Source organism: Flavobacterium sp. CAU 1735 (genome assembly GCF_039888695.1).
In the GTDB taxonomy this organism is placed as follows: domain Bacteria; phylum Bacteroidota; class Bacteroidia; order Flavobacteriales; family Flavobacteriaceae; genus Flavobacterium.
This window is the reverse complement of the sequence record NZ_JBDQQQ010000003.1, coordinates 230,687-339,333: the sequence shown is the minus strand read 5'-3', so window position 1 is coordinate 339,333 and position 108,647 is coordinate 230,687. Positions and strand designations below refer to the sequence as shown.

The window sequence follows — 108,647 nt, the reverse complement described above, 5'->3', positions numbered from 1 at the left end:
AACAACCGATGGCGGTTTTATTCTGGCCGGTGTCTCGGATTCTCCGAAAAGTGCCGGAAAGAAAGACAACAATAAAGGTCAGGATGATCTTTGGATCATAAAACTGGATGCCAAAGGTAACGAGCAATGGCAGCGCACCATCGGTGGCAACGGTCAGGAACAGGTAGCCGCCATACGCAGAACTAAAGACGGTGGTTATATCGTTGGCGGATCATCTGCATCGGGTAAATCGGAAGACAAGACCGAAGAAAACTTTGGCAATCTGGATTATTGGGTTGTCAAATTAAGCTCCGACGGAAAAATCGAATGGCAAAAATCCTATGGGGGAAAACACCTTGATCAGTTAAAAACGATCGAACAAACTCCCGATGGTGGTTATATCATTGGTGGTTATTCCAACTCGCCGGCTTCCGGAAATAAACTCAACGACAACATAGGCGTGGGTGATTACTGGATCCTTAAAACCGACAAACAGGGTGGTATCGAATGGCAACGTACCTTAGGCGGTGATGGTGATGATCACCTGACGGCATTGATCCAATGCAAAACCGGCGGCTATTTATTGGGCGGAAGTTCCAATTCGAACCCGTCGAACGATAAAAGTAAGGCCAACGGTAAAGGAACCGATTTCTGGGTGGTACGATTGGACACGGACGGACAAACCATCTGGCAAGAAACCTATAATTATGGTAAAACCGACCTGTTAACTTCGATTATTGAGAATGACGATCATACCTTTTTAATCGGTGGTTATGCGCATACCGAAGTAGGCGAAGGGAAAAAAGATAAAAAAGACATCAACGACTATATCGCGGTAAAAATAAACGATAAAGGCGAAGAAGTATGGAGTAAAACCGTAGGAAGCGATGGTGAAGATATTCTTGGCCGATTAATCGAAACCCGTGACGGAGGTTACCTGCTTGCCGGAACGTCCAAAGGGAAACCCTCGCGCAATAAAAGCGGCGGACATGGCGGTAGCGACTTTTGGGTGGTAAAACTTAAAGATCGTTACAAAAAAGAACTGGACAAACCGGCGATTGAAGCCCTTCCGAACCCGGCGCAACAATTTACCAATATCATTGTGGGTTACGATTTCCAAACGGGAACCGCTTCGGTATTCGATCTTTCGGGACGACAACTGCAACAGTTCTCGATCGACAGTCGCACCGTACCGGTTGACTTAAGTCAGTACCCGGAAGGTATCTATATCGTAGAGATCCGTACCAACGTACAACATAACTCGGTAAAAGTTATAAAGGGTATCCAACCTAAATAAAAAACAAACATGAAAAAAATAATACTCTCTTTACTGCTTTTAGGGCTGTATGGCAAAGCTATGGGACAAGATGAAGGTAACGGAAAGATTCTTAAGCCTGATGTTACCGCACCTTCTCCACAAGCATATGCCCTTACCAAATACGGTGACATTCCTGTCAATGAATTTTCGGGAATGGTTAATGCAACTATACCGATCTATACGGCAAAGGTCGGAAAACTTGAATTGCCAATAGCGCTGAATTATGCAGCAGCAGGTGTTAAGGTCAATCAAACTGCTACATGGACAGGTATTAACTGGACACTGAATGCAGGCGGGGTTATTTCCCGTACGATCAATGATGCACCCGATGAATCCATATCGGCGGATAAACGTCTGACAGCAGACATGATCATTCCCAATCAGTTGGTCAATGGCTCTGCACATGCTTATTTCCTGAACGGGGTATTTGTTGGCGCGCGTAAGCATTATGATTTTAAACCCGACCTATGGAATTTTTCATTCGGCAATTATTCCGGTACGTTTTATCTGGATGCAGATTTTATGCCTAAACTGTCAAAAGTGGATAGCCCGCTAAAAGTCGAAATTGTAGGTAGCGAATCCGATATGCGCCAACGCTTCCGTAACAGTCAGGAGTTCTGTATCACCACGCCCGATGGTGTAAAATATTATTTCGGAGGTCAGAATGCCTGCGAAAGTTCGTTCATGGGATCACACCGTGACAATCCCTACGCCAATACCGGATTTTACCTATATAAGATACAGCACCCGGATTATGGTGTGATCTTGTTTGAGTACGATACTGATACGGTAACACACTCGGTGTGGACAAGTCAGGAAGAAAGTATTACGGTAAAAGTACTGGAAACACGTGAGGATGAGTTGTGCAAACGTCCACCGACAAACGAAGGGCAGCATAGCTATATTGGCAGTGCGACAGTAACCTTAAACGGTAAATGGCTGAAACGGATTTATAGTCCGCACAGCTATCTACAAATCCTATTCAACCGCAGTAATGGCTCCGGTGGGAATTACAAATATGTACTGGATAATGTAGAAGTCAAGGAAGGTAGTACGATGGTACGTAAGGCTGAATTTACCTATCTGTTCCCACAGACTAAAACCACTTCCGAACGGTTCTTTTTGACAAAAGTGGAATTTGACAAAGACCGTAATTACGGTAGTGGTCACGGACGTAAAAACGAAGAATATATACTGGACTATAATGATCCGCTTGGACTACCTAACCGTAGAAGTGAGGCAAAGGATTTATTGGGATATTATAACGGTAAGTCAGGTAACACGACAGCATTGCCGCAGAACGAAGATTTATTGTTCCATAACTATTACCCGAATCTGGCTGACCGTAGCCCAAGTGCCGAGCATATGGCAAAAGGAAGTTTGGTCAAGATTACCTATCCGACCAAAGGATATACCATTTTTGAATACGAGACCCCAAAGGCAAAAGCGTATGACAGACAGGGACGTTCCATGCTTATATGGCGTAACAGTCCCGGCAGGGTTCCGGCATCCAGGACAAACATCGCGATACCGTTAGGCGATTTTATAGCCAATCCTGACGGGACATTTGGAACCAGTGCCGCCGTTATTGATGAAGAAATCAGAGTCCGGGTTGACCTGATGGCCGATGCGCAGATGGGACATACCGACAGGATTACTTTTAGGTTAGTGGATCAGACCACGGGGACAGTACAGTCCTTTCTGGTACAGATGCCGGACGGTAATCAGGAGATCGGAACGGGCGATTTTAATTTTAGCCGTGAGTTTACCATTAATGTGATCAAGGATCATATCTATACGGTGGAAATGTACAACAATTATTCGGCTCCGGTGATGTTTGAAGCTAACGCCTACTTTTTCCATACGCGTGGGTTTAAGACGGTGGATGAACAAGGTGGACTGCGGGTAAAACGTACGACTGATTTTACAGAGAATGATCAGACGGCATTTAGCAAGCGATTTTATTACACGCAGGCTAAGGACGTATATGTCGATCCGTTTTCACTTATGGGCTTCAAAAAGAACGTTGATTATGTGACCGAGCTGTATCTTACCAAATGCTGTAGTCCGGGCGGTGTTCTTGGCCCCGGATGGATGAGTCGTACTGGAGAAATCAAGTTACGTACCTTATATTCCTCAAGTGTTTTTACAAGTGTTTTTGACCAAAAATATGAATATGTAACTGTCAGTTATGGAGGGGATAATTTTGAACTGGGTGGAAAACAGAAGCAGTTTGTAAACAAATCATCCTCTACCTATCAGGAAATCCACCCGTTTTACGTAAGTCCGTTCCAGAACGAACACGCGATGTACAAGGGTAACCTGCAATATATCTACGAAGGTACGTTGCTTTCGGAAATGGAAATTATGAAACGTGGTAATACCCTGTATAAAGTTAGCGAACAGAAATATGAATATGATTATATTCCGTACGGAAACGGTATCACGGGGGTTATAGGCGGTTATGCACATATGAACTGTGGTTATCCGACCGATGGTGCGGACAATCTGGACATCGCCAAGTTTGAGTTTATGTCTAAAAAGGTAAACCTTGTTTCCAAAAGTACTAAGGAGTTTGTTGTACCGATGCCGCTGACAATGGATGCTACATTTGAAGCCAATTACAAACCTGTAACATCTGTAACAGAATATATCTATGATGGATTACCGGGCTTACCTACAAAAGTTAGAACGAGCGTAAGCGAAAACAATAATTTTACCGAAGTACGCAATACGTATGCTGATCAGGCCGCCACCTTATCCGGTCTGACCGCAGATCAATTGACGGCTTACACTAAACTGGTTGAGAAGAACAAAGTAAATCAGCCTATCGAGGTAAAAACCTATCGTGCTGATAATAGTCTTCCTGTTTTGGTAACGACCAACCGAACGCTGTTTAAAAATTGGGGAACAACGCTTGATCTGATTTTACCGGAAATGATCCAGCAGTCAAAAAGTAGCCGCCCATTGGAAGACCGTGTGCAGTTCAAAGCCTATGACAACCGCGGAAACCTTACACTTTTGGCGATGGTTAACGGGGCAAGAACACGTTACGAATATGATCCATATGATAACTTAAAAGCCAAGATCGAAAACTACAATGGATCGGATGCGGCACCAGACCAAGCACCGAATATTCCTGTTGATTTTGAGTCGGGTACACCCGCACCGTGTACATTGGGTTCTATTTATCCCGGAGCGATGGTTACATGGTACTATTACGATACGTTTAGCCGCTTACTTCGTCGCACGGTCGATGGGAACTGCCGCAGTACCTACTACGAATACGATGCGCTGTTACGTTTAAAACGTATCAAAGACCACGACGGGAATATCATTGAAGAATATGACACCAATTACAAACTTAACTAAGACAGGCCACACCATGAAAAAAATATTATTTCTGTTATTGTGCTGCCCGATTTTGATCATTGCACAGACCAACTCACAGAACTGGTCAAAGAAAACAACGTATCGTGAAGCTAATAGCGGACGCCCGTTATCGGCCGTTACCTATTATGACGGTTTGGGACGTCCGGTACAGCAGAACATAAACAAACAATCTGCAAATGGAAAAGACCTGATCACCCATATCGAATACGATTTGGGACGCCAGTTAAAAGAATACCTACCGTATCCGGCTACAACGAGCGATATGAGTTTCCAGACGGGCGCTCAGTCCGCTACACTGAACTATTCGCAGTACAGCGGTCAATATCCGTTTAGTGAAAAGGTACTAGAGACATCGCCATCGGCTCGCCTACTAAAACAGGGCGCACCGGGAGCCGACTGGCAGGTTAACCCGAATGCTGAAATGGATCATACGATAAAGACGGCTTACGAAACGAACATTGCCAACGAGGTAAAGAACTATTTTGCCCTAACAACTTGGGATGATGCCAATGGTATTTATAACATCCAATTGCAGGATAAGGGTTTTTACAGTGCAAATCAGCTATATAAAACCATTACAAAAGACGAAAACTGGAAGTCGGGAACCAACAATACAAGCGAAGAATTTAAGGACAAGGAAGGCCGTGTAATACTAAAACGCACCTATAACAATGGGGCGCATGATACCTATTATGTCTATGATATATTTGGCAACCTTACTTATGTGATTCCACCGCTTGTGACCAATCCACAATCACAATTGGACGATTTGTGTTATCAGTACAAATACGATCATCGTAACCGTATGGTCGAAAAGAAACTACCGGGTAAACAATGGGAATTTATCGTATATGATAAACTGGATCGCGTTGTAGCAACAGGATTAACTTTATCGCCATTTGGCGGTACCGAAAAAGGATATTTGATCAGCAAGTACGATGGCCTTGACCGTGTGGTTTATACAGGATGGCTACCTAGTACAGCATCGAGAATCTCTTTGCAGCAGCAGTATAATGCAGAAGCAACCAATTTTTCGGAAAAGCGCTTACGTCCGGGTTCCACGGTGAATATAGATAACGTGGTGATAGCCTATTCTAATGTTGTGGTGCCTACCAGTGGCATAAAATTACTAAGTGTAACCTACTACGATGATTACGTGTACCCCGGTGCGGTTACTTTACCGACATCGATCGAGGGACAAGATGTAGCGGTTTCCGTTGTTGGACAGGTTACTGGTAAATGGGTACGTGTTTTAACTACGGCATCTGAAACGTTGAATGAGCAAACCCAGACCTTTTATGATACTAAATACCGTATTATCCGTACAGCTACATTCAATCAGCTGGGCGGTTATACGCGTGTGGATAATAAGGTTGACTTTAGCGGACAAGTTAAACAGACACAAACCTTCCATAAACTAAATTCCGGCAGTAATGAAGTAGCGGTAAAAGACAGTTATAGCTACACAGATCAGGATCGGTTGCTTTTACATACCCATCAGATCAACGGAGGTTCGGAGCAACTGATCGCAAAGAATACATACGACGATTTAGGGCAGTTAATATCCAAGAATGTAGGCGGATCAGATACTTCTGGTGCCATAGGCTTACAAAAAGTCGATTTCCGTCATAATATCCGCGGATGGCTCACCGATATTAATAACGCTGCACCGGTTGAAAGTGCAGGCTTTACATTAGGAGAAGGCGACCTTTTCGGATTTAAGATCAATTACAATTCGGTAACGGAAAGTGACAACGGAATAGTAAAGACCGCGCAAAGTAGCGTAAACGGTGATGTAAGACCATTGTACAATGGGAATATTTCCGAAACGTTCTGGATTTCGTCGAGCGATAATCAATTGCGTAAATACGGTTATAAATATGATAATCTGAACCGCTTACAGAAGGCATTCTATCAGAAGCCGACAAGCAATATACCTGTTCCAAAATCCTATGATGAGGAAATTGCCTACGATAAAAACGGAAATATTTTAAACCTGAAAAGAAAAGGAAATCTGGATAGTCCACTGTTTACGATCGACATTGATGATCTAAATTATTTTTATAATGGCAATCAGTTACAGAGGGTTAACGATGTCACTAACAATCCGGATGGTTTTCAGGACAATGGGTTTGGTGCTACGGCTAACGATTATGCCTATGATACTTTAGGTAATCTTATTAAAGATGAGAACAAAGGAATTACTGCGATTACCTACAATCATCTTAATTTACCATCCGAAATAACTTTCAATGGCGGAGGAAAAATTAATTATATTTACAATGCCGAAGGAATCAAGTTACAGAAAAAAGTAACGACACCAACAAGCAATGTTTTAACCGATTATCAGCAAGGTTTTCAATATGAAAACCAAACCCTGAAATTCTTTCCGCATTCGGAAGGGTATGTAAATGTAACTGGGACGTTCTTTAACTATGTATTTAATTACGTAGATCATATCGGTAACATCCGAAGTAGTTTTACATGGGATGATAAACAAGGTGCGTTACAGATCGTTACGGAAAATCATTTTTATCCATTCGGTCTTCAACATAAGGCATATAACAACCAATCGTATGTTTTTGTTCCTGCTGAAAATGCTCCCGGTTACTATCGAGCAGAACTTGTTCAGGAAGGAAGTCGGACACCTGTTAACCCTTATAAATACAAGTATCAAGGTCAAGAGAGACAGGAAGATTTAGGGCTTAACTGGGATAGTTTTAAATGGCGAAATTATGATTTTGCTATCGGGCGATTTATGAATATCGACCCGCTATCAGAAGACTATCGTTATAACTCACCTTATGCATTCCAAGAGAATAAAATGGGAATGGGTAGAGAGTTAGAAGGCTTGGAACTTGTCAGTCCTTGGATCAATATTGCTTTATCAGAACCACCAGTATCTACAACACCATTAATTAACATTGCAAAAACTACAGTAGAAGTTGGTGCAAAAACTTCGGAAGTAATGGTGAAAACTGGCGGACGAAGTGGTAGATTTACAGAAGAACAATTACAGCACTTTGCACGGGGTAGAGAAATTGAAGCTGAGCAATTAGCTAAAAACGGTATAGAAAAAAATACCGAAGTGTTTAAAATAACTGATCCAAAAACTGGGAAGGAAGGGAAAACAATACCTGATGGATTTGATGGAAAACAAACAACAGAAATAAAAAATGTAAAATATCAGGGTGAAACTTCTCAACTTAGAATGCAACGAGCGATTTCAAATCAGAACGGAACAATACCTCGATTGATTATTAATCAAGGAGCAAAACTGTCTAAGAATTTGAAAAACGATAATTGGAAAGTTGATTACTATAGTATAAGTCCTACCTCAATAGATAATACAAGTACGAAGAAAATCGACAGCCCGAAACCTATTGAAGTAAAGCCAAGAGAAAAAGCACCTGTAGATGACTATTTTAAATCTTAAATAAATTTATAATGAAAGAAAAGACTTTTGAGGATTTAATAGCCCTAATGATTTATCAAGCCCAGACATTTTTGGAGGAAGCAGGTGAGTTTTTTCCTTATGCCTCTGTACTAGCGAGAAATAATTCTCTGGAGACAGTAGGTATTATGAATACTGATGATGAGGATTTTGATGCTCTAAAAGCTATCGCCGTCTTCGAAAATAAGATTGCGGAACAGATTAAAAGCGGTGAAATTTTTATTGGAGCAATCGGTGTGGATGTTATTATTTCTGAAACTAAACAGAATGCTCTTATGATTAAAGCAAGTGATGACGGGATTAAATGGCATGAACGAAACTATCCCTATTACTTTTCAGATGGAAAGGTTTTCATTAACGATAAGGTAATAAATAATGGATGATCTTTTAATCGATTTAAAAATCGATATTTTTCAGCGAGCTAAATTATTTATTGATGATATGGGGCTTTTTGCCCCATTCGGTTCAAAGCTGAAAAATGGAGAAATTAAGGCGGTTGTAATCATGGACGAAAAAGAGGACATTCTAAAAATACTAGAGATGCTTAAAAGAAATTTTTCAGAGGAAATACCTAATAAGGGTGTTCAAGCAGGTGCAATAGCATATGATATTACTGTCAGTTTAGAAGATGGAAGGAAAACCGATGCCCTTTGTCTATTACTTTCTGTTGATGGTGTAAATTGGTCAGAAGATCATCACCCTTATCATATTGTAAATGAAGAATGTGTTTGGGGAATTGAGCCATAAGAACAGAAAGATAATAAAGTAGTTTACCTTGTTCCTATAAACGGCCAGATGTCCGGTTGTTAAACAAACCGATTTTTTTAAGCCTATTACTCGGATCTCGTAGGCTTAGCTTGCATGAAATTTAAATCAATAAGTTATTTACCACGAAGACACACAAGTGTTAATGTTTTTGTTTTTAAATAAATAAATTATTAATTTCAACAATAACTTATAAAGTTTTCTCCCAAAAAACTTAAAATCCCTATAAGTGTTTTAACTGCTTATAGGGATTTTTTTTTAAAGAAATATTCATAGATAGGTATAATTCAAAAAGTGTTATTTCCTAGTGATTAGCAACCGGCAGGTTTTATTGAAAATAAACCTATATAAATCAATTATTGAACGACTTGATACAAGATAATATGTATATTTGTAATGAGTTACGAGGAAACATATTGAAATACAGTGCAATAAGAACCGTTACTAAATCGTTACCTAACTATTTCAAAAATCAACGTAGACTGTTGATTTCCAGCCTAAAGTATTAATTGGTAATTTTTTTAAAATAAAAGTATCACTTAATTATAACCTGATTGTTTTTCCTATAAAAGGCATGAAAAAAGTAGCGATAAAACGTTCTACTATTGCCCTTAGTCCTCATAATTTTATGATATTTTCTTCAGGTGCTCAATTCGTTTTTGAAACTACCTTAAAAGAAGAGGATTATATTGAAGGTGTCTGTATCATGTTTAACAACAAAGTTTTGAATGATTTTTTGTTAAAGTATCCCGATTTCCAAAAAATAAAAAAGAATCGTAGTTCACACTATCTTGAAAACCATATGGAATGCGAAAAAAGTAACTTTATAGAGGACTATTTTCTTCCTTCTTTAGAGTATATAACTCATAAGGAAGATTCGCCAGAAAATATATGTCTGGTAAAATTTGAAGAATTTATGTTAGACCTATTCAGTAATGATCCCGATAAAATAAACTGGTTTATTAATCTAATATGTTATCAGGAATCTACGATACAGCAAATTGTAGATAGCAATGTTTATAAAAATACCAGTATTTCTGAAATGGCATCGCTATGCAATCTGAGTTTATCTACTTTTAAAAGACATTTCATCCAAATCTATGGCATGTCGCCAAAAAAATATTTTTTAATCCAAAAAATGGATAAAGCGACAATCCTACTTCAAACAAAAAGTAAAGAGCACATAAAAGTTTATGATTTTTTAGGATTTAATACGAATGAGAGTTTTATTAAATCGTTTAAAAAGCATCATGGTATTACGCCATCGGAATATAAAAAATCATTTTCTATTTATAATTAAAATCCACTATTCGCTTATCTGAATATTCTTTAATTGAATTGTTTTAAAGCGCAATAGCAATTTGCCATTTTCTTTCCCTGATCTATAATACGATCAGGGATTTTTTTATATACTGTGCTTTTTATCTCTACAACCTGATTTACCATCGATATAATTACAATTTAGGGCATTTCCGGCAGTGTACATAAAAAAATGCCACCTGTGTATACAGATGGCATTTTCAACTTATATTTACTTTTCCTACTATCAACAGAACCCCTATTAAACTGGACTATTTACAATTAGTTTTAATCTTTATTCTAAACTTAGAACGCTCTGCTAAAGCGTACTATACTAACTACCGGACTTTAAATAAATCTTTTATTACAGTCAGGACAAAAACACTGATAATCAAACACTTTACTTTTATTATGATATATTAAATGTTACATTTGTTAGGACATACCGTTTTAAAATTAGTATAAATGCTACATAAATGTATTGATGAGGGGAAGGAAAACAACCTATTAATGAATAACAACTTGTAAAATCTCATAAATACAAATCATTATTTCATATATCCCCCATTAGGTATCCCTTCCCCGTCAATACAAAAAACTTACCAAAATAATTACAAGTGAGATTAATTAAGAACGTAGTACAATATTAGATTTTTCAACCGTTTGAATCCTCTAATCTGATCTATTATTCTTTAAAAATGGACTTTTTATACCTATTTTTTTTTAAACACATTTAATTTTTCTACTTTTTTAGTCCAAAAGGTACCAATACATTAATTCTTAAAAAAAAAAGCTAATAATCAACCTATTAGAATATTCTTTCCTATTTTATTAGTATCTTTATAAGAACCATCCAATAAAAAATAGCTTCACCGCAACTTACTGCTAAAAATCTTAACTAAGTATAACTTCAAAATAATTATAGTATGAAAAGAAGCAGCATTTTAACCGTGGTATCCCTGGGTTTGTTTACCGTCTTTTCGATTTCGGTACAAGCACAGGAAAAAAAAGAAAGCGTAGGCGACAAAATTGAAAAAACCGCTAAGAAAGTCGGTGACAAAACCGCCGAAGTAGCAGTAAAAGGAACCTCTAAAATTTCCGACAAAGTATGGAAAGGCAAAATGGCTCCTGACGGAACCGATGTTTACATCAATAATAAAAATCAAAAATATTATGTAAACAAAACGGGGAAAAAGGTTTATTTAAAAACATCGCAGATAAAAGATCGCCCGGAAGACAAAAAATAATAGTAGCCCTCCCTAAAGGAAACGCCTCGTTGTTTAAAGTGGTAAACAACGAGGCGTTTTATAGTATTGTACTCCTTTATCACGAAAACATTGGTTTGTATTTTTTCCAATTGTCTGCAATAATTAGTATATTGATTAGGAAAAGCGTTAACACCAAAGGAAGTCCGGATGGTTCAAAAATGATGTTATGGCAAACGATCCCAACCATCACCGGAAGGATAATAATCGCTCCTAAAGCGCGTGTTTTGGGAATAATAAACAACAATCCGCCGAGAATCTCGATAGCTCCGGCCAAAGGCATCAACCATTTTATTGTCATAAACGCTTCCATAATTTTCATTTGCTCTTCGCTCATTTTTTCCATAGGCATATAGTTTAAAAACTTATTAAGCCCGGCATTGATAAACATAAGCCCGAAAAGCAGACAGATAATCAGTTTTATTATTTTCATAGTTTTATGGTTTTAGGATTCGTTTCTGGAATTTTTACTACGTACAAATAAAGCCACGATCGCAGTCGTAACAATGCCCATTATTAGTGCTCCGATAACGCTCTGCTTCATATAATTTTCAAGACTAAAATAGGCCTCAGCTGCTTCTCGGGTTTTGTGATATCCGGTTTTTAAAGAATATTCGATGACATTTGGAAAATATTCCGGAGTAATTACACAAGAGATGATCCACTGTGTGAGTGGACTAAAAAGTGCGACAATTAACGTAACGATTAACCCGCTGATAAACCCTTGTTTATAGCTCATTATACCCTTATAATAGTGTATTTTTTTATCTTTAAGAGCGAGAAAATATACCCAAACAGCCGGAATTATAAAAAGTAGTGTGAGATATTGCTGCTTATCGATATGTGTACTATGCAATCCGCATAACTTTTCCAGAACCATCCATAACAAGGACATTATAATAAATATAAAAGCCCATTTGATTTCAATTTTGAATTTAGCCATTAAATTTTAGATAATTAGATATTAATCAGAATCTAAATTAACAAAAAATCAAATTAAGTCATAATTTTACATCAATTCAATTTTATAAAACCCAAAAAACTAACTTAATCACAATAATAACCTTGATAAATTCAAAGAAATCACAAACCATTTTTACCGATAACATCTATTAAAACCCCCAACAATACGACCTATAAAAGGAACTACTTTTTAGCTTTGATTGTATTCTTGTATAGTTGTCCATTTTTCATGATCAATAAAAAGTTTTTCTCCGGATTTGCGATTATCGACAGATCTTTTAATGGATCACCATCTACCAATAGCAAATCGGCCAAAGCCTGCTCTTCCACGATTCCTAGTTTTCCGGGATATGGATTGCGTAAACCGGATAATTGTAATAATTCTCCGTTATCCTGAGTGATCATCTTTAAAATTTCAGCATTGCTAAACCATTTTTGAAGACGTAAAATATAACTATTCTGTTCATCATTTAATTCCGGTTGAAACAGAAAATCGGTTCCCCAGGCCAGTTTTACACCTAACATTTTCGCCAAAGGCCATACTTTATTTTGTCCTTCCAATACTGGTTTACGCTTTTGTTTGCGCTGCTCATCCATACTGTCGTTGTTATCCATTAAATTCTGCAGACTTAACCAAACGTTTTTCTCTGCCAGTAATTTTAAGGTTGCTTCATCCAGCATCTGACCGTGCTCGATACATTTCACCCCCGCTTCGACAGCACGTTGCACTGCTTTAGGCGTATAGGCATGTACCATAACGTATGTCCCCCAGTCGGCAGCAGCTTCTACGGCGGCTTTCATTTCGTCGAGTGTATATTGCGTCACATCAATCGGATCATAGGCTGACGACGTTCCACCACCCGCCATGAGTTTAATCTGACTGGCGCCAAAACGCAGGTTTTCCCGTACGGCCGTTAATACATCATCCCGACCATCGGCAATAAAAGTAGCCCCCACTTGTTCGGCTCGGGACGGTTTTCCGAAAAAGCGACGGGAGCGTTCATTCGGCGCTCTAAAATCACCATGCCCGGCAGTCTGACTCACCACAGCACCCGAAGGCCAGATACGCGGACCGACCAATTTACCGGCATCGATGGCTGTTTTTAACGGAAAAATAGGACCGCCCGCATCACGGACACTTGTAAATCCGCGAAGCAGCATTTGTTGTGCCGATTCCCCTATTTTGCGAACCAGAAATTCTTCCGTTAAATCTTCTCCCATCAATTGTGCCATCGTAAACGTCCCAAATGTCATGTGTACATGGACATCGATTAAACCGGGCATCAAGGTCTTACCGCCACCATTAATCCTTATCACCTCTTTGTCGGCCGTAATAGCTGTAGCACTTATTTTTTGTATCGTCGAACCGGATACCAAAACATGCATCGGTGTGGTTAATTTAGCAGCTTTAAGATCCAAAAGTCTGACATTTTCGATCAACACTTGTTTGGTTTGTGCCATAGCAAAACAACCACCCATCAAAAAAAGTGTTAGTATGTACTTAAATTTCATATAAAATAGATTTTGGGGTTATAACTATTACATATTGTCCTAAGATACTCCAAAAAATCTACTTTTTTATAAAATAAATCGTTGCTTTATAAATGATAAAGGAATTAAAATAGAAAAGAGTCCGCGCTTGTTAAAAGAAATGATCCCGAAATAAATCGGCTTAAAATCAACTTATTTCAGAGTAAAGTTGTTTTTAATCTCCTCTCGCTTTTTTACATCAGATATAACGTATAAACTAAGTCACACTAAAAATTAAAACTTTACTTACAACAACACTTTATCATATAAGTTTCTTTTATATATTTGGCAACTTTTTAACAAACTCAAATAACATTTACAAACTAAAACCAATGAATCGCAAATTATTATTTTCAGGTCTTTTTCTTTTAGGAGGCCTATTTATGAATGCGCAGGAAGTAGAAATTAAAGACGAAAAAGTACTTTTTGACGGCAAACAAGTTCTGAAATACGAAAAAACCAATTCCTTTATCCATACGCTCTTTAGTTTAGACGATAATGAGCTTTTACTCTACAAATTCAACAATAACGAAACAAGAGAATATCTGGACGACGATTATCTGGTTTTAAACTTTATACCGTTTAAGAAAAAAGTGGAAACTACCAATAAATCGCAGGCCATTTCCGGAATGGGTTTAAACTCCAGAAAAAACATGCAAAAACTAATCACCTGGCTACTTAAAGAGAAAGTACTCAATGCTAATGGCGAAATCAACCCGGAACGATTGGATATTTTCTATGAAAAATACAACGAAAACATTACGGAGCGAACGGTTCGTTAATTGATCAAATAATAAAACCCTGTAGTAACTACAGGGTTTTGTTTTTTATATACTGGATCGAAATTTATACTACAGTAATAAAAAAAACCGCTTTAAAAGTCATTTTTAAAGTTTTACTTCTGTACCATCTCCATATAAATTGATACAAATAAATGATAAGGTAAACAAATTCAGCTTTAATTACCTGGAAAGATTTGAAATAGAAAAGAGTATGTGCTTCTTAAAAAAAATTACTGAGAAATAAGCAACTTATTTTAGGGCGAGATAAACGGAACGTCTACGATAAAACGTAGGCGTTCCGTTTTATTTTGTGTTGTACTACACTGTCGAACCTCTAGACAGACAAAGGCAACGCATTCGCATTATTTTTTCCCATTACGGAAACTCGTAAAGGAATCAAATAAAACGCATCTAAATTGCCTCACCTAAGAAACCATGAAGAAATCAATGCATATTAAAATCCCGCCTTAATTTTTTTAATAGGCCCTAAAATATTGAGTCATTACTCAAAACATGCTTTTATTAAACCTTAAATTATCAAAAAATGAATATCAAAAATTCACATTTAACACTCATTGCAGCCATTGCAATAGCACTAACATCTTGTAGAAACCAGAAAGCTGAAGAAGAAACTTCTCTCAATGAAGTAACAACTAAATACGAAGTTCCCGTTTCAGAAACAGACGAAAACACCACGGAAGTTGCGACCACATCCACAGAAGAAAACACTACTGACGCTTATTTAAAAAACTATGATAAATATGTTGATCAATATATAATTCTAATGAAAGAAGCTAAAAATGGAGATGTATCTGCAATGACCAAATATTCGGAATATATGGAAAAAGCAATCGATTTATCGCAGAAAATGGAAAAATCAGAAAATGAAATGACTCCTGCTCAAATGGCTAAATTTCTAAAAACCCAAGCTAAATTAACGCAAGCTGTAGCAGATATGCATTAATCATCAATCGTTTAGATGAAATCGTTGAATATAAAAAGTTACTACCCAAATATAAAAATATATGATACTATATAACGACAAAATAGAAAAACTCATAGAATTGGCATTAGCTGATGGAGAACTAACCGAAAAAGAAAGACAAATCCTCTTTAAAAAAGCCGAAACTGAAGGAATTGACCTTGACGAGTTTGAAATCGTTCTGGAAGCGCGTCTTTTTGAAAAAATAAAACACAAAACACAGGAACCTGTTGCCGCTCCAGAATCGGATAAGTTCGGTGATATAAAAAAATGTCCCGCCTGTGGTGCCATTGCAGAGAGCTTTGTAACAAAGTGTTCTGATTGTGGTGCTGAATTCAGAAACATTGAAGTATCAGGAAGCATCATTCGTTTTTTTGACAAACTTGATGAAATAGAAGCCACAAGAAGTACAGGATTTTACACTCAAAACACAGGGAATAACATTGGCTTGGGAACCGTATTATTATGGTTATTCTTCTGGTATATTTTGATTTTTATAAAAGGTATTCAGCTTATCCTGGCGACATCAAAATCCGCAAAATGGTCAACTACAGATGCTCGAAAAGAAGAATTTGTACTCAATTATCCCGTACCTGTTTCTAAAGAAAATATTTTGGAATTTCTGACAATTTCATCCAGTAAAATTAATCCGGTGTCCTATCTGACAATCTTCTCCGAAGACACCAAATACAAAAATACCTGGAATAAAATATGGCTTAAAAAAATTGAACAGATCAATTCGAAAGCATCCATGTCCATGAAAAACGATCCAAAAACGTATACCGAAGTACTAACTATTGTTGAAAATGCCCGAAACATAACAAAAGAGAACACCAAAAAAGTTTTTCATGTATTGGGCGCAGGCGCTGCTCTTATTTTAGTTTTTATTATTTGGAATGCCATTGCAGCAACATAAAAGTAGTACTAACACCTAACTATTTAAAATAAATTTCATTATAAAAAATAAACAAATGGCATTATTTGGCAATAAAAAAGAAGGCGGATTAATGGACGTAATCCGTTGTGATGAACAGGAATATTTAGTTTGGAAATGGCGACCGTCTGGCGCGGTTAATTCCACAAATAAAGAAAACGCAATACGTTACGGTAGTAGTTTGCGGGTAAAAAACGGAGAACTCGCTGTATTTTTTTACAAGCAAAACGACGGAACCATGCAGGATTTTATACACGGTCCACACGATCAAACAATACAATCTGCCAACTTCCCAATTCTTACAAACATTGTAGGAGCCGCTTTTAACGGGAGCTCTCCGTTTCAGGCAGAAATCTATTATATCAATCTTTCTGGTAATGTTCAAATCAAATTTGGAATTCCTTATTTTGATCTTTACGACCCCAGATTTACAGATTTAGGTGTTCCTTGTGCTGTCCGAGGAACGTTGACGTTTAATGTGACCGATTATAAAAACTTCATCAAACTAAACCGTTTAATCAATTTTGATTTAGAAGACTTTAAAAATCAAGTCAAAGATTTTTTTCAACGAAAAGCAAAGTCCGTCATCATTAATGCCTCACAGGATAACAACTTACCGGTAATGCAGATTGAACGAAAAATCGATGAAATAAGTGATCATATTCAATCTAAATTAAAATCCGAATTAGAAGAACATTTTGGCGTAAATCTGAAGCGCTTGGATATAGGAACAATTGAATTAGATAAAACACACTCCCATTATTTACAACTGAAAAAAATAACAGCCGATCAGCAAACCAAATTAGCCGAAGCTAAAACCGATATAGAAATTGAGAATCTTTCGGAAACGACTCGAATCCAGAGAAAAGACATGGAATTAGGAGTTGAAGGCAAAAATTTTGCGGTTCATCAACTCAATCAGCAGACCGATGTTTTAAAAACAGTAGCGCAAAATCTTGGAACAATGAGCAATGTCGATTTAGACGGCGGAGAAGGCGGCTTGAATGCCTCAGGTTTAATGGTTGGAATGGGAATTGGTAGCGCCATGGGTGGTCAAATAGGCAACCAAATGGGGCAAATGATGAGCAATATGAGTAGTATGCCTCCGCTACCTCCTGTCGTAATGTATCATGTAGCATTAAACGGTCAGCAATCTGGTTCTTTCAACCTTGAACAACTAAAACAATTTATTCAAAGCGGACAGTTTACCCAAAATCATCATATTTGGAAAGAAGGAATGGCTGGCTGGGAATTGTCGGGTAATGTACCCGAAATTGCAATGTTATTCAGTTCAGTTCCACCACCCCCACCAACAATTTAAAAAAACAAACAAATGAAATTAGATTTTATAAAAACTAGCATTGCAGTAGTTGTAAGCGGTTTAATCACTTACGGCTTCTATGTCTTTAATGCAAACGCAAATAAAAATTTAGTAACTGTTGGTAGTTTCATTTTTCTGGCTACTACATTAATTTTAACCATCGGAATACGTTTTACACTTCCGAGGACAGCAACTATGGCAAGAACCCTTTCCTGGATTTTCTTTTTAGTAGCACTTGCCAGCAATCTTATTTTTTCATTTGCGATTTTTAAAGACGAGCTTTATATCATTATAAATGGAATTTTGCTTTTGATTTATTTACTAATTTATTATTGGATAGGAACGTCGAAGCAGTAAATTTTAATATCTCATTAAACGTATCTATTCAAAAATATAATCCTAAATTTAACTGATAGTCTGTTTAATACAAATCTATCAGATCGAAGCAAAGACCGTACAAAATACAAGGATATTGAAATACTAAATTCATTTATATGGCAGAAATAATACGCAACAGAACAATAAGACCGTCAACAAGAAAAAAGACTTCCTTCAATTACAGAGTTGACATCGCAAAGGTTTTAAGGGACGATACGCTGATCATTACTATCACGCATGAAACTTTACCTTTCAAAAAAACTTTTTATTTTGACGGAAAAGAGATTGCAAACAAGAACAATATCAGTTTTCGAGTATCGGATATTACAGATCAAATTAAAATAATTTGGAGTGGTGCCGAACCTATCAGAGAGATATAAATTGATTGAATCGGATTATAAAAGATCAGCCTGAGTAAAAAAACAATTAGTTCTGATAAAAATGTTGTATCAATAAAAAAGCGGCTTTAGAAATAAAGCCGCTTAAAGTACTAAGGGTGAATGATGGGTCTCGAACCCACGACCTTCGGAACCACAATCCGACGCTCTAACCAACTGAGCTACAATCACCATTTGATTACGGGTGCAAATATACGGCAATTTCCGTATCACGCAAGCATTTTTTAAAAAAAATTACATCAAATTTTCTAAACTACTGACAGCCAAATATCTTTCCGCAGTAAAACCTTCGGCATAATCCGTTCCGATGAGTCGTCCCAGGTCCTGCGAGCGATAATGCAGGCTATCCAAAAAGTTTTTTGTGGCAATTGGCGTCGTCGGTTCGTTCGAATTGGGCTCATAAAACTGCGAACCATAGGCTAAAATTGCCTCCACTTTTTTATCGATAAAACCCGTTACGTCTACAACAAAATCCGGAGTAATGTTTTTCCACTGAATATAATGGTACACCACTTTTGGTCGCCAGGCTTCCTGAGCTACTCCATCCACTTCCGTTTCAATACGTCGTAACCCCGAAAGGAAACAGGCATCTGAAACCAGTTTGCTTCCTTTTCCATGATCAATATGTCGGTCGTCGATCGCATTACACAACACAATCTCCGGACGGTATTTTCGAATCATTTTGATCACCTCTAATTGATGTGCTTCATCATTTACAAAAAAACCATCACGGAACTGCAGGTTTTCCCGTATCGCAATACCCAGGATTTCGCCCGCTTTACGCGCTTCTTCATCCCGGATTTCAGCCGATCCGCGGGTTCCCAGTTCACCACGCGTTAAATCGATAATTCCCGCTTTTTTACCTAAACTAATTTCTTTTGCCAGGGTAGCACCACATCCCAGTTCTACATCGTCAGGATGCGCCCCAAAGGCCAGTATATCTAATTTCATTTTATTTTTTATAACTAAATTATGCTAATATCTTTTTCATCGTCATCGATTTGTTGAGTGTCTCGAAAAACTCTTTTTCCGGTACACTATCTTTGGTAATGCCACAACCGATATACAGATGAATGTTTTCTTTTTTAATTTTCATACACCGCAGGTTCACATATAAATCGGAATGCTCACTCCTACCTGTCGAAAAATTCTTGTTGAGTTCGCCTAGAAATCCCGAATAAAATTCCCGGTCGTAATCTTCGTTTTCCAGAATAAAATTACGGGCGGCTTCTTTCGGTAATCCGCAGACAGCCGGTGTAGGATGTAGAATTTCAAGCACCTGTTTCAAACTTTCTTTGTCATTTAAACGCGCCGAAATATCCGTTTTAATGTGCAACAAATTACCCGCTCTGGCCGTATACGGACTCGAGAGGGTTTCTTCCGATGCCCAATCTTTAAGATTATCCAGAATAAACTCCGTTACATACTGCTGTTCCTCGATTTCTTTCGGTTCCCAATGTACTTTTTCGGTTCCTTCATACAGCTGAGTTCCGGCCAATGCTACGGTTTGTAACTGATAATCTTTTACTTTTAGCAATTGTTCCGGCGTGGCACCCATCCACATTCCGACTTTCGGATGGTAAAAACAATATTTAAATGCTGTCGGATAGTTTGCTAATAAGCGTGGAAACAAATGTTCTACATCTTTGGTCGTTCCGCCTACTTTTTCCTTCCGCGAAAGCACTACCTTTTTAAAATCCCCTGAATGTATCGCGGCTACGCCTTTTTCTACTAATTGTTCAAAATGCTCTTTTGCCGTTTCATCATACTCCTGAGAAACAGTTCCTTCTTCCGAAATAGCCGGTAATTCATATTTTTCCGTTATAATCTCGGAATACTCTTCCGGGATCAGTACATAGTTTTCACCGTCGAATGGTGCCATAATAAAGCCCGTTTCGGAAAAACTTTCGGTCAGATATACATGATCATTCACCTGAAAAAGGCCAATGATTTCGTCGGAACCAGGTTTTGAATAAATGACAAACGGCAGGTTTTGTCCCTGGTGTACTTTTACTTTCAGGAATAAATCGGTCATGACGCTCTTTTTGGTAAAACCATATTGGTGAGTTTACAAAGGGAAATCAGGTTTCCTTCTTCATCCGTGATTTTAATTTCCCACAGATGCAGACTACGCCCTTTATGGATGATTCGGGCTGTTCCGTAGACAATTCCTTCCCTTTTGCTTTTGAGGTGATTGGCCGAAATCTCGATACCGCGTACCTCCTGTTTTTCCGGATCGACAAACATGATGGAAGCCGCACTTCCCACGCTCTCCGCCAAAGCTACCGACGCGCCACCGTGTAACAGTCCCATAGGTTGGTGTACTCTTGGATTAACGGGCATTTTGGCAACTAAAAAATCTTCTCCGGCATCTATATATTCAATTTCTAAGGTTTGCATCAATGTATTTTTCGACAAATGATTGCAAAGCTGCAGTACTTTTTCTTTATCAAATGACATATTATGAATTTTGAATGGTAAAAATACAAAATCAAAACTGAAGTAAGAATAAACTCAGCCTTCGAACGTTATATATAAATTGTAATTTAAGTATAATTTAACATCCAAAAATTAGTATTTTTACCAAAAATCAGAAACATGCGTCATTATTACTACGTCCTTGTCACCCTATTACTTATTGCTCTGAGTTCTTGTCGAAATGATTTTTCTTTCGAACCGAGTACCGGAAATCTGGAATTTTCGAAAGACACGATCTATCTGGATACCGTTTTTACGAATATCGGTTCCAGTACCTATACGTTAAAAGTGTACAATCGCAGTAATAAAGACATTAAAATTCCAAGTGTCCGATTGGGACAGGGCGATGCGTCCAAATACCGATTAATGGTCGACGGAATTTCGGGTAAAGTCTTTACCAACGTAGAGTTACTGGCCAAAGACAGCATGTATATTTTTGTGGAAACAACGATTAACTACAACGATTTTTCCGCTCCGGATGCCCAGTATTTATACACCGATAAAATAGAATTTGACTACGGAACCAACTACCAGAAAGTCGACCTTGTAACATTGGTAAAAGATGCCTATTTTATCTATCCGGGACGTAACAACGGCGTATACGAACAGGTTGAAGTAGGCGTTGATGAAAACGGAAATACGCTAACCACCCGTGGCCGGAATCTAAATCACAGTCACCCTACCAACGGCGACGAATTCCTCTGGAAAAAAGACAAACCCTATGTAATATACGGTTATGCCGCGGTACCAACCGGTGAAACGCTCAACGTACAAGCCGGCGCCCGGATTCATTTCCATGCCGAATCCGGTTTGATCGTACAACAGGGCGCTTCTTTAAAAGTGGCTGGAACCAAATCGGTAACCGAAGCACTGGAAAATGAAGTGATTTTTGAAGGCGACCGATTGGAACAGGATTTTTCGGAAGTTCCGGGACAATGGGGAACTATTTGGTTACGCAACGGTAGTACGGCACACGATCTAAAAAACCTGACGATTAAAAATGCTGTGGTTGGTATTTTAACCGAAGGAAACGATGGTACCGACGAAACCCTAAAATTGACCAACGTACAGATTTACAACAGTGCCAATGTCGGCTTATTAGCCCGAAATGCCCATATCAAAGGTGATAATATTGTGATCAATAGAGCGGGACAAGCAGCGCTGGCTTGTACTTTTGGTGGAAAATACCTATTCCGACAATCGACTTTTGTGAATTACTGGTCACGCCCCAATCAGGTTGCCGTAGCGATCGACAACGGTGCCGACCAACAGCTAATTCCATTGGAAATGGCACAATTTGACAACTGTATACTGTTTGGATCGAGCAATATTCCGCTTTCGATGACCCGAAACAATTCGCAAGCTTTTAACTTCCGATTCAACAACTGTCTGATCAAATTCTTTGATGTTGCACAGCAATTTTCAAACAACAACCTATACCCGATTGCCAATACCACCGATTATAGCAACTGTCGTATTGCCGTAAATTCCAATTCGTTTAAACCGGATTTTAAAAACCCGAACAAAAACCAATTGATCATTGGTAATAATTCTGATGCAAAAGCTTTTGGAACGACCATGACCAATCCGTTTTTAGAAGATATCCTTGGAAATGTACGTCCAAACGGAGGTTCGGATCTGGGTGCTTATAACCACGTGATATTCGAGAATTAACCGCTAAAAAATATAGCCGCTGAAATTGTCTAATTGACCGAATTAGATTAATTTTGCATTTTTAAAAACAACACACTAACAACACACACAATGATTCATTTCTTCGGAAACCAGACCAACACGGTTTTTGCAGTACAATCGCAAAACGAGCTTTCGGCTCAGGACATTACGAAATTAAACTGGCTGTTTGCAAGCACTTCTGAAAACCCTTGCACGGTTGTTAACGATACAAAGGCATCTCTGGATGCTTTTTTTGTTGGCCCACGTGCCGCCATGATCACGCCATGGAGTACCAATGCTGTTGAAATCACTCAGAATATGGGAATTTCCGGTATTATCCGTATCGAAGAGTTTGAAAAAGCAACAGACGATTTTAACGATTTCGACCCGATGCTTTTCCAGAAATACACCAGCCTGAACCAGGATATTTATACCATTAACATCCAACCGGAACCAATACTAGAGATCGACGATATCGCAGCCTATAACCAACAAGAAGGTTTGGCTTTAAGCGAAGAAGAAGTGGATTATCTAAACAAATTATCGACTAAATTAGGTCGTAAATTGACCGATTCGGAGGTATTTGGTTTTTCACAGGTAAACTCGGAACACTGTCGTCACAAAATCTTTAACGGAACCTTTGTGATTGATGAAGAAGAAAAACCGACTTCCCTTTTCAAGTTGATCAAAAAAACATCGGAAACCCATCCAAACGATATCGTTTCCGCGTATAAAGATAACGTAGCCTTTATCAAAGGCCCAAGAGTACAACAGTTTGCTCCGAAAACAGCAGACAAACCGGACTTTTACGACGTTAAGGAATTTGATTCTGTAATTTCGATAAAAGCCGAAACCCATAACTTCCCAACCACCGTAGAGCCGTTTAACGGAGCGGCAACCGGTTCGGGAGGAGAAATCCGCGACCGACTTGCCGGAGGGCAAGGTTCCCTTCCATTGGCCGGAACAGCCGTATATATGACCTCTTATTCCCGATTGGAAGATAACCGTCCATGGGAACAGGCAATGGACGAACGCAAATGGTTGTACCAAACCCCAATGGATATTCTGATCAAAGCGTCTAACGGGGCATCCGATTTCGGAAACAAATTCGGTCAGCCTTTGATTACCGGTTCGGTATTAACTTTTGAACACGAAGAAGAAGCCCGTAAATTAGGTTTTGATAAAGTGATCATGTTAGCCGGTGGTATCGGATACGGAAAAGAAAGTCAAGCGAAAAAATTAAAACCATCCGTAGGGGATAAAGTCGTAATCCTTGGAGGTGAAAACTACCGTATCGGTATGGGTGGTGCAGCCGTATCATCGGCCGATACCGGAGCTTTTGGTTCCGGAATCGAATTAAATGCGATCCAGCGTTCGAATCCCGAAATGCAAAAACGGGCAGCCAATGCGGTACGTGGTTTGGTTGAAAGTGACCACAACCCTATCGTATCGATTCACGATCACGGTGCCGGAGGACATTTAAACTGTTTGTCGGAATTGGTTGAAGAAACCGGTGGTAAAATCGACCTGGATAAACTACCTGTTGGCGATCCTACCCTATCGGCAAAAGAAATTATCGGAAACGAATCTCAGGAACGTATGGGATTGGTAATCGGTGAAAAAGATTTGGATACCTTACAGCGTATCGCCGACCGTGAGCGTTCGCCTATGTATGCTGTAGGAGATGTAACCGGTGATCATCGTTTTACATTCGAATCGGCTACAACAGGTGCCAAACCAATGGATTTTGCATTGGAAGACATGTTTGGTAGTTCTCCGAAAATGATCATGAGCGATAAAACCGTTGTTCGTAACTATAAAAACTTAACCTATACTACTGCTGCAATTCCAAACTACCTGAATCAGGTGTTACAATTGGAAGCCGTAGCTTGTAAAGACTGGCTAACCAACAAAGTAGACCGTTGTGTGGGTGGACGTGTTGCCAAACAACAATGTGCCGGACCACTACAATTACCGCTAAACAATGTAGGTGTAATGGCTTTGGATTTCCAGGGTAAAGAAGGTATTGCCACCACTATTGGACATTCGCCGGTTTCGGCTTTGATCGATCCGGTAGCCGGTAGCCGTACTGCCATTGGGGAAGCATTGTCCAATATTGTTTGGGCACCGTTAAAAGACAATTTAGCCGGTGTATCCTTATCGGCCAACTGGATGTGGGCGTGTAAAAACGAAGGTGAAGATGCCCGTTTATACGAAGCTGTAAAAAGTTGTTCCGATTTCGCCATCGAATTAGGCATCAACATTCCGACCGGAAAAGATTCCTTGTCGATGAAACAAAAATATCCAAATGACGAAGTAATCGCACCGGGAACGGTGATCATTTCGGCAGCGGGTAACTGTACCGATATCACTAAAGTCGTAGAACCAGTGTTACAACGCAATGGCGGCGCGATTTACTATATTAACCTGTCGCAGGATAGCTTCAAATTAGGTGGTTCTTCCTTCGCACAGATTTTAAATACTATCGGTGATTCTGCACCAACTATTACGGATGCGGCTTACTTTAAAAAAGCATTCAACACGATCCAGGAATTAATCAAAGGCGGACATATTACAGCCGGACACGATATTGGAAGTGGTGGTTTAATTACAACCCTTTTAGAAATGTGTTTTGCCGATGTTAACCTTGGTGCTTCGTTTGATTTATCCGTTTTAGGGGAATCAGACACTGTAAAAGCCTTATTCAACGAAAATATTGGATTGGTATTCCAGGCGGATGCATTTGCTGAAGATACATTTAAAAACAATGGTATTGAATGTTTTAAAATTGGAACGGTTACCAACATAAACACCGTTACCATCCAGAACCATGAAGACAATTTCGAATTTCATGTGGACGAATTACGCGATACCTGGTATAAAACATCTTTCCTTTTGGATCAGAAACAATCCAAAAACGGAATGGCACAGGAGCGTTACAGCAACTATAAAAACCAGCCCTTAAACTATACGTTCCCACCACATTTTGATGGTAAAAAACCGGTTATCGACGCTTCGAAACCACGTCCGAAAGCCGCTATCATCCGTGAAAAAGGAAGTAACTCCGAGCGTGAAATGGCCAACGCTATGTATTTAGCCGGATTTGACGTAAAAGACGTTCATATGACGGATTTGATCACAGGTCGTGAAACACTGGAAGATATCCAGTTTATCGGAGCTGTAGGAGGTTTTTCCAATTCGGATGTTTTGGGATCAGCCAAAGGTTGGGCCGGTGCTTTCTTATATAACGAAAAAGCCAATACCGCACTGAAAAACTTCTTTAAACGCGAAGACACTTTATCCGTAGGAATCTGCAACGGATGTCAGTTGTTTATGGAACTGGAATTAATTAATCCGGAACATGAAATACACGGAAAAATGCACCACAATACAAGTGCGAAACACGAGAGTATCTTTACTTCCGTAACCGTACAACCGAACAATTCCGTAATGCTATCGTCTTTAGCCGGAAGTACATTAGGAGTTTGGGTATCGCATGGTGAAGGTAAGTTTAAATTACCCTATGCGGAAGGTCAATATCAGATTGTCTCCAAATATGCCTATGAAGGCTACCCGGCCAATCCAAATGGTTCGGATTACAACACGGCTATGATGTGCGACACAACCGGTCGTCATTTGGTCATGATGCCGCATATTGAGCGTTCAACTTTCCCTTGGAACTGGGCGCATTATCCGGCCGGTCACCAGGATCAGGTATCCCCTTGGCACGAAGCTTTTGTCAACGCCAGAAAATGGATTGACACTAAAAATAAATAAAAAAAATGCCCCGATGATCATCGGGGCATTTTTTTTATAATCCTATCACACAACTAAAAAGTTTCAATAGTTAAACCATTTGTTGCTTCTATTTTTGTAAGAATTCACAAAATAAACACTATTTTTAATTGTCTATAATAGCAAAACATTTTTAATCTAAAACAATTAATTATGAACTCTTTACCATTTACAATGCTGAGTCGGATGTGCTTGGCATTACTCTTTCTTTGCGCCATTCCAATACAGGCTCAAAACCAATTAAAAACATACCAACAACCAACCAGTGGGAACATTACCATTGATCCAACAGTTGCTCCACCAATGGGGCCGGATCACAAACCGTTAAACTACACCATCGGTCAGAATACCGATTACACTGTTCAGGTCAAAAAAGCCGATACCAACGATTGGGTTGATTTATTCGAATACAACACCTTTGTAAACAGCAGTACAGGTGATTTATCGGTTAGCTCCCCCTCTTCTTTTGTTGCCTTCGATTTTTCAGGTTCCGTGACGATCAAAATCATCAGTAATCGTCATTCCTCTAGTACTAATTTAAACAACCTTGTAAAAATTCGTCCACTTTCAAAAAATATTACCCCAACCATCACCAATAATATAATTACATTTACGATAAACAATCCGGGGAAATTTTCGGTTGAAATCGATGGTTTACGTTATCATAATTTAATGATTTTTGCTAACCCGATGGCTAATTATACGGTACCGACAACTGCAACCGTTACCTATGGCCCGGGAGTTCATATTTACGACAAAGCATTAAATGCAGTAGCCGGAAAAAAAATCAAAATTTTAGAAGGTGCTATTGTAATTGTACCATATGATGTATTATCGTATTATACTTCTGATAATGCCAAAATAATTGCCAATACCGGTGATGAAATTTATATTGAAGGCGGCGGAACGCTAAAAGGCGGAATCATTGCCGAAGATGTAAACAATGTAAAAATATACGGCCATGGGATTATTGACCTCTCGAATTATGAAAAACAATATGAATATCCGTTATTAGAAAACTATGCCTATACACAGGGAATAACAATCCGAAGATGTGCCAATGTATCCATTGACGGCGTAACGATAATTGATTCCCAACAAATATGTGTTGAACTTACCGATAGCAACTATATCAATATTAATAATGTTAAAGTAATTTCTCGTGCTCGCTGGGGTGATGGATTTCATATGAAAGGCACCAGTAATGTAACGATCAACGATTGTTATAACAGAACTTCGGATGATAGTATTTCGATATACGCTTCCCGCCGGGTTCCATGGGACGGTAATCCACCGTATCAAAACAACCATGCATTGAACATTACAGTTACCAATACTATTTTACATGCCGACAAAGCGCATCCGATTACCATAGGATGGCATGGTAACGATTCACTTGTAAATAATCGGGATATTTATAATATTCGTTTTGAAAACATCGATATACTGGAACATGATGAAAATTGGGTTGATCCGGATGGTACCGTTCACCTGGACTATGTAGGTGCCATATCAATAAACTGTGCCGATGGTAACAACTGTAGTAACTTTCTCTTTAAAGATATTCGGGTAGAAGATTTTTCGAATGGTCGTTTGTTAACCATACATGTGGAACCGGGTGGAAACGGTGCAGCCAATACTGATGGTAAAAAAGTGGAATACATCCGTTTTGAAAACCTTTCTTATAACGGTACCGGAGAGCTTCCTTCCTCTATAAAAGGATTGAGTTGTGACCGTTATGTAAACGGCGTTCATTTTGAAAATTTCAAAGTTAACAACCAACTGATTACACAATTATCCGATTATAACGTAAACGGTACTCCGATGTTCCAAACCAATGAATATGCCTATAATATTACGTTTCAGGAAGGTGGTAATTATAGTACTTCGGTGGCCAATGGCTATTATAGAATCCGAAGTTTAATCAATCTTCGTTATATGCAGGCCGATCCGCAACAACAACAGGGATATGTTACGTCAACTACATTAAACAGTAATTCCGACGAGCAGATCTGGCAAATTGAATTAATTCCCGGTACTGGGCATTATAGGATAAAAAATATGGCAAACCTTAAATTTTTGGAAAACGCATTCGATGCGCGACCATCACTTTTATGTCAGAGCCGATATTTAATAACAGCTGCACAAGCCGTACAGACCAATCAGGAATGGAAAATCGTTCCCGATCCACAAGGCACCGGTTACCGAATTAACAATGCCTATACCCGTTCGTATTTAACGAACAATAATGATTTTAATAATTTTGTATTGGCCAATCCAAAAACTACTTCAAATAGTAGTCAGCGATGGGCTTTAATCCCTTTACCGAATTATACTCCACATTCCAAACCAAAGAATCCTAATCAGTTGGTCTTGAATTCTGATGAAGATGTTGTTATTTTTCCAAATCCTGTTGCTGATTTTATCCAAATTCAGTTTGGAAACCGCTCTGTCGATGCTATTGTCATAACCGATATGACTGGGCGCGTTATTATCCAAAAACAAATCCGGGATAACGAACAAATTGATTTGTCTGCTTTACAAAAAGGCAACTATATCGTTACGATAACCGATACTTCCGGCACTACTATCAACAAAAAAATAATTAAAAACTAAACGCAAAAACGCCCCGATAATCGGGGCGTTTTTTATATCAAACCGAACAAATCTTTGTTCTTTTCTCTTTATTCTTGAAGCATTACTCTTCCTCCTCCATTGTATGGGATTTGGAATACGTTCTCCATTTTTCGATACACTCTTTCATATCCTGTGGCAATTCGGTATCAAAGCGCATAAATTCTTTGGTTGTTGGATGTTCAAAACCAAGTGTTTTTGCGTGTAATGCCTGTCTTGGCAGGGTTTTAAAACAATTATCGATAAATTGTTTATATTTCGTAAACGTCGTTCCTTTTAAAATCAGGTGACCGCCATAGCGCTCGTCGTTAAATAACGTATGTCCGATATGCTTCATATGCGCACGAATCTGGTGCGTACGACCGGTTTCCAAAATACAGGAAACCAAGGTTACATATCCAAAGCGTTCCAATACTTTATAATGCGTAACGGCGTGTTTTCCAAAATCTTCACTATCGTAAACCGACATCTGCATACGATCTTTCATATGACGTCCGATATAACCTTCGATTGTTCCGCTTTCTTCTTCAATATTGCCCCAAACCAAAGCCACATATTCCCTTTCGGAAGTCTTGTCGGCAAACTGTTTGGTCAGATAAGCCATTGCATGATCGGTTTTGGCCACTACAAGTAAACCTGTCGTATCTTTATCGATACGGTGAACCAATCCCGGACGCTCACTGCTATTCATCGGAAGATTTTCAAAATGATAGGCCAATGCATTGACCAATGTTCCGGTATAATTTCCGTGTCCCGGATGTACTACCAATCCGGCCGGTTTGTTGATCACAAGCAACTGATCATCTTCATAGACAATATCCAACGGGATATTCTCCGGAATGATTATATTTTCGAATGGCGGTTGTTCCATCAGAACGCTCACCACATCAAACGCTTTTACTTTATAATTGGATTTTACCGGAATATCGTTTACAAAGATATTCCCATTGGTTGCCGCCTGTTGAATTTTATTTCTTGTCGCATTTTCAACAAGGTTCATCAAAAATTTATCCACTCGCAAAGGCGCCTGACCTTTGGCTGCTTCGAACCGATAATGTTCGAACAATTCGCCTTCTAAATCGGCATCTTCAATATTATTATTCTGCATTGCTATCTGTTGTCTGTTCTTTTACCGGAATACTGTCCGTTGTTGTTTCCTCTTCATATCCGGTTTTACCGTCTCCTAAAACCAAATCGATTTTAGATGCTTTTAATACTTTATCACCGGCTTTTAACGGTTTTCCGTTTTGTTTCATTTCCAAAACCACATCTTTAGCCATATACGGTACGTATTTGATGTTACCTTCATCCAATCCCAATGCACGTAAAGTCGACAATGACTGGCGGTAGGTTTTCTGGATCAGATCCGGAACCGTTACCTGCGAATATCCGCCTGAGTTTACTTTAACATACACTTTACGACCGTCTTTTACCGTTACACCCGGTAGCGGATCCTGTTCTACGATAGAATACGGCGGGAAATCCGCTCTAAAATCTACCGTATCCAACAAATGGATTTCCAGATCGATATCGTTTAATTTTTCTTCGGCTTTTTCAACGCTCATTTTGCCCAGGTTTGGCACTGGAATTTCTTCCCCGTGATTGGTGGCATAACCCAGCCATTGCATTACCAAAACCACAAAAACAATGATAATAATTAATGCTAATGCTAAATGTTTAAAGAATGTAAAACTAGTTAAAAACTTTTTCCAGCTCATAGATATTCGAATTTTGGCAAATATATAAAATACTGGAGGTTTTACTTTCATAACCCCTTATATTTTATATCGCAAACCAGAATGATTCAACAAATAATAATACTTTTGTAGTATACTAACTCATTATTCAAACGGAACAAAATGAAAAATGTTGCCATTATCATGGGAGGCTATTCCAGCGAGTACCAAATCTCCCTTACCAGTGGAAATGTGGTCTATTCTTTTTTAGACAAATCAAAATATAACGCCTACCGTATCCATATTTTCAGAGACAAATGGGTAATGGTTGATGACAATAATACCGAATACCCGGTGAATCGCCATGATTTTACCGTAGCCTACCAAGGGAACACATTGTTGTTTGATGTTGTTTTTAATGCCATTCACGGTACTCCGGGCGAAGACGGACTCATGCAGGCCTATTTTGAGTTATTGGGAATTCCGCAAACTTCCTGCGATTATTATCAGGCGGCATTAACCTTTAACAAGCGCGACCTGTTATCGGTTTTAAAACCGTATGGTATCAAAACCGCTACCTCCTATTATCTGAATCTGGGTGATGCGATCGACGCAGCTACCATCATCAAAACCGTAGGCTTGCCGTGTTTTGTAAAACCAAATAAATCGGGTTCCAGTTTTGGTATTTCCAAAGTAAAAACCGAAGCCGAATTGTTACCGGCAATCGAAAATGCCTATAAAGAAGATAACGAGATCATCATTGAAAGTTTCCTTGACGGAACCGAAGTTTCGGTTGGTGTGATCAATTATAAAGGAGAAATCAAAGTATTACCGATTACCGAGATTGTTTCCGAAAACGATTTCTTTGATTATGAAGCCAAATATCTTGGAAAATCACAGGAAATCACTCCGGCACGAATTTCTCCGGAGCTAACCGAAAAAGTAAATGCCGTGGCCAAACGCGCCTATGAAGTCCTTAAAATGAAAGGCTTTTCACGTAGTGAGTTTATCATTGTAAACGGCGAACCGCATATGCTCGAAATGAATACGATTCCGGGATTAACCACCGAAAGTATTTTACCGCAACAAGCCCGTGAAGCCGGAATTTCGCTTCCGGATTTATTTGACAACGCCATCACGCTAGCCCTGAAATAATATGAGAAAAGCCATCTTTCCCGGTTCGTTCGATCCGATTACTCTCGGACATTACGACATTATTAACCGTGCTTTACCGCTATTTGACGAGATCGTTATTGCCATTGGTGTAAATGCCGAGAAAAAATACATGTTTTCGTTAGAAGATCGTTTAAAATTTATCACTGATGCGTTTCAAAACGAACCCAAGATAAGTGTGGTTACCTATACCGGTCTGACGATTGATTTATGTCAAAAACTAAATGCACAATTTATATTACGCGGACTTCGCAATCCGGCCGATTTCGAATTCGAAAAAGCCATTGCGCATACCAATCGTAAACTATCTCAGATTGAAACGGTATTTTTATTAACCGCTGCCAGTACATCTTATATCAGTTCCAGTATTGTTCGCGATGTAATCCGAAATAACGGTGATTATCGTGTCCTGGTGCCCGAATCGGTAGTTCTAAAATAAAAAAGTCGCCATAAGGCGACTTTTATTTTTTATACGGTATCGATTGACTATTGTTTTACAATTTTCTTAACCAAAGTACCTTCTGCTGTCTCTAAATTCAACATATAGATTCCAGTTGCGAATCCAGACATATCAATTGTATTTCCGTTGTTTACAGAAACGGCAAATTGTTTTCCTGAAACGTCTACTAAAGCCGCTTTGTTAATTTGCAATTCGTTAGGCATTTGTACAGTAACAGAACCTGAAGTCGGGTTAGGGAAAACAGATACTAATTTTGAAGCGAATTCATTCACACCAAGTGTTGTTCCAACAGCGTTGATCACCATGTGTACATCCGGGAAGTTAATTAGCGCTACGTCTGTAGGTGTAGCAATACTACAAGATGTAGAAGCAATATAACTTGGTCCTGTTTGTGGTGCTGTATTCGATCCTAATGAAATATTTACTCCGGTTGCTCCGGCAGCATATCCTACTTCAACCACTAATGTTTCGTTAGCCGCTACCGGTCCTGTTACCGTTACCGGAACCGTTACGATAGTTCCAACATTTGCAGTTTGAACTGTATAGTTAGCCTGTCCCAACAATGTATAACCTGTCGGGAATCCGGTTGGGAAAGTCGCAGTCGTTTTATATGCTTTCACAGTAACTACATAACCGCTTGGAGCCGTTAATGAAGCTACACCAAACTGGATTGATGCTAAGTTAAAAGCAGAAGTTACTCCCATTGAAGCCAGATTAAAAGCTCTGTAATAACGGTTGTCACTTGATGTTGCAGTACTACTGTTTCCACAAGCTACTGTATTACCATTAATTGCCTGAGAACTCGAATGAGTCAGTACAGTTTGCGCATTTATCGCAAGGGATGTTAAACAAAACAATACTAAAAGAGTAATTTTTTTCATATTTAAATGTTTTTTGAGTTACAAACGCGAATCTAATCATAAAAAAAATAATTCCCTAAAAAAAGCAATTAATTTAACGAAATATCTTATAAAAAAGAGTATTTAAAAATTATATCCACAAAATATAGTCCGATTAATAAAAAAGTTGCTCTTGCAAACTTCGATTTCGATCTATAATTTTGATAACAATACGAACTTCTTTTATCCCAAAATCAGATAATTCACAACGCAATAAATCTTACATTTACCACGAACAAATACAAAAATTACAAACCGCATTATTCGAATGAAAAAACCATATAAAATTGTACTTCTTTTTTTGCTACAATGCCTTCCGTTACTAGCACAGCAAAAGTATGCAACGCCCTACGAAAAAGGCAATGGAAATCAGACCGCTACCTACGAGGAAACCATAGCTTACTATGAAATGCTGGACCAAAACTTTGAAAGCATTTCCATGCGAACGATGGGATTAACCGACAGCGGCGAGCCGTTACATATCGTAACCTTTAATCCCGGCAAAACATTTGATTTTGCCCGTATACAAAATGACAAAGCGATTCTTTTGATCAACAATGGAATTCATCCCGGAGAACCCGACGGTATCGATGCTACGATGATGCTGTTCCGCGATCTGGCAACCGGAAAGATTGCACTTCCAAAAAATACGGTTGTGGTAACGATTCCGATTTACAATATCGGCGGGGCATTAAACCGGAATTCCACGTCGCGTGTCAACCAAAACGGACCGGAATCTTTTGGTTTCCGTGGTAATGCCCGCAATTATGATCTGAACCGGGATTTTATCAAATCGGATACCCGAAATGCCCGTAGTTTCGCCGAAATCTTCCAATTGGTCTATCCGGATGTTTTTATCGACAACCACGTCAGTAACGGTGCCGATTACCAGTATACGCTTACGTATATTGCGACGCACTATCAGAAATTAGGCGGAAAAGCCGGAACGTATTTTAACAGCGAAATGTACCCGGCCATTTTAAAAGACCTGCAATCCAAAAAAATAGAACCGGTACCTTATGTGAATATTTACAATAAAACACCGGAAAACGGTTTTGCTAAAAATATGGAAACCGCTCGTTTTTCAACCGGTTATGCGTCTTTATTTAATTCATTTGGCGCTATGGTCGAAACCCATATGCTAAAAAAATACAGCGACCGCGTAAAAGTAACTTACGAATATATGCTGAGTACGCTTCGTTATACAGATGTGCATTATCAGACGATAAAAAACATCCGCCGGGAAACCCTGGAAGCCTATAAACCAAATGCAAAATATACGGTAGAATGGGAAATCGATTCGGCTAAAGTGACTCAGATTCCATTTTTGGGCTACGAAGGTAACTACAAACCGAGCGACGTTTCCGGCAAACCGCGTTTGTATTATGACCGAAGTAAACCTTTCAAAAAAATGATTCCGCATTATGAACTTTATAAACCCAAAAAACAGATTAGCATTCCGGAATATTATGTCATTCCGAAACAATGGTGGAATGTAACCGATTTGCTAAAGCTAAACAACATCACGATGAAACGCTTGCAACAGGATAGTATTATCACGGTTGAAAGCTATCGTATAGCCGATTATAAAACCGGAAATTCCGCTTTCGAAGGTCACTACGGACATTCGAACACCAACGTTATCAAAACTACTGTAAAACAAGCCTTTAAAAAAGGCGATTTTCTGATTCCGACACAACAGAAGAATGTCAAATTCCTATTGGAAACTTTGGAACCCGAAGCGGTGGATTCGTATTTTAACTGGAATTTCTTTGATGCCATTTTACAGCAAAAGGAATACTATTCTCCTTATGTTTTTGAAGATGTGGCCAAGCAATTGCTACTGGACAATCCGGAACTAAAAAAAGCGCTGGACGAAAAGCGAAAGAGCGATCCCAAATTTGAAAATAGCGGCGATGCACAACTGGATTGGGTCTACCGCAACTCGAAATACTACGAAAAATCACATATGCAATATCCCGTATATCGCATCCTAAATTAAAAAAAGCCGGAGATTCCGGCTTTTTTTATTCGATTACCTTTTCGGTTTCAAACAATAATTTAATGTTTTCATAAGAATTGGTGAGTGCTTCTTTAATTTCATCGGGTTTTAACCAGGCTACTTTTTCGATACCTTCTTCAATCTGACCCTGCGGAATACCATCAAAATCGGTTTTCATTTCAAACCAATGGGTCACTTTTAATTTATAACGACCGTTTCGTTTAAAAACATGATAGGTTTTTTGCAGTTTCTGCACAATCTTCAGACCGGTTACGCCAGTTTCCTCCTCTACTTCACGGATGGCTGTTTCGTCGATTTCCTCCCGTTTTTCAATGCCTCCTTTTGGCAGGTCCCATTTCCCGTTTCGGAAGATAAAAAGCACCTCGCCCTTTTTATTGTAAACCAATCCGCCACCGGCTTTTACCACCGGAATTTTGGCTTTTAGTTTTTTCATAATTTCCTTTTCATCAGGATAATACAAAAAAGCTTTTGGAATCTTATTCTGAAACATTTTTACAATAACTTGCTTGATATCCACACTTTCTAAAAGAAAAAGCTGAAAATCGGTTTCTTTAACAATTTGATTTGTCAAGAAAAGTGGTTTGTCGTTCACAAAAACTTTATACATTTGTACTATGATTTTTAATACAGACACAGCTAAAAAAACTGCCGAATTGCTTTTACAAATAAACGCAATTAAATTAAATCCAAAAAATCCTTTTACATGGGCTTCTGGATGGAAATCGCCAATTTACTGCGATAACCGTATAACGCTTTCATTTCCACCGATCCGGAATTATATCCGTGATGAATTTGCCAAACATATCGAAAAAGAATTTGGCAAACCCGATGTGATTGCCGGTGTGGCAACCGGAGCTATTGGTATTGGAATACTGGTAGCGGAATATCTTGGACTTCCTTTTGTTTATGTACGCCCGGAACCTAAAAAACACGGTCGCCAGAATCAGGTGGAAGGCTTTTTACAAAAAGGACAAAACGTAGTGGTTATCGAAGACCTTATTAGTACCGGAAAAAGTAGTTTAATGGCCGTAGAAGCCTTAAAAGAAGCCGGTGCAAATGTAAAAGGAATGGTTGCCATCTTTACCTATGGTTTTGATTTGGCTCAGGATAATTTTAAAGCGGCCAATGTCGACCTTTATACGCTTGGAAATTACGACACGCTTTTGGAAGCGGCTGTTGAAAAAAAATACATCACCGAAGAAGAACACGAAACCCTAAAAGAATGGCGTCAGAACCCTTCAACTTGGGGAATCGAAGTGTAATAAACCTAATTTAGCAAAAAACCAATACAGAATATGAATTTAGAAAGCCCAAAAGTTAACGTAGAAAAATCCGCCCAATATTTATTTGATGCGCTTACCGATGTAAAAAACTTTGAGAAATTAATGCCGGAGAACATTGCTAAATTCGAAGTATTGGATGAAAACGCTTTTATCTTCGGATTAAAAGGTATGCCGGAAATCAAATTAAAAATGAAAGACAAAGTGGCTCCAAACAAAGTTGTTTTGGGTGCTGCCAGCGACAAATTACCTTTTACGTTAACCGCAAACATTAATACGTTAACCGCCAACACATCGGAAGTTCAATTGTTATTTACAGGCGAATTTAACCCGATGATGGCGATGATGGTTAAAGGCCCAATCGGTAAATTTATCGAAACCTTAGCCGGAAATATGAATAAGCTATAAGCAAAAACATACCCTATTATAAAGCCTTTTAGCTAAAAACTAAAAGGCTTTTTTATTTATTAAAACTAATTAATGGATTTATTGTAAATTTGGTTGGTATATCCTACCATTTATGAACGAAACGGAAAAATCTACAGAAAAAATCGAATCTTTTATACTTTCAAAAATAAAACTTCCGATCTTATCAACTTATGTAATTGTACTATTAGCTTATAATTGGCAAATCATACTTTACCTACTATTTGTAGCTAGACCAATGGAATTCAAAATTGAATATATCATTGAAAAACACCATGATAAATACTTTAGTAATATTATTATTCCAATAATAATTTCATTTGCATATACTCTGATATTTCCTATACTCCAAGTAGCTGTAAATTTTCTTTTCAACTGGTTTAAAAAAATTAATAAAAATCTAAACCGTCAAGAAGAACTTGATGATGCATTACATCGATTTCATTTACAGCAAAACTTAACAGGACAACAATCTTTGGAACGACTTCAAGCTAACATTGAACTTCTATCGACTGAAAATCAAAAACTACTTTCTGACAATAAAAATCTTCTTTCTCTAATTAAGAAAGAAAACGAAAGAGGTGAAGGTGCAGACAACTTCAAAAAAACGGTTAATCAAAAACGAATAAAAGAAACCGAAAAACTAGCAAGTGATCTATTTTTAAAATTTGAAAATTTTTCCAACGAAGAAAAAAGTGCATTTTTAGATATTATAAATTATTTTGATTCAAATGACAAAACCTTATCGGCCAGATCCATCTCGAATTTATCATTTCACTCTGATTATTCTGATGCTGCAATGTCAATTTTACAAGATAGTAATATTATAACGATGTATAATACTGTTGAAGGCTATTATTACAAGACAACACCACTTGGATTTGAAATTTTAGAGTATTTTAAAGAGCATTTTTCAGACAAATTATAACAGCATATAACATTGGTTTAGTTTAATCTGACCCTTTTATCTTCCTTGAAAAGGCTTTAACTTTAATAGAAATCAATCCACTTGCTGACTCTATTACTATCACCAAGCTAGTGTGGTACATTCAATTATACAATACAATACAACCCAAACATGAAATTATTTAAAATTTTACTGGCTATTCTCGCTCTCTTCTTCGGAGGCACTCTATTGGCACAAACCAACCGATTAAAAGCACAATTTCAGGAAATCGTTAAAGATAAAAAAGCCACTGTTGGTATTGCCGTATATAATTTTACGACAAAAGACACGGTAACCTTTAACAACACACCGGATTATCCAACCCTAAGTGTGTATAAATTTCATGTAGCCCTGGCTGTTTTACATCTGGTTGATCAAGGAAAATTACGACTGGATCAGGAGATTTTTGTAAAAAAATCCGAATTATTAGAAAACACCCATAGTCCGCTTCGCGAAAATTACCCATATGGCAATATTAACATCAAACTGAGCGAACTTTTAAGCTATATGATTTCTCTAAGTGATAATAATGCCTGCGACATCTTATTCCGCCTCGCCGGTGGTACCAAAAAAGTAGATCGTTATATTAAGAATCTAAAAATAAAAGACACGCGTATTGCTGCTACGGAAGAAGAAATGCACCAGAAATGGGACAATCAATATCTGAATACAACATCACCATTCGCAGCCGTACAACTGCTACAGCAATTTTATCAGATGAAAATCCTATCTCCGACATCCTATGATTACCTGTTAAACGTGATGTTGGGTACCAAAACCGGTCCGGATAAACTAAAAGGGCTGTTACCCAAAGATATACTTGTCGCACATAAAACCGGTAGTTCCTTTCGCAATACAGAAGGTTTAAAAGCAGCCGAAAACGATATCGGCATTGTTTTCTTACCCGGAGGACAAACCTATGCCATAGCCGTATTCGTTAAAAATTCGATGGAAGATGATACGACTAATAATGCGATCATAGCACGGGTATCCAAAGCCGTATTTGATCATTATTCAATTAAAAAATAGTTTTTTTAGTAGAATTTCCCGTCTACATAAAACCAATGTCCGTTTTGTTGTTTAAAGGTCGATTTTTCATGGTGAACCTGTGGTTGTAATTGTGCATCCAGAAAATAGGCTTTAAACTCCACTGTTTTTTCGGTAGCCTTTAGCACTTCCAGCTTTACCCATTGGTTGGTTGTCGCCCATTGTTCGATATCTTTTTTCGAATGGTATTTGCGTTGTGAAATATGCGTCGTTTTGAGTAGGTACTCAATCGCATGAACCGCATAAGCCGAATACCGGGAACGCATTAATGCTTCGGCTGTAGGTGCCGCTTTAATTCCTTTAATATAAGGCTCACAACAATCGGAAAACGGAATTGGATTCCCGCAATAACAATTAGGACTCATTCGTATCGGAATTAAATTTTGCAGAATCAATTTTAGTTTTGCTTTACGATCGGATTCCGAACGTTGTTCCCGCAAACGCTTTTCATTGATTTTCTTACTGTGTTTTTTTCGATTTTCTTCGTTTTGCCGACTCATTACAAAAAGGGTTGTTTGATTTGTTGCAGGGTTTTATTTGTTGTGATCAAAGCTTCCGTTATCGTTTTTCGCAACGTTTCAACATCGTCATATTTAAGATAATCGGCCCAGTTATCGGTTTCAAAAAGCTTTTTGATCAATTGTATACGTTTGGTTGTTTCGGCGGCATTACGCAAAACCGCTTTACCGTCGTATTCCGGATTGGACTTATGTTGGAAATGAATCGCATCCGTTTCGGTATTCCATTCGACATAAAACAAATTTTCGGTTTCATTATTCGGATAAAAATCCGTCCATTTTGCATAGCCGGTTTTAGCTGTGGCATTATTCGTTTTTCCATCCGTTAAAGACAGCAAACGCCAACGACAATTGGCCGCTCGTCCCCAATGGTTGGAATTTCGGTAAACGCCCTCATCTGTAAAATAATAACTACTACCCGATTTACTATTATAGTGAAACTTTTTTTCTTGTAGCACATCGGGAGCAACCTCCTTAAAAATACAAAAGGTATGCTTAAAAAAATTTGTTTTATTGTACACTTTCCCGTTCATCCGGCAAAGATACTAAATGCAGAATTAAGAATTTTAATTGGTGGTTTGGCTTCACCCGCTTATATTTGTAATACTAAAACTACTTTCCCACCAAACAACGAACAATTATGAAAGAGACCATACTCACTATTGGTGCCTGCTATGGCGGTTTAGCCGTTATTTTCGGAGCTTTTGGAGCGCATATCCTACAAAAGAAACTAAGTACCAAATCGCTCAGCAGTTTTGAAACCGGTGTAAAATACCAGATGTACCATGCTTTGGCATTGGTTTTTATCAGTAATCAATTTACTTTTTTAAAAACAAGTGAAAACTTAACCGCATGGTTTTTTATAATCGGAACTTTTTTATTCTCGTTTAGTATTTACGGTTTATGCCTGAGTAGTATAGGCGGAAAGAAATTAAAATTTCTTGGTCCCATTACGCCAATTGGCGGTTTGCTGTTATTTTTAGGATGGTTCTGTATGGCACTTAGCCATATCGTTTAAATAAAAAAGGACTGCATTGCAGTCCTTTTTCGAATATGATCTACCCGATTATGGGAAAATACCTCTTTGTTTGTATGCCATTTCAATTCGGGCTAATGCCTGAACATAAGCAGCCGTTCTCCAGTCTGTTTTATACTGACTTCCTGTTAAAACCACTTTACTGAATGCATCTTCCAGTTTCTTTCTTAACTTGATGATTACGTCGTCCATAGTCCAGATTTCTCCGTTACGGTTTTGTAACCACTCGAAATAACTTCCGATTACACCTCCTGAGTTACATAAGATGTCTGGAATGATTTCGATTCCTTTTGCTAATAAGATTGCTTCACCATCGGTATCGATAGGACCATTAGCACCTTCGGCGATAATCTGAGCCTTGATCGAATCTGCGTTTTCAGCAGTAATCTGGTTACCTAAAGCAGCCGGGATTACAACATCACAGTCAATTCCGAAGAATTCATCTGCTTTATAATCCTGAGTACCTTTGTATCCAGAAATGGTATTGTTATCGGCCTGGAAACGCAATAAAGCTTCCGGATCAATTCCTTCCGGGTTGTAAATCGTTCCGGTTGCATCCTGAACACCAACAAGGATAGCCCCGTTTTTGTTCATAAAGTGTGCAGCCCAGTATCCTACGTTACCAAATCCCTGAACGATATATTTTTTACCTTCCAAAGAAGTTCCTCTTAATTTAGCCCAAGATTCCAATGTTACTACCACACCAAAACCTGTAGCACGGTCTCTACCTTCCAAACCTCCAGATCCTACAGGTTTACCTGTAACAACGTGTTGGTTTTTAGAACGTTCAGCTGGTGCTTTTGTCGACATATACGTATCGGCAATCCAAGCCATCATTTGTGCATTGGTATTTACATCCGGTGCCGGGATATCGTGTTCCGGACCGATGTTATCTCCTAAAGCATACGCAAAACGACGCGTGATACGCTCTAATTCGCCTTGTGAATATTTTTTCGGATCCAATTGGATACCACCTTTACCACCTCCGTACGGAAGTCCGGCCAAAGATGTTTTCCACGTCATCCAGGTAGCCAATGCTCTTGCAGCATCGATATCAACCGTTGCGTGGTAACGTAAACCTCCTTTGTAAGGTCCTAAAACATTATTGTGTTGTACTCTGTACCCTGTGAACATTTCGACTGTTCCGTTATCCATTTTCACCGGAAAATGAACAACAATTTCGTTATTCGTAACAGAAAGGATTTTTTTAACAGTCTCATCCAGTCCCATCACAGAAGCAGCTTTTTCAAACTGATTCTTAACATTTTCATACATGCTAGCCTTCGGCTTTTGTGCTGTTGCCATACTATTTAATAATTTACAACTTACTTTTGTTTGTTTGTTAGATTGCTCTGTAAAAAAGCATACAAATATATAGTTTTAAAATTGAAGCAAAAACGAATTACCCAATAAATTAACATAATTTAAACGGCATTCCGAGCCGTTTTTCAACTCCTCAAATTGCGACTTTTATAATTTGACTCCATGTGAAGACTCTTTATTTTTAAAAGTGACTTCAGACCGCTTAAAACAATGTTTTTTTATGCTTTCCATATTTAGTCTTCTTATTCTAAAATTACAATGTCTTTTTAAGTCAAATTACTTTCTTTTTCAGGCAAAGTCTAATTCAGTTTTAGAATATACCGTTCATTTGTAATCGTTTATCAATGGACTTGTATCATTCCATTGATCAGCAACTCATATTTTCATTTTTTTAATTATCAGGTTTTATTTTTTAAAAGAAACGGCCGGCTATAATAACCGGCCGTTTCTTACTTCTTAAAAACCCGCAGCGTAACAAAAAAGTTCCTGCCTTCTTCCGGATAGCCTTCCACCAGCATATAATTTTTGTCAAAAACATTATTAATACCCGCTTCAACACTCATATAACGCCATACCCGAGCCGATACCGCGGTATTAACAAGGGTAAAATCCGCTGCTCTGGTTCCGTAGCTCGTGCTGTTTCGCGACGCATTAAATTCCGTACTTACTAGCCATTGTATTGGTTGTATCGGTTTATACTGTGTATAGAAAAACACTTTTGTATCGGGAATATCCGTAAACAGGACGGTCGGATTGGTCGTATTGCGCCTTTCTATATAGGAATAGTTACCACCCAAAGACAGTTTTTCCCGGAAATCATATTTAAAGGTAATTTCCATCCCCATAAATTCGGCCGATCCGGTGTTTTGCATTTGTGATTTACCCGGTTCTACGTTATTCACACTAAGAATAGCATCGGTAAGATGACTATAATATACCGAAAACTGCGTGGATAAAGCTTTAAAAAATACTCCGGAATAGGACAAATCATAATTAACCGCTTTTTCCGGTTTAAGTCCCGGGTTAGGAATTGCTGTACCCATTCTGTAAGAATACCGGTCTTTAATTGTCGCAAAACGCGTTTTATGTGCCAGAGTAAAACTTGCTTTTTGATTTTCCTTAAAATTATAAAAGACACCCAATTGTCCGTTCCAGGCATTACTGGCTCCGGTTTTTTCAAAATCTGAAACCATCTGGGTCGTACTGTTATAATCTTCGGCAGTATCGTTTTTTCGAATACTATAACCTATCCCCGGAATAAACGTTAATTTTTCGGTAACAGCATAGGTATTTTCTACAGCAAAACTCCCTGTATTATCTTTAAAATTCCGAACTGGCTCGTTACTATTATGTTCCCGGTGGATATCTCTTTTATAATGGACTGAGAATTTCAAGAGGTTTTTAGGGATAACAGCCGTTCCAAACTCAACACTTCCGCCATAGGTATAATCATCATAGAGACTTTGAAAAGCATAGGCTTTGGTTTGTGCCGTATAGGAAGCATCATCATAGCTGTTTAGTATGTTCTTAAATGTATCGTAGTACATCCGACTCTTGATATAATCTTTCCCCTTTAACCGCGTATTGGATAAAAAATAATAGGTTTCCTTATCCCAATCGGGCCATTGCCAAAAACGGGGTTTCGTATACAGCGGATTCATCGGATCATCGCCTACATAGACAGGTGTTCCTTTTTCGCCTTTCTGAAAACGATAGCCCAATACATATTCCTGTCGTTCATTGGGCGTCCATCCGGCTTTAAAACTGATCATCTGATCCGTCCGATAGGAATTATCCCGTTCGCCTCCATCTTCATACGGACGCGTAGTAAAACCGGAAGCCATCCGATAACTATCGCGATGCAAATACGAATATCCGGCCTGAAAATAGTATTTCCCTAAGTTCGAACCGATATTCAGATTTCCACGGTAACCATTAGTGTTGATCATCCCTAAGCTGCCGTCATATTCCATTTTTTCCGAAGGTTTTTTTGAAATCAGATTAATGGCTCCACCCAATGAATTCGGGCCATAAAGCAGGGACGAGAAACCCCGGGAAACATCAATAGCCGAAAGATCGAAAGTGGTAAACCGGGCGAGATCCACATAACCGTCATACGGAACATAAACCGGAATTCCATCCATATATACCGGAACGGCACGAAGGTCAAATCCCCGAACCGAAACCATCGATTCATTTCTTGGACCTGATGCCGTAAGATTAACACCGGCCAACAAATTTAAAGAACGCGATACCTCAACCTTGTTATGGGCTTCCATCGCAACCTGACTGATCCGATCTTTGATCACACTTTTCCGAAATGCGGTTATTCGTACTTCACCCAATTGAAAAAAAGCAGGCGTTACCGAGTCGGAGACTACTCTATTGGATTCCTGATTCTGAGCCTTACCCCAACCAGGAATCATCATAATCAATACAAAAAATGCCGTTTTACACATATATTATTGTTATTTAGTGATGTTAAACAATGTCATAAATAGGTGTGTGATTTGGGAAATCAAGGGGAATAAAAACGGTATAGAAATGGGAATCGAAAGCGTTATAATTATAACACCTTCGTTGTTTTTTATTGTATTTATTTTGGGTAAACTGGCTACAGGAGGAATAAATAGCCCGATGGTAGGTTTTACACGCAATCCGTTGTGTCTGATAAAGATAAAAATAAATTCGGATATAAAATCACTACACCCAATTCTTTTGAAACAAATGTTACATCAGGTTTCATTCCAAAAAGATACCTTTACAAAAAATACTATATGAAAGCACTCTTATTCGAATCGTACGACTTCATTTTTGAAGAAGCCCTGCTGGAAGAAATCAATTCGATTTCCAGTTATAAAAAATTCAAAGCCGACGACTACCTTATAGAAATAGGAGAAAATATAGAATGGATGCCACTGCTGTTACAAGGTGCCATCAAAATCATGCGTGAAGATTCCAATGGAGACGAACTGTTGCTTTATTTTTTAGAGCGAGGCGATACCTGCGCGATGACATTGAGTTGTTGTATGGGAAAAAACAAAAGTAAAATCCGCGCTATTGCCGAAACCGATGGCGAAATGGTGCTGATTCCCATCGCCAAAATGGAAGAATGGGTTGTAAAATACCCTACCTGGCGGAATTTTGTATTCGAAAGCTATAATGCCCGTTTAATGGAAATGTTGGAAGCCATCGATACCCTTGCCTTTATGAATCTGGACGAACGTCTTTATAAATTTATTACCGACAAAGCAAAAGTATTGGGCACCACCGAAATCAGTACGACACATCAGGAAATCGCTTCCGAAATGCATACTTCCCGGGTTGTAATATCCCGTTTGCTAAAGCATCTGCAGGACGAGCAAAAAATCAAATTACACCGTAACAAAATCGAAATTCTTGTTTTTTAAAATGGAATCGTTTTTTGGGTATATCGGTGCACTTTGCATCGGATTGATTTTAGGGCTAACCGGTGGTGGTGGTTCCATCCTGACGGTTCCCGTACTGGTTTATCTTTTGGGAATTCCGCCGGTTACAGCTACAGCCTATTCCCTGTTTATTGTAGGGACAACTTCCGGTTTTGGAGCCATTCGCAATTATTTTAAAGGAATGGTAGCTGTAAAAACCGCTTTTTTATTTGCGATTCCGTCGTTTATCGCGGTTTTCCTTACGCGTCGTTTTTTAGTTCCGGCGCTACCGGATACGCTTATAAAAACAGATTTTATCACATTGTCAAAAGATACCTTTTTGATGGGATTTTTTGCGATTATCATGTTTCTGGCGGCATTGGCGATGCTTCGAAAAAAAGCAAACGGCGACGAAACCGAAGCGGATACTTCAAAAAACAATTTCCTCCTACTCATTCCGCAGATTTTTCTGATTGGAGTGGTTATTGGATTAATTGGTGCCGGTGGCGGTTTTTTAATCATCCCGTCTCTGGTTTTCTTTGCTAAACTTCCGATGAAAAAAGCCGTTGGTACTTCTTTATTGATCATCGCCATAAACTCTTTAATTGGTTTTACCGGAGATCTGGAAAATCTAAATGCCGACTGGACGTTTCTTTTAACTTTTTCTTTGGTATCGGTTTTCGGTATCTTTGCAGGGATTTACCTTAACCGGTTTGTTAACGAAACACAATTAAAAAAAGGTTTTGGATGGTTTGTCCTTATAATGGCGGTTTATATTCTGCTTAAGGAAAGTTTTCATTTGTGACAAAAGTCACTTTTCGAAAAAAAGCAACCCCTTATCTTTACACAAAATAAAAAAATGCAATTATGAAAATAGAACAGATTTATACCGGATGTATTGCTCACGCCGCCTATTATTTGGAGAGCAATGGTGAAGCAGCCATTTTTGATCCGCTTCGCGAAGTACAGCCTTATATTGATAAAGCCACTAAAGACAACGCAACGATCAAGTATATTTTTGAAACCCATTTCCATGCCGATTTTGTTTCCGGACATTTGGATCTGGCACAAAAAACCGGTGCTACAATTGTATACGGTCCAACTGCACAACCTAGTTTTGAAGCGACCATCGCTACAGACGGTCAGGAATTTAAAATCGGAAACTATACGGTAAAAGCCATTCATACGCCCGGGCATACGCTGGAAAGTACCTGTTATTTATTATTGAATGAAAACGGAGAAATGCACGGTATTATAACCGGAGACACCTTATTTATTGGTGATGTGGGACGTCCGGATCTAGCACAGAAACTGGTATCCGATTTAACGCAGGAAAAACTGGCGTCTATGTTATACGATTCCTTACGCGATAAAATCATGCCATTACCGGATCATCTGATTGTATATCCAAATCACGGAGCCGGAAGTGCCTGTGGTAAAAATATGAGTAAGGAAACTACCGATACGCTGGGGAATCAGAAAAAGGTGAACTATGCGTTACGCGCCGATATGACCAAAGACGAATTTATTTCGGAACTTTTGGATGGTTTGGGAGCGCCACCGGCCTATTTCCCACAAAATGTTTTGATGAATATTCAGGGTTATGACAGTCTGGAGACTGTTATGGCAAAAGCCGATACACCGCTTCATCCGGAAGCGTTTAAAACGGTAGCTGGTCAGTCGGAAGCATTAATTCTGGACGTACGTCATGAAAGTGAATTTGTAAAAGAACATATACCGGGATCCATTTTTATTGGTTTGCAGGGTAACTTTGCACCGTGGGTTGGTGCTTTAATTATGGATGTACAACAACCGATCTTATTAATTGTAACGGAAGGTAAAGAAAAAGAAGCCATCACCCGATTGTCGCGTGTAGGATTTGACAATTGTCTTGGATATCTGGAAGGCGGAGTTGAAGCCTGGAAAGCAGCCGGATTTGAAACCGACAGTGTTATTTCGATCAGTCCGGAACAATTTGCGACCGATAAAGACATGTCCAAACTGACCATCGTTGATGCCCGAAAACCGGGAGAATTCAGTGCCGAGCACGTAGAAGGCGCCATCAACATTCCGCTGGATTTTGTAAACAATCAGTTGGCAGAAGTACCTACTGAAAATGATTTCTACCTGCATTGTGCCGGGGGTTATCGTTCGGTGATTATGGCTTCCATTTTAAAAGCCAGAGGCTATCACAACATCATCAATGTTGAAAAAGGAATGTCCGGAATCCGGAATACTCCTGTAGCCTTGTCTAAATTTGTCTGCCCTTCCACTCAAAACTAATTACAAAAGCCCCAAAATCGGAACAATACGATTTTGGGGCTTTGTGTATCCAACTGTTAAAAATAATCTATTTAGCAACTGCTTTTAATCAGTTTTTAAATACATTTGTAACATAACAAATTAAAAATAACAATGAAGAAACTTTTTTTAGTACTGTCAATTGCTGCCGTATTTGCTTCTTGTAAAAAAGACAATGGTTTTACCATTTCCGGAGAAGCTAAAGGAATCGATAATGACAAAATGGTTATTATTGCCACACAAAGCGAATTAGGTCCTATCTCTAAAGACACTGTAAAAATTAAAGACGGAAAATTCGAATTTAAAGGAATAGCCGATAAACCGGAATTTTGTTTCCTAAGAATTCAGGACATCGGAGACATGATACCTTTTATATTGGAAAACGGAACAATTAAAGTCGATTTTGTAAAAGATTCTATTCGTAATTCACGCGTTACCGGAACCATTACTAACGATCAGTTCCAAAAATATAACGACGAATCGAAAGTTATCTTTAAAAAGATGCAGGCTTTCCAGATTGCCAACAATCAAAAGATGGCAATGGCACAGCAATCTCAGGATACAGTTACTGTTAACAGTCTTAGAAAAGAATACATGGTATTCCAGAATGCTTTAAATAAAAAATCGGAAGATTTCATCGAGAAACACCCGGATTCGTTCTTATCGGTTATGTTATTGGAAAACTTTACGATGTATCAGTCATTACCGGTTGACAAAATCGAAAAGCTTTACAAATCACTTACACCTGAAGCCAAAGACAACAAACACGGAAAAACCGTAAAAGACTTTTTAGAAAAACAAAATGCGGTACAGGTTGGAAAAGCAGCTCCTGATTTTTCGGCTCCGAATCCGGAAGGAAAAACCGTATCGTTAAAAGAATCATTAGGAAAAGTAACGATCATCGATTTCTGGGCATCATGGTGTGGTCCGTGTCGTGCGGAAAACCCTAACGTAGTAGCTTTATATAACGAATTACACCCACAAGGTTTAAACATCATCGGTGTTTCGTTAGACAAAGATGCCGACAAATGGAAAGAAGCGATTGCAAAAGATAAATTAACCTGGACACAAGTTTCAAATTTAAAATTCTGGCAGGATCCGATTGCAGAAAAATATAATGTAAAATCGATTCCGCAAACATTTATTCTGGATGCTTCCGGAAAAATTGTAGCAAAAGACCTTAGAGGTGCCGAATTAAAAGCAAAAATATTGGAGCTTTTAGCAGCAAAATAAAGCCCTGACACAAAAATCCCCTTACGGGGATTTTTTTATTTACCTCAACAACAACGGCTTAAAAAAAAGTCAGAAATTATATTAGAAATAAGTTTGCATACTAAAAAAACAGTCCTATATTTGCACTCGAAATAATCAAGGAAACACTTGGTTAGCCAATGGGGAGATACTCAAGCGGCCAACGAGGGCAGACTGTAAATCTGCTGACTAAGTCTTCGCAGGTTCGAATCCTGCTCTCCCCACAAACCCGGATTCACATCCGGGTTTTTTATTTTATATCAGTTACAACTTTGCATAAAAAAAACGGAAAGCTCACTTCCGTTCTAATTATTTTCAGCTGTGCACGTTTTTAGCTCCAATAAAAAAGAAACGCAACCTTGGATTCCCTTAACAAATCAACAACAACCGATATTCCCCTTCCTTTTCTATTGGTGCTCTATGAATACAAGGTAGCACTTGTTGTTTTGGATGATCAACGGCCAATCGCCAAAGATGTCCAATCCCTAAATTAACCGGTTCTGCATTCGCATGTAACTGATAATGCAAATCAAAATAATTTTCCTTTAAAAAGTCCTCAAACCCTTCCGGCGGTCCATCATAGAGTCCACCTAGCTTTGTTCGGATTTCCGGAATCAGAATTTTTTGCGTGGCTTGCGTATTCGGAACAATATCACTTGCCGCTCCGTGATACGTACATAGAAAAGTATCTGTTGCAATGGGTGAACGATCTACATGAAACGAATAGACATCCGTCGCTATAAAATCAAACTCCTCATCACGCTCATAACACTTGAGTAAATTAAGAGAAGGCGAAGCGCCAAAATCAGTTAATAATTGTAAATCGTTTAAAATTATTTCCCTGGCTCTACTTCCCTTTTCCGATAGTTGGAGCGCGATTAGATCTTCGGGAGAAACTTCCGTTATATTTTCTTTTAAAGATAAGCGCGCTACAATTTCGTTAAAATCGCCATCCAAATTTCTGTACCAGCATAGCGCATTCGTTTCTCCTTTAAAATCAGTATGTGCAAGCTCATAGAAATCCGCCACTACTCCTATTTGCCGGTTTTCAGAAAATATATTACTCATAACACAACAGTAAGAAGCTAATTACTTCTTACATTACAAAATTATACAATAGTAATCAGCTATGGAATCCTTATAGCCATAAACTTTTGAAGGGAGCATTATTTATATCACAAAAATGCAAGGCTAAAAAATCATTACAAAACATAGACATTAAACAAAAGAAGCCTGTTTATGAACTGTCGGTTATTATTTAGCATAAAAAACTCCGGCTTTTACCGGAGTGTTATTTTTAAGATATACTGTCTTTATACAAGCTGTCAGATCAATAATAATCTGTAAAATTATTCTTTAACAAAGGTACGATTGATCATACCCAAGCTTGTGTTTATTTTAAGAAAATAAATTCCGGTATTTAATTCGGATACATCAAAAGTCTGATGATTACCGGAGCTTTGATCTGTTTTCACCAATTGTCCTAAACTATTATAAACGGCCACCGAAAGAACATCAAGAGCTGTATCGGATTCCAATTTAAAATACCCTTTAACCGGATTCGGATACATCTTCAGATCGTCTTTAGCCAAAACCTCAGGAGTGCTCAACACAGGATTACAGTCTACCGCTATTGGAACAAAACTGTTATTTAGTGTTCCATTACCAAACATACCAAATGTATTTGTTCCCATTGCCCATAAATCACCATTGGCCTTTAATCCTAATGTATGTCTGAAACCGTTTGTTATAAACTGCCAATCCGTATCTGTTCCGATAAGCATAGGAAAATGAATTGTATAATTTACGCCACCTCCTAATTCTCCAAATCGGTTTCTTCCCCAGGCCCACAATGTTCCATCGGATTTGATTGCAAAAGAATCTTCATTTCCGGCAAATACCGATACCCAATCAGACGAATCTATTATTTTTCTAGGTGAAGAAAATTGCGACTGGAAAGGATAAGCTCCTACCTGACCATAAAAATTACTTCCCCATCCCCATAGCGTACCTGTATTTTTTAAGGCCATAATATGGAATTCACCCGCTGCTATTGAATTCCAATCCGAATCCAATCCAATCCGGATAGGCGTGAGACTAACATTCGGAATACTTCCGGAATTAAACTGACCATAATCCGGCTTACCCCATCCATATAGTTTACCGTCATTTTTCAAACCAAAAGTCACGTCAGTATTTACCGCGATGGATTTCCAATCTGTATCATGTCCAATTTGCACCGGAACCATACTGGGAGAAGTTGTTCCATTACCCAACTGCCCATACGAATTTATACCCCATCCCCATAATGTCCCATCTGTTTTTATCCCAAAAGTTACATAATAAGAACCGGTGATTGTTTTCCAATTAGTATCAGTACCAACCTGCATCGGAGTCAAAACGGGATTTGTCGTTCCGGTACCTAATGTTCCATTCACATTATACCCCCATGCCCATAGCGTTCCATTGGTTTTAACAGCAAAACTTCCTAATCCTGCTGCGCAAACGGTTTCCCAATCGGCATCGACACCAAGTTGAACCGGTATCCTTTTATCTACCAACGTACCATCGCCCAATTGACCGGAAGCATTATTTCCCCAGGTCCATAAGGTCCCATCGGATTTAATACCGATACTATGATGGTATCCATTGGCAATTGTTTTCCAGCATTGTGCGTTTATTACAATAGTAACAAGAAGTAATAATAGAGTAAATTTTTTTTTCATAATTAAACATAAATTAAATTACATCACACTACACCTTCCGGAAATCTCCTTATAAAATTATTCAGCATATAATTTCTTATCGATAATACGAGCGTAATAATCCTGTACAAAGGCCTTACAAGCCACTTCAAGATCATCCATTTCCTTATTTCGGTTGCCGATCAGATTTTTCTCCAAACCTTTATCGGCAATCGCATAAAACCCGGTCGCTTTCTTACCGTCGAACAAACAGATATAATTACCGCGTTGGAACTGATACTGCGTTCCATTATAATTGATCACAAACGGTTTAATCGCTTTTTCACCTATCAAACTTCTTCCCCAGCTACGGAATGGCTTATCGTATCCGATCATATCCAATAAAGTCGGATAAATATCGATTTGCTGCGCCAACTCCTTATTCTCTCCCTTCAAACTACCATCCGGTTTGTAGATCAGAATAGGCACCGCCGAACGGTTGATCACCTTAGCATATTCATCATAGGCCACCTGATTACAATGATCGGCTGTGATTACAAAAATCGTATTCTGGAACCACGGTTCTTTTCTGGCCGCTTCAAAGAATTTTTTAAACGCATAATCCGTATAACCTACAACCTGATGCATCGGCACCGTACCCATTGGAAACTTCCCTTTAAATTTCTCAGGAACCACAAACGGCTCGTGCGACGATACGGTAAAAATAGTTCCCATAAACGGTTGCTTTTTCGCATCAAACGTCTTTTTCATATATTGAAAAAACGGCTCATCCCATATTCCCCAGGAACCGTCGAAATCGGCATCGTTATTATATTCCGTTTTACCATAATAGTGATCAAAACCTAATATATTTCCAAATCCAAGGAATCCCATCGAACCGTTTGGCGCACCGTGGAAAAACGAGGTATCGTAACCTTCTTCTTTTAAGGTCGAAACCAGCGATTGGATTTTTTGTTTCGGATAAGGCGATGAGGTAAAGGCATCCTGAAAAGAAGGAATCCCGGCCAAAACCGAAGACATTCCGTGAATCGATTTACTTCCGTTTGCAAAAGCATTCGAAAAAATAAGACTGTGTTGCGCCAATGAATCGATAAACGGCGTATAACTCACAAATCCCGGAATTTTAGTATCCTTATTAAAGGCACCGATATACTCTCTTCCATAACTTTCGGTTATAAAGATGACAATATTCGGTTTGGTTTTCGGATTATTACGATAGTGTTTAATCGGTTCCAATTCGCGTTGCACTACTTCCGGCGACACTAAATCCACCTTTTTAAAACTAGTGGTTCCCATAGTACGAATAACCGCAAAAGGCGTATTCAGTACAATATCGGCGTGTTCCGGTTTCGTTACATAGCGATTGGCATCCACAATATTAATCGGACGCGTACTCTTTTTAAAATCACCACGGATTCCACCCACAGCCAGAACCGCAATGGTAACCAATCCTAAAATCGACGACACGAAGTATTTCACTTTATTTTCGTGTTGTACCTCTTTTACTTTTACCTTTTTATACAAATAAACCCAAAGGATCGCACACAGGAAGAACAACGCATATACATGCCAGTAGCTCACAATAAAGCGCGAAAACATATTTCCTTTATTCGATTCGTTTTTCACGATATCCATAATGGCAATAGTCGTACGGGCATAGGTAAAACGATAATAGATAAAGTCGACAAAATTGGTCGCAAATCCAATCAGGTTACAAACAAAATACAGATAGAACAAAAACTTCTGATATCCTTTTTTAGTTGTAATCCACAACGGAAGAATTGAACAAACCACAAACAAGGCGTTGAGATACAAAATTGCCGCTGTGTCGAAAACCATTCCGTGATACGCCAAAGCCAGAAAATCGGAAACCGAATCCACCTTTAGCATTTTATAATTATAAGCAAAGAATAGCACACGGGCGATAAAATAGAACACATACGCTAAAAACAGTCGGTAGAATAAAGCCTTATATTCCTGAATACGATAATTGGAATTCATATAAAAGTTACAAAATCAAAATTATAAAGGAATCAAAATTACAAAATTACCGATACCGCTTCCACAATTATGAATTTTAAATTTTTTGATTTGAGTTTTTTTTATAATTTGCAGTAACTAAATGCGCAAAACATGACTGACGTTACACGTTTATTTGATTTTCCATACTATCAACTGGAAAAATACAACCTGCCGGATGCCTTGGTAACCAAATATAATGGAGAATGGATTAAGACTTCTACCAAAGAATATCTGGATAAGGCCAATGCACTTTCCAGAGCACTATTGCGAATGGGAATCCAGAAAAACGATAAAATTGCAATTATTTCTTCCAATAACAGAACGGAATGGAACATTACCGATATCGGGGTTTTACAAACCGGTGCTCAAACTGTTCCGGTCTATCCAACCATTTCCGAAGAAGATTACCAATATATATTAGGTCATTCCGAAGCCCAATACTGCTTTATTTCCGATATTGAGGTTTTCAATAAAATAAATGCGATTCGTCACAATGTACCTTCCTTAAAAGAAATCTACTCCTATAATGTAATAGACGGTTGTAAAAACTGGACCGAAGTTTTGGAATTAGGAAAAGATGAAAGCAACCAACAGGAAGTTGAAGACCGAAAAAATAGTATTGTCACCACCGATTTAGCGACTTTAATCTACACTTCCGGAACAACGGGAAGACCAAAAGGCGTTATGCTAAGTCACCAAAATATCGTTTCGAACGTATTGGCCAGCTCGGTACGCGTACCCTTACGAGCCGGAAGCACACGCGGATTAAGCTTCTTACCCGTTTGTCATATTTTCGAAAGAATGATTTTATACCTATACCAATATTACGGAATCTCCATCTATTTTGCCGAAAGCATCGATAAGATGAGCGATAACCTAAAAGAGGTAAAACCACATGTAATGACAGCTGTTCCGCGTTTACTGGAAAAAGTATACGATAAAATCTACGCCAAAGGAGCCGATTTAAGCGGTATCAAGAAAAAACTGTTTTTCTGGGCGATCGATTTAGGACTGCATTATAAGCCGTATGGTGAAAATGGTTGGTGGTATGAAAAGAAACTATCCATTGCCCGCAAACTGATCTTTAGCAAATGGCAGGAAGGTTTAGGCGGACAACTGGAACTGATGGTTTCCGGTAGTGCTGCTTTACAACCGCGACTAACCCGTGTTTTTGCCGCAGCCGGAATTCCGATTATGGAAGGCTACGGATTAACCGAAACATCTCCGGTAATTGCCGTAAATGATCAACGTAACCGCGGATTCAAAATTGGCACCGTTGGAAAAGTACTGGACAACCTGGAAGTAAAGATCGCCGAAGATGGCGAAATCTTATGCAAAGGCCCAAGCATTATGATGGGCTATTATAAGGATGACGAAAAAACCGCAGAAGCGCTACAGGATGGCTATTTCCACACTGGCGACATCGGAGAGATCGACAGCGAAGGTTTCCTTAAAATAACCGACCGGAAAAAAGAGATGTTCAAAACATCCGGCGGAAAATACATCGCGCCGCAGATTATCGAAAACACCATGAAGCAATCCCGTTTTATCGAGCAGATCATGGTAATTGGTGATGGCGAAAAAATGCCGGCGGCGTTTATTCAGCCAAGTTTCGATTTCCTTAAAGAATGGGCAAGTCGAAAACACCTTGCTATAGGAACCACCAATGAAGAGATTGTAGCCAACGAACAGGTTATCGAACGAATCAAAGAAGAAGTCGATCATATCAATAAAAAATTCGGTCATTGGGAACAAATCAAAAAATTTGAACTCACCGCAAATGTCTGGTCTATCGATGGTGGCGAACTCACACCAACGTTAAAACTCAAAAGAAAGATCATCAAAGAGAAATACCAGAATCTCTATGATAAAATCTACCAGAACTCTTAAAAAAATAAAGATACTCCTCATACCCGAGGAGTTTTTTTTTATTTAACTTAAAATTAATTCAACAGTATTATGCATGCATAGTATTTTTTTGTATATTTGAAATCACTGAAGAAAAATGAAAGATAAAACAATTGATTATGTTTTACGCGCAACCTGGCAGGCTGTTGCACGAATGTACAACGAAGAGGCGACCAAATACGGCGCCACGATGGCTACAGGATTTGCATTATTGAGCATCGATCGGGAAAACGGAACGCCATCGACCGCTTTAGGTCCCAAAATGGGAATGGAAGCGACGAGTTTAACGCGAACCTTAAAATCGATGGAAGATAAAGGACTAATAATCCGTAAAAAAAATCCGGTCGACGGTCGCGGTGTTCTAATCTACCTGACCAAACTCGGAAAAGAAAAACGCGAACTTTCCAAAGCCACCGTTTTAAAATTCAATGAGACCGTAAAACAAAACATCAGCGAAGAAAAGCTCAACCACTTCATGGAAGTTGCCGAGATCATCAACGAATTGATTTTGGATAAAACCATTTTTAATTCGGAAGAGGATTCTAAATAATTATAGTACTAATTGATTCCAGGCGATAAAATCGTTCGGAATCATCCAAACAAAGAAAACAGTAATTACAAATGAAACGACTAATCAAAAAAGTTGCGGTTATTGGTTCGGGAATTATGGGATCGGGTATTGCCTGCCATTTTGCCAATATCGGTGTGGAAGTATTACTTCTGGATATTGTTCCGAGAGAATTAACCGATGCTGAACAAAAAAAAGGATTGACATTAGAAAGTAAAGTGGTTCGAAACCGGGTGGTTAACGAACATCTTGCGAACGCTTTAAAATCGAAACCGGCTCCTATTTATGATCAAAAGTTCGCCAGCCGAATTACTACCGGTAATACGGAAGACGATTTAGCCAAAATTAAAGACGTCGACTGGATCATAGAGGTTGTAGTAGAACGTTTGGATATCAAACAAAAAGTATTCGAACAAATCGAGCAATTCCGCAAACCGGGAACGCTTATCACTTCCAATACATCCGGAATTCCAATCAAATTTATGAGCGAAGGGCGCAGTGAGGATTTCCAAAAACACTTCTGCGGAACCCACTTCTTTAACCCGGCCCGTTACTTAAAATTATTCGAAATCATCCCGGGACCAAAAACAGCCCCGGAAGTACTGGATTTCTTAAACAATTACGGCGAAAAATTCCTGGGTAAAACCTCGGTAGTCGCCAAAGACACTCCTGCATTTATCGGTAACCGTATCGGAATCTTCGGAATCATGAGCCTTTTCCACCTGGTAAAAGACATGGGACTAACAATCGAAGAAGTAGACAAACTAACCGGACCGGTGATTGGTCGTCCTAAATCGGCGACTTTCCGTACGGTAGACGTGGTAGGTTTGGACACTCTGGTACACGTAGCCAATGGTTTATACGAAAACTGTCCGCAGGACGAAGCACATGACCTTTTCAAACTTCCGGATTTTATCAATACCATGATGACCAACAACTGGTTGGGAAGCAAAACCGGACAAGGTTTCTACAAAAAAGTAGACAAAGACATTTTATCCTTAGATTTAGATACACTGGAATACCGCGCGGCTAAAAAAGCCTCGTTTGCAACATTGGAATTAACCAAAACGATCGATAAACCGATCGACCGTTTTAAAGTCCTTGTAAAAGGAAAAGACAAAGCCGGTGAATTCTACCGTAAAAACTTTACGGCAATGTTTGCCTATGTTTCCAATAGAATCCCTGAAATTTCGGACGATCTTTATAAAATTGACGATGCGATGAAAGCCGGATTCGGATGGGAAAACGGTCCGTTTGAAATCTGGGACGCTATTGGTGTAGCCAAAGGTATCGAACTGATGCAAACTGAAGGATTGGCTCCGGCAGCCTGGGTAACCGAAATGCTGGCTTCCGGAAACGATAGTTTCTACACCGTTAAAGATGGTATCACGCATTACTACAATATCGCATCCAAATCTCAGGTAAAAGTACCGGGACAAGATGCTTTTATCATCCTGAACAACATCCGCGAAAGCAAAAAAATATGGAGTAACAGCGAATCTGTGATTCAAGATCTGGGCGATGGAATTATCAACATCGAATTCCAGTCTAAAATGAACTCCATTGGCGGTGGTGTGATTCAGGGAATCAACAAAGCCATCGACCTGGCTGAAAAAAACTATAACGGTCTGGTAATTGGTAACCAGGCGGCCAACTTCTCTGTTGGCGCTAACCTTGCCATGATTTTTATGATGTCCGTAGAACAGGAATACGACGAATTAAATATGGCAATCAAAGCCTTCCAGGATACCATGATGCGCGTACGCTATTCCGGAATTCCGGTTATTGCAGCACCACACGGAATGACTTTAGGCGGTGGATGTGAAATGAGTATGCATGCCGACAAAGTGGTTGCAGCAGCCGAAACCTATATCGGACTGGTAGAGTTTGGTGTTGGGGTAATTCCAGGCGGAGGCGGATCGAAAGAAATGGCTTTACGTGCCGCCGACACTTTCCACAAAAATGACGTTGAATTAAACGTATTACAGGAGTATTTCCTAACCATCGGTATGGCCAAAGTAGCCACGTCGGCCTATGAAGCCTACGATTTAGGTATCCTTCAAAAAGGAAAAGACGTCGTGGTGGTTAACAAAGACCGTCAGATTGCCGAGGCTAAAAAACACGCCCTGTTAATGGCCGAAGCCGGTTATACGCAACCCGTAAAACGCAAAGACATTAAAGTACTTGGAAAACAGGCACTGGGAATGTTTTTAGTGGGAACCGACAGTATGGAAGCCGGAAAATATATCTCCGAACACGATAAGAAAATTGCCAACAAACTGGCTTATGTAATGGCAGGAGGTGATTTATCCGAACCAACATTGGTGAATGAACAATATCTATTGGATTTAGAGCGCGAGGCTTTCCTATCGCTTTGTACCGAAAGAAAAACACTGGAGCGTATTCAGTTTATGTTAACCAAAGGAAAACCGCTTCGTAATTAATCCATATGGATTTGAGTAGCACTTAACATCCATTATTCAAAACAAAACTATGAAAACAGCCTATATAGTAAAAGCATACCGGACAGCCGTTGGTAAAGCACCAAAAGGAGTGTTCCGTTTTAAAAGACCCGACGAACTGGCCGCCGAAACCATCGAATATATGATGAATGAGTTGCCAAACTTCGACAAAACCCGTATCGACGACGTAATGGTAGGAAATGCCATGCCGGAAGCCGAGCAGGGATTAAACGTAGGGCGACTGATTTCCCTTATGGGATTAAAAATTGAAGATGTACCGGGCGTAACCGTAAACCGTTACTGTGCGTCGGGAATCGAAACTATTGGTATGGCCACTGCCAAAATCCAGGCTGGTATGGCCGACTGTATTATTGCCGGTGGTGCCGAAAGTATGAGTTATATCCCAATGGGTGGTTACAAACCAACCCCGGATTATAAAGCCGCAGCAGCCGGACACGAAGATTATTACTGGGGAATGGGATTGACTGCCGAAGCCGTAGCCAAACAGTTTAATGTTTCCCGTGAGGATCAGGATGAGTTTTCGTACCAGTCGCATCAAAAAGCTTTAAAAGCGCAGGCGGAAGGAAAGTTTGACAAACAAATCGTTCCAATCACCGTTGAGCACGTTTATATCGATGAAAAAGGTAAAAAAGCAAGCAAATCCTATGTGGTGAATAAAGACGAAGGACCAAGAGCCGATACGTCCAAAGAAGCCTTAGGAAAACTGCGACCGGTTTTTGCCGCCGACGGAAGCGTAACAGCCGGTAACTCGTCACAAATGAGTGATGGTGCTGCTTTTGTACTGGTAATGTCGGAAGAAATGGTAAAAGAATTAAATCTGGAACCAATTGCACGACTGGTAAACTATGCTGCTGCCGGAGTAGAACCCCGAATCATGGGAATCGGACCGGTAAAAGCTATTCCAAAAGCCTTAAAGCAAGCCGGATTAAAACAATCCGATATTGAATTGATCGAATTAAACGAAGCTTTTGCGGCACAAAGTTTGGCAGTAATCCGCGAATTGGATTTGAATCCGGAGATCATCAACGTTAACGGTGGTGCCATTGCCTTAGGTCACCCACTGGGATGTACCGGAGCGAAGTTATCCGTTCAATTATTCGACGAAATGAAACGCCGCGGCAATAAATACGGAATGGTCACGATGTGTGTCGGTACCGGACAAGGCGCAGCGGGGATTTATGAATTATTGTAATTTGAAAAGATACTAGAGAAAAGAAAAAAGAAGGAAGAGTACTGACGATGAAAGAAAGAGTTAATGAGACACAACTTCAAGAATATGAAAATTTGGATTTTAGCTATGGAAATCGCAGCTGATACTCATAGAGTATGCCAAACTTTTCCAAAAACTGAAGTATACGGTCTTGTAAGTCAAATGAATCGATGCTCCATTTCCATGCCTTCCAATATTGCAGAAGGTTCCAGTAGAAGTAATAAACAGTTTCAATATTTTCTAAATATAAGTTTAGGATCTTCATACGAATTACAAACACAACTCTTGATTGCCTTCCAAAATGGGTACATAAAAGAGGAAACAGTAATAACAATTGAAAATAAAATTATCGAATTTCAAAAGATGATATCAGGATTTATAAGTAAGCTAGATCGTTAATCTTTCTTCTTTTCTCTTTTATCTTCTATCTAAAAAACTATAAAAATGGAAAACATCACCAGAGGAGGTCAATTCCTTGTAAAAGAAACAAAATGTGAAGACATCTTCACGCCTGAGGATTTCTCAGAAGAGCAGTTAATGATGCGTGACTCGGTTAAAGAGTTTGTCGATAAAGAATTATGGCCAAACAAAGACCGTTTTGAAAAGAAAGACTATGCTTTTACCGAAGAATGCATGCGTAAAGCCGGTGAACTGGGTCTTTTAGGAGTTGCCGTTCCGGAAGCTTATGGCGGATTGGAAATGGGATTCGTATCGACCATGTTGGTATGTGATTATATTTCGGGTGCTACCGGATCGTTCTCTACTGCATTTGGAGCGCATACCGGAATCGGAACCATGCCTATTACCCTTTACGGAACAGAAGAACAAAAGAAAAAATATGTCCCAAAACTAGCCACAGGCGAATGGTTCGGGGCCTACTGTTTAACAGAACCGGGAGCCGGATCGGATGCTAATTCCGGAAAAACCAAAGCTGTTTTATCGGAAGATGGAAAAAGCTATAAAATCACCGGACAGAAAATGTGGATTTCCAATGCCGGTTTCTGTAGCGTTTTTATCGTATTCGCCCGAATTGAAGATGATAAAAATATCACCGGATTTATTGTAGAAAACGTACCGAATAACGGAATCACTCTTGGAGAAGAAGAACACAAACTGGGAATCCGCTCCTCTTCTACCCGTCAGGTATTCTTTAACGATACCGTAGTACCGGTAGAAAATATGCTGGCCGGACGTGGCGAAGGATTTAAAATCGCCATGAACGCATTAAACGTGGGACGTATCAAACTGGCTGCCGCTTGTTTGGACGCACAACGTAGAACCATTTCCGGAGCGGTAAAATACGCCAACGAAAGAATTCAGTTTAATATACCAATTGCCAACTTTGGAGCGATCCGTTCCAAATTAGCCGAAATGGCCGCTTCGTGTTATGCCGGAGAAAGTGCTTCGTATCGCGCTGCCAAAAGCATCGAAGATCGAATCAACGCTCGTATAGCCGAAGGCGCTTCCCATCAGGAAGCCGAATTAAAAGGTGTGGAAGAATTCGCAATCGAATGTTCGATCCTGAAAGTAGCCGTATCGGAAGATATCCAAAACTGTTCCGACGAAGGAATCCAAATCTTTGGAGGTATGGGATTCTCGGAAGATACCCCAATGGAAAGTGCTTGGCGTGATGCTCGTATTGCCCGTATTTATGAAGGGACAAACGAGATCAACCGTATGTTATCCGTAGGAATGCTAATCAAAAAAGCCATGAAAGGTCATGTGGATCTGTTAGGACCTGCTATGAAAGTAGCCGAAGAACTAATGGGTATCCCTTCTTTTGATACTCCGGATTATTCCGAATTATTCGCAGAAGAAAAAGAACTAATCGGGAAACTGAAAAAAGCTTTCCTGATGGTAGCCGGAAGTGCCGTACAAAAATACGGACCGGATCTGGACAAACACCAACAGTTGTTAATGGCGGCTGCCGATATGCTGATTGAAATTTATGTTGCGGAAAGTGCCATCTTACGTACTGAAAAAACAGCCAAAGCCAACGGTGCCGAAAATGTAAAAGAGCAAATTGCGATGGCGCAGTTATACCTGTACCATGCGACAGATATCGTTACCCTAAAAGGAAAAGAAGGAATCGCTTCTTTTGCCGAAGGTGACGAACAACGTATGATGCTAATGGGACTACGTCGCTTTACAAAATATACGAATGTGCCAAATGTAGTGGCACTACGAGAAATTATTGCCGACAAATTGATAAAAGAAAATCATTACTGTTATTAATAGGCAATAACTATTTTTGGTTTAGTTTGTTTAAAAAAGACCGCTTAACAGCAATGTTTGGCGGTTTTTTTATACGATTTAGGATCCTCACGGTTTAAAAAATCCCTAACTTTGATAAAAACATAAGTCATGAAAAAAATAGTATTGGTCGCTATGGGATTGGGTGTACTCCTAACCGGGTGTAAAACCAAAACCGAATCGAAAATAAATGAGTTAAAAATTGCTTTAGAGCCGAAAAGCAACACCAAAACCGAAGGAACGGTAACCTTTTCCGAAAAAGACGGCAAAGTAACTTTTACAGCCGCTATTTCCGGACTAACACCGGGCGTACACGCCATCCATATCCATGAAAAGGCGGATTGTTCTTCTGCCGATGCCACTTCTGCCGGCGGACACTGGAATCCGACGTTTAAAAAACACGGAAAATGGGGTCAGGGAGAATACCACAAAGGCGATATCGGTAATTTTACTGCCGATGCGAAAGGAAATGGAAAAATCACGCTCACGACAGACGAATGGTGTATCGGATGTGGAGATGCGACCAAAGACGTCCTTGGAAAAGCAATCATCGTTCACCAGGGAGCGGATGATTTTGTAACACAACCAACCGGTAATGCCGGCGGACGTGTAGCCTGTACGGCAATTATCCGTTAAAAAAATAATCCGGAAGCATTTCGGAAATTTGAGAACGCTTCCGGATACTATTTTTAAAAACTTATTGACATCTTTGTTATCCGACAAATAAAAAAAGTAGCTTTGTGGAATAATTTTCGACAATGATTAACCCTTCAATTAACGGTTGGATAGATAAGTTTTTTATTAAGCAAAGTCCTTTGCCGTTGCCTGTTGTGGTATACCCCAAAGAATTCTATAACAGCGTTCGTAAAACCGGATTTATTTACGGACATGTGGTCAATTTTGTGACCGACAAACCCATTGAAACCAAGGGCTGGACATCGGAAGAACTTACCAAAGTTGCGCTATTAAACAGTCTTTATGGTGTTTATGGTCTGATTACCCATGATTCCGATCCCAAGACATTTATCCAAAAAGCCATTGTTTTTTACAATCAGATGAATCCGGAAGGGTTTAACCTGCTCAAAAAGATGCTACCGAGTTCTTTGCCGAGCAACGAACTGGAGAAAATGATCAGCGAGCGGGTACGTACCAACGATAACATCATCAGTAAAAACTTTTCGCATATCCTGACCAATGCCTTACTGTTTATGGACGTACTGGCCTTTCGTCAATACCTGTTGCATGGGGAAATCCCGAATAATTATCTGAAAAAACTGGAAGAAACCATTGTAAACCTTGTGGCTTTGGCGTTAAATACCAAAACCAACAAATCGAATTACGATGATTTACTAATCAAACTATTTGAATCTTCTGTACGTTTTACCAAGTTTAACACCTTGAGTATTCAGGACATTCAAATGCTTGAACTGGACTATTTCAGTTCGCCTCTGGAAAAAAACTATTTATTGGATATTACCGGTATGGCGCTATGGAGTGATGCCGTTCTCGAAGAATCCGAAACCCGGTTTATGTACAACCTCGCAGAACAATTACAAATCGATCGGGAATATGCCGTGGAAAGTATTTGTGCCATCGATGAATTCATCATGAAATACCAGAAGGAGATTCCGTATTTCCGTTATTCCAATCCGGTAAAGCATTTTTATGATCAGGCGACACAAAACGTAATTGTCCTGATTACACGCAATAAAAACCGTCTTTTAAAAGAGATCAGCGAAAGCGGAGAATTGATGGTATTATTAGCCAAATCGACGCACAAAGACCTCGATCCGAAGGAAAAGAAAAAAATGAAAAAGCAATTACTGGATATTTGCAAAACGATTCCGTCGTTAACGATTTTCCTTTTGCCGGGTGGCAGTTTACTTCTTCCCATTCTGATCAAATTTATTCCGAAATTATTGCCTTCGGCTTTTAACGAAAATCTTGATATTGAATAATAAAACCTGACAGGTCTTGGAGAGCTGTCAGGTTTAGCAAATAAAAAAAGGCTGTCGGAAGACAGCCTTTTTTACAAATCCAATTGGTATATTTCATCTAAGTCTTTATCGGAACTTAAATTGACTTTTAAATCGGTAATATAACCGGACCGTAACCCGTAAACCCAACCGTGCAAATGCAACTCCTGTTCCTCTTTCCAGGCCGCCTGCACGATGGAGGTCTTGGCCAGGTCATATACCTGTTCGGTTACATTTAATTCGACAAAACGGTTAAATTTATCATTTTCGTCCGGAATCGCATCGAGTTCTTTTTTATGGAGACGGTATACATCTTTAATATGCCGGATCCAATTGTCGATAATCCCGATCGAACTGTTGGTCATCGCGGCTTTAATTCCGCCACAACCATAATGTCCGCATACAATAATATGTTTGACTTTTAACGCGTTCACGGCATAGTCGAGTACGCTCAACATATTCATATCGGAATGTACGACCATATTGGCAATATTCCGGTGTACAAAAACTTCGCCCGGTTGCGCGCCAATAATCTCATTTGCCGGAACACGGCTGTCGGAACAACCGATCCACAATAATGGTGGCTTCTGACTTTGGGATAACCGAATAAAATAATCCGGATCGTTACTTAATTTCGATTCGACCCATTTTTCATTATTTTCGATTAACTTTTTATAAAACTCACTCATTATGATCAGTATTTCCGGAAACGGATTCTTTTTTAGTCGTGTAAAATTTCTTTCATAAACTGAACTTCACCGGTTTCAATATCATAGTAAGCTCCGGCGATTCCAATTTGTCCTGATTCGAAAAGTTCGCGCAATACGTCGCTTCTATCCAAAATCTCATCCATAGTATGGATTACGTTATGTTGTGCAACAGCACTTACCAAAGTCGGATCGGTTGGATCAACTCCCGGCATTTCGGCTTTAACTTCGTTAACCGAAACCTGTACTTTGCTTAAAAGGTTTGTCAAATGTCCTAATTCGGCACCTTGACACGCTCCTTTAATCGCACCACATTTGCTATGTCCTAAAACAACGATTAGTTTGGTACCGGCTAGTTTACAAGCAAACTCCATACTTCCCAAAATATCGTCATTTAAAATATTTCCGGCGATTCTCGCACTGAAAATATCTCCTAATCCCTGATCAAAAATCAATTCGGCTGAAGTACGGCTATCGATACAACTTAAAACGATGGCAAAAGGAAACTGACCGTCTTTGGTGTCGTTTACCTGCTCCAATAAATTTCGGTTTACTTTTAAATTGTTTACAAATCGCTCGTTACCTTCTTTTAAAAACTGAAGTGCTTTTGCTGGTGTTACTGTAGCTTGTGTTTCTGCTGTATGTGCTTTCATTTTTATACTTTTTGGAAGCGTTTTTGATTAGAGCCTACTTAAAAGTAAGCTTTTAATGGTTTAAAATTACTCATTAATCCAGAAATGACTCTAATTTTTCGCTTATTTATTATTAGTTACTTTTTTAATTTACTTATTTTGAATGTTCTACAAATACGTTCTTCTTATCCGAATGGGTATTTTCCAATTCGTATTCGTCTTTAAAACCGACTAAATGTACTTCGATATTGTCTTCTACAGCGCGGATCGCTTTAAACTCTTTGATTAAATCTTGAACGTCATGCGCAATATAAACCGTATCGGATGCATTAATAATCACTTTCGAATTCTCCGGGATTTCGTTTAATGTATTTTTGATCGCGGCTTTGTTCAGGAACGAAACCTCCTGTGCCAGGTCGATATGGATGATATCGCCATCGTGGTATTCCTCCTTACGGAAATTGTAGGCTCTTTTATGATTTCCACGCAATACGGCAAATACACTGATCACAATTCCCAACAACACTCCTTTTAAAAGATCGGTAAAAACAACCCCTAATAAAGTCGCGATAAACGGGACGAACTGGTATTTTCCTTTATGCCAGAAATGCATGATTACCGCTGGTTTGGCCAATTTATAACCTACCAATAATAAAACCGCCGCTAAAGTCGCCAAAGGAATTTTGTTTAATAGAAACGGAATACTTACCACACTGATCAATAATAAAAGACCGTGGATAATCGCCGACATTTTAGATTGCGCCCCTGCATTGGCATTGGCAGACGAACGTACCACTACCGAGGTCATCGGTAAACCACCTAATAACGAACTTACCATGTTTCCTACTCCCTGTGCTTTTAATTCCACATTGGTATTGGTGAATCGTTTGTGCACATCCATACGGTCGGCCGCTTCGATACACAACAAGGTTTCAATAGACGCTACGATAGCAATTGTAAAGGCCACCATCCATACTTTCGGATTCGTGATAGACGCAAAATCCGGTAGTACGATAATTTCTTTTACATCGTCAAAAGAAGTCATTATCGGTAAGGCTACCAAGTGTTCTTTTGCAATGGCTAATGAACTTCCCGTTTGTAGAAATATTTCGTTGATCAATATTCCCAGAATAACCGCCACTAAAGCACCCGGAACCAGTTTGATTCTTTTTAGGAAACCGATTTTATCCCAAGAGATTAGAATTGCCAGTGAAATTAAGGTAATGATCACAGAACCCAGATTAATATAATCCAAGGCACCTAAAAGTGATGAAAACGTATTACCGCCTTCTAGTTGCTGAAAAGCCTGATCACCTTCAAAATCAGCATCATACCCTATAGCATGCGGAATTTGTTTTAATATGATGATCACTCCGATACCGGCCAACATTCCTTCAATAACATTGGTTGGGAAATAGTTGGAAATACTTCCGGCTTTAATAAACCCTAAGATGATCTGGATTAATCCGGCCAGGAAAACGGCCAGTAAAAATACGTCGAACGCGTTCAGGTCGGTAATGGCTGTCAGTACAATAGCTGTTAACCCGGCAGCCGGACCCGAAACACTAATATGCGATTGGCTTAAATAACCTACAATGATACCACCGACAACTCCGGCGATAATTCCTGAAAATAATGGTGCACCCGATGCCATGGCTATACCAAGACACAACGGTAACGCAACCAAAAATACTACTAAACCCGAAGCAAAGTCAGCCTTCAGGTTAGCAAAAAGATTGATTTTTTTTGTCATAACCGATAAAGTATAATACAATTAGATTGTAAGCGTGTAGAAGACGCTTAAATGGCGAACGCAATGTTCCTGTAATTGAATTATACCTGTTCGGGAGGAGGAGAAAAGATTTCTCTGAAACGATTGTCGTGTTTCAGGGTGTTTTCGAAGGTAATAACCGCAGCGTTTTGTTTTGGAGCAAAGAAAACCGGATCCTGGAATTCGAATTTCAACTGTGCTTTGGTTTCTTTGATTTCTTTTACCGTTTCTTCTTCAGAAAGGCTGTAAACCATAGACGTATCGGTATCGCTCTTCAGGAATCCAACAATAGTAGGAGTTGCCAGAAAAGTGATAAACAGAAGTAATACTATTTTTACCAATACTTTCATGCCGCGAACTTACAAAAAAAATGATGTAAAAAAAGTTAAGTGAAAAACAATTAATATTTCTTTAATACTTTTTCACTTAACTTTTGAATTTTTATGAATTTTCAGTCTTTTAAATTTCTTCTTCCAACCAGGCTTTCATCATCCACATGGTTTTTTCCTGCTCTTTAATAAAGTCACTCATCATGGAGTTGGTTCCTTCGTCATCAATTTCGGCCGATTGACTCAGGATTACTCTTTCAATTTTTAACAGGTCGGTTAAGGAAGCAATGATCAGATGAACGGCTTCTTCGTCGTTGGAAATATTGTGACCAACTGGCAGTTTGTTGTTTTTAATATAATCGTCGAAAGTATGCAACGGCGTCGCTCCTAAAGTTAGCACACGTTCGGCAATCAAATCTACTTTTAACTGCGCATCGTTGTATAATTCTTCAAACTTCACATGCAAATCAAAAAAGCGTTTTCCTCTGATGTTCCAATGCAAACCTCTCAGATTTTGGTAATACACCTGAAAATTGGCTAATAAAATGTTTAATTCGGCTACTAAAACTTTTGTTTCTTTAACGGGTAATCCAAGGCTGTTCGTTTTCATGTTACTTGTGTTTAAAGATTATACTACAAATTTAACCAAAAATAAGCCGGCGAACTATAATTATTATTGATACTTTTTATATTTTTATCGAAAATTTCTATAAAAATGACCATCACACAATTATATTACGTATTAGCCGTAGCCGAACACAAGAATTTTACGCTAGCCGCCGAAAAATGTTTTGTAACCCAACCGACATTGAGTATGCAGATCCAGAAATTGGAAGACGAGTTGGAAGTTCTGATATTTGATCGCAGTAAAAAGCCGATACAATTAACCGAAATAGGTCAGAAAATTGTTTCTCAGGCCAAAAACATTGTCAATGAATCCGATCGGATTAAAGATATCGTCGATCAGCAAAAAGGATTTATTGGCGGCGAATTTAAAGTGGGGATTATCCCGACGGTTATGCCTACCCTGTTACCGATGTTCCTGACCAATTTTGTCAATCGCTATCCGAAAGTAAATCTGATCATCGAAGAACACAATACGGAGGAGATTATCAAACGCTTAAAAAACGGACATTTAGACGTTGCCATAGCCGCAACACCTCTGGAAGAAGACAATTTAAAAGAAATCGTATTGTATTATGAACCGTTTGTAGCCTATATTCCGGAAAACAACCGAAACTTTGACAAAACGGAAATCGACATCAACGATCTGGATCTGGATTCTATTTTGTTATTGCAGGACGGTCATTGTTTCCGCGACGGCATTCTGAACTTATGTAAAAACAAAGGAAATTTTACCGATACCAAATTTCATATTGAAAGCGGCAGTTTTGAAACACTGATCAAACTGGCCGACGAAGGATTGGGTACAACCCTGCTTCCGTATTTACATACGCTGGATTTAAAAGAAAAAGACAAATTAAAATTACGTCATTTTAAAGAGCCGCGTCCGGCGCGTGAAGTCAGTCTTATTTTTCCGAAAAGCGAGCTAAAAAGCCATATTATAGAAGCGCTACGCAGTACGATTGCCGGTGTGATTAAAGGTGCTATCGCCTTTCACAACGTCGAGATTATAAGTCCGCTTAAAAACAAAAAAGGAGTCTACTAACAGACTCCTTTTTTTCATTGATTAACGTATATAAGACATTGTTTTAACTCGGGCTTGCCTACGGTATAATGTAATAACCAATCTCGTAATTGGTCGACTTCGTAAGGTAATAAGTTTTTTAGGGCTTTTTCTAACTCTTTACAAAATAACTTTGGGTCAAAGCTTACTCTTTCTAAAATAGATTTGGTGTAAGTAAACATAGCTCTTGGCATAATCTACAAGCATTAATGGGTTAATTCAAGGGTAAGAACGTAACTACTCTCGTAAATCTACAAAACGAAAGCCTATTTATTAGGCAAACGTACAAATTGTTATTTTAGTATAACAAATTCAAAAATTTAACATTTTGTAGCTCTCAACATTTCCCGTTTCCCCGGTGGACCTGGTAATTTTTCAGTTTTAAATCCTGCTTCCTGAAGCGCTCTTTTGATAGGACCTCTGCAGGCGTAGGTTACCAGCGTTCCTTTTTCCTGTAGCGCATCAAACATGATTTTAAAAATCTCCGTTGTCCAGAGTTCCGGTTGAACATGAAATCCGAATGCATCAAAGTAAATCAAATTAAATCGATTTTTGTAATCTATTTCGTTAAAGTATTGTTGCCTTTTTGTTAAAGTGAAATACGGCGACAGTACTGTTGGCGCCTCCCAGAGAGAATTATGCATCGTTTCAAATACCGATGCATATGCGGTGGCATCCAAAGTCGAAACGTAATTCATATGCTCCCGTTCTTCCTTGCTTATCGGAAATGCTTCCACACCTACATAATCGATATGTTGTTGTTTCTTTTCCGCTTCCAGATAGGTTATAAACGCATTTAATCCGGTTCCGAAGCCGATCTCTAAAACAGCAACGGACTGCTCTTCAAAAAGAGACAGTCCGTTTGCTATAAATACATGTTTTGCTTCCTGTATCGCTCCGAATTTTGAATGATACGTTTCGTCCCAACCTTCAATATAGATCGTGGTTGATCCGTCTGCTGTTTGTATTACTTTTCGATTCAAATTATTTAATATACAGTTTTTTAATTCTCGGAATTGGGCCACCGCACTTTGACTCATGACAACGCACACAGGCATCCACTCCGTTATTAAAATGTGTTTTGGCATTATCCGGATCGGCATAGATCTGTTTTTGTGCCTCAATAAATTTTTTTGCCTGCTCTTTAAAAAAAGCATCATTTTCACTTTCGTCGGTCATCACCGCCTGGTGAATTTTCAGAAAGTGCTCCGGGAAATTCCCTACGGCTTCCCCATTTTTAATCCGGTCTTTTAAACGCTGGTTATCCACATACATCTGCTCCATCAAAGCGGCCATTTCGGACATTTCATACATTTTGAAATCTTTCTTTTCCGATTGCGCAGCCGGTTCCGGCTTTGCATCCGCTTCTTTCCGGTTGCAGGAGATTACCAATAGCATGGCTCCGGAAATCCATACCAAAAACAACATTCTTTTCATTACTTACTAATTAAAACGCCATCGGCCATAAAAGCATACGTAACTTTTGGTTGTTTGATACTGTCGATTTCTGCCTGCGATTTACCACCGTCTTTGGCATAATGTTTCAGTTGTTCCACACTTTCGATATTTACAAAAGCTTTACCATTTACAATAGCTTCCTGGTTAGTCGCATTCATCGGGACAAAAAAGGCGTAATCTTTAAACTTTACAAAAGTCTCTTTACCATCGGTCAGATCCAGTGTCATCCAACAACCTTTTTTCTGACAAACATCTTTGATATTGGATTTGAATTTCAGGTTTACGGTATCTCCTTCTTTCAGATCTTTGAATTTTGCCAACATGGCATCTTTTGTAATCGCACCATCGGCTGTAATACTATCGCCAAAAACAGCATATTCGGTTTTGTTTTCGGCTACTTTGGCATCCTCTTGTTTTTTAGAATTACAACTGGCCAGTGCAATCAGTACAGCTGCTAAAAAAATACTTTTTTTCATATATCGTTTGGATTGGTTATTTTGATTATCAATGCCTTACTATATCCAGGTTATCCATGATAATCTGTCCTATTTTAAGACCTTCCAAAGAAACAAATTTATATTGAATATGCATAATTCTAATTTATTTTTTCGCTATTTCCGATTATTTCGAAGGAATTCTATTCAAAAAATAACAATTCAAAAAAAATTTAATAGTTCCTTATTTAATTACATTATTTTTAATCTTACTTTATTAAAAGTGCTTTTTTTAATTAAATTTGCAGCGACACAACAATTTTTTTATCAATTTAAAAATTATGTTTTATTGTTGGCCATCAACAATTTAGCCGATTTTTAAAATTAATCGATTAAATGGAATTAAAAACATCAACTGACATTAGAATTATCAAAGCCGACAGTAGCAAAATCAACAGTGTTGATTTTGAGAACCTGACTTTCGGAAATATTTTTACCGACCATATGCTGATTTGTGATTACAATAACGGGAAATGGGAACAGCCGGTTATCATGCCGTATGAACCTTTTACGTTAGATCCATCGGCAAAAGTTTTCCATTACGGACAGGCGATTTTCGAAGGAATGAAAGCCTACAAAGACGAACAGGACGATGTTTGGTTGTTCCGTCCGGATCAGAACTTTGACCGTTTTAACAAATCGGCCGTACGTCTTGCGATGCCGGAAGTTCCGGAAGACGTTTTCCTTGGCGGTTTACACAAGTTACTTGAAATCGAAAAAGAATGGGTTAAAAAAGGATTTGGAAATGCATTATACATCCGTCCTTTTATGATTGCAACCGGATCGGGTGTTGTCGCAGCTCCTTCTACACAATATCGTTTTACCATTATCCTATCGCCGGCAAAATCGTATTATTCCGGTGAAGTAAAAGTAGTGATCGCCGAGCATTTTAGCCGTGCGGCAAACGGAGGAATCGGAGCAGCAAAAGCAGCCGGTAACTATTCCGGACAATTCTATCCAACCAAATTGGCCAACGAGCAAGGTTTCCAACAGATTATCTGGACCGATGACGCGACGCATACCAAATTGGAAGAAGCCGGAACGATGAACGTATTTTTCAGAATCAACGATACCTTATATACAGCACCAACCAGCGAACGTATTCTGGACGGTGTAACCCGTAAGAGTATTATCGAGTTGGCAACCAAAGAAGGTATCGACGTACAGGTTCGACCGGTATTGGTTGACGAGATCGTAGAAGCGGCTAAAAACGGAACTTTACAGGAAATTTTCGGAGCCGGAACAGCTGCAGTAGTGAACCCAATCGTAGGATTCTCGTATAAAGAAACCTATTACGAACTTCCGAAACCGGAAAACTCGTTTGCTACTTTTATCAAACAACAGTTAACCGGAATTCAGCACAAACAAATTGAAGATACTTTTGGATGGACGGTAAAAATCTAATTCCAAAATAACCGATATAAAAAATCCCGAAGAAACTTCGGGATTTTTTTATTTTAGTATGGTTTCGAAATTCGGTTTAAAATAGTTGGGGCCTTTCATAACCTTTCCATCTTCCCGGTAAATCGGTTTTCCGTCTTCGCCCAATTTACTCATATTACTCCGTTGGATTTCATCAAAAACTTCCTCAATTTTATGTTGCAATCCGTGTTCCAGTATCGTTCCGCATAAAATATAAAGCATATCCCCCAAAGCATCGGCAATTTCGACCAGATCGTTATTTTGTACCGCTTCCAGATATTCCTCATTTTCTTCTTTCATCAGATTATAACGCAATAGATTAACCTGTTCGCCCAAATCGGCTTTAGGAAGCTCACTTACTCCCAGTCCGAAGGATTCATGGAATTCCCGAACGGCCTGTAATTGTTTTTTCATATTCTTTAATTTTACGGTCTAAAATAGAAAATCTCCCGGCAAAACGCTAATTTTGCGTAAAATTAAAATTCATGTTTACATCAGGTCAGCTTTATTTCGCTTTATTCTTTGTTATCGTATTTGTAACCGCTATGATTTATGTATATCGAAAAGACCTGTCGCTCCACAAATTACACTATAAAGGATCCCTTTGGATACTACTGGCGTTTTTTGCTTTTATAGGAATTTTATTTATAATTAAACTGTTTTTGAAAGAATAATTGTTATAACTTTGGACAACTAAATGAAATTTTTTTTAATACTATGCGCGTAGTTAAATACATATTTCTTTTATTACTATTAGCAGCTGTTGCATTAACGGTTTATATTGCTACTCAAGCCGGTACGTTCGATGTACAGCGAAGCAGGGTGATTCACGCAACACCGGCGGCTTTATTTAATTATGTAGACGACTACAAAAATTGGGACGATTGGGGTCCCTGGAAAGAAGACGATCCTACCATTCGCAACAATTATACCGACAAAACACAGGGAGCCGGAGCTTCTTTTTCCTGGACCGGTAAGGATGGAACCGGTAAAATGGAAACCATTAGAACCGTAGACACCGACAGTATCCAACAAAAAATATACTTTGATCAAAGCGACACGCCTTCTGATGTGTACTGGATTTTCACTCCGGTAAAAGGTGGTACTAAAGTTACCTGGGGAATGAAAGGGAATATGAATTTTATGATGAAAGCCTTTTCTATTCTTAGTGGTGGTTCCGACAGGATGTTAGGCCCGATGTTCGAAAAAGGATTGGAGAATATCGACAACATTCTGGTAAAAGAATTAAAAGTATACAATATCAAGATCAACGGACTGGTAAAAAAAGCCGGTACCTATTATATTAAACAATCGGCTACCTGTAAGATTCCGGAATTACCGGGATTAATGGGTTCCATGTTTGCTAACCTGAACAAATTCACCAAAGACAACAATATATCGGTAAGCGGAAGTGCTTTTGCTATTTATAACAAATACGATATGGCTTCCAATATAGCGGAGTTTTCGGTTTGTATTCCGGTAAAAGAAGAAATATTTACGGCACAGGGAAGTGATATTGCCGCTGGTGAATTAATCCCTTACTTAGCTTTAAAAACAACACTTACCGGTGACTATTCCCATAGCAAAGAAGCCTGGGATAAAGCCTATGCCGAGATTGTAAAAAACAAATGGATGGAAGATCCTAACGGGAAATATCTGGAAGTTTACCAAACCGGACCTTTACAAAACCGTAAACCGTCTGAATGGGTAACCGAAATCTTTATCCCGATTACGGCAAAACCAAAACCGGTGACTCCTGTTGTTCCAACAACTTCAGCGGACAAACCAACGCCGCCGCCAACAGCAAAACCAATCGAATAAAACATAAAAAAGTCCCTTAAAGGGACTTTTTTATTTATATATGATGATCAATTATTTTTCTTTTGCTAATAAATAACGTACTACCGTTTCGGCAGCATGCAAACCAAACAATGCCGGCATCCAGCTATTTGTTCCGAAAAACGACTTTTTAAAATTCTGTCCGTCTGTCATTTTCAAACTGCTTTCATCCGGTTTTTCCGTAGAAAACACCGCCTTAACACCTGTTGAAATTCCTTCTTTCTTTAAACGCTTACGGATGGTTTTAGCCAGCGGACAAACATCCGTTTTACTAATATCCTTTACCACAATCTTACTGGCCAACAATTTACCACCAGCTCCCATATTACTGATGATCTTAACTTTTTTGCGTTTTGCCGCCAGAATCAGATTTAATTTCGGCGTAATACTATCGATACAATCCAATACATAGTCAAACTCCGGAGTGATCAATTCAAAAGCGCGTTCCGGTGACAGGAATTCCTCGATACGGGTTAACTCCAATTCCGGATTAATATCCAGTAAACGATCCCCTACAATTTTCACCTTAGGTTGTCCCACGGTCGAGTGTAAAGCTGGTAATTGTCGGTTGATATTGGTAATATCCACAGTATCACCATCCACTATCGTCATTTTTCCTACACCAGCTCTTGCAATAAATTCTGCCGCAAACGATCCGACACCACCCATTCCAACAATCAATACGTTTGCATTTTTTAATTTTTCGAGTCCTTCTTTTTTAAACAGCAATTCTGCTCGCTCTGTCCATTCAGCCATTTATTTTTTATTTATTGTTATCAAATACATTTTTAAAATTTTGTGCTACCATTGCTTCAATGGCACCGCTCTTAATCGACGCGGCTTTCTTATACACCTGAAAAATAGTTTCTTCCACCATATCCGTTTCCAGAAAAAAACGATCGTCCGGTACGGCTTTAAACACCGATTCCAGCTCCGGATTCCGTAACAGGTATTTTCCAAAAGAAAGGTAAAACCCATTATCCAAAAGCGATCGCGCCACCTGATAATTTTTAGAAAAACCGTGAATGATCATCGGTACTTCCACTTTCATTTGTTTTTTAACCGCGATTACTTCCTGATAGGCCGCTACGCAATGTAAAATTACCGGTTTCGGATTTTGTTCGAGTAATTCCAATTGCTGTTCAAAAACCGATAGCTGTTTATTGATATCCGTTTCAATCCGCTTATCCAATCCGCATTCGCCTAACGCCAAACAATTGGCCTCTTTTAGCTTATCCGAAATGATACGCAAGTCATCCTCCAACCGTTCCGCCTGCGCATACCACGGATGAATCCCAATGGAATAAAACGCCACGGATGGATCAAACTCGTTTGGATACTGATTTACAATTTCCAGAACATCCGGATCACCGGACGCTTTATGCGTATGCAGATTGTACAACATTATTTATGAAACGCTTTAACACCGGCACGAATTTCCACTTTCAGATCATTAGCCTGCGGTGGTATCGGACAGGAATAACCTTCATTATACGCGCAATACGGATTGTAGGCTTTGTTGAAATCGATCGTTATGGTATCACTTTCCGGAATTTCCAGATCGATATAACGTCCGCCACCATAACTATCCACGCCACTGGTAAGATCGGTAAAAGGCAGGAACAGGTAGTTTTTGTACTTTTCCATTTTGGCCAGTTCCAGATTACGGTATACATTTAGTTTATAGTCTTTTCCATCGATTTTAAAAGACAATTCCCCGTATTTTACATACAGTGGTTTTCGCGTCCCGGTAGTCGGCATTGTAAATGGTTTTTCATCCGTTGCTTTCACCAAACGTGCAGTCACACAATACTTTAAATCCACCGGAAAGAAATCCAGTGTTTTAAATTTTTTACGGTCTTTTTCTTTTAACGGCGATTCTTCCGCATTGGCATATTCGGAATTGATCTTTTTCTGAAAAGCCGTAACAGATTCCAAATCGCATTGCGAAAAGCCCACTAACGGAAATGTCATCCCTAATAATAGATATAGTATTTTTTTCATGATAATCGGTATCAGGCTGTATGCGAAACAGCTGCTGCAAAAATAATCAAAAATCCCACGCCCGAAACCACTGCTATTATTTCATTATTAATTTACATCATTTCCTGTTTACAGCATCAAATAGTTTGTAAATTTGACATTTAGAACCGTATATGCTACAAAGAGTTTTTTCCAACTACATCAATAATTTCAGAGGATTTTCGCGTGAAATTTGGATTCTGACCCTGATTACCTTTATCAACAGAGCCGGAACAATGGTACTCCCCTTTTTATCGAAATACCTGAAAGAAGATCTTCATTTCGACTACCATCAAGTGGGCTGGGTCATGGTGAGCTTTGGTTGCGGTTCGATGATCGGCTCCTGGCTGGGCGGAAAACTATCAGACAAAATAGGCTTTTACCGTATTATGGTTTTTAGCCTGTTCACCAGTGGTATCCTGTTTATTAGTCTTCAATTTGTAACCAGTTTTACCGGATTATGTCTCGCGATGTTTTCCATTATGATCATTGCCGATATGTTTCGACCGGCCATGTTTGTATCCTTAAATACGTATGCACGCCCGGAAAACCGAACCCGTGCCCTGACACTTGTCCGACTGGCCGTAAACCTCGGATTTGCCGCCGGACCGGCTATGGGTGGTTTGATCATTATGGGAATGGGCTATAAAGGACTTTTTTGGGTTGACGGTATTTCCTGTATTACCGCTATCGTTTTGTTTCGTCTTTTGGTAAAAGAGAAAAAAAGAGAAAAAACCACCAGTCATTTCGACGATACGGAACCGGTAAAATCCGTATTTAGCGACAAACCCTTTTGGTTGTTTCTGTTTATCAGTTTTGCTACCGCTATGGTATTCTTTCAGTTTTTCAGTACGCTACCTTTATACCATAACGAACAATACGGACTTACGGAATTCCAAACCGGTTTACTAATGTCGATAAACGGCTTTTTGATATTCCTTTTTGAAATGCCAATCGTAGGTTATTTCGAGCGTAAAAAAGTGGACAAAATCAAGTTGATCTTTTTTGGAGCCTTATTTATCACCTTCGGCTTCTATGCCCTATTATTAAAAGGATGGGTAGGTATACTGGTGATTAATCTGGTTTTGATCACTTTTGGTGAAATGTTTGCGTTCCCATTTTCCAACTCCTTTGCTATGAGTCGCGCTCCAAAAGGACACGAAGGTCGTTATATGGCTTTATATACGATGAGTTTTAGTCTCGCGCATGTGATGAGTTCTAAAACCGGTATGGAGATTATTTCCCGTTACAACTATACCGTTAACTGGATTTTTATGGGAACTTTTGCCGCGACTGCTGCTTTTGCCGCTATCTGGCTGTTAAAAATCGTAAAATCAGAAAACGACTAACACACTAAAAACAAGTCCTTTAGCGTTATTTCTTTCGACTGCCTGAATAAAAAAACTATTTTTTTAGTTAATCAACTATTTTTTTAGTTGCAAAACTAAATTTATAGTTATATCTTTGTTTCAACAAATCGGAAATCCTATCCGATTATTATAGAAAATGAGTATCATGCAGAAATTAACAAACAAAGAAGAAGAAGTAATGCAAATTTTATGGACGCTTGAAAAAGCATTTGTAAAAGAAGTGTTGGCCGAAATCAAAGACGACCAGCCGCATTACAACACCTTGTCGACCATTATCCGGAATCTGGAGGAAAAAGGCTATGTATCCCACAAAGCATTTGGCAACACCCACCAGTACTTTCCGATTGTAAAAAAAGAGGATTACCGCAAGAGTTTTATGAACAATGCGATCGAAAACTACTTTAACAATTCCTATAAAAGTATGGTTTCCTTTTTTGCCAAAGAAGAAAAAATCAGCGCGGATGAACTTCGCGAAATATTAGACATGATCGAAAAAAAATAGGCCTTTATGGAAGCATTTGGTATTTACATTCTAAAAGTTACGGCATTAATAACCGTTTTTTTCCTGGCATATCATTTCTTTTTACGAAAAGAGACGTTTTTTAATGCCAATCGTGGTTATCTGATAGCCGGTTTGTTTACGTCCGCATTACTTCCACTGATCTCATATACCAAAATTATTTGGGTAGAACGGACTCCAATTGCTTCTATTACCTATGCCGACGGTACGTCACAAATTCAAATGGCAGTACCAGTGCCAGCCGATACCGGTTTTCAAATCGACTATCACTATCTGTTTAGTATTTTATATATCACCGGTATTATTTTGTTTTGTATCCGTTTTCTGTCCGAATACCGATCACTTCGTAAAATACTGGAAAAACCAAAAGCCGTAACTCAAAACAAGTTTCATTTTATCGATACCGAAAAAGTCCAATCACCTTTTTCGTTCTTTAACTATATAGTTTACAATTCCAAATTATTGCAACAGGACGAATTGTCCGACATTATCGAACACGAAAAGATTCACAGCCGTCAGAAACATTCACTCGACATGATGATCGCACAGGCATTTTGTATCTTTTTTTGGTTCAATCCGATCATGTGGATTTACAAAAAAGCCATTGCACAAAATCTGGAATTTATTGCCGATGCCGAGGCTACAAAAGTTGTCGACGACATTAAAGCTTATCAGAAGACCTTAGTAAAAGTAACAATGCAAACCCAATGCATTGCCATCACCAATCATTTTTATCAATCATTAATCAAAAAACGAATCGTTATGTTAAACACCAATCAGTCCCGAAAAAGGAACCTGTGGAAGTACCTAATCATCCTTCCGCTACTGGCCTTTTTTATCCTGCAATTCCAGGTAAAGATCCTGGCACAGGAAAAAAAGCACACACCAGCCACTTTACAGCAAAATAACGCTCCCTATACACCCGGAGACGATGTAACTGTAATCGTAGACAAAAACACCAGTGATGAACAATTAAAAAAGAATGTGGAATTACTTAAAAACGAATACGGTGTTACATTAAAGTATTCCAAAGTAAAGCGCAACAAAGCCGGTGAAATCATCCGTATCAAAATCGAATACAAAGACAAAGAAGGCAATACCGGAATCACACAAACGGAAAGTGACGAACCGATCAACCCAATTCGCTTTATCAAAAAAACCGATAGTAACGGTAAAATCAAAATCGGTTTTAACTCCGAAGCAAAACAACAACGCTATGCCAGAAACGGAAAAACCCGTACCAGTACAACCATTAAAGACGAAGGCACCAACGAACAGCCTGAAAGCGATACCTCATTTGGTGATCGTATCAGTAATTTTATAAGTCCACCGTCACCACCTAGCCCACCATCACCGCCAAGTCCGCCGTCACCACCTAGTCCACTGAGTCCGCCACCTAGTCCACCAGCACCACCAAGCCCTCCAGCTCCAAAGTATTGGTCAGGTAATCCGGCAACAGCGCCAGCGCCACCGCCGCCAAATTCAAAATCAAACGTAAAAAAATCGTCGGCTTCGGTGATCATTAAAAACGGAAAAGTAATAACTACCTCCAGAAATGGCAACGTTGTTTATGTAAACGGTAATGAAATAATAAATGCGGATGATCTTAAAATAGACACCAAAGAAATTACCCGTAAGGCATTGGAAGATGCTCGTATAGCCATCGAAAAAGCCCGTCCGGAAATTGATCGTGCCCGTGTGGAAGCCCTAAAAAGTCAGGAACTGGCCATGAAAGATCACGAAATTGCAATGAGAGCACATGAGGAAGCTATGAAAGGTTTGGAAAGAGCCATGAAAACACAGGAAATTGCTCAGATGGAACGTGAAAAAGCCATGAAAGCCCGTGAAGCAGCTATGAAAGACCGCGCTAAAGCGCTGGAATCGGCACGAAAAGATCGCGAAAAAGCGATGAAAGAACGTGAAAAAGCAATGAAGGAACGCGAGCGTGAACTTCGTGACAGCGAATAAAAAAAGAGCCACATATGTGGCTCTTTTTTTTGTATCTTTATCAAAACCAAAGGAATATGTTTAAAATACTGGCCCAACTCAACAAACTGCTTTTACCGAGCTACAGCAAACAAAACCTTGATTTATCCAAAGCAAGCGCTTTTCAGAAGCTAATTATCGCCTGGCGGTATTATGTAACCATCCGAGCTATAAACTAGTACTGAAGAGCCGCAAATCGCTCGTAGCCGGCAATTTTATCTCCTCCATTCAGAAAAGTCAGTTCCATCAGGAAATTTACCTGTACAATTTCACCACCCAGTTTTTCTACCAGTTCACAAACCGCTTTAATCGTTCCGCCGGTTGCTAACACGTCGTCGTGAATTAGAACCTTATCCCCTTTTTGGATTGCATCGGCATGAATTTCCAGTGTATCGGTACCATATTCCAACGTATACGAAGCCGAAACGGTATCGAATGGCAACTTTCCGGCTTTACGAACCGGTACAAAACCCGCCTGTAATTCGTGCGCCAATAAAGTTGCAAAGAAAAAACCACGGCTTTCCACTCCGATTACCTTATCGATTTTTTTATTTTTCAGGTTTTCGATCAAAATTTGGAGGCATTCATTCGTGGCTTCCGGGCTCATCAATAAAGGAGTGATATCTTTAAACAAAATTCCTTCTTTAGGAAAATCCTGAATATCACGTACATACTCTTTTAGTCTCATTTTTTTTTAAATTTTATTTCAATTTTGTTTGCAAGTTACACATTTACCCCTATATTTGCACCCGTAAAAACAACTAAGGCCTCGTGGCGCAACTGAATAGCGCATCTGATTACGGCTCAGAAGGTTACAGGTTTGAATCCTGTCGAGGTCACAACATCAGCTCATCTTTATGATGAGCTTTTTTTTTATTCAAATCAAACTTTTGTTGTGAAATAATGAGTATTTTGCAATTTTTATAATTCATTTATTCACATTTTTTATAAATTTATAAAGTTTTAACACCCATCCCAAAGGCAACTCCAATGAATCTGGATAAAAAAATTACAATTCTCATCAGTTGGTTTTTATCAAGACCAAAAACGACTGGGATATTGGTCTTTACACTCCTCTTTTTAGTTTCGAATTTAATTCTTTTTTTACGCTATCAAATTATAAAAGAAAGCGAGCAACGTGAAATGAGCAGCATCCTAAACGTGGTGCATCAAAACATCGAACAATCGCTAAAAAACAGCCATATCAGCACGCTGACACTAGCCATGACCATTGACGACAATGGAAACCCTAGTAATTTTGACGAAATCGGCAAACAACTGGTAGACTCCAATCCGAATATTGATGCGGTAGAATTGGTTCCAAACGGAGTAATCAAATATGTTTATCCGTTAAAAGGCAACGAACCCGTTGTAAACTTCGACGTCCTGAATTCTCCTAAAGCCCGAAAATCGGCGATGAAAGCCATCAAAAACCGAAAAATATACTATGCCGGGCCATTGGAATTAAAACAAGGCGGCAAAGGCATCGTAGGTTGGTTCCCGGTATTCAAGTCCAATAAATTCTGGGGATTCTGTACCGTTGTAATCAAGTTTAATACTTTTTTGGAAACGTCCGGAATTAAAACCTTTTCGACCGACAAATATTATTTTCAGTTTTCCAAAACGAATCCGGAAACCGGAAAAGAAGAATTCTTCCTTCCCAACAAAAAGAACTTCACAAATAAAACCCATTTAACCGTTTCATTCCCCGACGGCGACTGGAAATTATACCTGATAACCACGAACAACTATTACCTGATCAAACAATTAATTCCGATTGCTATTTTAGCGATTGTGTTATCACTGATTTGCGGGTTGTTTACCACAAGTTTATTAAAACGACCATCCGAATTACAACGTTTGGTACATTCACAAGCGCTTCGTTTGATGAAGAGCGAAATTAAATTCAAATCCATTTTCGAACAGGCCGCCATCGGAATTGCGCATATCGATTCCAACTCTGGTACTTTTATAGAAGCCAACGAGCGGTTTTGCCAGATGCTTGGTTACGAAACCAACGAAATCAGCAAAATGGATTATATGATGATTACGCATCCGAACGATCTGGAAAACGATTTCAAAAAAATGCGTCTTTTAAAAAGAGGTGTCATCCGCGAATTCGGACTTGAAAAACGTTTCTTCCACAAAGACGGCAATATCGTTTGGGCCAGTGTAACCATTACACCACTATGGTCGGTCGGTGAAAAACCAACGTCACATATCGGAATCATCGAAGACATTACCGACAAAAAAGAGGCGCAGGATCGTATCAAGCGAAGTGAAAAACGTTTTAAAAGTTTATTCAACAACTCGCCGATTCCATTATGGGAAGAAGATTTTTCGGAAGTCAAAAAATACCTGACGGAATTAGGCCTGATAGATATGCCGAGAGAAGAAGTTGAGGCCTATCTGAAAAACAACATCGACGTAATCCGCAAATGTTTGTCATTGGTAAAAGTGATTGACGTGAACAACATGTGTCTTGCGTTACATTCGGTAAAAGACAAAAACATTTTAAAAGGCAAACTGAGTACGATTTTCGACGACGAATCCATTCCGATTTTCTCGAAACAACTTATTGCTATTACGCAGCGACAAAACCATATTACAGGCGACTCCCAGATCAAATTCATGGACAACCAGTACAAACACATCCATTTCCGTTGGAGTGTGGTTCCGGAATATGAAAAAACATTGGAACGCGTTCTGGTTTCAACCGAAGACATTACGGAGCGTAAAAACTCTGAAGAAGTCATTTTAAAATCACAGCAGAAGATCGAATCTTTGATCAACACCATTGACGGTATTGTTTGGGAAGGCGATCCAAATACGTTTGATTTCACCTTTATCAGCCGAAAAGTCGAAGACATCCTTGGTTATACACCGGAAGAATGGCTCGGAACTCCATCTTTCTGGATCAATCATGTACATCCGGACGACAAAGAATGGGTTATTGCCTTTATGTCGCGTTACACCTACGAAAAAAGACAACACGATTTCGAATACCGTATGATCCGTAAAGACGGAGAAATCGTATGGTTGCGCGATATCGTAAGCGTGGTAGTCGAAAACGACATAGCCGTAAACCTGCGCGGTATTATGATCGACATCACAAAAGCCAAAATGGCAGAAATCGAACTCAACAACACGCTACACCTGGTAACCGAGCAAAACAAACGTTTGCTGAATTTCTCGTATATCGTTTCCCACAACCTGCGTTCGCATACCAGTAACATCCAATCGATTTCCAACCTGATCGAATCGGCCGATACCGACGAAGAACGCGACGAAATGATTCAGTTGCTAAAATCGGTTTCTTCGGTGCTCAACGAGACGATGAACAACCTGAACGAGGTGGTAACCATCCAGACCAACATCAACCTGATTATAGAACCCTTAAATTTAAAAAAATACATTAACAAGACGCTGGACGTACTTCGGGAGCAATTAGTGAAAAACGATGTGATTATTCACAATGACGTCAACAAAGAAATCGAAGTTAAATACAATCCTGCTTATTTAGAAAGTATATTACTTAACTTTATATCGAATGCCATTCGATACGGACATGCCGAGAGGCAAACCGTAATTGATCTGAAATCCTACCAGGAAGACGGTAAAACCGTTTTGGAAATTTCCGATAACGGAATTGGAATTGATCTGGAGAAAAATGGAGAAAAACTATTCGGAATGTACAAAACATTTACCAACCACGCCGATGCAAGAGGAATAGGATTATTCATTTCAAAAAACCAGATCGATGCTATGGGAGGAAAAATAGTCGTTAAAAGTACAATAGACGAAGGAACAACTTTTAAAATATATTTCAGATGAACGCCCCAAAAAGTATCTGTATAATTGATGATGACCCCATTTATCAATTAATTACAAAGAAAATAATTGAGAAAAGTCAATTATTTAGTCAGATTCTGAGTTACAAAAATGGAAAAGTTGCTATCGACTCACTAAAAGCCATTCAAAGCGCCGAGGAATTTCCCGATGTTATCCTACTCGACATCGATATGCCGGAAATGGACGGCTGGGCTTTTATGAATGAGTTACAACGGATAGATTTCGGGTTTGGAAAAAAGCCTGCAATCTATATAGCCAGTTCCTCCATTGCTAACGAAGATCGTGAAAAAGCAAACAGTTTTCCCGAAATTGTAGGCTATTTATGCAAGCCTATCGATCGGGATATACTCGAACGAATTCATTTAGAAAACCCAAAAGACTAGCCCATGAACAAAAACCTACTTAAACACTAAATTTTTTAAATGACCCACAGCGATTTTATATTTAATACCCCTTTTACCAACCAGCTTTTTTCCGAAAGCGAAATCAAATACAAAGAATTCGAAGAATGCACTTTTACCGATTGCGATTTTAGCAATTGTAATTTTTCGGGGGTAGTTTTTACCGATTGTATTTTTTACAACTGCAATTTTAAGGAAGCGCAAATCAATTATGTCGGTTTGCGAAATGCTGTTTTTAACCACTGCGATTTTACCGATGTAAATTTTGCCATGACCGATCAGCTGTTATTTGAATTTCACTTTAACGATTGTGTTTTGGATTACGCCAAATTTTATGCTTTAAAGCTCAAAAAAATGACGTTTACCAATTGCAGTATGATCGCAGTTGATTTTATGGCAACCAATTTAACGGAAGTTTTATTCGACAACTGTAATCTGCATCAGGCTGTTTTTACCGACGCTATTGCCGAAAAAGCCGATTTCCTGACCAGCTACAATTTTACCATCGACCCGGAAAAAACCAAACTGCGCAAAGCTCAGTTTTCAAAAGAAGGATTAAAAGGATTATTACAAAAATATGAAATCATTGTCCGTTAAAATCAGTACAATAATTTTACCTCTTTAATATCAAAAGTAGTAATGGAATCGTCCTCAAGGAGTACTTCAAGCTTACCGTTTGAAGTTACTCCCTGGATAATTCCCATAAAATGCGAACCATTATTTGCTTCAAAAGGCATGGGTATCCCCTTTTTAAACAACCTGTTGTCATACGACTGCCATAACAACGCATATTCTTTAGCCTGCAAAAGCGACAGGTTTCGTTTCAGATTTCTCAGTATAGCCAACATGACTGCCTCTTTGTCAAAAACCCTTCCGCAGATCGCGTAGAGCGATGAAGCCTTTGGTAGGTTCTCAAAATGCTCCTGATTTACATTCAATCCAATGCCTACTATCGAAAAAATTTCACCATTTCGTTTGATACTGTTCTCGATAAGTATGCCACTGATCTTTTTACTCTCTGCCAAAATGTCGTTTGGCCATTTGATCGCCAATCCGCCAATAGCAAATTCTTCCAGTCCTTCGATTATGCTAACCGCCACCGCTACATTCAAATGAAAAATAGCCTGAATATCCAATAGCAAATCCCGAACTAAAACACTAAAAGTCAAATTCTTACCCGACTCCACACTCCATTCGGCGCCCATTTGCCCCTTCCCTTTTGTCTGATGTTCTGCCACAACCACGGTAAAGTTTTCTACAAATTGTTTTGTCAGTAAATCTTTTAAAAAATCATTTGTGGAACTTGTGGCACCGAGTTTGATAATATTCATATAAATAAATAACTTTACTATCGCTAATCTTGTGTTAAGGTTCAAAAATAAAGACAAAATTTGATAACTTTGCGAAAATATATAAAATAATAAATGGCAAAAAAGGATAATATTAACAATGATGATCTGTTAGCTAACATCATTAAGGGAGTTGAAGAAGTAAAAGGTAATGATATAGATATTCTGGATCTAAGAGCAATCGAAAATACCGTATGTGATTATTTTGTAATTTGTAACGGTAATTCCAATACACAGGTTAACGCCATTGCCAATTCCGTACAAAAAATTGTTTCCAAGGAACTTAAAGACAAACCTTGGCATGTTGAAGGTGCCGAAAACGGAGAATGGATACTTATGGACTACGTAACGATCGTGGTACATGTATTCCAGAAACACATCCGTGAGTACTACAACATCGAAAGCCTTTGGGGTGATGCAAAAATCACTTCTATCCAAAACAAATACTAAACATCCACATTTAACATGTCAAAAGATAAAAAACCAAATCCTTCTAAGATCAGAATTAGCCCATGGGTTATTTATGGGGCCGTACTTTTGATTTTAATTGCGATTCAACTTGTTTCAAGCGGAACGAATTTCCAGGAAGTAAAACCTACCTCGTTATCCCGTTTTTACCAATACCTTGACTCCGGTCAGGTCGAAAAAGTCGTTTTCAACAAAAGCACGGCTCAGGTATACTTGAACAAAGAAGCACTTAACAGCAAAACCCACGAAAAAATTGAGAAGAAAAACCTGTTAGGCAAAGACAATACAGGTCCTCATTATACGCTGGACATCGGTACCAACAGTGAACTTTTCCAAAAGAAACTGGAGGAAGCCCGTCTGGAAGGTAAGTTAAAAGACTATTCCTCAGAGCCGGAAAGCAATTGGGGCGATATCTTGATCAACTTCCTGCCTATTATTTTGATCATTGCCTTCTGGTTATTTATGTTCCGAAGAATGTCAGGTGGCGGATCCGGAGGTGGTGGCGGACAGATTTTCTCAATCGGAAAATCCAAAGCACGTCTTTTTGACGAGAAAAACGACATCAAGGTAACGTTTAAAGACGTAGCCGGACTGGAAGGAGCCAAAGAAGAAATCCAGGAGATCGTTGAATTCCTGAAAAATCCTGAAAAATACACCAGTATCGGTGGTAAAATCCCGAAAGGAGCCTTATTGGTAGGACCTCCGGGAACCGGTAAAACCCTTTTGGCTAAAGCCGTAGCCGGCGAAGCACAAGTACCGTTCTTCTCATTATCCGGTTCGGATTTTGTAGAAATGTTCGTAGGGGTTGGGGCATCACGTGTACGGGATTTGTTTAAACAGGCTAAAGAAAAATCGCCTTCGATTATCTTTATCGACGAGATTGATGCCGTAGGTAGAGCCCGTGGAAAAAACAATTTCTCCGGATCGAACGACGAACGTGAAAATACCCTAAACCAGTTATTAACCGAAATGGATGGTTTTGGTACCAATACACACGTAATCGTATTGGCTGCAACAAACCGTGCCGACGTACTGGACAAAGCTTTAATGCGTGCCGGACGTTTTGACAGACAGATTTATGTAGACCTTCCGGACATCCGTGAGCGTAAAGAAATATTTGAAGTACACTTAAAACCGTTGAAAAAATCGGAAGAGCTGGATACTGAATTCCTGGCCAAACAAACACCTGGATTTTCCGGTGCCGATATTGCCAACGTATGTAACGAATCGGCTCTTATTGCTGCCCGAAAAGGCAAAAAAGCAGTCGACAAACAGGACTTCCTGGATGCTGTAGATCGAATTGTAGGTGGACTTGAAAAGAAAAACAAAATCGTTACCCCGGAAGAAAAACGCGCTATTGCGATTCACGAAGCGGGTCACGCTACTGTAAGCTGGATGTTAGAACACGCAGCGCCATTGGTAAAAGTGACTATCGTACCAAGGGGTCAGAGTCTTGGAGCGGCCTGGTATTTACCGGAAGAACGTCTGATTGTACGTCCGGAACAAATGCTGGACGAGATGTGTGCTACTATGGGTGGACGTGCAGCTGAAAAAGTAATTTTCAATAAAATTTCGACCGGAGCTTTAAGCGACCTTGAAAAGGTAACCAAACAAGCCCGTGCTATGGTAACCGTATACGGTTTAAACGATAAATTAGGAAACATCACCTACTACGATTCATCGGGTCAGAGTGAATATAATTTCTCCAAACCATACTCGGAAGAAACGGCTAAAGTTATAGACAAAGAGATCTCCGATCTGATCGAATCCCAGTACAACAGAGCGATTCAGATCCTGAATGAAAACAAGGAGAAACTAAACCAACTTGCCGACATTCTGATCGAAAAAGAAGTAATTTTCAAAGACGACCTGGAAGCCATATTTGGACAGCGTCCGCATGAAAAAACAGAAAATGAAGTAGTTACTGAATCCTAAGAAAAATAATTATAACATTTTATACAAAAATCTTAATTCGATTGTAAAATTGAATTAAGATTTTTTTATCTTTGATTGATTTCAAGTGCAAAAAACAAAGATCTGACCTACTTTTATGAGTCTTTTTAAAAAACTTTTCGGCAGTGCGAATGATGCTTCAAAAGAGGAGAGAGAACCCGAATTGAGCCAATATCATCCAGAGATTGAGATGCCAATAGATGAGCAATTTACTTTCAATTTCAAAAAAAATGGAGGTAAGTTTTTGTATTGTGAAAATTTAACCGAAGTACACGAACAATTTGAGAATATTTTGGTAGAAAACGATTGGTTTGAAAGCGATGTCATTTGTTTAGAACCAAAACTCTACAGTCTGCTTGACGAAAATAAACTCAACTACAACAGTCCTAAAAATCCCAAGTTTTTATTTGCTTCCTGCGAAAACCTGATTGCCGACGAAGGTTCCATCCTTTTTTCATCCAATCAGTTACGCCAGAACAAACCCAACGATTTACCGTCGAATATCATTATTCTGGCTACAACCAGTCAGATTTTAGCGAATAAAAGCGATGGTCTACGGGAAATCAAACGCAAATACGATAAAGAATACCCAACCAATATCACCACTTTTAAATATTTCGAAAAAGCAAAAGAAGAAGATTTTCTACAGTATGGCAGTTGCCCTAAAAATCTGTATTTATTGCTTTTAGAAGATTTGTAGCATGCGGGAAAGTAGTATCAGGGCCCTTTCGGGGTTTATCTATATCGTCTTATTACTAACAGCTACTCTGTTTTCTGAAGTGAGCTTTACGTTGCTCTTCGGTATATTCTTATTGATTGCGGTAGTCGAATTCTGCAAACTAATCCACCTTAAAAACGGTTTACCAATTGTATTAGGACTTGGCGCCTATATTCTCTTTATTGTATTCCGCATCAATTCCTTTTATACCGATATTGCGATTTGCCTGGCAACACTGTTTGTTTCGGTAAATTTAATGATCGATCTATTCGGATCGGCACAACCGGTTCGCAGCGACAAATCGGCCAAATATGTAAAACTCTTCGGTTATATCATATTGCCGTTTATTCTGTTGATGAAAGCACCTTTTATTACCGGTAGCTTTACGCCCAATATCATTATCGGAATTTTTATCCTGATCTGGACCAATGACACTTTTGCCTATATCGTGGGCAAATCTTTTGGAAAAACCAAACTATTCGAACGCATATCGCCTAAAAAAACCATTGAAGGCTTTGTTGGCGGATTGGTTTTCACCATGATCGGAAGTTATATTATCAGTCAGTTTTTTACATTCTTCTCCCCTGTCACCTGGATCATAACCGGTTTAATAGTAGGTTTTTTCGGCACTATCGGCGATTTGGTTGAATCCAAATTTAAACGCACAGCCGGAGTAAAAGACAGTGGAAAAATTATGCCGGGACACGGTGGTATTTTAGATCGACTGGATAGTGTTATATTTGCAATACCGTTTCTTTATTTGTTTTATCAAATTTTAAATTATGTTTCATAAAGAAGGCTCAAAAATTATCTTAATCACAACCTTTTTGGTTGCTTTGACAGCTGTTTTAGCTGATGAATTTATCAGTATCCTATGGTTACAAAAAGTGGTGCAACTGTTAGGATTGGTTGTATTAGTACTTGTACTGCAATTTTTCAGAAACCCGAAAAGAATTGTAGACATCAACGACAATCACATTATTGCTCCGGTAGACGGAAAAGTAGTGGTTATCGAAGAAGTATACGAGCCGGAATATTTTAAAGACAAACGTCTTATGGTATCGATTTTTATGTCTCCGATTAACGTACACGTAACGCGTTATGCCGTAAACGGAGAAGTAAAATACAGCAAATACCATCCGGGTAAATACCTGGTGGCATGGCATCCGAAAGCCAGTGAAGAAAACGAAAGAACTACCGTTGTGGTAGAAAACCGTATTTTCGGAGAAATCCTGTACCGTCAGATAGCCGGTGCATTGGCACGACGAATTGTAAACTATGCTCAGGAAGGAATGCGCGTCGTTCAGGGAACTGATGCCGGATTTATTAAATTTGGATCGAGGGTGGATTTATACTTACCTTTAGGTACCGAAGTGACTGTAAAATTAAATGAGAAGGCTGTAGGCGGCAAAACAATCATTGCAAAAAAATAATAATGTCCGATTCTAATTTAGATACGCAATTCCAGGAAGCCTTTGAAAAAGCTTCCAATATGACGGAGAATTTACCTCAGGATGTCATGTTGCGTCTCTATGCCTATTACAAACAGGCGCTATCCGGAACCAACAGACTCAAGCAACATCAGGAGCCTCAGGATTTAAGGGATGCTTTTAAAATGAATGCCTGGATGCAGGTACGTCATTTATCGCCCGATGATGCTAAAAAATTGTATATAGAAACCGTAAATTCAATAATTAATAAGCCATGAAAAATTCTAAAATCCTTATTGCCGGTTTCCTTTTTTCGACCTTGCTTTTTTCTTGTAAAGATAAAAACAAGTTGGAAGAGGTAGTTGAAATCCCGGATCCGGTAGAACAGACAAAAACGGCAACACCGGTAGGTAATCCTGCGGATGTAAAAGCCGATCCCGGAACGTTCCAAATGAAAGGACTTCCGTATGCATATGATGCCTTAGCTCCTTATATCGACGCTAAAACCGTTGAAATACATTATTCCAAACACCATGTTGGGTATGCAAACAACCTGAATAAGGCGATTGCAGGTACCGCACTGGAAAAACAAACCATCGAAGATATCCTGACCAAATTGGATATGGAAAACAAAGCGGTGCGCAACAATGCCGGCGGTTATTACAACCACAACCTGTATTGGGAAATTATGGCTCCAAAAGCCGGCGGTGAACCCAAAGGTGCCATAGCCGATGCGATTACCAAAACCTTCGGTTCGTTCGAAAATTTTAAAACACAATTTTCGGATGCCGGTGCCAAACAATTCGGTTCCGGATGGGCATGGTTGGTTGTAGACAAAACCGGTAATCTTGTCGTAGGCAGTACGCCAAACCAGGACAATCCTTTAATGCCAAATGTGGGTATTTCCGGAACACCAATTTTAGGAATGGATGTATGGGAACATGCTTACTACCTAAACTATCAAAACAAAAGAGCCGATTATATCACAGCGTTCTTTAACCTGATCAATTGGGATGCCGTTTCAAAAAAATACGACGACGCGCAAGCTAAAATCAAAAAATAAAGTAAAAATCCGCTACACAGCGGATTTTTTAATTCCACACAAAACGGAATCATTCGTATGACAAAATTACCACTGAAATACAGTAACCGGAAAGAAGAAATTACCCTTGAATTTATCAATCAGGTCGATCGTCATATTGATAGCATTCTGGAAGGCCATAGCGACGTTATGTTCGAAATTAAAGACATCGCGTCCCTTATGTGTATTCATCCGGTACATCTTAGCACTACCATCAAACTGCAAACCGGTAAATCGCCCTGTTATTTCTTCGAAAAACGGATCATGGACGAATCCAAACGTTTGTTGGCCATTCCGGATAAAACCATAGCCGAAATTGCCTCACTACTCACCTTTGATCCTTCGAATTTTACCAAGTTTTTTAAACGGTTTGAAAACATCACCCCGTCACAATACCGCAATACCCTAAAAGCAATCGCACAGGATTAATCGTCGATACCCTTTCCCCTATAGATATTCGGCAGGTATTTTTCAATTCGCGCTTCTCTTGTTTTGGATTGTTTTGCCTGAGAAAAATAAAACAAATAGGCCCGTTGGCGGCCCGGAGTTAAGGCCTCAAACGCGCTTTTTAAAATCGGATTCTCATCCAGTCGCTGTTGAAATTCTTCCGGTACTGCATAATCCGTTGTTTCTTTTAATACCACCTTTGCACCCGACGCTTCAATTGCAATTGCTTCGTTGATATACGCCACAATTACCGGCTCCAGTTTCCGGATGTCGTCACTATTCGTAAACCGCAACTGTCGTGCCGACTGTACATTTTCGGTTTGCTGAATTAAAATTCCTTTAGGATCCTTAAGCAGTACGCCTTTATGAAACAACAGCGCACAATAGTCCTTAAACTCGTGGATGAGTACTACATTTTTCCCGGACAAGGTATAACACGGATGCATCCATTTATAATCTTCTACAAGGCGATTCGATTCCAGTACGATTTCCCGCAACAACGTCATCTCTTCTTTCCATTTTGTAGCCTTATCTAAAAATTGATCAACTTTTGGGTTCATGGTATAGCGATTTCGTTATGATTGTAAAGAGGCAACAACTTCTTGTAATCGATTGTGTGCCCAGTTTAATCCCTGTGCAAACGGCATTTGTACTAATTGATCCCGAAAGGCCTCCGATTTAAAAACAATTTGCATTGTTAACCGACTGGTTTCGTTTGTTAATGCTTCAAACTCCAAAAACTCCAACTGAACCGGAAAAGTACTGTTTTCCATTTCGAAAGTTCGTGTAATTCTTTCATTTGGAACGAAATCGAGAATGACCCCGTTTGCCCCAAATACCACTTCCCCATTTCGGTTGGTTTCAAACCGCCAGCTACCGTGCTTTCTGTTTTCCAGCTGTATTACGTTTGTTCCCATCCATTGCGCCACAATTTCAGGATCTTCATAGGCTTTAAAAAGCAATGCCACCGGTAATTCAAATTCGCGCGTAATCAGGAGCTCCTGCTTACCCTGTTCGGCCTGGATTTTCGTTTTCAGTTCCATCTTATTTGGTTTTATAGTTTTTCATTATCGATTCTAATGCGTTAAACCTATCGTCCCACATCTTTCGGAACGGTTCAATAAAATCGGCTATGGCTTTCATTTTTTGAGCGTTTAGGTGATAATAAATCTCTCTTCCGTTTTGCTCCGGTCGAAGGAGCTCGCATTCCGTTAATATCTGTAAATGCTTGGAAATCGTAGGTCGTGCCGAATCAAAATTTGACGCTATGGCTCCGGCAGTCATCGACTGTGTGGTTACCAGCATCAAAATTGCCCTACGCGTCGGATCGGCTATAGCCTGAAATACATCTCGTCTTAAATTCATCATGAAGTCATTTGACTACAAATATAAGTGTAGCCACTTAACTACACAAATAAAAATACATTTTTTTTATACAGTTCAAAAAAAACACATTCATTCCGTTAAAAAACACAATGGCAATAACGAACTGTTATATAACAATTTACGAGTCGATTAAATCCCAAATTCATTAGCAATTTATAACACGGCATAAATTTTATTGTATTTTTTGAAAAAATTGTCACAAACCGAAGCAACCAAATCGAAAAAACAGTGTCTATTAGTTTTACCATACTTTTTACACTGTTATAATTTTAAAAAAATCTGCTGTCTCGGCAGATTTTTTTTATTTAAGATCAAAACAACACTGTTAATTTTGACAAATAATTGGCTTTGTCAAAAAAATAATGGATTTTTGAAAATTAATTGACAACAAATGAGATCAACCTTTACCCTACTTTTACTTTCATTTTTATTAATCGCCTGTAAGAAAGACGAAAATCAAGCCGAAACCGAAGCCGAAATCGTAAACAACTGGAAAGACTTTAAACTTTCCGATAATGTAAAAACCGTAACCGAACAATCCTTTCTTTTGGTAAACGGACAAAAAGCCAAACCCGCAACCGAAAATCCAAACAGTTACAATACCGCTCTGGAATTTAGTGCTAGCGGAAGCCTGATTCACGAAAAGAAAAACCTTATGGATGGCAGTTTATTGGAAGAAACGACCTTTACCAACAAAGACAAAAAACTATTGGTATCGCAATATGTAAGTCCGGGGAAGGCTTTTACAACTAAATATTCATGGGACGACAATGGTAACAATACCATCATAACGCGTAGAAACCCGGAGGGAATGCAGTTGGAAAAAACACTAAATACCTTTATTAAAAACCAACGTGTAGAAGTGCGTCGATTTGACGATAAAGACAATCAGATAGACCGAAACACTTATTTATTTGGCACTAACGGTAAAATCCGGGAGGAAAAATCGTTTCTTCGTGAAGCGGCCGTACAATATATCACAACCTATACGTACGATAGCAACAACAATTTGCAAACCGAACAGCGTTTGAATTCGGACTATAAAAGACTGTATACGATCAATAATAAATACAACACTAAAAATCTATTACTTCAAACCGAAACGTTAAACAAAGACAACGCATTGGAATATTCGGAAGTACGCACTTTTGATGCGAAAGGTAACATGACTTCCAACCGAATTTATGACGGTTTTGCAGACGGAAAAATTTTAGAAGAGTTTAAATACGACAAAAACAAGAATCTGATCGAACGCAAAGAAATCGTGAACCAGCAAATAACATCACATCAGTTGTTAACCTACGATGATCATAACAATGTGACGTATGAGAAAACGGTTGGCAAAGACGGAAAATTAGTTGTTGATCGTAAAGTACGTTACGAATACGACAAAAATGGAAACTGGATTAAAAAGACCATTACCATAGACAACGAACCAAAATTTGTAGTCGAACGTAAGATAACCTATTATAAATAATTAAAAAGGGAGCTTTAAGCTCCCTTTTTTGTAAAATAAAAGGGAACAATCTGTTCCCTTTATATCTTGAATAAATTTAATTATTCTGCTTTCTTTTTATTTCTCTTTTCTTTGATCAATTCGATGATAGCGCCTCCTAGCCAATATTGCACGAAACCTACCAGGAAAATCATTAACCAAAAACCGATGGTTAAGATACATAAGAAAAGTAAAAAGCCTAAATACTGTTGAAATTCAAACATGTTTTCCGGAATTTTGAATACCCGCCAAAGGTAAGCCGAATAATCGGCTTGTCCAATATTTATCAGAAATTTATTTTAATTCATTTTTTTAAGCTGTCGATATTGTCTATTTTTGAAAGGATTTTAAAACACCGTACACGGTTACACACAGGACCGTTTTTATGGTTTTAAATCGACAGTAACAACTTATACACAACAATAAAATGGAATACAGAATAGAAAAAGACACCATGGGTGAAGTGAAAGTTCCGGCAGACAAATACTGGGGAGCTCAGACAGAACGTTCTAGAAACAACTTCAAAATCGGCCCTTCGGGTTCGATGCCAAAAGAAATCGTGGAAGGTTTTGCCTATCTTAAAAAAGCGGCAGCCTATGCCAATCACGATTTAGGGGTGTTAGCAGTAGAAAAAAGAGACGCTATTGCAGCCGTTTGCGATGAGATTTTAGCCGGAAAATTAGACGGTGAATTCCCATTGGTAATCTGGCAAACCGGATCGGGTACGCAAAGTAACATGAACGTAAACGAAGTGATCGCAAACCGTGCTCAGGTATTGGCCGGATTTAAGATCGGAGAAGGTGAAGCCGTTATCAAAGCAAACGACGACGTAAACAAATCACAGTCATCTAACGACACCTATCCTACGGGAATGCATATCGCAGCTTACAAAGCCGTAGTGGAAGTAACCATTCCGGGTGTTGAGAAATTAAGAGATACACTACATGCGAAAGCACAGGAATTTAAAACCGTAGTAAAAATTGGCCGTACGCACTTAATGGATGCTACGCCATTAACCTTAGGTCAGGAGATTTCCGGTTATGTAGCGCAGTTAAATCACGGTTTAAGAGCGGTAAAAAATACACTTGCACACTTATCGGAAGTAGCTTTAGGCGGAACTGCTGTTGGAACAGGATTAAACACTCCGGAAGGATATGACGTAAAAGTAGCCGAGTACATCGCTAAATTTACCGGTCATCCGTTTGTAACAGCCGAAAATAAATTTGAAGCTTTAGCAGCACACGATGCAATTGTAGAAACACATGGCGCTTTAAAACAATTAGCTGTATCGTTAAATAAAATTGCTAACGATATCCGTATGCTGGCATCAGGACCACGTTCCGGTATTGGTGAAATTTTCATTCCGGAAAACGAACCGGGATCGTCTATCATGCCAGGAAAAGTAAACCCTACACAATGTGAGGCTTTAACCATGGTATGTGCTCAGGTAATGGGTAACGACGTAGCCATCACAATTGGTGGTACTCAGGGACACTACGAATTAAACGTTTTCAAACCGTTAATGGCGGCTAACTTCCTGCAATCGGCACGTTTATTAGGAGATGCCTGTGTTTCGTTTGACGAGCATTGTGCACAGGGAATTGAGCCAAACCACAAACGTATTAAAGAATTGGTAGACAATTCCTTAATGTTGGTAACGGCTTTAAACACCAAAATCGGATATTACAAAGCGGCTGAAATCGCGCAAACAGCTCATAAAAACGGAACTACTTTAAAAGAAGAAGCGGTACGTTTGGGGTATGTGACACCAGAAGATTTCGACGCCTGGGTAAAACCGGAAGACATGGTGGGAAGTTTAAAATAATTATTCCTCAATAGTAAATAAAACCTGTAGTTGTTCCGACACTACAGGTTTTATCATTTCAACCCGATCATATATGTTATTTGAAGATCAACTTTTTGAAAAAGTCAACGTATTGGAAAAAGCCGAATACGACAATTGCCAATTTATCAATTGTCAGTTTGGGAATGCCTTTTTAAATAATTTTTCATTTTTGGATTGCACCTTTACCGGTTGTGATTTCAGTATGGCAAACGTAAGCGGTACTTCCTTTAAGGATGTCACCTTTACCGATTGTAAGTTACTCGGTGTTAATTTTAACGACTGTAATCCGTTTTTACTACAACTAACGCTTACTCGCTGTAATGTAAAATTGGGCTCTTTTTACGGTTTAAAACTTAAAAGTTCCCGTTTTTCCGATTGTATCCTCGAGGATGTCGATTTTACCGATGCCGATCTGTCCGGGATTCGTTTTCCGAACTGTGATTTCCGTGAAGCCATATTCAACCAGACGATGCTTGAAAAAGCCGATTTCCGTACGGCCGTAAATTATTCGATTGATCCGGGTCGGAATACCATTACCCGCGCCAAATTTGCATATCCGGCGGTTTTGGGATTACTGGACACGTATAAAATCGAAGTCCAATAACCTTACTTTTTATTTTCCATCTTATGAATGATATCATTCATCATGTCGATTTGAATCTTCTGGATTTCCAACATCGACTGTTCCTGATGTAAAATCAGATGGTCAATTTTTTCGTGTAACATGCGTATTTCCAACTCCGACTTTAAATTGATCATGTAATCGTTTTTAGCGCGTTCCCGGTCTTTTTCCTCCTGTCGGTTCTGACTCATCATAATCACCGGTGCCTGTAAAGCCGCAATACAGGAAAGAATCAGATTTAACAATATAAACGGATACGGATCAAAACCTTTATTGGCCAGTAAAAAGATATTCAATGCGATCCAAACGACCAGAAAGATCATAAAAGAAATAATAAACGTCCAGCTACCGCCAAATTCGGCTACCTTATCGGCTACACGCTGACCAAAAGTGTACCCTTGCCCCTCTTCTTCAGGTTTATTGAGCACCATCTTTTTGTCTTTTAGCGCATGCAAAACCGTTTTTTCCAGTTCGGAAATTTCGCCGACCTCCTTAATCAAAAAATCCGAAATATATTTTTCCCGGTAGTAATTTAGCTCCCCAACCGACAAATACTGTTCCCGCGAAAACTCCGGATGCTCTTTCAGTATAAAATTCATAATGGAAGCCCGGATGGTTTTCCCGGAAACTTTTTCGGCTGCCGGAAATTCCTTTCCCGAAATGGCGCTTATAAATGTTTTCATATCTTATCGTATCATTGCTTTAAAACCACTTTTTTCTTTTAAAATACGTCACCATCAAAATGGCCAGTATCGCCATAATACCCAGAACCGCAAAATAACCGTTATCCGTTTTTAACTCCGGCATGTTTTCAAAATTCATCCCATAAACTCCCACAATAAACGTGAGCGGCATAAAGATAACAGACACCACCGTGAGCACTTTCATAATTTCGTTCATCCGCTGACTTTGGGCCGAAAAATAAAAGTGTGAGGCACTATCCAACGAATTGGTATCGTAGTCGATCTGCTCCAAAAGTTCGAGACATTTCTGATGCAAACGGGCAAAAAACGTATAATTGGACTGTTCGATTCCATCGTATTGATCATCGTCCTGAAAACTTTTCAGACTATATAACGCATCGCGCAACGGGATAATGGAACGTTTTAGAAAATTCAGATTTTCCCGATTTTTTTCAATTCGTATCAGCACATCCTGTCGGTAGTTGGTTTTTGATTCGATCATCAACGCCTCAATCCGGTCTTCGTAATTCTCGATGGTGATGTAAAAATTTTCGATAATCGCATCCAGCATCAGATACAACAGGTAATCGTTTTTCTTTTTGCGGACAATTCCGGTGGCAGTACGTATACGCTCGCGGATATGGGTAAAAAAGTCACTCCTTTTTTCCTGAAACGAGACGAGCATATTTCCTTTTAGAATAAAACTGATCTGTTCAACACTGATATTGTCCAAATCTTCACCCGGTAAAATCGATTTGATATTAAAAAACAACATATCGTCCAGTTCTTCGAGCTTGGTTCTTCTCTGGGTATTCAGGATATCGCCCACGAGAAAATTCTGAATTCCAACCAATTCTCCTATCTTCTGAATCAGCCCTACATCGTGTAACCCGTGAATATTAAGCCATTTTACATCCTCTTCCTGCAATTTATCGTTGAGTTCTTTTTCAACCTTATTCAGCGTAACTTTTGCATATTCTTCAAAGCGTTTTTCATTGTAAACAAATAACTGCATTCCTACAGGCTCACTGGTGTGAACACCGGTATATTCGTAATAATTGGGCTGAACTTTGCGGACTTTACGATACTTGACTTTTCTCACGGCATAATAATTTTATATAAAGATAGGAGTTTTTAAAATTCCAGTTTATTTTTACAAAAATTATTTAAGCACTTATAAAAGCTGCTCTTTCAAGATAGAATCCTATGAAAATTTTAATCCAGAACATCAAAGAACTACTACAGGTAAGAGAAACACCCGTAGCTAAAGTTTCCGGAGCCGAAATGGCCGTTTTACCCAAAATAGACCATGCTTTCCTATTGATTGAAGACGATCGGATTGCCGATTTTGGTCCGATGGCAGACTGTCCGTCTTCTGAAGGCTGCAAACTGATAGACGCTACCGGTAAAACCGTACTTCCAACGTGGTGCGACAGCCATACGCATATTGTTTATGCCGGCAATCGCGAGCAGGAATTTGTAGATCGGATTAATGGGTTGAGTTATGAAGAGATTGCCAGTCGTGGCGGTGGTATTCTAAATTCGGCTAAAAAGTTACAGGAAACCTCCGAAGAAGAAATTTACAACCAATCAAAAGTACGTTTGGAAGAAGTGATGCGTCAGGGAACCGGAGCGGTAGAAATCAAATCCGGTTACGGACTTACGGTCGAAGCCGAATTAAAAATGCTACGAGTGATCAAACGCTTATCCGAGAACTATCCGATTGCGATCAAAGCGACTTTTTTAGGCGCGCATGCTTTCCCATCCGAATATAAAGAAAACCACGAAGGGTATATCGATTTGATCATTAACGAAATGCTTCCGGCTATTGCCCGCAAAAACCTGGCCGAATATGTCGACGCCTTTCTGGAAACCGGTTATTTTTCGGTAGCCGAAACCGAACGGATTATCGAAGCGGGAAAACAACACGGATTAATCCCAAAAATTCACGTGAATCAATTTACAGCCATTAATGGTATCGAAGCCTGTGTAAAACACGGTGCTTTATCGGTAGACCATTTAGAAATCGTAACCGACGAAGATATCGCTGTTTTAAAAGACAGTATTACGATGCCGGTTGCTTTACCAAGCTGTTCCTATTTTATCAGTATTCCGTATACGCCGGCGCGAAAAATGCTACAAGCCGGATTACCGTTGGCTTTGGCCTCCGATTTTAATCCGGGTACCACGCCATCCGGAAATATGAATTTTGTAGTCGCAACCGCCTGTATCAAAATGAAAATGACACCGGAAGAAGCGATTAATGCAGCGACTATTAACGGCGCCTATGCGATGGGAATTTCCGATACACACGGAAGTATCACCAAAGGGAAAAAAGCGAATATCATCATTACGCAACCACTTACCTCCTATTACCAGTTGCCATATGCTTTTGGCAGTAACCTGATTGATCAGGTGCTAATCGAAGGTCAGTTTATTCAATAAAAAAAGAGGAACCTATGTTCCTCTTTTTTGTTGTATTGTCGTTTATCTTTTGTTATTTCAATGTAAAGCTGGTTTTGGATACCAATTCCGCTTTGTCGAAAATATTTACGAAGAATGTTCCGCCTTCGATATTCTCTACCGGTAAATCCTGAGCTACCTGAACGGTTTTGTTTTCATATTTCACCGTTTTAACAAAGCTGTATGTTAATACTTTGTCACCAAAAGTTTCGGTACGTTTTTCTCCCAATACATTGTTTTTGCTGTCAATGATCTGGATATAGTACGTTTTATCTCCCGATTTGGCTACCTGGTTTTCAGCAATGGTAAAGCTCACTTTCAATACATCAGCTCTACGCGCTTTGTCTGTATCGATTTGTTTTCCGGAACTTCTTTGTTTTACCGCAGTCGTCTGTAAATTCAATACCGTTAATTTAGATGCTTTTTCAACCGTTTTGGCCAACTGGTCGTTTTGTGATACCAATGTATCGTTCACTCTTCTAGCGTCGTTTAATACAGTTTGTGTACTGTCGCGTTGCGTGGTTAAGGCTGCATTTTGTTTTTTCAGCCCATCATTTTCGCGCATCAGATTATCCATTTCACGTTTTAAACGCAGGTAATCGTTTTTAAATTTTGCTAATGAAGCCGCATCGCCCTTTGATTTTTCCAGTTCTTTCTGCAATTGGATCAGTTTTTCTCTTTCTGCCGTCAATTCAGACGAAAGTGAAGTGTTATCCGCTATCGCAGCATCATATTTAGCAATCGCAGCTTGAAGCTCTTCATTTAACTTATCTTTCTCCGACATGATTTTGTTTTCAGAAGTCTGATTATCAGTACTCATCTTGTACATATAGGCCAAACTCCCGATTAACAATAACGACAAAACAACAATAATGGCTTTTAAGCTCGAGTTACTTTTTTGATTTTCCATAGTCACATTTTTTTCAAATTCAATTAGCTATAAAATTATTCATTTCCGTAAAATAACGAAAGTTTTATAGAAAATAGTATTTTTGGATGCAACATTTTTTATATGGAAAAGCTTATCCGATTTACACTAAACGACTTAACGAAAATTACCAATCACCGTAGCGGTGAGATAAAATTCGGAGAAAGGATCCAAACCGTACCCAAGGAAATGGATACGTTGGAATTTCTCCAGACCAGCGATGCCGAATTTGTTTTACTGGGAATTCCGGAAGACATCGGCGTACGTGCGAACCTGGGAAGAGCCGGAACTGCTTCGGCCTGGGAAAGCACTTTAAAAAGCATTGTAAACATCCAGAACAACCGTTTTTGTAAAGGCAGTCAACTACTGATATTGGGTAGTATTGACGTTTCCGAACAAATGGAAGCCATAAAAACGTTGGACATTACGGACAAGGAAGACCGCAGGCATTTTTTTAAAATGGTCGAAAAAATCGACAAAGAAGTGTCGCATATTGTCTGTCAGATTATCAAAGCCGGAAAGACGCCAATTGTGATTGGTGGCGGACATAATAATGCTTACGGGAACATTAAGGGACTTGCACTGGCAAAAGGAAGAGCCGTTAATGCCATTAATTTTGATGCGCATACCGATTTCCGCGCCTTAGAAGGACGCCACAGTGGCAACGGGTTTTCGTATGCTTTTGAAGAAGGTTTCCTGAAAAAATATTTTATTTTCGGATTACACGAAAGCTATACTCCAAAAAGCGTACTCGATTCGATTAAAAAAGTAACCGAAAAAATCCGTTATAATACGTACGAACAAATTGCCGTTCGCCGGGAAAAGGACTTTGATGATGAAATGGAAATCGCCTTAAAACATATCGCTACCGATGCTTTTGGTATCGAAATCGATTTGGACGCCCTTCCGGGAATTGCGAGTAGTGCGATGACGCTGAGCGGTTTTTCGGTAGCCGAATTACGCCAGTTTATTCACTACTTCGGTCAGAGTAGCAATGCTTCCTATCTACACATTTGCGAAGGCGCTCCGGATCTGGATCAGGACAAAAACAACCATCTTGTAGGGAAATTAATCGCCTATTTGATCACCGATTTTATGAAGGCGAAGCATAATATATAAACAAAACCAATATTTTAAAGTATTTTTGCAAACGATAACTACTAACAGTTATCGTTTTTTTATGCAATTTCAAGACTTAGATTTACTTCGCAATATACAACAGGCGCTTACCGAAGAAGGTTATGAAAACCCGACACCCATTCAGGAACAGGCCATTCCGATCATCATGGAAGGCACTGATCTTGTAGGTTGCGCCCAAACCGGAACGGGAAAAACGGCAGCTTTCGCCATCCCGATCCTGAATTTATTACACCGAATTGTCGGATCATCAAAGAAAGTAAAACACATTCGTACGCTAATTGTGACACCAACCCGCGAACTGGCGATCCAAATCGGGGAAAGTTTTACTACCTACGGAAAATACACCAATATCCGTACACTGGTTATTTTTGGTGGTGTAAACCAAACACCACAGGTGGATCAGCTTAAAAAAGGCGTTGACGTACTAATAGCTACTCCGGGGCGTTTACTGGATTTACACAAACAGGGTTTTATCGACCTCCATCATATGCACCATCTGGTTTTGGACGAAGCCGATCAGATGCTCGATATGGGTTTTATTAACGATGTTAAAAAGATTATCAAACTAACACCGGACAACCGCCAGACATTATTGTTTTCGGCGACGATGCCACTGGCGATACGCGAATTGGCCGATACGTTCCTGACGCAACCGAAATATGTGTCGGTAGCGCCAATTTCCAGTACTGCCGAAACCGTACAGCAAAAAGTATACTTTGTTGAAAAAGAAGACAAGCGAAAATTATTGTATCATATCATCCGTAACGACAAACTTTCCAACGTTTTGGTTTTTGCCCGAACCAAGCACGGTGCCGACAACGTTGTAAAAGCCCTAAAAAAGAACGGTATTAACGCCGAAGCCATTCACGGAGACAAATCACAGTCGGCACGTCAACGTGTTCTGGACGGCTTTAAAAGCAAAGAAGTTTCCGTTTTGGTTGCCACTGATATTGCCGCCAGAGGAATCGACATCGAGCAATTGCCGTTTGTGATCAATTTTGATTTACCCAATATTCCCGAAACCTACGTACACCGTATCGGACGAACCGGACGTGCCGGAAATACCGGATTGGCCTTATCCTTTTGCGGAAGAGACGAAAAACCGTATTTACAGGATATTGAAAAACTGACCCGTCAGAAAATTAAAGTTGTGGATGATCATCCGTTTCCATGGAAAGAAGGCGAGAAAAAAGAAGAGCAGCCCGGAGCCAAAAAAGACTTCCGCAACAAAAACAAAAACCAGTCAAAATCACGTAAATCACCGGAATCCAAGAAGAATAAAAAACGTTGGTATTAGTATAAAAGAAAAAAGCAGCCCCCCTATGAGCTGCTTTTTTTTTTCAAAAAAACTAAAGATATGCAAATAAAAACTTATGTATAATAAATAAGGTTTTCTAGATAAAAAAATAAAAATGCTGAACTGTTAGCCGCTCAGCATTTTAACCCAAAATTAAAAGAACTTCACTAACTAAAATACACCATAAATGATGTAAAAGAGACCATATTTATTATCAACTTAAAAAGTTTAGGAACACACAGTTAATAAATCAATAAAGGGCAATATGGTCTTTTTTAAACTTACTAAATGAAAAACTCTATTGAGACAAAATTCCACATTCCTGAGCTAAAATGCAATACGTAAAAATACTGATTTTCTATCCGGTAAAACACGTGGTTTTCCCACAAACAGGGGGATTTCACTGTTAATGAAGTTATAATTCGGTTAATTCCTCGATTGAAATCAACTGGTGGCGAAGTGCAAAAAGGATTACGCCAATGAAGTTTTTGGAGTTGGTTTTCTCCATAATGCGTTTGCGGTGCGTTTCCACGGTACGCACATTAATATGCAGCTTGTCGGCAATTTCGATACTGCTCAGCTCTTTACAAGCCATACGGATCACATCCATTTCCCGATCGGAAATTGTAATTGACGAAGCGGTAATTTTTGGTTTGTTGTTTTTCTCCCATAAAATCGCTTCCCGCAATACCATTCCCAATTCCTGTCCGAAATAGAAATCCTTATCCCGAATACTTTTTATGGCATTTTCAAGCTGTTCCGGTTCGGAGTTTTTGGTAAAGAAACCATGTGCGCCCAATTCCATCACCTTATGAATACTTTCTTTGGTGGTGAGTTGTGAGACGATGAGTACTTTCATTTCCGGATAATGCTTACGGATATGTTCACAGGTTTCAAAACCATCCATACCCGGCATTTGAATATCCAATAACAATAAATCCAGAGTATGATCCTGAATCTGATCCAATAGATCGAGCCCGTTCTGGGCTTCCAGAACGACATTGGTATTTTCAAAAGAATTGATCAAAAAGGACAAACTTTTTCTAAAAAGTTTATGATCGTCCACAATACCTACTCTAAGCACTTTTCTTTCTTTAATGTAATGGTGAAACTATTTCCGGTTTCGATTTCATTCTGAACAAAATCGGCACCGACAATCTTTAATCGGGAGTTAATATTTTTAACGCCCGTTCCTTTTGATGTAGCCAAAAGTTGTGTAAAGTTAATCGGAATTCCGTTATCCTGTAGCGTAATTGTAAAAAAAGTGTCAGAAAGTACCATTGTTACGATCGATTCTGTCACTTTTCCATATTTGATCATATTGGTTGTAAACTCCTGAACAATACGAAACAACTCATAGGCAACCGGAGCGGCAATTTTAAATTCCTCCTGATTACTCACCACTTTAAAATCGATTTCCGTTTTCTTTTTCAATCCGTCCAGATAATCCGTAAGCGCTGTAACCAAACCGTATGTTTCCAATAGCGGTGGCATAATATTATAGGAAACTTTACGGGTATTTTCCAGTGCCATTTCGACACCGGAGCGGATTTCGTCAAAAATCTCCTGATTTCCGACAATACTTCCGTTTCGTTGTAAGATTGTTAAGTAATTCCGAATCGCATTCAGATCGCCGGACACACTATCGTGCAAATCGGCTGCGATACGTTTTCGTTCATTTTTTTCGGTTTCCAGAGACGTTTTTAGCAACAACTCCGTTTCTTTCCGTTTCATTTTGTAGAAATGATTCTGGTAGTACAATACCAGCGATAGTAAACCAAAAGCCAGGAAAAGCATTCCAAGCGTTCCCAACCAAAAAGCAATTTTTATTTCTTCTGAATTCTCCATATCCCTACCATTAAAAATATATTTTTGATGATAATCAAGATTAGATTAAAAACCCAAAAATCCTCGAACACGAGGGTTGGAGTTTGATCAATAATATCACCCATCAAAAATAGAAATAAGGTACCGGAAAAGTAGAAAATAAAACCCGATATATAGTAAAAAAGTGGAAAATTCCACAGGTATTGTTCGGACAGATTATGGAAGACATCTTTAAACCACAGAATAACAAAAGTATAGACGAATATCGCTTCGATAAGCGACAGGTAGGAATCGCCCTTTAAATGACTCCATTTGTTCCAAACAAAGAGCAAGCCGATAAAGGTGAGCAGAAAAACGGTACCGAAAAAGTAGAAAAGTGGCCGGTATCGCTTTTTAAAAACCTTCCAAAAGAAATAAAAAAGCACAAAAAACTCCGGTAATAGATAGGCTCGGAACCAAATATCGGAATTCAATTTAAGGATTAGCGTACAAATGAGCTCATAAGCACTGGCTATAAAAGTGAGCCAGACAAAAGGAGCTATATAGGCAGCCTCTGGAGGCAATTGCCGCTGTCGTTTCCGGATTAGGAATAGAATCAGGGGAATAAAGCCTACGAATGTTGATGTTACCGCTATAGCATATACTGGTCTCAAAATAGATCCGATTGAGGTTTTTGAAATTACGCAAATATATAAACTAAAACCTGTCGGATTTCCCAACAGGTTTAAAAATTAGATTTTAAAACAGAATAGCTAACTATCCCTGGAATAACGGACTGGCAATATCGCACATATCCGGGCAACGTACCCCTCTGTCGAATATTTTACCATCCACCATATCGCGACCTTCGGCATTTACGCCAACCACAACAATATTCGGGCAGTCTTCTTCTTCGTTATAACCGTTATAGATTCGGATTCCTACACATCCCTCCTGATTTAGAACATCCTGTACATGCTCAGCTCCAAAAGCAAATGCTTTCACTCCTTTTGGAAACCTTGCGTTGTGTGCTTTCACATAGGTCATTGCTTGTTCTAAACTAATCGCTTCTCCTAAACTTTTACTAAATTCCATTTTGATTATATTAAAATTCTCCGCGAAATTAGGAATCACTACTTTTTATGAAAATACCTGTAAACACGTAAATTTGTACGTATAAATACGTAACGACAACCTTTTTTTATCCCTACTTTCCCGGATAAAAGGTCTGCGATCAAAATAATTTGGGCAATTTTACGGATTAATCAACAGTTGAAACAGGGTGTTTATACCTGTTTTTTTGCACTTTTTTAGCTACCTCCGGAGCATCGCATTACAATATTTATTAGTAATTTTACAGCACCAAATGCAATGAAGATGAATCTGAACCAATACCCCGAAAGTCCCTTTAAAATCAAAGTATCCTTTCATAAAGTATTAGAGACCCTGGAACACATTGCCCACTCGGATGATACCGATTATCGTTCCAACTATGCCAAAGCCTTATTGAAAGAAGCTGCTACGGTTCCGGAATTACGGGACGGGATTACCTCATATGATCAGATTCAGCAACAGGAAAAGCTAATTCACAATTTACTGGCCGACCTTTTCCCTACGGCCTTAACCCATAACGAAATCAAAGCGGTTACGGTTCCTTTTCAAAACATTACGTTTAATTATACCGAACGCTTTAAAAAAATACTAAAAGAAGCCGGGAAAGACTTCGATATGACCATCCGGGATTTTGATCAACAACAGTTTTATATTCTGAACTGTTGTCTGATTTTAAACTCCTTTTACAATCGGGATTTTGATTTTAGTCGACCGCTTTTCTACGATATTCCGGACAAAGACGGAATTATCCGCCATTATCGGATTATGTATAACGCCGATTTTATGGAAATTATTCCAACGGAAAAATCGGTAAAACTTACCGAAGAAGACATCGATTTATTGGTTGACAACTTCGATAACATTGCTTTGTGGAAAGAAAAATTCCCACAGGAAAGTTGGATTTTAAAAGGATTCGGAATTGTGATTCTCTTTGATGCGACGATAGAAAATTCGGTTTCCAACCTAAAAAGTAATTTACTGAAACCGGACAAACAGAAACTAAACGACGACAATAGTACAGAGACAATTTTCCGTTCCATCTATAAAATACCGGATTTACGGATTGGTTTTACGCCCTATAACAGCGAAGAACAAAAATTTGAGCTGGTTCCCAATCGGAAATTCACCAGTTTTATCCTCACACACGAATGCAAAAATGCGTTGTGTAGTAGCTCGTTTGAAACTCTTATCCGCGAAAAGAAATATTTTGCAATATCCGATACCATGCGTTTTGTGGAATGTTCGGAAGACAAATCTTTAGGCAAACATCTGTTGGCGCAAAACATCAGAAGCTGTATTTTGGCTCCGGTTGTAAAAGACGACAAAATACTTGGAATTATCGAACTCGCTTCGTCTTATCCACAAAAACTGAATAGTTTAAATGCTAACAAACTTGAGTTGATCATGCCATTTTTGGTCGATACGGTCGATCGGTATCATTCCGAATGGCAAAACCATATCGAAGCTGTTATTCAAAAAGAATATACCGCCATTCACCCGAGTGTATACTGGAAATTCAAGATCGAAGCCGAAAACTATTTAACCGAAAGCAGTCAGGAAAAAGAATATATTTTCAAAGAGATTGTCTTTAAAGATGTATACCCGCTCTACGGTCAGATTGACATTAAAGGATCGTCGGATGCCCGAAATAAAACGGTACAAGAGGATTTAAAAAACCAATTGGAAATGATCATCTCTA

The 108,647-nt window shown here is 39.0% G+C and carries 105 protein-coding genes and 3 tRNA genes (1 of these 108 cut by a window edge); 65 read left to right on the top strand and 43 right to left on the bottom strand.

Annotated elements, in window-relative coordinates:
* The 7 genes from AAFN64_RS10500 to AAFN64_RS10470 all read left to right on the top strand — a co-directional run.
* On the top strand, nucleotides 1–1,276 hold a 1,276-nt coding region (locus AAFN64_RS10500), incomplete at its 5' end, for a T9SS type A sorting domain-containing protein (protein WP_347760392.1).
* A gap of 9 nt (nucleotides 1,277–1,285) precedes the next feature.
* Nucleotides 1,286–4,669 carry a hypothetical protein gene (locus AAFN64_RS10495; protein ID WP_347760391.1) on the top strand — a complete coding sequence of 1,128 codons (3,384 nt, stop codon included), beginning with the start codon at nucleotides 1,286–1,288 and terminating at the stop codon, nucleotides 4,667–4,669.
* A gap of 13 nt (nucleotides 4,670–4,682) precedes the next feature.
* Nucleotides 4,683–8,126, top strand: coding sequence for a DUF6443 domain-containing protein (locus AAFN64_RS10490; RefSeq protein ID WP_347760390.1), 3,444 nt, complete (start codon nucleotides 4,683–4,685; stop codon nucleotides 8,124–8,126).
* An 11-nt stretch (nucleotides 8,127–8,137) separates the two neighbouring features.
* Complete coding sequence (locus AAFN64_RS10485; RefSeq protein ID WP_347760389.1) at nucleotides 8,138–8,527, top strand: hypothetical protein; 390 nt, start codon at nucleotides 8,138–8,140, stop codon at nucleotides 8,525–8,527.
* Nucleotides 8,520–8,891 carry a hypothetical protein gene (locus AAFN64_RS10480; RefSeq protein ID WP_347760388.1) on the top strand — a complete coding sequence of 124 codons (372 nt, stop codon included), beginning with the start codon at nucleotides 8,520–8,522 and terminating at the stop codon, nucleotides 8,889–8,891. The genes AAFN64_RS10485 and AAFN64_RS10480 overlap by 8 nt, the downstream gene beginning before the upstream one ends.
* Nucleotides 8,892–9,483: 592 nt before the next feature.
* The gene (locus AAFN64_RS10475; protein ID WP_347760387.1) at nucleotides 9,484–10,209 is read left to right on the top strand and encodes an AraC family transcriptional regulator; all 726 of its coding nucleotides are present in this window, start codon (nucleotides 9,484–9,486) and stop codon (nucleotides 10,207–10,209) included.
* A 925-nt stretch (nucleotides 10,210–11,134) separates the two neighbouring features.
* Nucleotides 11,135–11,455, top strand: a complete 321-nt coding sequence (locus tag AAFN64_RS10470; RefSeq protein WP_347760386.1) for a hypothetical protein — start codon at nucleotides 11,135–11,137, stop codon at nucleotides 11,453–11,455.
* 79 nt (nucleotides 11,456–11,534) lie between these two features.
* Here AAFN64_RS10470 and AAFN64_RS10465 read toward each other — a convergent pair whose 3' ends face one another.
* From AAFN64_RS10465 to AAFN64_RS10455, 3 genes are all read right to left on the bottom strand, one after another.
* Nucleotides 11,535–11,906, bottom strand: coding sequence for a DoxX family membrane protein (locus tag AAFN64_RS10465; protein ID WP_347760385.1), 372 nt, complete (start codon nucleotides 11,904–11,906; stop codon nucleotides 11,535–11,537).
* A 12-nt stretch (nucleotides 11,907–11,918) separates the two neighbouring features.
* The gene (locus tag AAFN64_RS10460; RefSeq protein WP_347760384.1) at nucleotides 11,919–12,416 is read right to left on the bottom strand and encodes a DUF4199 domain-containing protein; all 498 of its coding nucleotides are present in this window, start codon (nucleotides 12,414–12,416) and stop codon (nucleotides 11,919–11,921) included.
* 203 nt (nucleotides 12,417–12,619) lie between these two features.
* Nucleotides 12,620–13,948, bottom strand: a complete 1,329-nt coding sequence (locus AAFN64_RS10455) for an amidohydrolase family protein (RefSeq protein ID WP_347760383.1) — start codon at nucleotides 13,946–13,948, stop codon at nucleotides 12,620–12,622.
* 350 nt (nucleotides 13,949–14,298) lie between these two features.
* Between AAFN64_RS10455 and AAFN64_RS10450 the strand changes: the two genes are divergently transcribed.
* The 6 genes from AAFN64_RS10450 to AAFN64_RS10425 all read left to right on the top strand — a co-directional run bounded on the left by AAFN64_RS10450 (nucleotide 14,299) and on the right by AAFN64_RS10425 (nucleotide 18,743).
* Complete coding sequence (locus AAFN64_RS10450; RefSeq protein ID WP_300487005.1) at nucleotides 14,299–14,748, top strand: hypothetical protein; 450 nt, start codon at nucleotides 14,299–14,301, stop codon at nucleotides 14,746–14,748.
* Between the two features lie 544 nt (nucleotides 14,749–15,292).
* A complete protein-coding gene (locus tag AAFN64_RS10445) occupies nucleotides 15,293–15,712 on the top strand; it encodes a DUF6591 domain-containing protein (protein WP_347760382.1) in 420 nt (139 codons plus the stop codon).
* A 61-nt stretch (nucleotides 15,713–15,773) separates the two neighbouring features.
* The gene (locus AAFN64_RS10440) at nucleotides 15,774–16,646 is read left to right on the top strand and encodes a hypothetical protein (protein ID WP_347760381.1); all 873 of its coding nucleotides are present in this window, start codon (nucleotides 15,774–15,776) and stop codon (nucleotides 16,644–16,646) included.
* 55 nt (nucleotides 16,647–16,701) lie between these two features.
* Nucleotides 16,702–17,985, top strand: a complete 1,284-nt coding sequence (locus tag AAFN64_RS10435; RefSeq protein WP_347760380.1) for an SPFH domain-containing protein — start codon at nucleotides 16,702–16,704, stop codon at nucleotides 17,983–17,985.
* Nucleotides 17,986–17,997: 12 nt separating this feature from the next.
* Nucleotides 17,998–18,342, top strand: coding sequence for a hypothetical protein (locus AAFN64_RS10430; RefSeq protein ID WP_347760379.1), 345 nt, complete (start codon nucleotides 17,998–18,000; stop codon nucleotides 18,340–18,342).
* Nucleotides 18,343–18,479: 137 nt separating this feature from the next.
* Nucleotides 18,480–18,743 (top strand): hypothetical protein, encoded by a 264-nt coding sequence (locus AAFN64_RS10425; protein ID WP_347760378.1) that lies wholly within the window; start codon nucleotides 18,480–18,482, stop codon nucleotides 18,741–18,743.
* Between the two features lie 114 nt (nucleotides 18,744–18,857).
* Here AAFN64_RS10425 and AAFN64_RS10420 read toward each other — a convergent pair.
* From AAFN64_RS10420 to AAFN64_RS10405, 4 genes are all read right to left on the bottom strand, one after another.
* A tRNA-His gene (locus tag AAFN64_RS10420) sits at nucleotides 18,858–18,933 on the bottom strand.
* 62 nt (nucleotides 18,934–18,995) lie between these two features.
* Nucleotides 18,996–19,712, bottom strand: coding sequence for a bacillithiol biosynthesis deacetylase BshB1 (gene bshB1 / locus AAFN64_RS10415; protein WP_300491977.1), 717 nt, complete (start codon nucleotides 19,710–19,712; stop codon nucleotides 18,996–18,998).
* Nucleotides 19,713–19,731: 19 nt separating this feature from the next.
* On the bottom strand, nucleotides 19,732–20,796 hold the full coding sequence (locus AAFN64_RS10410; protein WP_347760377.1) for a chorismate-binding protein: 1,065 nt from the start codon (nucleotides 20,794–20,796) through the stop codon (nucleotides 19,732–19,734).
* Nucleotides 20,793–21,221 carry a PaaI family thioesterase gene (locus AAFN64_RS10405; RefSeq protein WP_300491973.1) on the bottom strand — a complete coding sequence of 143 codons (429 nt, stop codon included), beginning with the start codon at nucleotides 21,219–21,221 and terminating at the stop codon, nucleotides 20,793–20,795. The genes AAFN64_RS10410 and AAFN64_RS10405 overlap by 4 nt, the downstream gene beginning before the upstream one ends.
* A gap of 138 nt (nucleotides 21,222–21,359) precedes the next feature.
* Between AAFN64_RS10405 and AAFN64_RS10400 the strand changes: the two genes are divergently transcribed.
* The 3 genes from AAFN64_RS10400 to AAFN64_RS10390 all read left to right on the top strand — a co-directional run bounded on the left by AAFN64_RS10400 (nucleotide 21,360) and on the right by AAFN64_RS10390 (nucleotide 29,324).
* Entirely contained in the window at nucleotides 21,360–22,913 is a 1,554-nt protein-coding gene (locus AAFN64_RS10400) for a hypothetical protein (RefSeq protein WP_347760376.1), read from the top strand.
* A gap of 90 nt (nucleotides 22,914–23,003) precedes the next feature.
* A complete protein-coding gene (purL, locus tag AAFN64_RS10395; protein ID WP_347760375.1) occupies nucleotides 23,004–26,690 on the top strand; it encodes a phosphoribosylformylglycinamidine synthase in 3,687 nt (1,228 codons plus the stop codon).
* A 171-nt stretch (nucleotides 26,691–26,861) separates the two neighbouring features.
* Nucleotides 26,862–29,324, top strand: a complete 2,463-nt coding sequence (locus AAFN64_RS10390) for a T9SS type A sorting domain-containing protein (protein WP_347760374.1) — start codon at nucleotides 26,862–26,864, stop codon at nucleotides 29,322–29,324.
* 82 nt (nucleotides 29,325–29,406) lie between these two features.
* Here AAFN64_RS10390 and AAFN64_RS10385 read toward each other — a convergent pair whose 3' ends face one another.
* Nucleotides 29,407–30,450: an RluA family pseudouridine synthase gene (locus AAFN64_RS10385; RefSeq protein ID WP_347760373.1), complete on the bottom strand. Its 1,044-nt coding sequence runs from the start codon at nucleotides 30,448–30,450 to the stop codon at nucleotides 29,407–29,409.
* Nucleotides 30,440–31,060: a PASTA domain-containing protein gene (locus AAFN64_RS10380; RefSeq protein ID WP_347760372.1), complete on the bottom strand. Its 621-nt coding sequence runs from the start codon at nucleotides 31,058–31,060 to the stop codon at nucleotides 30,440–30,442. The genes AAFN64_RS10385 and AAFN64_RS10380 overlap by 11 nt, the downstream gene beginning before the upstream one ends.
* Nucleotides 31,061–31,201: 141 nt before the next feature.
* On the opposite strand from AAFN64_RS10380, the gene AAFN64_RS10375 reads away from it, so the two are divergent.
* Nucleotides 31,202–32,173 (top strand): D-alanine--D-alanine ligase, encoded by a 972-nt coding sequence (locus AAFN64_RS10375; RefSeq protein ID WP_347760371.1) that lies wholly within the window; start codon nucleotides 31,202–31,204, stop codon nucleotides 32,171–32,173.
* Nucleotide 32,174: 1 nt separating this feature from the next.
* Nucleotides 32,175–32,630 carry a pantetheine-phosphate adenylyltransferase gene (gene coaD / locus AAFN64_RS10370; protein ID WP_136401878.1) on the top strand — a complete coding sequence of 152 codons (456 nt, stop codon included), beginning with the start codon at nucleotides 32,175–32,177 and terminating at the stop codon, nucleotides 32,628–32,630.
* Nucleotides 32,631–32,677: 47 nt separating this feature from the next.
* Here coaD and AAFN64_RS10365 read toward each other — a convergent pair whose 3' ends face one another.
* Entirely contained in the window at nucleotides 32,678–33,532 is an 855-nt protein-coding gene (locus AAFN64_RS10365; RefSeq protein WP_347760370.1) for a T9SS type A sorting domain-containing protein, read from the bottom strand.
* A gap of 286 nt (nucleotides 33,533–33,818) precedes the next feature.
* Here AAFN64_RS10365 and AAFN64_RS10360 point away from each other — a divergent pair, with 286 nt between their 5' ends.
* A complete protein-coding gene (locus tag AAFN64_RS10360; protein WP_347760369.1) occupies nucleotides 33,819–35,552 on the top strand; it encodes a M14 family metallopeptidase in 1,734 nt (577 codons plus the stop codon).
* A gap of 25 nt (nucleotides 35,553–35,577) precedes the next feature.
* Here AAFN64_RS10360 and AAFN64_RS10355 read toward each other — a convergent pair whose 3' ends face one another.
* The gene (locus AAFN64_RS10355; protein ID WP_300491101.1) at nucleotides 35,578–36,180 is read right to left on the bottom strand and encodes an NUDIX domain-containing protein; all 603 of its coding nucleotides are present in this window, start codon (nucleotides 36,178–36,180) and stop codon (nucleotides 35,578–35,580) included.
* A 7-nt stretch (nucleotides 36,181–36,187) separates the two neighbouring features.
* On the opposite strand from AAFN64_RS10355, the gene pyrE reads away from it, so the two are divergent.
* The 4 genes from pyrE (at nucleotide 36,188) to bla (ending at nucleotide 39,254) form a co-directional block, all read left to right on the top strand.
* Complete coding sequence (gene pyrE / locus AAFN64_RS10350; protein WP_136401882.1) at nucleotides 36,188–36,835, top strand: orotate phosphoribosyltransferase; 648 nt, start codon at nucleotides 36,188–36,190, stop codon at nucleotides 36,833–36,835.
* 33 nt (nucleotides 36,836–36,868) lie between these two features.
* Entirely contained in the window at nucleotides 36,869–37,261 is a 393-nt protein-coding gene (locus AAFN64_RS10345; protein ID WP_136401883.1) for an SRPBCC family protein, read from the top strand.
* 112 nt (nucleotides 37,262–37,373) lie between these two features.
* Nucleotides 37,374–38,207: a hypothetical protein gene (locus tag AAFN64_RS10340; protein WP_347760368.1), complete on the top strand. Its 834-nt coding sequence runs from the start codon at nucleotides 37,374–37,376 to the stop codon at nucleotides 38,205–38,207.
* A 150-nt stretch (nucleotides 38,208–38,357) separates the two neighbouring features.
* Nucleotides 38,358–39,254: a class A beta-lactamase, subclass A2 gene (bla, locus tag AAFN64_RS10335; protein ID WP_347760367.1), complete on the top strand. Its 897-nt coding sequence runs from the start codon at nucleotides 38,358–38,360 to the stop codon at nucleotides 39,252–39,254.
* Between the two features lie 5 nt (nucleotides 39,255–39,259).
* Here bla and AAFN64_RS10330 read toward each other — a convergent pair whose 3' ends face one another.
* Together AAFN64_RS10330 and AAFN64_RS10325 are read right to left on the bottom strand one after the other, a co-directional pair.
* Nucleotides 39,260–39,772: a YchJ family protein gene (locus AAFN64_RS10330; RefSeq protein ID WP_347760366.1), complete on the bottom strand. Its 513-nt coding sequence runs from the start codon at nucleotides 39,770–39,772 to the stop codon at nucleotides 39,260–39,262.
* Nucleotides 39,772–40,248 (bottom strand): hypothetical protein, encoded by a 477-nt coding sequence (locus tag AAFN64_RS10325; RefSeq protein WP_347760365.1) that lies wholly within the window; start codon nucleotides 40,246–40,248, stop codon nucleotides 39,772–39,774. The genes AAFN64_RS10330 and AAFN64_RS10325 overlap by 1 nt, the downstream gene beginning before the upstream one ends.
* A gap of 182 nt (nucleotides 40,249–40,430) precedes the next feature.
* On the opposite strand from AAFN64_RS10325, the gene AAFN64_RS10320 reads away from it, so the two are divergent.
* Entirely contained in the window at nucleotides 40,431–40,808 is a 378-nt protein-coding gene (locus AAFN64_RS10320; RefSeq protein ID WP_347760364.1) for a DUF423 domain-containing protein, read from the top strand.
* Nucleotides 40,809–40,856: 48 nt separating this feature from the next.
* On the opposite strand, the gene AAFN64_RS10315 is transcribed toward AAFN64_RS10320, so the two are convergent.
* Complete coding sequence (locus tag AAFN64_RS10315; protein ID WP_300490016.1) at nucleotides 40,857–42,131, bottom strand: Glu/Leu/Phe/Val dehydrogenase; 1,275 nt, start codon at nucleotides 42,129–42,131, stop codon at nucleotides 40,857–40,859.
* Between the two features lie 467 nt (nucleotides 42,132–42,598).
* The gene (locus AAFN64_RS10310) at nucleotides 42,599–44,608 is read right to left on the bottom strand and encodes a TonB-dependent receptor (RefSeq protein ID WP_347760363.1); all 2,010 of its coding nucleotides are present in this window, start codon (nucleotides 44,606–44,608) and stop codon (nucleotides 42,599–42,601) included.
* Between the two features lie 318 nt (nucleotides 44,609–44,926).
* Here AAFN64_RS10310 and AAFN64_RS10305 point away from each other — a divergent pair, with 318 nt between their 5' ends.
* From AAFN64_RS10305 to AAFN64_RS10285, 5 genes are all read left to right on the top strand, one after another.
* The gene (locus AAFN64_RS10305; protein WP_347760362.1) at nucleotides 44,927–45,559 is read left to right on the top strand and encodes a Crp/Fnr family transcriptional regulator; all 633 of its coding nucleotides are present in this window, start codon (nucleotides 44,927–44,929) and stop codon (nucleotides 45,557–45,559) included.
* 1 nt (nucleotide 45,560) lies between these two features.
* Nucleotides 45,561–46,361, top strand: coding sequence for a sulfite exporter TauE/SafE family protein (locus AAFN64_RS10300; protein WP_347760361.1), 801 nt, complete (start codon nucleotides 45,561–45,563; stop codon nucleotides 46,359–46,361).
* Between the two features lie 62 nt (nucleotides 46,362–46,423).
* Nucleotides 46,424–47,839, top strand: a complete 1,416-nt coding sequence (locus AAFN64_RS10295; RefSeq protein WP_347760360.1) for an MBL fold metallo-hydrolase — start codon at nucleotides 46,424–46,426, stop codon at nucleotides 47,837–47,839.
* A 132-nt stretch (nucleotides 47,840–47,971) separates the two neighbouring features.
* The gene (locus AAFN64_RS10290; protein ID WP_347760359.1) at nucleotides 47,972–49,090 is read left to right on the top strand and encodes a TlpA disulfide reductase family protein; all 1,119 of its coding nucleotides are present in this window, start codon (nucleotides 47,972–47,974) and stop codon (nucleotides 49,088–49,090) included.
* A 160-nt stretch (nucleotides 49,091–49,250) separates the two neighbouring features.
* Nucleotides 49,251–49,332: transfer RNA gene (locus AAFN64_RS10285), tRNA-Tyr, on the top strand.
* A 145-nt stretch (nucleotides 49,333–49,477) separates the two neighbouring features.
* Here the strand turns inward: AAFN64_RS10285 and AAFN64_RS10280 are convergent.
* The 3 genes from AAFN64_RS10280 to AAFN64_RS10270 form a co-directional block, all read right to left on the bottom strand.
* Nucleotides 49,478–50,176 (bottom strand): DUF1826 domain-containing protein, encoded by a 699-nt coding sequence (locus AAFN64_RS10280; RefSeq protein WP_347760358.1) that lies wholly within the window; start codon nucleotides 50,174–50,176, stop codon nucleotides 49,478–49,480.
* 281 nt (nucleotides 50,177–50,457) lie between these two features.
* Nucleotides 50,458–51,834 (bottom strand): T9SS type A sorting domain-containing protein, encoded by a 1,377-nt coding sequence (locus AAFN64_RS10275; RefSeq protein WP_347760357.1) that lies wholly within the window; start codon nucleotides 51,832–51,834, stop codon nucleotides 50,458–50,460.
* A 57-nt stretch (nucleotides 51,835–51,891) separates the two neighbouring features.
* A complete protein-coding gene (locus tag AAFN64_RS10270) occupies nucleotides 51,892–53,814 on the bottom strand; it encodes a sulfatase-like hydrolase/transferase (protein WP_347760356.1) in 1,923 nt (640 codons plus the stop codon).
* A 132-nt stretch (nucleotides 53,815–53,946) separates the two neighbouring features.
* Between AAFN64_RS10270 and AAFN64_RS10265 the strand changes: the two genes are divergently transcribed.
* The 8 genes from AAFN64_RS10265 to AAFN64_RS10230 all read left to right on the top strand — a co-directional run bounded on the left by AAFN64_RS10265 (nucleotide 53,947) and on the right by AAFN64_RS10230 (nucleotide 64,215).
* Nucleotides 53,947–55,725, top strand: coding sequence for an AMP-dependent synthetase/ligase (locus tag AAFN64_RS10265; RefSeq protein ID WP_347760355.1), 1,779 nt, complete (start codon nucleotides 53,947–53,949; stop codon nucleotides 55,723–55,725).
* A gap of 115 nt (nucleotides 55,726–55,840) precedes the next feature.
* On the top strand, nucleotides 55,841–56,293 hold the full coding sequence (locus AAFN64_RS10260) for a MarR family transcriptional regulator (RefSeq protein ID WP_136401901.1): 453 nt from the start codon (nucleotides 55,841–55,843) through the stop codon (nucleotides 56,291–56,293).
* 71 nt (nucleotides 56,294–56,364) lie between these two features.
* Nucleotides 56,365–58,755 (top strand): 3-hydroxyacyl-CoA dehydrogenase/enoyl-CoA hydratase family protein, encoded by a 2,391-nt coding sequence (locus AAFN64_RS10255; RefSeq protein WP_347760354.1) that lies wholly within the window; start codon nucleotides 56,365–56,367, stop codon nucleotides 58,753–58,755.
* Between the two features lie 49 nt (nucleotides 58,756–58,804).
* Entirely contained in the window at nucleotides 58,805–59,986 is a 1,182-nt protein-coding gene (locus AAFN64_RS10250; protein ID WP_136401903.1) for an acetyl-CoA C-acyltransferase, read from the top strand.
* 84 nt (nucleotides 59,987–60,070) lie between these two features.
* On the top strand, nucleotides 60,071–60,403 hold the full coding sequence (locus AAFN64_RS10245) for a four helix bundle protein (protein WP_347069172.1): 333 nt from the start codon (nucleotides 60,071–60,073) through the stop codon (nucleotides 60,401–60,403).
* Nucleotides 60,404–60,448: 45 nt separating this feature from the next.
* Nucleotides 60,449–62,239, top strand: a complete 1,791-nt coding sequence (locus tag AAFN64_RS10240; RefSeq protein ID WP_347760353.1) for an acyl-CoA dehydrogenase family protein — start codon at nucleotides 60,449–60,451, stop codon at nucleotides 62,237–62,239.
* A 129-nt stretch (nucleotides 62,240–62,368) separates the two neighbouring features.
* A complete protein-coding gene (locus AAFN64_RS10235) occupies nucleotides 62,369–62,893 on the top strand; it encodes a superoxide dismutase family protein (RefSeq protein ID WP_300488966.1) in 525 nt (174 codons plus the stop codon).
* Nucleotides 62,894–63,015: 122 nt separating this feature from the next.
* Complete coding sequence (locus tag AAFN64_RS10230; RefSeq protein ID WP_347760352.1) at nucleotides 63,016–64,215, top strand: LETM1-related biofilm-associated protein; 1,200 nt, start codon at nucleotides 63,016–63,018, stop codon at nucleotides 64,213–64,215.
* Between the two features lie 71 nt (nucleotides 64,216–64,286).
* Here AAFN64_RS10230 and can read toward each other — a convergent pair whose 3' ends face one another.
* The 5 genes from can to AAFN64_RS10205 form a co-directional block, all read right to left on the bottom strand.
* A complete protein-coding gene (can, locus tag AAFN64_RS10225) occupies nucleotides 64,287–64,922 on the bottom strand; it encodes a carbonate dehydratase (protein WP_300488971.1) in 636 nt (211 codons plus the stop codon).
* A 32-nt stretch (nucleotides 64,923–64,954) separates the two neighbouring features.
* On the bottom strand, nucleotides 64,955–65,599 hold the full coding sequence (locus tag AAFN64_RS10220; RefSeq protein ID WP_300489030.1) for a carbonic anhydrase: 645 nt from the start codon (nucleotides 65,597–65,599) through the stop codon (nucleotides 64,955–64,957).
* Between the two features lie 127 nt (nucleotides 65,600–65,726).
* On the bottom strand, nucleotides 65,727–67,325 hold the full coding sequence (locus AAFN64_RS10215; protein ID WP_347760351.1) for a SulP family inorganic anion transporter: 1,599 nt from the start codon (nucleotides 67,323–67,325) through the stop codon (nucleotides 65,727–65,729).
* Nucleotides 67,326–67,405: 80 nt separating this feature from the next.
* Nucleotides 67,406–67,693, bottom strand: coding sequence for a hypothetical protein (locus AAFN64_RS10210; protein ID WP_300488976.1), 288 nt, complete (start codon nucleotides 67,691–67,693; stop codon nucleotides 67,406–67,408).
* Between the two features lie 109 nt (nucleotides 67,694–67,802).
* Nucleotides 67,803–68,282: a Dps family protein gene (locus AAFN64_RS10205; RefSeq protein ID WP_300488979.1), complete on the bottom strand. Its 480-nt coding sequence runs from the start codon at nucleotides 68,280–68,282 to the stop codon at nucleotides 67,803–67,805.
* 105 nt (nucleotides 68,283–68,387) lie between these two features.
* Here AAFN64_RS10205 and AAFN64_RS10200 point away from each other — a divergent pair, with 105 nt between their 5' ends.
* Nucleotides 68,388–69,341: a LysR substrate-binding domain-containing protein gene (locus AAFN64_RS10200; RefSeq protein ID WP_136401913.1), complete on the top strand. Its 954-nt coding sequence runs from the start codon at nucleotides 68,388–68,390 to the stop codon at nucleotides 69,339–69,341.
* A gap of 14 nt (nucleotides 69,342–69,355) precedes the next feature.
* Here AAFN64_RS10200 and AAFN64_RS10195 read toward each other — a convergent pair whose 3' ends face one another.
* The 4 genes from AAFN64_RS10195 to AAFN64_RS10180 all read right to left on the bottom strand — a co-directional run bounded on the left by AAFN64_RS10195 (nucleotide 69,356) and on the right by AAFN64_RS10180 (nucleotide 71,293).
* Nucleotides 69,356–69,553: a hypothetical protein gene (locus AAFN64_RS10195; protein ID WP_136401914.1), complete on the bottom strand. Its 198-nt coding sequence runs from the start codon at nucleotides 69,551–69,553 to the stop codon at nucleotides 69,356–69,358.
* A 126-nt stretch (nucleotides 69,554–69,679) separates the two neighbouring features.
* Nucleotides 69,680–70,342 carry a tRNA (5-methylaminomethyl-2-thiouridine)(34)-methyltransferase MnmD gene (gene mnmD, locus AAFN64_RS10190; protein ID WP_300488987.1) on the bottom strand — a complete coding sequence of 221 codons (663 nt, stop codon included), beginning with the start codon at nucleotides 70,340–70,342 and terminating at the stop codon, nucleotides 69,680–69,682.
* Nucleotide 70,343: 1 nt separating this feature from the next.
* The gene (locus AAFN64_RS10185; RefSeq protein ID WP_347760350.1) at nucleotides 70,344–70,796 is read right to left on the bottom strand and encodes a hypothetical protein; all 453 of its coding nucleotides are present in this window, start codon (nucleotides 70,794–70,796) and stop codon (nucleotides 70,344–70,346) included.
* Entirely contained in the window at nucleotides 70,796–71,293 is a 498-nt protein-coding gene (locus tag AAFN64_RS10180; protein ID WP_347760349.1) for a DUF4920 domain-containing protein, read from the bottom strand. Before AAFN64_RS10180 ends, AAFN64_RS10185 begins: the two co-directional genes overlap by 1 nt.
* 354 nt (nucleotides 71,294–71,647) lie before the next feature.
* Here AAFN64_RS10180 and AAFN64_RS10175 point away from each other — a divergent pair, with 354 nt between their 5' ends.
* Complete coding sequence (locus AAFN64_RS10175) at nucleotides 71,648–72,715, top strand: branched-chain amino acid aminotransferase (RefSeq protein ID WP_347760348.1); 1,068 nt, start codon at nucleotides 71,648–71,650, stop codon at nucleotides 72,713–72,715.
* A 48-nt stretch (nucleotides 72,716–72,763) separates the two neighbouring features.
* On the opposite strand, the gene AAFN64_RS10170 is transcribed toward AAFN64_RS10175, so the two are convergent.
* The gene (locus tag AAFN64_RS10170; RefSeq protein ID WP_347760347.1) at nucleotides 72,764–73,147 is read right to left on the bottom strand and encodes a nucleoside triphosphate pyrophosphohydrolase family protein; all 384 of its coding nucleotides are present in this window, start codon (nucleotides 73,145–73,147) and stop codon (nucleotides 72,764–72,766) included.
* Between the two features lie 71 nt (nucleotides 73,148–73,218).
* Between AAFN64_RS10170 and AAFN64_RS10165 the strand changes: the two genes are divergently transcribed.
* Both AAFN64_RS10165 and AAFN64_RS10160 read left to right on the top strand, forming a co-directional pair.
* Nucleotides 73,219–73,407, top strand: coding sequence for a hypothetical protein (locus AAFN64_RS10165; RefSeq protein WP_136401919.1), 189 nt, complete (start codon nucleotides 73,219–73,221; stop codon nucleotides 73,405–73,407).
* A 43-nt stretch (nucleotides 73,408–73,450) separates the two neighbouring features.
* On the top strand, nucleotides 73,451–74,554 hold the full coding sequence (locus AAFN64_RS10160) for an SRPBCC family protein (RefSeq protein ID WP_347760346.1): 1,104 nt from the start codon (nucleotides 73,451–73,453) through the stop codon (nucleotides 74,552–74,554).
* Nucleotides 74,555–74,605: 51 nt separating this feature from the next.
* Here AAFN64_RS10160 and AAFN64_RS10155 read toward each other — a convergent pair whose 3' ends face one another.
* The 3 genes from AAFN64_RS10155 to AAFN64_RS10145 are packed head-to-tail and all read right to left on the bottom strand — an operon-like array spanning nucleotide 74,606 to nucleotide 76,576.
* The gene (locus AAFN64_RS10155; protein ID WP_136401921.1) at nucleotides 74,606–75,328 is read right to left on the bottom strand and encodes a tRNA threonylcarbamoyladenosine dehydratase; all 723 of its coding nucleotides are present in this window, start codon (nucleotides 75,326–75,328) and stop codon (nucleotides 74,606–74,608) included.
* 7 nt (nucleotides 75,329–75,335) lie between these two features.
* Nucleotides 75,336–75,980: a TatD family hydrolase gene (locus tag AAFN64_RS10150; protein ID WP_347760394.1), complete on the bottom strand. Its 645-nt coding sequence runs from the start codon at nucleotides 75,978–75,980 to the stop codon at nucleotides 75,336–75,338.
* Nucleotides 75,977–76,576 carry a DUF1684 domain-containing protein gene (locus AAFN64_RS10145; protein ID WP_347760345.1) on the bottom strand — a complete coding sequence of 200 codons (600 nt, stop codon included), beginning with the start codon at nucleotides 76,574–76,576 and terminating at the stop codon, nucleotides 75,977–75,979. Before AAFN64_RS10145 ends, AAFN64_RS10150 begins: the two co-directional genes overlap by 4 nt.
* A 152-nt stretch (nucleotides 76,577–76,728) precedes the next feature.
* On the opposite strand from AAFN64_RS10145, the gene AAFN64_RS10140 reads away from it, so the two are divergent.
* The 4 genes from AAFN64_RS10140 to AAFN64_RS10125 all read left to right on the top strand — a co-directional run bounded on the left by AAFN64_RS10140 (nucleotide 76,729) and on the right by AAFN64_RS10125 (nucleotide 80,649).
* Nucleotides 76,729–77,943: an MFS transporter gene (locus AAFN64_RS10140; protein ID WP_347760344.1), complete on the top strand. Its 1,215-nt coding sequence runs from the start codon at nucleotides 76,729–76,731 to the stop codon at nucleotides 77,941–77,943.
* Between the two features lie 166 nt (nucleotides 77,944–78,109).
* On the top strand, nucleotides 78,110–78,466 hold the full coding sequence (locus tag AAFN64_RS10135) for a BlaI/MecI/CopY family transcriptional regulator (protein ID WP_136401925.1): 357 nt from the start codon (nucleotides 78,110–78,112) through the stop codon (nucleotides 78,464–78,466).
* A gap of 6 nt (nucleotides 78,467–78,472) precedes the next feature.
* A complete protein-coding gene (locus AAFN64_RS10130; protein ID WP_347760343.1) occupies nucleotides 78,473–80,452 on the top strand; it encodes a M56 family metallopeptidase in 1,980 nt (659 codons plus the stop codon).
* Between the two features lie 56 nt (nucleotides 80,453–80,508).
* Complete coding sequence (locus tag AAFN64_RS10125) at nucleotides 80,509–80,649, top strand: SsrA-binding protein (RefSeq protein ID WP_300489024.1); 141 nt, start codon at nucleotides 80,509–80,511, stop codon at nucleotides 80,647–80,649.
* Here the strand turns inward: AAFN64_RS10125 and AAFN64_RS10120 are convergent.
* The gene (locus AAFN64_RS10120; protein ID WP_347760342.1) at nucleotides 80,646–81,158 is read right to left on the bottom strand and encodes an adenine phosphoribosyltransferase; all 513 of its coding nucleotides are present in this window, start codon (nucleotides 81,156–81,158) and stop codon (nucleotides 80,646–80,648) included. The two genes, AAFN64_RS10125 and AAFN64_RS10120, sit on opposite strands and share 4 nt — an antisense overlap.
* Before the next feature lie 77 nt (nucleotides 81,159–81,235).
* Between AAFN64_RS10120 and AAFN64_RS10115 the strand changes: the two genes are divergently transcribed.
* From AAFN64_RS10115 to AAFN64_RS10100, 4 genes are all read left to right on the top strand, one after another.
* A tRNA-Arg gene (locus tag AAFN64_RS10115) sits at nucleotides 81,236–81,309 on the top strand.
* 151 nt (nucleotides 81,310–81,460) lie between these two features.
* A complete protein-coding gene (locus AAFN64_RS10110; protein WP_347760341.1) occupies nucleotides 81,461–84,304 on the top strand; it encodes a PAS domain S-box protein in 2,844 nt (947 codons plus the stop codon).
* Complete coding sequence (locus tag AAFN64_RS10105; protein ID WP_300490824.1) at nucleotides 84,301–84,705, top strand: response regulator; 405 nt, start codon at nucleotides 84,301–84,303, stop codon at nucleotides 84,703–84,705. Before AAFN64_RS10110 ends, AAFN64_RS10105 begins: the two co-directional genes overlap by 4 nt.
* Before the next feature lie 39 nt (nucleotides 84,706–84,744).
* Nucleotides 84,745–85,320: a pentapeptide repeat-containing protein gene (locus AAFN64_RS10100; RefSeq protein ID WP_300490827.1), complete on the top strand. Its 576-nt coding sequence runs from the start codon at nucleotides 84,745–84,747 to the stop codon at nucleotides 85,318–85,320.
* 2 nt (nucleotides 85,321–85,322) lie between these two features.
* On the opposite strand, the gene AAFN64_RS10095 is transcribed toward AAFN64_RS10100, so the two are convergent.
* Nucleotides 85,323–86,054: a biotin--[acetyl-CoA-carboxylase] ligase gene (locus tag AAFN64_RS10095; RefSeq protein WP_347760340.1), complete on the bottom strand. Its 732-nt coding sequence runs from the start codon at nucleotides 86,052–86,054 to the stop codon at nucleotides 85,323–85,325.
* Nucleotides 86,055–86,147: 93 nt separating this feature from the next.
* Here AAFN64_RS10095 and rsfS point away from each other — a divergent pair, with 93 nt between their 5' ends.
* From rsfS to AAFN64_RS10055, 8 genes are all read left to right on the top strand, one after another.
* Nucleotides 86,148–86,522 carry a ribosome silencing factor gene (gene rsfS, locus AAFN64_RS10090; protein WP_136401933.1) on the top strand — a complete coding sequence of 125 codons (375 nt, stop codon included), beginning with the start codon at nucleotides 86,148–86,150 and terminating at the stop codon, nucleotides 86,520–86,522.
* 15 nt (nucleotides 86,523–86,537) lie between these two features.
* Nucleotides 86,538–88,475 (top strand): ATP-dependent zinc metalloprotease FtsH, encoded by a 1,938-nt coding sequence (gene ftsH / locus AAFN64_RS10085; RefSeq protein WP_300490835.1) that lies wholly within the window; start codon nucleotides 86,538–86,540, stop codon nucleotides 88,473–88,475.
* Nucleotides 88,476–88,590: 115 nt separating this feature from the next.
* On the top strand, nucleotides 88,591–89,193 hold the full coding sequence (locus AAFN64_RS10080; RefSeq protein ID WP_300490839.1) for a lactate utilization protein B/C: 603 nt from the start codon (nucleotides 88,591–88,593) through the stop codon (nucleotides 89,191–89,193).
* A 1-nt stretch (nucleotide 89,194) separates the two neighbouring features.
* Complete coding sequence (locus AAFN64_RS10075; RefSeq protein WP_300490842.1) at nucleotides 89,195–90,004, top strand: phosphatidate cytidylyltransferase; 810 nt, start codon at nucleotides 89,195–89,197, stop codon at nucleotides 90,002–90,004.
* On the top strand, nucleotides 89,994–90,644 hold the full coding sequence (locus AAFN64_RS10070; protein ID WP_300490845.1) for a phosphatidylserine decarboxylase family protein: 651 nt from the start codon (nucleotides 89,994–89,996) through the stop codon (nucleotides 90,642–90,644). Before AAFN64_RS10075 ends, AAFN64_RS10070 begins: the two co-directional genes overlap by 11 nt.
* 2 nt (nucleotides 90,645–90,646) lie before the next feature.
* Nucleotides 90,647–90,919: an acyl-CoA-binding protein gene (locus AAFN64_RS10065; RefSeq protein WP_300490848.1), complete on the top strand. Its 273-nt coding sequence runs from the start codon at nucleotides 90,647–90,649 to the stop codon at nucleotides 90,917–90,919.
* The gene (locus AAFN64_RS10060; protein WP_347760339.1) at nucleotides 90,916–91,704 is read left to right on the top strand and encodes a superoxide dismutase; all 789 of its coding nucleotides are present in this window, start codon (nucleotides 90,916–90,918) and stop codon (nucleotides 91,702–91,704) included. The genes AAFN64_RS10065 and AAFN64_RS10060 overlap by 4 nt, the downstream gene beginning before the upstream one ends.
* Before the next feature lie 57 nt (nucleotides 91,705–91,761).
* A complete protein-coding gene (locus AAFN64_RS10055; protein ID WP_347760338.1) occupies nucleotides 91,762–92,151 on the top strand; it encodes an AraC family transcriptional regulator in 390 nt (129 codons plus the stop codon).
* Here AAFN64_RS10055 and AAFN64_RS10050 read toward each other — a convergent pair.
* The 3 genes from AAFN64_RS10050 to AAFN64_RS10040 are packed head-to-tail and all read right to left on the bottom strand — an operon-like array spanning nucleotide 92,148 to nucleotide 93,534.
* Nucleotides 92,148–92,729: a YdeI family protein gene (locus AAFN64_RS10050; protein WP_347760337.1), complete on the bottom strand. Its 582-nt coding sequence runs from the start codon at nucleotides 92,727–92,729 to the stop codon at nucleotides 92,148–92,150. The two genes, AAFN64_RS10055 and AAFN64_RS10050, sit on opposite strands and share 4 nt — an antisense overlap.
* 15 nt (nucleotides 92,730–92,744) lie before the next feature.
* Nucleotides 92,745–93,212 carry an SRPBCC domain-containing protein gene (locus tag AAFN64_RS10045; RefSeq protein ID WP_347760336.1) on the bottom strand — a complete coding sequence of 156 codons (468 nt, stop codon included), beginning with the start codon at nucleotides 93,210–93,212 and terminating at the stop codon, nucleotides 92,745–92,747.
* 1 nt (nucleotide 93,213) lies between these two features.
* On the bottom strand, nucleotides 93,214–93,534 hold the full coding sequence (locus tag AAFN64_RS10040) for a metalloregulator ArsR/SmtB family transcription factor (protein ID WP_347760335.1): 321 nt from the start codon (nucleotides 93,532–93,534) through the stop codon (nucleotides 93,214–93,216).
* Nucleotides 93,535–93,946: 412 nt separating this feature from the next.
* Here AAFN64_RS10040 and AAFN64_RS10035 point away from each other — a divergent pair, with 412 nt between their 5' ends.
* Complete coding sequence (locus tag AAFN64_RS10035; protein ID WP_347760334.1) at nucleotides 93,947–95,032, top strand: hypothetical protein; 1,086 nt, start codon at nucleotides 93,947–93,949, stop codon at nucleotides 95,030–95,032.
* A gap of 80 nt (nucleotides 95,033–95,112) precedes the next feature.
* On the opposite strand, the gene AAFN64_RS10030 is transcribed toward AAFN64_RS10035, so the two are convergent.
* Nucleotides 95,113–95,274 (bottom strand): hypothetical protein, encoded by a 162-nt coding sequence (locus AAFN64_RS10030; protein WP_300490863.1) that lies wholly within the window; start codon nucleotides 95,272–95,274, stop codon nucleotides 95,113–95,115.
* A 203-nt stretch (nucleotides 95,275–95,477) separates the two neighbouring features.
* Between AAFN64_RS10030 and fumC the strand changes: the two genes are divergently transcribed.
* Together fumC and AAFN64_RS10020 are read left to right on the top strand one after the other, a co-directional pair.
* Complete coding sequence (fumC, locus tag AAFN64_RS10025) at nucleotides 95,478–96,875, top strand: class II fumarate hydratase (RefSeq protein ID WP_300490866.1); 1,398 nt, start codon at nucleotides 95,478–95,480, stop codon at nucleotides 96,873–96,875.
* 73 nt (nucleotides 96,876–96,948) lie between these two features.
* Nucleotides 96,949–97,500 carry a pentapeptide repeat-containing protein gene (locus AAFN64_RS10020; RefSeq protein ID WP_300490869.1) on the top strand — a complete coding sequence of 184 codons (552 nt, stop codon included), beginning with the start codon at nucleotides 96,949–96,951 and terminating at the stop codon, nucleotides 97,498–97,500.
* 2 nt (nucleotides 97,501–97,502) lie between these two features.
* Here AAFN64_RS10020 and AAFN64_RS10015 read toward each other — a convergent pair whose 3' ends face one another.
* Together AAFN64_RS10015 and corA are read right to left on the bottom strand one after the other, a co-directional pair.
* Nucleotides 97,503–98,201 carry a DUF1003 domain-containing protein gene (locus tag AAFN64_RS10015; protein ID WP_347760333.1) on the bottom strand — a complete coding sequence of 233 codons (699 nt, stop codon included), beginning with the start codon at nucleotides 98,199–98,201 and terminating at the stop codon, nucleotides 97,503–97,505.
* A 19-nt stretch (nucleotides 98,202–98,220) separates the two neighbouring features.
* Nucleotides 98,221–99,303, bottom strand: a complete 1,083-nt coding sequence (corA, locus tag AAFN64_RS10010; protein WP_347760332.1) for a magnesium/cobalt transporter CorA — start codon at nucleotides 99,301–99,303, stop codon at nucleotides 98,221–98,223.
* Nucleotides 99,304–99,407: 104 nt separating this feature from the next.
* Here corA and hutI point away from each other — a divergent pair, with 104 nt between their 5' ends.
* Entirely contained in the window at nucleotides 99,408–100,646 is a 1,239-nt protein-coding gene (gene hutI, locus AAFN64_RS10005; protein WP_347760331.1) for an imidazolonepropionase, read from the top strand.
* Between the two features lie 52 nt (nucleotides 100,647–100,698).
* Here hutI and AAFN64_RS10000 read toward each other — a convergent pair whose 3' ends face one another.
* Nucleotides 100,699–101,574 (bottom strand): hypothetical protein, encoded by an 876-nt coding sequence (locus AAFN64_RS10000; protein WP_300490880.1) that lies wholly within the window; start codon nucleotides 101,572–101,574, stop codon nucleotides 100,699–100,701.
* 102 nt (nucleotides 101,575–101,676) lie between these two features.
* On the opposite strand from AAFN64_RS10000, the gene AAFN64_RS09995 reads away from it, so the two are divergent.
* Both AAFN64_RS09995 and AAFN64_RS09990 read left to right on the top strand, forming a co-directional pair.
* The gene (locus AAFN64_RS09995; RefSeq protein WP_300490883.1) at nucleotides 101,677–102,711 is read left to right on the top strand and encodes a formimidoylglutamase; all 1,035 of its coding nucleotides are present in this window, start codon (nucleotides 101,677–101,679) and stop codon (nucleotides 102,709–102,711) included.
* Nucleotides 102,712–102,772: 61 nt separating this feature from the next.
* Complete coding sequence (locus tag AAFN64_RS09990; RefSeq protein ID WP_300490886.1) at nucleotides 102,773–104,029, top strand: DEAD/DEAH box helicase; 1,257 nt, start codon at nucleotides 102,773–102,775, stop codon at nucleotides 104,027–104,029.
* Nucleotides 104,030–104,444: 415 nt separating this feature from the next.
* Here the strand turns inward: AAFN64_RS09990 and AAFN64_RS09985 are convergent, their stop codons facing one another.
* Both AAFN64_RS09985 and AAFN64_RS09980 read right to left on the bottom strand, forming a co-directional pair.
* The gene (locus tag AAFN64_RS09985) at nucleotides 104,445–105,113 is read right to left on the bottom strand and encodes a response regulator transcription factor (protein WP_300490889.1); all 669 of its coding nucleotides are present in this window, start codon (nucleotides 105,111–105,113) and stop codon (nucleotides 104,445–104,447) included.
* Nucleotides 105,101–105,877, bottom strand: a complete 777-nt coding sequence (locus AAFN64_RS09980) for a histidine kinase (protein WP_300490893.1) — start codon at nucleotides 105,875–105,877, stop codon at nucleotides 105,101–105,103. Before AAFN64_RS09980 ends, AAFN64_RS09985 begins: the two co-directional genes overlap by 13 nt.
* Before the next feature lie 281 nt (nucleotides 105,878–106,158).
* Between AAFN64_RS09980 and AAFN64_RS09975 the strand changes: the two genes are divergently transcribed.
* On the top strand, nucleotides 106,159–106,296 hold the full coding sequence (locus AAFN64_RS09975) for a hypothetical protein (RefSeq protein ID WP_347760330.1): 138 nt from the start codon (nucleotides 106,159–106,161) through the stop codon (nucleotides 106,294–106,296).
* A 316-nt stretch (nucleotides 106,297–106,612) separates the two neighbouring features.
* Here AAFN64_RS09975 and AAFN64_RS09970 read toward each other — a convergent pair whose 3' ends face one another.
* Nucleotides 106,613–106,930, bottom strand: coding sequence for a hypothetical protein (locus AAFN64_RS09970; protein ID WP_347760329.1), 318 nt, complete (start codon nucleotides 106,928–106,930; stop codon nucleotides 106,613–106,615).
* Nucleotides 106,931–107,212: 282 nt separating this feature from the next.
* Between AAFN64_RS09970 and AAFN64_RS09965 the strand changes: the two genes are divergently transcribed.
* Nucleotides 107,213–108,647: the 5' portion of a GAF domain-containing protein gene (locus AAFN64_RS09965; RefSeq protein ID WP_347760328.1), read on the top strand. 920 nt of this gene lie beyond the right edge of the window; only the first 1,435 of its 2,355 coding nucleotides appear in the window; its start codon is at nucleotides 107,213–107,215; its stop codon lies beyond the right edge, outside the window.

What these genes read in the sequence shown, in the direction of transcription:
- AAFN64_RS10495 (WP_347760391.1), top strand. Translation starts at nt 1,286, where the DNA reads ATGAAAAAAATAATACTCTCTTTACTGCTTTTAGGGCTGTATGGCAAA.
- AAFN64_RS10490 (WP_347760390.1), top strand. Translation starts at nt 4,683, where the DNA reads ATGAAAAAAATATTATTTCTGTTATTGTGCTGCCCGATTTTGATCATT.
- AAFN64_RS10485 (WP_347760389.1), top strand. Translation starts at nt 8,138, where the DNA reads ATGAAAGAAAAGACTTTTGAGGATTTAATAGCCCTAATGATTTATCAA.
- AAFN64_RS10480 (WP_347760388.1), top strand. Translation starts at nt 8,520, where the DNA reads ATGGATGATCTTTTAATCGATTTAAAAATCGATATTTTTCAGCGAGCT.
- AAFN64_RS10475 (WP_347760387.1), top strand. Translation starts at nt 9,484, where the DNA reads ATGAAAAAAGTAGCGATAAAACGTTCTACTATTGCCCTTAGTCCTCAT.
- AAFN64_RS10470 (WP_347760386.1), top strand. Translation starts at nt 11,135, where the DNA reads ATGAAAAGAAGCAGCATTTTAACCGTGGTATCCCTGGGTTTGTTTACC.
- AAFN64_RS10465 (WP_347760385.1), bottom strand. Translation starts at nt 11,906, where the DNA reads ATGAAAATAATAAAACTGATTATCTGTCTGCTTTTCGGGCTTATGTTT.
- AAFN64_RS10460 (WP_347760384.1), bottom strand. Translation starts at nt 12,416, where the DNA reads ATGGCTAAATTCAAAATTGAAATCAAATGGGCTTTTATATTTATTATA.
- AAFN64_RS10455 (WP_347760383.1), bottom strand. Translation starts at nt 13,948, where the DNA reads ATGAAATTTAAGTACATACTAACACTTTTTTTGATGGGTGGTTGTTTT.
- AAFN64_RS10450 (WP_300487005.1), top strand. Translation starts at nt 14,299, where the DNA reads ATGAATCGCAAATTATTATTTTCAGGTCTTTTTCTTTTAGGAGGCCTA.
- AAFN64_RS10445 (WP_347760382.1), top strand. Translation starts at nt 15,293, where the DNA reads ATGAATATCAAAAATTCACATTTAACACTCATTGCAGCCATTGCAATA.
- AAFN64_RS10440 (WP_347760381.1), top strand. Translation starts at nt 15,774, where the DNA reads ATGATACTATATAACGACAAAATAGAAAAACTCATAGAATTGGCATTA.
- AAFN64_RS10435 (WP_347760380.1), top strand. Translation starts at nt 16,702, where the DNA reads ATGGCATTATTTGGCAATAAAAAAGAAGGCGGATTAATGGACGTAATC.
- AAFN64_RS10430 (WP_347760379.1), top strand. Translation starts at nt 17,998, where the DNA reads ATGAAATTAGATTTTATAAAAACTAGCATTGCAGTAGTTGTAAGCGGT.
- AAFN64_RS10425 (WP_347760378.1), top strand. Translation starts at nt 18,480, where the DNA reads ATGGCAGAAATAATACGCAACAGAACAATAAGACCGTCAACAAGAAAA.
- bshB1 (WP_300491977.1), bottom strand. Translation starts at nt 19,712, where the DNA reads ATGAAATTAGATATACTGGCCTTTGGGGCGCATCCTGACGATGTAGAA.
- AAFN64_RS10410 (WP_347760377.1), bottom strand. Translation starts at nt 20,796, where the DNA reads ATGACCGATTTATTCCTGAAAGTAAAAGTACACCAGGGACAAAACCTG.
- AAFN64_RS10405 (WP_300491973.1), bottom strand. Translation starts at nt 21,221, where the DNA reads ATGTCATTTGATAAAGAAAAAGTACTGCAGCTTTGCAATCATTTGTCG.
- AAFN64_RS10400 (WP_347760376.1), top strand. Translation starts at nt 21,360, where the DNA reads ATGCGTCATTATTACTACGTCCTTGTCACCCTATTACTTATTGCTCTG.
- purL (WP_347760375.1), top strand. Translation starts at nt 23,004, where the DNA reads ATGATTCATTTCTTCGGAAACCAGACCAACACGGTTTTTGCAGTACAA.
- AAFN64_RS10390 (WP_347760374.1), top strand. Translation starts at nt 26,862, where the DNA reads ATGAACTCTTTACCATTTACAATGCTGAGTCGGATGTGCTTGGCATTA.
- AAFN64_RS10385 (WP_347760373.1), bottom strand. Translation starts at nt 30,450, where the DNA reads ATGCAGAATAATAATATTGAAGATGCCGATTTAGAAGGCGAATTGTTC.
- AAFN64_RS10380 (WP_347760372.1), bottom strand. Translation starts at nt 31,060, where the DNA reads ATGAGCTGGAAAAAGTTTTTAACTAGTTTTACATTCTTTAAACATTTA.
- AAFN64_RS10375 (WP_347760371.1), top strand. Translation starts at nt 31,202, where the DNA reads ATGAAAAATGTTGCCATTATCATGGGAGGCTATTCCAGCGAGTACCAA.
- coaD (WP_136401878.1), top strand. Translation starts at nt 32,175, where the DNA reads ATGAGAAAAGCCATCTTTCCCGGTTCGTTCGATCCGATTACTCTCGGA.
- AAFN64_RS10365 (WP_347760370.1), bottom strand. Translation starts at nt 33,532, where the DNA reads ATGAAAAAAATTACTCTTTTAGTATTGTTTTGTTTAACATCCCTTGCG.
- AAFN64_RS10360 (WP_347760369.1), top strand. Translation starts at nt 33,819, where the DNA reads ATGAAAAAACCATATAAAATTGTACTTCTTTTTTTGCTACAATGCCTT.
- AAFN64_RS10355 (WP_300491101.1), bottom strand. Translation starts at nt 36,180, where the DNA reads ATGTATAAAGTTTTTGTGAACGACAAACCACTTTTCTTGACAAATCAA.
- pyrE (WP_136401882.1), top strand. Translation starts at nt 36,188, where the DNA reads ATGATTTTTAATACAGACACAGCTAAAAAAACTGCCGAATTGCTTTTA.
- AAFN64_RS10345 (WP_136401883.1), top strand. Translation starts at nt 36,869, where the DNA reads ATGAATTTAGAAAGCCCAAAAGTTAACGTAGAAAAATCCGCCCAATAT.
- AAFN64_RS10340 (WP_347760368.1), top strand. Translation starts at nt 37,374, where the DNA reads ATGAACGAAACGGAAAAATCTACAGAAAAAATCGAATCTTTTATACTT.
- bla (WP_347760367.1), top strand. Translation starts at nt 38,358, where the DNA reads ATGAAATTATTTAAAATTTTACTGGCTATTCTCGCTCTCTTCTTCGGA.
- AAFN64_RS10330 (WP_347760366.1), bottom strand. Translation starts at nt 39,772, where the DNA reads ATGAGTCGGCAAAACGAAGAAAATCGAAAAAAACACAGTAAGAAAATC.
- AAFN64_RS10320 (WP_347760364.1), top strand. Translation starts at nt 40,431, where the DNA reads ATGAAAGAGACCATACTCACTATTGGTGCCTGCTATGGCGGTTTAGCC.
- AAFN64_RS10315 (WP_300490016.1), bottom strand. Translation starts at nt 42,131, where the DNA reads ATGGCAACAGCACAAAAGCCGAAGGCTAGCATGTATGAAAATGTTAAG.
- AAFN64_RS10310 (WP_347760363.1), bottom strand. Translation starts at nt 44,608, where the DNA reads ATGTGTAAAACGGCATTTTTTGTATTGATTATGATGATTCCTGGTTGG.
- AAFN64_RS10305 (WP_347760362.1), top strand. Translation starts at nt 44,927, where the DNA reads ATGAAAGCACTCTTATTCGAATCGTACGACTTCATTTTTGAAGAAGCC.
- AAFN64_RS10300 (WP_347760361.1), top strand. Translation starts at nt 45,561, where the DNA reads ATGGAATCGTTTTTTGGGTATATCGGTGCACTTTGCATCGGATTGATT.
- AAFN64_RS10295 (WP_347760360.1), top strand. Translation starts at nt 46,424, where the DNA reads ATGAAAATAGAACAGATTTATACCGGATGTATTGCTCACGCCGCCTAT.
- AAFN64_RS10290 (WP_347760359.1), top strand. Translation starts at nt 47,972, where the DNA reads ATGAAGAAACTTTTTTTAGTACTGTCAATTGCTGCCGTATTTGCTTCT.
- AAFN64_RS10280 (WP_347760358.1), bottom strand. Translation starts at nt 50,176, where the DNA reads ATGAGTAATATATTTTCTGAAAACCGGCAAATAGGAGTAGTGGCGGAT.
- AAFN64_RS10275 (WP_347760357.1), bottom strand. Translation starts at nt 51,834, where the DNA reads ATGAAAAAAAAATTTACTCTATTATTACTTCTTGTTACTATTGTAATA.
- AAFN64_RS10270 (WP_347760356.1), bottom strand. Translation starts at nt 53,814, where the DNA reads ATGAATTCCAATTATCGTATTCAGGAATATAAGGCTTTATTCTACCGA.
- AAFN64_RS10265 (WP_347760355.1), top strand. Translation starts at nt 53,947, where the DNA reads ATGACTGACGTTACACGTTTATTTGATTTTCCATACTATCAACTGGAA.
- AAFN64_RS10260 (WP_136401901.1), top strand. Translation starts at nt 55,841, where the DNA reads ATGAAAGATAAAACAATTGATTATGTTTTACGCGCAACCTGGCAGGCT.
- AAFN64_RS10255 (WP_347760354.1), top strand. Translation starts at nt 56,365, where the DNA reads ATGAAACGACTAATCAAAAAAGTTGCGGTTATTGGTTCGGGAATTATG.
- AAFN64_RS10250 (WP_136401903.1), top strand. Translation starts at nt 58,805, where the DNA reads ATGAAAACAGCCTATATAGTAAAAGCATACCGGACAGCCGTTGGTAAA.
- AAFN64_RS10245 (WP_347069172.1), top strand. Translation starts at nt 60,071, where the DNA reads ATGAAAATTTGGATTTTAGCTATGGAAATCGCAGCTGATACTCATAGA.
- AAFN64_RS10240 (WP_347760353.1), top strand. Translation starts at nt 60,449, where the DNA reads ATGGAAAACATCACCAGAGGAGGTCAATTCCTTGTAAAAGAAACAAAA.
- AAFN64_RS10235 (WP_300488966.1), top strand. Translation starts at nt 62,369, where the DNA reads ATGAAAAAAATAGTATTGGTCGCTATGGGATTGGGTGTACTCCTAACC.
- AAFN64_RS10230 (WP_347760352.1), top strand. Translation starts at nt 63,016, where the DNA reads ATGATTAACCCTTCAATTAACGGTTGGATAGATAAGTTTTTTATTAAG.
- can (WP_300488971.1), bottom strand. Translation starts at nt 64,922, where the DNA reads ATGAGTGAGTTTTATAAAAAGTTAATCGAAAATAATGAAAAATGGGTC.
- AAFN64_RS10215 (WP_347760351.1), bottom strand. Translation starts at nt 67,325, where the DNA reads ATGACAAAAAAAATCAATCTTTTTGCTAACCTGAAGGCTGACTTTGCT.
- AAFN64_RS10210 (WP_300488976.1), bottom strand. Translation starts at nt 67,693, where the DNA reads ATGAAAGTATTGGTAAAAATAGTATTACTTCTGTTTATCACTTTTCTG.
- AAFN64_RS10205 (WP_300488979.1), bottom strand. Translation starts at nt 68,282, where the DNA reads ATGAAAACGAACAGCCTTGGATTACCCGTTAAAGAAACAAAAGTTTTA.
- AAFN64_RS10200 (WP_136401913.1), top strand. Translation starts at nt 68,388, where the DNA reads ATGACCATCACACAATTATATTACGTATTAGCCGTAGCCGAACACAAG.
- AAFN64_RS10195 (WP_136401914.1), bottom strand. Translation starts at nt 69,553, where the DNA reads ATGCCAAGAGCTATGTTTACTTACACCAAATCTATTTTAGAAAGAGTA.
- AAFN64_RS10185 (WP_347760350.1), bottom strand. Translation starts at nt 70,796, where the DNA reads ATGAAAAGAATGTTGTTTTTGGTATGGATTTCCGGAGCCATGCTATTG.
- AAFN64_RS10180 (WP_347760349.1), bottom strand. Translation starts at nt 71,293, where the DNA reads ATGAAAAAAAGTATTTTTTTAGCAGCTGTACTGATTGCACTGGCCAGT.
- AAFN64_RS10175 (WP_347760348.1), top strand. Translation starts at nt 71,648, where the DNA reads ATGGAATTAAAAACATCAACTGACATTAGAATTATCAAAGCCGACAGT.
- AAFN64_RS10170 (WP_347760347.1), bottom strand. Translation starts at nt 73,147, where the DNA reads ATGAAAAAACAATTACAGGCCGTTCGGGAATTCCATGAATCCTTCGGA.
- AAFN64_RS10165 (WP_136401919.1), top strand. Translation starts at nt 73,219, where the DNA reads ATGTTTACATCAGGTCAGCTTTATTTCGCTTTATTCTTTGTTATCGTA.
- AAFN64_RS10160 (WP_347760346.1), top strand. Translation starts at nt 73,451, where the DNA reads ATGCGCGTAGTTAAATACATATTTCTTTTATTACTATTAGCAGCTGTT.
- AAFN64_RS10155 (WP_136401921.1), bottom strand. Translation starts at nt 75,328, where the DNA reads ATGGCTGAATGGACAGAGCGAGCAGAATTGCTGTTTAAAAAAGAAGGA.
- AAFN64_RS10145 (WP_347760345.1), bottom strand. Translation starts at nt 76,576, where the DNA reads ATGAAAAAAATACTATATCTATTATTAGGGATGACATTTCCGTTAGTG.
- AAFN64_RS10140 (WP_347760344.1), top strand. Translation starts at nt 76,729, where the DNA reads ATGCTACAAAGAGTTTTTTCCAACTACATCAATAATTTCAGAGGATTT.
- AAFN64_RS10135 (WP_136401925.1), top strand. Translation starts at nt 78,110, where the DNA reads ATGCAGAAATTAACAAACAAAGAAGAAGAAGTAATGCAAATTTTATGG.
- AAFN64_RS10130 (WP_347760343.1), top strand. Translation starts at nt 78,473, where the DNA reads ATGGAAGCATTTGGTATTTACATTCTAAAAGTTACGGCATTAATAACC.
- AAFN64_RS10125 (WP_300489024.1), top strand. Translation starts at nt 80,509, where the DNA reads ATGTTTAAAATACTGGCCCAACTCAACAAACTGCTTTTACCGAGCTAC.
- AAFN64_RS10120 (WP_347760342.1), bottom strand. Translation starts at nt 81,158, where the DNA reads ATGAGACTAAAAGAGTATGTACGTGATATTCAGGATTTTCCTAAAGAA.
- AAFN64_RS10110 (WP_347760341.1), top strand. Translation starts at nt 81,461, where the DNA reads ATGAATCTGGATAAAAAAATTACAATTCTCATCAGTTGGTTTTTATCA.
- AAFN64_RS10105 (WP_300490824.1), top strand. Translation starts at nt 84,301, where the DNA reads ATGAACGCCCCAAAAAGTATCTGTATAATTGATGATGACCCCATTTAT.
- AAFN64_RS10100 (WP_300490827.1), top strand. Translation starts at nt 84,745, where the DNA reads ATGACCCACAGCGATTTTATATTTAATACCCCTTTTACCAACCAGCTT.
- AAFN64_RS10095 (WP_347760340.1), bottom strand. Translation starts at nt 86,054, where the DNA reads ATGAATATTATCAAACTCGGTGCCACAAGTTCCACAAATGATTTTTTA.
- rsfS (WP_136401933.1), top strand. Translation starts at nt 86,148, where the DNA reads ATGGCAAAAAAGGATAATATTAACAATGATGATCTGTTAGCTAACATC.
- ftsH (WP_300490835.1), top strand. Translation starts at nt 86,538, where the DNA reads ATGTCAAAAGATAAAAAACCAAATCCTTCTAAGATCAGAATTAGCCCA.
- AAFN64_RS10080 (WP_300490839.1), top strand. Translation starts at nt 88,591, where the DNA reads ATGAGTCTTTTTAAAAAACTTTTCGGCAGTGCGAATGATGCTTCAAAA.
- AAFN64_RS10075 (WP_300490842.1), top strand. Translation starts at nt 89,195, where the DNA reads ATGCGGGAAAGTAGTATCAGGGCCCTTTCGGGGTTTATCTATATCGTC.
- AAFN64_RS10070 (WP_300490845.1), top strand. Translation starts at nt 89,994, where the DNA reads ATGTTTCATAAAGAAGGCTCAAAAATTATCTTAATCACAACCTTTTTG.
- AAFN64_RS10065 (WP_300490848.1), top strand. Translation starts at nt 90,647, where the DNA reads ATGTCCGATTCTAATTTAGATACGCAATTCCAGGAAGCCTTTGAAAAA.
- AAFN64_RS10060 (WP_347760339.1), top strand. Translation starts at nt 90,916, where the DNA reads ATGAAAAATTCTAAAATCCTTATTGCCGGTTTCCTTTTTTCGACCTTG.
- AAFN64_RS10055 (WP_347760338.1), top strand. Translation starts at nt 91,762, where the DNA reads ATGACAAAATTACCACTGAAATACAGTAACCGGAAAGAAGAAATTACC.
- AAFN64_RS10050 (WP_347760337.1), bottom strand. Translation starts at nt 92,729, where the DNA reads ATGAACCCAAAAGTTGATCAATTTTTAGATAAGGCTACAAAATGGAAA.
- AAFN64_RS10045 (WP_347760336.1), bottom strand. Translation starts at nt 93,212, where the DNA reads ATGGAACTGAAAACGAAAATCCAGGCCGAACAGGGTAAGCAGGAGCTC.
- AAFN64_RS10040 (WP_347760335.1), bottom strand. Translation starts at nt 93,534, where the DNA reads ATGAATTTAAGACGAGATGTATTTCAGGCTATAGCCGATCCGACGCGT.
- AAFN64_RS10035 (WP_347760334.1), top strand. Translation starts at nt 93,947, where the DNA reads ATGAGATCAACCTTTACCCTACTTTTACTTTCATTTTTATTAATCGCC.
- AAFN64_RS10030 (WP_300490863.1), bottom strand. Translation starts at nt 95,274, where the DNA reads ATGTTTGAATTTCAACAGTATTTAGGCTTTTTACTTTTCTTATGTATC.
- fumC (WP_300490866.1), top strand. Translation starts at nt 95,478, where the DNA reads ATGGAATACAGAATAGAAAAAGACACCATGGGTGAAGTGAAAGTTCCG.
- AAFN64_RS10020 (WP_300490869.1), top strand. Translation starts at nt 96,949, where the DNA reads ATGTTATTTGAAGATCAACTTTTTGAAAAAGTCAACGTATTGGAAAAA.
- AAFN64_RS10015 (WP_347760333.1), bottom strand. Translation starts at nt 98,201, where the DNA reads ATGAAAACATTTATAAGCGCCATTTCGGGAAAGGAATTTCCGGCAGCC.
- hutI (WP_347760331.1), top strand. Translation starts at nt 99,408, where the DNA reads ATGAAAATTTTAATCCAGAACATCAAAGAACTACTACAGGTAAGAGAA.
- AAFN64_RS10000 (WP_300490880.1), bottom strand. Translation starts at nt 101,574, where the DNA reads ATGGAAAATCAAAAAAGTAACTCGAGCTTAAAAGCCATTATTGTTGTT.
- AAFN64_RS09995 (WP_300490883.1), top strand. Translation starts at nt 101,677, where the DNA reads ATGGAAAAGCTTATCCGATTTACACTAAACGACTTAACGAAAATTACC.
- AAFN64_RS09990 (WP_300490886.1), top strand. Translation starts at nt 102,773, where the DNA reads ATGCAATTTCAAGACTTAGATTTACTTCGCAATATACAACAGGCGCTT.
- AAFN64_RS09980 (WP_300490893.1), bottom strand. Translation starts at nt 105,877, where the DNA reads ATGGAGAATTCAGAAGAAATAAAAATTGCTTTTTGGTTGGGAACGCTT.
- AAFN64_RS09975 (WP_347760330.1), top strand. Translation starts at nt 106,159, where the DNA reads ATGACTCCATTTGTTCCAAACAAAGAGCAAGCCGATAAAGGTGAGCAG.
- AAFN64_RS09970 (WP_347760329.1), bottom strand. Translation starts at nt 106,930, where the DNA reads ATGGAATTTAGTAAAAGTTTAGGAGAAGCGATTAGTTTAGAACAAGCA.